General features: G+C 50.7%; 100 protein-coding genes (1 of these 100 cut by a window edge). 50 read left to right on the top strand and 50 right to left on the bottom strand.

All coding sequences use genetic code 11. The annotated features are described in order from the left end of the window. Window positions 1-69: 69 nt before the first annotated feature. From GJJ30_RS14515 to GJJ30_RS14505, 3 genes are all read left to right on the top strand, one after another. Entirely contained in the window at window positions 70-717 is a 648-nt protein-coding gene (locus tag GJJ30_RS14515; protein ID WP_154175877.1) for an MBL fold metallo-hydrolase, read from the top strand. A 133-nt stretch (window positions 718-850) separates the two neighbouring features. Next, window positions 851-1,456, top strand: a complete 606-nt coding sequence (locus tag GJJ30_RS14510) for an RNA polymerase sigma factor (RefSeq protein WP_154175876.1) — start codon at window positions 851-853, stop codon at window positions 1,454-1,456. A gap of 418 nt (window positions 1,457-1,874) precedes the next feature. Then, a complete protein-coding gene (locus tag GJJ30_RS14505; protein ID WP_154175875.1) occupies window positions 1,875-2,222 on the top strand; it encodes a hypothetical protein in 348 nt (115 codons plus the stop codon). Window positions 2,223-2,288: 66 nt separating this feature from the next. On the opposite strand, the gene GJJ30_RS14500 is transcribed toward GJJ30_RS14505, so the two are convergent. From GJJ30_RS14500 to GJJ30_RS14485, 4 genes are all read right to left on the bottom strand, one after another. Then, the gene (locus tag GJJ30_RS14500) at window positions 2,289-2,717 is read right to left on the bottom strand and encodes a hypothetical protein (protein ID WP_154175874.1); all 429 of its coding nucleotides are present in this window, start codon (window positions 2,715-2,717) and stop codon (window positions 2,289-2,291) included. After that, window positions 2,714-4,015 carry a caspase family protein gene (locus tag GJJ30_RS14495; RefSeq protein ID WP_154175873.1) on the bottom strand — a complete coding sequence of 434 codons (1,302 nt, stop codon included), beginning with the start codon at window positions 4,013-4,015 and terminating at the stop codon, window positions 2,714-2,716. Before GJJ30_RS14495 ends, GJJ30_RS14500 begins: the two co-directional genes overlap by 4 nt. 153 nt (window positions 4,016-4,168) lie before the next feature. Next, window positions 4,169-7,840 (bottom strand): NACHT and WD repeat domain-containing protein, encoded by a 3,672-nt coding sequence (locus tag GJJ30_RS14490; protein ID WP_154175872.1) that lies wholly within the window; start codon window positions 7,838-7,840, stop codon window positions 4,169-4,171. Between the two features lie 3 nt (window positions 7,841-7,843). After that, the gene (locus GJJ30_RS14485; protein WP_170299191.1) at window positions 7,844-9,703 is read right to left on the bottom strand and encodes a CHAT domain-containing protein; all 1,860 of its coding nucleotides are present in this window, start codon (window positions 9,701-9,703) and stop codon (window positions 7,844-7,846) included. Window positions 9,704-10,218: 515 nt separating this feature from the next. On the opposite strand from GJJ30_RS14485, the gene GJJ30_RS14480 reads away from it, so the two are divergent. Next, window positions 10,219-17,049, top strand: a complete 6,831-nt coding sequence (locus GJJ30_RS14480) for a family 78 glycoside hydrolase catalytic domain (RefSeq protein ID WP_154175870.1) — start codon at window positions 10,219-10,221, stop codon at window positions 17,047-17,049. Here the strand turns inward: GJJ30_RS14480 and GJJ30_RS14475 are convergent. Further along, a complete protein-coding gene (locus GJJ30_RS14475; RefSeq protein WP_154175869.1) occupies window positions 17,038-17,250 on the bottom strand; it encodes a hypothetical protein in 213 nt (70 codons plus the stop codon). The two genes, GJJ30_RS14480 and GJJ30_RS14475, sit on opposite strands and share 12 nt — an antisense overlap. Before the next feature lie 355 nt (window positions 17,251-17,605). On the opposite strand from GJJ30_RS14475, the gene GJJ30_RS14470 reads away from it, so the two are divergent. Both GJJ30_RS14470 and GJJ30_RS14465 read left to right on the top strand, forming a co-directional pair. Continuing rightward, window positions 17,606-18,541 carry an alpha/beta fold hydrolase gene (locus GJJ30_RS14470; protein ID WP_154175868.1) on the top strand — a complete coding sequence of 312 codons (936 nt, stop codon included), beginning with the start codon at window positions 17,606-17,608 and terminating at the stop codon, window positions 18,539-18,541. Window position 18,542: 1 nt separating this feature from the next. After that, on the top strand, window positions 18,543-19,571 hold the full coding sequence (locus GJJ30_RS14465; RefSeq protein WP_154175867.1) for a glycoside hydrolase family 130 protein: 1,029 nt from the start codon (window positions 18,543-18,545) through the stop codon (window positions 19,569-19,571). 195 nt (window positions 19,572-19,766) lie between these two features. On the opposite strand, the gene GJJ30_RS14460 is transcribed toward GJJ30_RS14465, so the two are convergent. The 3 genes from GJJ30_RS14460 to GJJ30_RS14450 all read right to left on the bottom strand — a co-directional run bounded on the left by GJJ30_RS14460 (window position 19,767) and on the right by GJJ30_RS14450 (window position 22,120). Continuing rightward, complete coding sequence (locus GJJ30_RS14460; protein WP_154175866.1) at window positions 19,767-21,032, bottom strand: MFS transporter; 1,266 nt, start codon at window positions 21,030-21,032, stop codon at window positions 19,767-19,769. A 64-nt stretch (window positions 21,033-21,096) separates the two neighbouring features. Continuing rightward, complete coding sequence (locus tag GJJ30_RS14455) at window positions 21,097-21,465, bottom strand: VOC family protein (protein WP_154175865.1); 369 nt, start codon at window positions 21,463-21,465, stop codon at window positions 21,097-21,099. Window positions 21,466-21,526: 61 nt separating this feature from the next. Beyond that, window positions 21,527-22,120, bottom strand: a complete 594-nt coding sequence (locus GJJ30_RS14450) for a TetR/AcrR family transcriptional regulator (protein ID WP_154175864.1) — start codon at window positions 22,118-22,120, stop codon at window positions 21,527-21,529. Window positions 22,121-22,703: 583 nt separating this feature from the next. Between GJJ30_RS14450 and GJJ30_RS14445 the strand changes: the two genes are divergently transcribed. Beyond that, window positions 22,704-25,688, top strand: a complete 2,985-nt coding sequence (locus tag GJJ30_RS14445) for a S9 family peptidase (protein WP_154175863.1) — start codon at window positions 22,704-22,706, stop codon at window positions 25,686-25,688. 212 nt (window positions 25,689-25,900) lie between these two features. Beyond that, complete coding sequence (locus GJJ30_RS14440; RefSeq protein WP_154175862.1) at window positions 25,901-27,172, top strand: beta-propeller fold lactonase family protein; 1,272 nt, start codon at window positions 25,901-25,903, stop codon at window positions 27,170-27,172. Between the two features lie 76 nt (window positions 27,173-27,248). Here the strand turns inward: GJJ30_RS14440 and GJJ30_RS14435 are convergent, their stop codons facing one another. Continuing rightward, window positions 27,249-27,545 carry a hypothetical protein gene (locus GJJ30_RS14435; RefSeq protein ID WP_154175861.1) on the bottom strand — a complete coding sequence of 99 codons (297 nt, stop codon included), beginning with the start codon at window positions 27,543-27,545 and terminating at the stop codon, window positions 27,249-27,251. Window positions 27,546-28,311: 766 nt separating this feature from the next. Between GJJ30_RS14435 and GJJ30_RS14430 the strand changes: the two genes are divergently transcribed. From GJJ30_RS14430 to glgX, 3 genes are all read left to right on the top strand, one after another. After that, window positions 28,312-29,049 (top strand): YiaD family glycine zipper/OmpA-like lipoprotein, encoded by a 738-nt coding sequence (locus GJJ30_RS14430; protein ID WP_154175860.1) that lies wholly within the window; start codon window positions 28,312-28,314, stop codon window positions 29,047-29,049. 71 nt (window positions 29,050-29,120) lie between these two features. Further along, the gene (locus GJJ30_RS14425; RefSeq protein WP_154175859.1) at window positions 29,121-29,576 is read left to right on the top strand and encodes a ferritin-like domain-containing protein; all 456 of its coding nucleotides are present in this window, start codon (window positions 29,121-29,123) and stop codon (window positions 29,574-29,576) included. Window positions 29,577-29,795: 219 nt separating this feature from the next. Continuing rightward, window positions 29,796-31,898: a glycogen debranching protein GlgX gene (gene glgX, locus GJJ30_RS14420; RefSeq protein ID WP_154175858.1), complete on the top strand. Its 2,103-nt coding sequence runs from the start codon at window positions 29,796-29,798 to the stop codon at window positions 31,896-31,898. 71 nt (window positions 31,899-31,969) lie between these two features. On the opposite strand, the gene GJJ30_RS14415 is transcribed toward glgX, so the two are convergent. From GJJ30_RS14415 to GJJ30_RS14390, 6 genes are all read right to left on the bottom strand, one after another. Next, a complete protein-coding gene (locus GJJ30_RS14415) occupies window positions 31,970-32,713 on the bottom strand; it encodes a DUF3891 family protein (RefSeq protein WP_154175857.1) in 744 nt (247 codons plus the stop codon). A 120-nt stretch (window positions 32,714-32,833) separates the two neighbouring features. Then, complete coding sequence (locus tag GJJ30_RS14410; RefSeq protein ID WP_310588274.1) at window positions 32,834-33,307, bottom strand: pyridoxamine 5'-phosphate oxidase family protein; 474 nt, start codon at window positions 33,305-33,307, stop codon at window positions 32,834-32,836. A 373-nt stretch (window positions 33,308-33,680) separates the two neighbouring features. Beyond that, window positions 33,681-34,085: a four-helix bundle copper-binding protein gene (locus GJJ30_RS14405; protein WP_154175855.1), complete on the bottom strand. Its 405-nt coding sequence runs from the start codon at window positions 34,083-34,085 to the stop codon at window positions 33,681-33,683. Window positions 34,086-34,151: 66 nt separating this feature from the next. Next, window positions 34,152-34,319: a DUF2188 domain-containing protein gene (locus GJJ30_RS14400; protein WP_229313127.1), complete on the bottom strand. Its 168-nt coding sequence runs from the start codon at window positions 34,317-34,319 to the stop codon at window positions 34,152-34,154. Window positions 34,320-34,639: 320 nt separating this feature from the next. After that, window positions 34,640-36,103: a hybrid sensor histidine kinase/response regulator gene (locus tag GJJ30_RS14395; RefSeq protein WP_154175854.1), complete on the bottom strand. Its 1,464-nt coding sequence runs from the start codon at window positions 36,101-36,103 to the stop codon at window positions 34,640-34,642. Beyond that, on the bottom strand, window positions 36,087-36,536 hold the full coding sequence (locus GJJ30_RS14390; protein WP_154175853.1) for a response regulator: 450 nt from the start codon (window positions 36,534-36,536) through the stop codon (window positions 36,087-36,089). The genes GJJ30_RS14395 and GJJ30_RS14390 overlap by 17 nt, the downstream gene beginning before the upstream one ends. A gap of 311 nt (window positions 36,537-36,847) precedes the next feature. Between GJJ30_RS14390 and GJJ30_RS14385 the strand changes: the two genes are divergently transcribed. Continuing rightward, on the top strand, window positions 36,848-37,477 hold the full coding sequence (locus GJJ30_RS14385; RefSeq protein ID WP_154175852.1) for a porin family protein: 630 nt from the start codon (window positions 36,848-36,850) through the stop codon (window positions 37,475-37,477). 111 nt (window positions 37,478-37,588) lie between these two features. Here GJJ30_RS14385 and GJJ30_RS14380 read toward each other — a convergent pair whose 3' ends face one another. Both GJJ30_RS14380 and GJJ30_RS14375 read right to left on the bottom strand, forming a co-directional pair. Beyond that, entirely contained in the window at window positions 37,589-39,040 is a 1,452-nt protein-coding gene (locus GJJ30_RS14380; RefSeq protein WP_154175851.1) for a sigma-54-dependent transcriptional regulator, read from the bottom strand. A 47-nt stretch (window positions 39,041-39,087) separates the two neighbouring features. Further along, complete coding sequence (locus GJJ30_RS14375) at window positions 39,088-39,453, bottom strand: response regulator (protein ID WP_154175850.1); 366 nt, start codon at window positions 39,451-39,453, stop codon at window positions 39,088-39,090. 493 nt (window positions 39,454-39,946) lie between these two features. Between GJJ30_RS14375 and GJJ30_RS14370 the strand changes: the two genes are divergently transcribed. The 6 genes from GJJ30_RS14370 to GJJ30_RS14345 all read left to right on the top strand — a co-directional run bounded on the left by GJJ30_RS14370 (window position 39,947) and on the right by GJJ30_RS14345 (window position 45,931). Continuing rightward, window positions 39,947-40,114: a lmo0937 family membrane protein gene (locus tag GJJ30_RS14370; RefSeq protein ID WP_154175849.1), complete on the top strand. Its 168-nt coding sequence runs from the start codon at window positions 39,947-39,949 to the stop codon at window positions 40,112-40,114. A 451-nt stretch (window positions 40,115-40,565) separates the two neighbouring features. Next, entirely contained in the window at window positions 40,566-40,853 is a 288-nt protein-coding gene (locus GJJ30_RS14365) for a YtxH domain-containing protein (RefSeq protein WP_154175848.1), read from the top strand. Between the two features lie 52 nt (window positions 40,854-40,905). Continuing rightward, window positions 40,906-41,235, top strand: coding sequence for a YtxH domain-containing protein (locus tag GJJ30_RS14360; RefSeq protein WP_154175847.1), 330 nt, complete (start codon window positions 40,906-40,908; stop codon window positions 41,233-41,235). Window positions 41,236-41,991: 756 nt separating this feature from the next. Beyond that, entirely contained in the window at window positions 41,992-42,669 is a 678-nt protein-coding gene (locus GJJ30_RS14355; protein ID WP_154175846.1) for a response regulator, read from the top strand. A gap of 71 nt (window positions 42,670-42,740) precedes the next feature. Next, window positions 42,741-44,156 (top strand): HAMP domain-containing sensor histidine kinase, encoded by a 1,416-nt coding sequence (locus GJJ30_RS14350; RefSeq protein ID WP_154175845.1) that lies wholly within the window; start codon window positions 42,741-42,743, stop codon window positions 44,154-44,156. A gap of 95 nt (window positions 44,157-44,251) precedes the next feature. Beyond that, window positions 44,252-45,931 (top strand): proton-conducting transporter transmembrane domain-containing protein, encoded by a 1,680-nt coding sequence (locus tag GJJ30_RS14345; protein ID WP_154175844.1) that lies wholly within the window; start codon window positions 44,252-44,254, stop codon window positions 45,929-45,931. A gap of 144 nt (window positions 45,932-46,075) precedes the next feature. On the opposite strand, the gene GJJ30_RS14340 is transcribed toward GJJ30_RS14345, so the two are convergent. The 4 genes from GJJ30_RS14340 to aroQ form a co-directional block, all read right to left on the bottom strand. After that, window positions 46,076-46,540 (bottom strand): pyrophosphohydrolase domain-containing protein, encoded by a 465-nt coding sequence (locus tag GJJ30_RS14340; RefSeq protein ID WP_310588272.1) that lies wholly within the window; start codon window positions 46,538-46,540, stop codon window positions 46,076-46,078. A gap of 201 nt (window positions 46,541-46,741) precedes the next feature. Next, window positions 46,742-47,305 (bottom strand): MarC family protein, encoded by a 564-nt coding sequence (locus GJJ30_RS14335; RefSeq protein WP_154175843.1) that lies wholly within the window; start codon window positions 47,303-47,305, stop codon window positions 46,742-46,744. Then, window positions 47,299-48,306 (bottom strand): aminotransferase class V-fold PLP-dependent enzyme, encoded by a 1,008-nt coding sequence (locus GJJ30_RS14330; protein WP_154175842.1) that lies wholly within the window; start codon window positions 48,304-48,306, stop codon window positions 47,299-47,301. The genes GJJ30_RS14335 and GJJ30_RS14330 overlap by 7 nt, the downstream gene beginning before the upstream one ends. Before the next feature lie 10 nt (window positions 48,307-48,316). Beyond that, window positions 48,317-48,751 (bottom strand): type II 3-dehydroquinate dehydratase, encoded by a 435-nt coding sequence (gene aroQ, locus GJJ30_RS14325; RefSeq protein ID WP_154175841.1) that lies wholly within the window; start codon window positions 48,749-48,751, stop codon window positions 48,317-48,319. A gap of 96 nt (window positions 48,752-48,847) precedes the next feature. Here aroQ and xerD point away from each other — a divergent pair, with 96 nt between their 5' ends. Then, window positions 48,848-49,774 carry a site-specific tyrosine recombinase XerD gene (gene xerD, locus GJJ30_RS14320; protein WP_310588269.1) on the top strand — a complete coding sequence of 309 codons (927 nt, stop codon included), beginning with the start codon at window positions 48,848-48,850 and terminating at the stop codon, window positions 49,772-49,774. 55 nt (window positions 49,775-49,829) lie between these two features. Here the strand turns inward: xerD and GJJ30_RS14315 are convergent, their stop codons facing one another. From GJJ30_RS14315 to GJJ30_RS14300, 4 genes are all read right to left on the bottom strand, one after another. Further along, window positions 49,830-50,369, bottom strand: coding sequence for a DUF8685 domain-containing protein (locus tag GJJ30_RS14315; protein ID WP_154175894.1), 540 nt, complete (start codon window positions 50,367-50,369; stop codon window positions 49,830-49,832). A gap of 182 nt (window positions 50,370-50,551) precedes the next feature. Next, on the bottom strand, window positions 50,552-51,142 hold the full coding sequence (locus GJJ30_RS14310) for a class I SAM-dependent methyltransferase (protein WP_154175840.1): 591 nt from the start codon (window positions 51,140-51,142) through the stop codon (window positions 50,552-50,554). A gap of 30 nt (window positions 51,143-51,172) precedes the next feature. Further along, window positions 51,173-51,391, bottom strand: a complete 219-nt coding sequence (locus tag GJJ30_RS14305; RefSeq protein WP_154175839.1) for a hypothetical protein — start codon at window positions 51,389-51,391, stop codon at window positions 51,173-51,175. Beyond that, a complete protein-coding gene (locus GJJ30_RS14300) occupies window positions 51,388-51,891 on the bottom strand; it encodes a SixA phosphatase family protein (RefSeq protein ID WP_154175838.1) in 504 nt (167 codons plus the stop codon). Before GJJ30_RS14300 ends, GJJ30_RS14305 begins: the two co-directional genes overlap by 4 nt. A 174-nt stretch (window positions 51,892-52,065) precedes the next feature. Between GJJ30_RS14300 and GJJ30_RS14295 the strand changes: the two genes are divergently transcribed. From GJJ30_RS14295 to GJJ30_RS14285, 3 genes are all read left to right on the top strand, one after another. Further along, on the top strand, window positions 52,066-53,661 hold the full coding sequence (locus GJJ30_RS14295; RefSeq protein ID WP_154175837.1) for a peptide chain release factor 3: 1,596 nt from the start codon (window positions 52,066-52,068) through the stop codon (window positions 53,659-53,661). 30 nt (window positions 53,662-53,691) lie between these two features. Then, window positions 53,692-54,936: a peptidase T gene (gene pepT / locus GJJ30_RS14290; protein ID WP_154175836.1), complete on the top strand. Its 1,245-nt coding sequence runs from the start codon at window positions 53,692-53,694 to the stop codon at window positions 54,934-54,936. Between the two features lie 191 nt (window positions 54,937-55,127). Beyond that, the gene (locus tag GJJ30_RS14285; RefSeq protein ID WP_154175835.1) at window positions 55,128-55,409 is read left to right on the top strand and encodes a hypothetical protein; all 282 of its coding nucleotides are present in this window, start codon (window positions 55,128-55,130) and stop codon (window positions 55,407-55,409) included. Between the two features lie 219 nt (window positions 55,410-55,628). Here GJJ30_RS14285 and GJJ30_RS14280 read toward each other — a convergent pair whose 3' ends face one another. The 9 genes from GJJ30_RS14280 to GJJ30_RS14240 form a co-directional block, all read right to left on the bottom strand. Further along, a complete protein-coding gene (locus GJJ30_RS14280) occupies window positions 55,629-56,423 on the bottom strand; it encodes an SDR family NAD(P)-dependent oxidoreductase (protein ID WP_154175834.1) in 795 nt (264 codons plus the stop codon). Window positions 56,424-56,436: 13 nt separating this feature from the next. Beyond that, window positions 56,437-58,122 (bottom strand): D-alanine--D-alanine ligase family protein, encoded by a 1,686-nt coding sequence (locus GJJ30_RS14275; RefSeq protein ID WP_154175833.1) that lies wholly within the window; start codon window positions 58,120-58,122, stop codon window positions 56,437-56,439. Between the two features lie 207 nt (window positions 58,123-58,329). Continuing rightward, on the bottom strand, window positions 58,330-58,596 hold the full coding sequence (locus tag GJJ30_RS14270) for a NifU family protein (protein WP_124907623.1): 267 nt from the start codon (window positions 58,594-58,596) through the stop codon (window positions 58,330-58,332). A gap of 77 nt (window positions 58,597-58,673) precedes the next feature. Then, complete coding sequence (locus GJJ30_RS14265; protein ID WP_154175832.1) at window positions 58,674-59,783, bottom strand: Mrp/NBP35 family ATP-binding protein; 1,110 nt, start codon at window positions 59,781-59,783, stop codon at window positions 58,674-58,676. A 29-nt stretch (window positions 59,784-59,812) separates the two neighbouring features. After that, complete coding sequence (locus tag GJJ30_RS14260; protein WP_154175831.1) at window positions 59,813-60,826, bottom strand: GSCFA domain-containing protein; 1,014 nt, start codon at window positions 60,824-60,826, stop codon at window positions 59,813-59,815. An 82-nt stretch (window positions 60,827-60,908) separates the two neighbouring features. Then, complete coding sequence (gene rplI / locus GJJ30_RS14255) at window positions 60,909-61,352, bottom strand: 50S ribosomal protein L9 (RefSeq protein ID WP_154175830.1); 444 nt, start codon at window positions 61,350-61,352, stop codon at window positions 60,909-60,911. Window positions 61,353-61,462: 110 nt separating this feature from the next. Then, on the bottom strand, window positions 61,463-61,714 hold the full coding sequence (gene rpsR, locus GJJ30_RS14250; protein WP_111629733.1) for a 30S ribosomal protein S18: 252 nt from the start codon (window positions 61,712-61,714) through the stop codon (window positions 61,463-61,465). 2 nt (window positions 61,715-61,716) lie between these two features. Beyond that, window positions 61,717-62,097, bottom strand: coding sequence for a 30S ribosomal protein S6 (gene rpsF, locus GJJ30_RS14245; RefSeq protein WP_154175829.1), 381 nt, complete (start codon window positions 62,095-62,097; stop codon window positions 61,717-61,719). A gap of 139 nt (window positions 62,098-62,236) precedes the next feature. Next, window positions 62,237-63,181 (bottom strand): DUF8428 domain-containing protein, encoded by a 945-nt coding sequence (locus GJJ30_RS14240; protein ID WP_154175828.1) that lies wholly within the window; start codon window positions 63,179-63,181, stop codon window positions 62,237-62,239. A 166-nt stretch (window positions 63,182-63,347) separates the two neighbouring features. Between GJJ30_RS14240 and GJJ30_RS14235 the strand changes: the two genes are divergently transcribed. The 7 genes from GJJ30_RS14235 (at window position 63,348) to GJJ30_RS14205 (ending at window position 69,729) form a co-directional block, all read left to right on the top strand. Beyond that, window positions 63,348-64,010, top strand: a complete 663-nt coding sequence (locus GJJ30_RS14235; protein ID WP_154175827.1) for a YggS family pyridoxal phosphate-dependent enzyme — start codon at window positions 63,348-63,350, stop codon at window positions 64,008-64,010. A 13-nt stretch (window positions 64,011-64,023) separates the two neighbouring features. Further along, complete coding sequence (locus GJJ30_RS14230; protein ID WP_154175826.1) at window positions 64,024-64,410, top strand: DUF423 domain-containing protein; 387 nt, start codon at window positions 64,024-64,026, stop codon at window positions 64,408-64,410. 242 nt (window positions 64,411-64,652) lie between these two features. Next, window positions 64,653-65,057 carry a hypothetical protein gene (locus GJJ30_RS14225; protein ID WP_154175825.1) on the top strand — a complete coding sequence of 135 codons (405 nt, stop codon included), beginning with the start codon at window positions 64,653-64,655 and terminating at the stop codon, window positions 65,055-65,057. Between the two features lie 5 nt (window positions 65,058-65,062). Next, window positions 65,063-65,731 (top strand): hypothetical protein, encoded by a 669-nt coding sequence (locus GJJ30_RS14220; RefSeq protein ID WP_154175824.1) that lies wholly within the window; start codon window positions 65,063-65,065, stop codon window positions 65,729-65,731. A gap of 94 nt (window positions 65,732-65,825) precedes the next feature. After that, the gene (gene eat / locus GJJ30_RS14215; RefSeq protein WP_154175823.1) at window positions 65,826-67,181 is read left to right on the top strand and encodes an ethanolamine permease; all 1,356 of its coding nucleotides are present in this window, start codon (window positions 65,826-65,828) and stop codon (window positions 67,179-67,181) included. Between the two features lie 104 nt (window positions 67,182-67,285). Then, a complete protein-coding gene (locus GJJ30_RS14210) occupies window positions 67,286-68,263 on the top strand; it encodes a hypothetical protein (RefSeq protein WP_154175822.1) in 978 nt (325 codons plus the stop codon). Between the two features lie 47 nt (window positions 68,264-68,310). Continuing rightward, complete coding sequence (locus GJJ30_RS14205; protein ID WP_154175821.1) at window positions 68,311-69,729, top strand: hypothetical protein; 1,419 nt, start codon at window positions 68,311-68,313, stop codon at window positions 69,727-69,729. Between the two features lie 93 nt (window positions 69,730-69,822). Here GJJ30_RS14205 and GJJ30_RS14200 read toward each other — a convergent pair whose 3' ends face one another. Beyond that, window positions 69,823-70,596 (bottom strand): NIPSNAP family protein, encoded by a 774-nt coding sequence (locus GJJ30_RS14200; RefSeq protein WP_154175820.1) that lies wholly within the window; start codon window positions 70,594-70,596, stop codon window positions 69,823-69,825. Window positions 70,597-70,737: 141 nt separating this feature from the next. Between GJJ30_RS14200 and GJJ30_RS14195 the strand changes: the two genes are divergently transcribed. Beyond that, a complete protein-coding gene (locus GJJ30_RS14195) occupies window positions 70,738-71,700 on the top strand; it encodes an alpha-E domain-containing protein (protein WP_154175819.1) in 963 nt (320 codons plus the stop codon). 55 nt (window positions 71,701-71,755) lie between these two features. Here GJJ30_RS14195 and GJJ30_RS14190 read toward each other — a convergent pair whose 3' ends face one another. Next, the gene (locus GJJ30_RS14190; protein ID WP_154175818.1) at window positions 71,756-72,523 is read right to left on the bottom strand and encodes a hypothetical protein; all 768 of its coding nucleotides are present in this window, start codon (window positions 72,521-72,523) and stop codon (window positions 71,756-71,758) included. Window positions 72,524-72,836: 313 nt separating this feature from the next. Here GJJ30_RS14190 and GJJ30_RS14185 point away from each other — a divergent pair, with 313 nt between their 5' ends. Further along, window positions 72,837-75,332, top strand: coding sequence for a glutaminase family protein (locus tag GJJ30_RS14185; protein WP_154175817.1), 2,496 nt, complete (start codon window positions 72,837-72,839; stop codon window positions 75,330-75,332). Between the two features lie 24 nt (window positions 75,333-75,356). Beyond that, window positions 75,357-76,214, top strand: coding sequence for a sugar phosphate isomerase/epimerase family protein (locus GJJ30_RS14180; protein WP_154175816.1), 858 nt, complete (start codon window positions 75,357-75,359; stop codon window positions 76,212-76,214). A gap of 145 nt (window positions 76,215-76,359) precedes the next feature. On the opposite strand, the gene GJJ30_RS14175 is transcribed toward GJJ30_RS14180, so the two are convergent. Next, complete coding sequence (locus GJJ30_RS14175; RefSeq protein WP_154175815.1) at window positions 76,360-76,740, bottom strand: response regulator; 381 nt, start codon at window positions 76,738-76,740, stop codon at window positions 76,360-76,362. A 476-nt stretch (window positions 76,741-77,216) separates the two neighbouring features. Between GJJ30_RS14175 and GJJ30_RS14170 the strand changes: the two genes are divergently transcribed. Beyond that, window positions 77,217-77,468 (top strand): hypothetical protein, encoded by a 252-nt coding sequence (locus tag GJJ30_RS14170; RefSeq protein WP_154175814.1) that lies wholly within the window; start codon window positions 77,217-77,219, stop codon window positions 77,466-77,468. Window positions 77,469-77,503: 35 nt separating this feature from the next. Here the strand turns inward: GJJ30_RS14170 and GJJ30_RS14165 are convergent, their stop codons facing one another. Continuing rightward, on the bottom strand, window positions 77,504-79,480 hold the full coding sequence (locus tag GJJ30_RS14165; RefSeq protein WP_154175813.1) for an adenylate/guanylate cyclase domain-containing protein: 1,977 nt from the start codon (window positions 79,478-79,480) through the stop codon (window positions 77,504-77,506). Window positions 79,481-79,497: 17 nt separating this feature from the next. Beyond that, window positions 79,498-81,474, bottom strand: coding sequence for a DUF5995 family protein (locus GJJ30_RS14160; protein WP_154175812.1), 1,977 nt, complete (start codon window positions 81,472-81,474; stop codon window positions 79,498-79,500). Window positions 81,475-81,617: 143 nt separating this feature from the next. Here GJJ30_RS14160 and GJJ30_RS14155 point away from each other — a divergent pair, with 143 nt between their 5' ends. Continuing rightward, complete coding sequence (locus GJJ30_RS14155) at window positions 81,618-82,676, top strand: sensor histidine kinase (RefSeq protein ID WP_154175811.1); 1,059 nt, start codon at window positions 81,618-81,620, stop codon at window positions 82,674-82,676. Further along, a complete protein-coding gene (locus tag GJJ30_RS14150; protein ID WP_154175810.1) occupies window positions 82,673-83,383 on the top strand; it encodes a LytR/AlgR family response regulator transcription factor in 711 nt (236 codons plus the stop codon). Before GJJ30_RS14155 ends, GJJ30_RS14150 begins: the two co-directional genes overlap by 4 nt. Here GJJ30_RS14150 and GJJ30_RS14145 read toward each other — a convergent pair whose 3' ends face one another. Both GJJ30_RS14145 and GJJ30_RS14140 read right to left on the bottom strand, forming a co-directional pair. Continuing rightward, complete coding sequence (locus GJJ30_RS14145; RefSeq protein WP_154175809.1) at window positions 83,384-86,434, bottom strand: caspase family protein; 3,051 nt, start codon at window positions 86,432-86,434, stop codon at window positions 83,384-83,386. A 79-nt stretch (window positions 86,435-86,513) separates the two neighbouring features. Further along, complete coding sequence (locus tag GJJ30_RS14140) at window positions 86,514-87,176, bottom strand: endonuclease III domain-containing protein (RefSeq protein ID WP_310588257.1); 663 nt, start codon at window positions 87,174-87,176, stop codon at window positions 86,514-86,516. Between the two features lie 129 nt (window positions 87,177-87,305). Between GJJ30_RS14140 and GJJ30_RS14135 the strand changes: the two genes are divergently transcribed. Further along, window positions 87,306-87,635: a DMT family protein gene (locus GJJ30_RS14135; protein ID WP_154175807.1), complete on the top strand. Its 330-nt coding sequence runs from the start codon at window positions 87,306-87,308 to the stop codon at window positions 87,633-87,635. A 69-nt stretch (window positions 87,636-87,704) separates the two neighbouring features. Then, a complete protein-coding gene (locus GJJ30_RS14130; protein ID WP_154175806.1) occupies window positions 87,705-88,541 on the top strand; it encodes a TIM barrel protein in 837 nt (278 codons plus the stop codon). An 80-nt stretch (window positions 88,542-88,621) separates the two neighbouring features. Here the strand turns inward: GJJ30_RS14130 and GJJ30_RS14125 are convergent, their stop codons facing one another. The 3 genes from GJJ30_RS14125 to GJJ30_RS14115 form a co-directional block, all read right to left on the bottom strand. Next, window positions 88,622-89,308 carry a GDSL-type esterase/lipase family protein gene (locus GJJ30_RS14125; protein WP_170299189.1) on the bottom strand — a complete coding sequence of 229 codons (687 nt, stop codon included), beginning with the start codon at window positions 89,306-89,308 and terminating at the stop codon, window positions 88,622-88,624. Window positions 89,309-89,441: 133 nt separating this feature from the next. Then, window positions 89,442-90,860, bottom strand: a complete 1,419-nt coding sequence (locus tag GJJ30_RS14120) for a DUF418 domain-containing protein (RefSeq protein WP_154175804.1) — start codon at window positions 90,858-90,860, stop codon at window positions 89,442-89,444. Window positions 90,861-90,883: 23 nt separating this feature from the next. Beyond that, window positions 90,884-92,284: a DUF418 domain-containing protein gene (locus GJJ30_RS14115; protein ID WP_154175803.1), complete on the bottom strand. Its 1,401-nt coding sequence runs from the start codon at window positions 92,282-92,284 to the stop codon at window positions 90,884-90,886. A gap of 266 nt (window positions 92,285-92,550) precedes the next feature. On the opposite strand from GJJ30_RS14115, the gene GJJ30_RS14110 reads away from it, so the two are divergent. From GJJ30_RS14110 to GJJ30_RS14085, 6 genes are all read left to right on the top strand, one after another. Then, window positions 92,551-94,101, top strand: coding sequence for a DUF1800 domain-containing protein (locus tag GJJ30_RS14110; protein WP_154175802.1), 1,551 nt, complete (start codon window positions 92,551-92,553; stop codon window positions 94,099-94,101). A gap of 16 nt (window positions 94,102-94,117) precedes the next feature. Continuing rightward, window positions 94,118-95,689 carry a DUF1501 domain-containing protein gene (locus GJJ30_RS14105; protein WP_154175801.1) on the top strand — a complete coding sequence of 524 codons (1,572 nt, stop codon included), beginning with the start codon at window positions 94,118-94,120 and terminating at the stop codon, window positions 95,687-95,689. Between the two features lie 152 nt (window positions 95,690-95,841). Next, a complete protein-coding gene (locus GJJ30_RS14100; protein WP_154175800.1) occupies window positions 95,842-96,525 on the top strand; it encodes an MCP four helix bundle domain-containing protein in 684 nt (227 codons plus the stop codon). A gap of 197 nt (window positions 96,526-96,722) precedes the next feature. Beyond that, window positions 96,723-97,445, top strand: a complete 723-nt coding sequence (locus GJJ30_RS14095) for an OBAP family protein (RefSeq protein WP_205880564.1) — start codon at window positions 96,723-96,725, stop codon at window positions 97,443-97,445. Between the two features lie 114 nt (window positions 97,446-97,559). Further along, on the top strand, window positions 97,560-98,453 hold the full coding sequence (locus GJJ30_RS14090) for an ROK family protein (RefSeq protein ID WP_154175798.1): 894 nt from the start codon (window positions 97,560-97,562) through the stop codon (window positions 98,451-98,453). 55 nt (window positions 98,454-98,508) lie between these two features. Beyond that, window positions 98,509-99,072 carry a D-sedoheptulose-7-phosphate isomerase gene (locus GJJ30_RS14085; protein WP_310588285.1) on the top strand — a complete coding sequence of 188 codons (564 nt, stop codon included), beginning with the start codon at window positions 98,509-98,511 and terminating at the stop codon, window positions 99,070-99,072. A 120-nt stretch (window positions 99,073-99,192) separates the two neighbouring features. Here GJJ30_RS14085 and GJJ30_RS14080 read toward each other — a convergent pair whose 3' ends face one another. After that, window positions 99,193-99,903 carry a molybdopterin-dependent oxidoreductase gene (locus GJJ30_RS14080; RefSeq protein WP_154175796.1) on the bottom strand — a complete coding sequence of 237 codons (711 nt, stop codon included), beginning with the start codon at window positions 99,901-99,903 and terminating at the stop codon, window positions 99,193-99,195. 75 nt (window positions 99,904-99,978) lie between these two features. Between GJJ30_RS14080 and GJJ30_RS14075 the strand changes: the two genes are divergently transcribed. Further along, a complete protein-coding gene (locus tag GJJ30_RS14075; protein WP_154175795.1) occupies window positions 99,979-100,854 on the top strand; it encodes a LytR/AlgR family response regulator transcription factor in 876 nt (291 codons plus the stop codon). A 108-nt stretch (window positions 100,855-100,962) separates the two neighbouring features. Beyond that, window positions 100,963-101,679: a DUF8737 domain-containing protein gene (locus GJJ30_RS14070; RefSeq protein ID WP_154175794.1), complete on the top strand. Its 717-nt coding sequence runs from the start codon at window positions 100,963-100,965 to the stop codon at window positions 101,677-101,679. Between the two features lie 49 nt (window positions 101,680-101,728). On the opposite strand, the gene GJJ30_RS14065 is transcribed toward GJJ30_RS14070, so the two are convergent. Then, window positions 101,729-104,197, bottom strand: a complete 2,469-nt coding sequence (locus GJJ30_RS14065; protein WP_229313123.1) for a YfhO family protein — start codon at window positions 104,195-104,197, stop codon at window positions 101,729-101,731. A 233-nt stretch (window positions 104,198-104,430) separates the two neighbouring features. Here GJJ30_RS14065 and GJJ30_RS14060 point away from each other — a divergent pair, with 233 nt between their 5' ends. Next, entirely contained in the window at window positions 104,431-105,018 is a 588-nt protein-coding gene (locus GJJ30_RS14060) for a Uma2 family endonuclease (RefSeq protein ID WP_229313122.1), read from the top strand. Between the two features lie 106 nt (window positions 105,019-105,124). On the opposite strand, the gene GJJ30_RS14055 is transcribed toward GJJ30_RS14060, so the two are convergent. Then, complete coding sequence (locus tag GJJ30_RS14055; RefSeq protein ID WP_154175792.1) at window positions 105,125-107,548, bottom strand: endonuclease MutS2; 2,424 nt, start codon at window positions 107,546-107,548, stop codon at window positions 105,125-105,127. 252 nt (window positions 107,549-107,800) lie between these two features. Here GJJ30_RS14055 and GJJ30_RS14050 point away from each other — a divergent pair, with 252 nt between their 5' ends. Beyond that, complete coding sequence (locus GJJ30_RS14050; protein WP_229313121.1) at window positions 107,801-108,688, top strand: hydroxymethylglutaryl-CoA lyase; 888 nt, start codon at window positions 107,801-107,803, stop codon at window positions 108,686-108,688. Here GJJ30_RS14050 and GJJ30_RS14045 read toward each other — a convergent pair. Beyond that, window positions 108,685-109,209: a DUF7935 family protein gene (locus GJJ30_RS14045; protein ID WP_154175791.1), complete on the bottom strand. Its 525-nt coding sequence runs from the start codon at window positions 109,207-109,209 to the stop codon at window positions 108,685-108,687. The genes GJJ30_RS14050 and GJJ30_RS14045 overlap by 4 nt on opposite strands. A gap of 157 nt (window positions 109,210-109,366) precedes the next feature. Here GJJ30_RS14045 and GJJ30_RS14040 point away from each other — a divergent pair, with 157 nt between their 5' ends. Together GJJ30_RS14040 and GJJ30_RS14035 are read left to right on the top strand one after the other, a co-directional pair. Further along, on the top strand, window positions 109,367-109,693 hold the full coding sequence (locus tag GJJ30_RS14040) for a HesB/IscA family protein (protein ID WP_154175790.1): 327 nt from the start codon (window positions 109,367-109,369) through the stop codon (window positions 109,691-109,693). 83 nt (window positions 109,694-109,776) lie between these two features. Beyond that, window positions 109,777-113,529: a sensor histidine kinase gene (locus GJJ30_RS14035; protein WP_310588250.1), complete on the top strand. Its 3,753-nt coding sequence runs from the start codon at window positions 109,777-109,779 to the stop codon at window positions 113,527-113,529. 39 nt (window positions 113,530-113,568) lie between these two features. On the opposite strand, the gene GJJ30_RS14030 is transcribed toward GJJ30_RS14035, so the two are convergent. Then, window positions 113,569-114,156: an NUMOD4 domain-containing protein gene (locus tag GJJ30_RS14030; RefSeq protein ID WP_154175788.1), complete on the bottom strand. Its 588-nt coding sequence runs from the start codon at window positions 114,154-114,156 to the stop codon at window positions 113,569-113,571. Between the two features lie 391 nt (window positions 114,157-114,547). Between GJJ30_RS14030 and GJJ30_RS14025 the strand changes: the two genes are divergently transcribed. Next, window positions 114,548-114,910, top strand: a complete 363-nt coding sequence (locus GJJ30_RS14025; RefSeq protein WP_154175787.1) for a CoA-binding protein — start codon at window positions 114,548-114,550, stop codon at window positions 114,908-114,910. A gap of 138 nt (window positions 114,911-115,048) precedes the next feature. Here GJJ30_RS14025 and GJJ30_RS14020 read toward each other — a convergent pair whose 3' ends face one another. Further along, window positions 115,049-115,343 carry the end of a 3-oxoacyl-ACP synthase III family protein gene (locus tag GJJ30_RS14020; protein ID WP_154175786.1) on the bottom strand. The gene runs 707 nt beyond the window's last position, so the window shows 295 of its 1,002 coding nt (coding positions 708-1,002); its start codon lies off the right edge, out of view; it ends in the stop codon at window positions 115,049-115,051.

Here is a 115,343-nt window from a genome sequence, read left to right as displayed (position 1 = left end):
AATGTAAAAGTGAAAAGCCAATAACTTTTACATTCATCATTCATCATTTATCATTCATCATTTAACTACATGACTCACATTCAATCCTTTACGTTCAACGCGCTGGCCGAGAACACTTATATTTTATACGACGAAACCGGCGAAGCTATCATCATCGATCCCGGTTGCTACGACAAGCGGGAAAAAGAGGAACTCGTCGGTTTTATTGACCAGAACAAGTTAAAACCGGTCAAACTTCTCAACACCCACGCCCATGTCGATCATGTGCTCGGAAATGCCTTTGTGAAACGGCAGTACGGCATTGAATTATACCTCCACGAAAGCGATCTGCCGGTGCTCCATTCCGTCAAAGTGATGGCTCCTTACTACGGCATCATGGCGTACGAGGAAACCGAAGTCGATCAGTATCTGGTGGCTGGCGAAACCGTCACGTTCGGTCATTCGGAACTGGAAGTGCGGTTTGTGCCGGGACACGCGCCGGGGCATGTGGCTTTTGTCAGTCACGCCGACCGCTTTGTGATCGGGGGCGATGTGCTGTTTCGGGGCAGCGTCGGACGCACGGATTTTCCGCTTTCCGACTTTGACACCCTGGCCACCAGCATTCGCACCCAGTTATACACCCTGCCCGATGATTATGTGGTTTATCCCGGCCACATGGGTTCCACGACAATCGGCCAGGAGAAACGCTCGAATCCGTTCGTACGAGCGGTGAATTGACGAAGTGTGTCCCCGCGCCATACCGATTTCTAGTATTATTTTAACATTTATTGGGACTAATTTTTAATACTTACGGCCACATCCTATATTTGAAAAGCGAGACGTCTTTGACTTTCCCCAGAAAGTGTGTGGCATGAATATATTGAATAGAAAGCCGGTTTTACCGGAAGATCATGAACTATGGCAGCGGTTTAAGCTGGGAAATACGCTGGCTTTTGAAGCCCTGATGAGTAAATATGGTCGGATGCTTTTCTCATACGGCAGCAAGTATTCGTCAGATAATGAATTTGTTAAAGACTGCATTCAGGATCTTTTTCTGGATTTGTGGCAAAAGCGGGAATCGTTAAACAGCACAGTCGTGGTGAAACCGTATTTGCTGGCCTCCCTACGCCGACGTATTCACCGGGCGCTCGAAAAACAACGCTGGCAATCGAATACGCCACTGGACTGCGTCGAGCATTTTTCGATCGAATTTTCGGTTGAGGAAGGACTGGTCGAAGATGAAACCTCCCGCAATGTGGTATACAAAGTGAAGTACCTGATCGACCAACTGACGAAGCGGCAGCAGGAAGTTATCTACCTGAAGTTCTTTCAGGAACTGGACCGCGAACATATTTCCGCGATCATGAGCATCGCCCCCCAGTCGGTTTCCAACCTGCTTCAAGCCGCCATCAAGCAGTTAAAGTCGCAGTGGAAAACCGAATTCTTCCTGGTTTCGCTTTTTAATTTATTCGCCTAACCTTTTCCCAATGAGCCACCAACTAGTAATCCATCTACCAGAACACGAGTCCGAAGGACTCCACCGTGGATAACCCCGGATGCAATCCGGGGACTGACGAGCGAGTGTCCCACGTTGGGCCGCAACCCCGGAGGGGTTGAACAACCTACCGGTGAGCGGGTCAACCCCTCCGGGGTTGGAGATCCCTGGGGAGTTTCTGCACACCCCTCCCCGAATTTCATTCGGGGTTATCCAAAGTAAAGCCTTTCAGGCTTTCGCAACGGTCTAGTACAGCCATCCATCTATTGTCACTGCCTTTACATTTACCTTTTAGTGCCTTTTACCTCTACCATTTAGTACTGCTTCATTTTTTTTTGGAAAACAGTATCGGCGTACCGATTTCGTCTCTGGTAGTTCAAAACCGCCAACCAGCTTTCCGATGCCACAACGATACTCCCAAAACATCGAAAAATTAATCTGGAATGAATCCTTCCGAAAGTGGGTGTTACAGCCTACGCCGGAGAGCGATGCGTTCTGGTACATCTGGCAGGTGTCCAATCCCGACCGGGTGGAAGACCTGAAACTCGCCCGAACTGTCGTCGCAGCTTTGCGGGTCCAGGATCAGCAGCTCCCCGAACCCGAGCTCCAGCATCTCATTTCCCAAACCATTGCCCGTGCAAAGTTCGAAAATCCCAGCCCGGTCGCCCGCACGTTCCACTGGCAATCGCTGGTCTGGGTGACTCTCCTCCTTTTGCTTTTCGTCTTAGGCTGGTTTTTACTTAAATAAACAATTAACAATGACTATCAGCAGTTTACATTATTCATTATTAATTGTTCATTATTCATTCCCCAATCAGTCTTCCGGATTGAGTGCGAGTTTGCCGTCGGCGCCGAGGTAAATCCGGTAGCGGGAGCCGCGCCGGACGGTGTATTTATTGCTGCGGGTCCGATCAGTGATCAGTCGCACAAAGAGTTCGGCGCTGTTGGTCGGGTAGATGCTGACGTTGCTGGCTTTGATCGTAAACGAAGTCCAAACCTTCCGGTCCTTGCTGATGTCGAGCGTCGCCGGTTTGGTGTAGTCATTTACGAGAATAATGCTTTTCTGGCTGTAGCTGATCGTCACTTTCCGGCTCGAATCCGGCACGGGCGCATCGATGAAAAAGACTTTGATGTAATTCACTTCCAGGGTGTCGTCCTTCGTCCGGCTGGAATCCGCCGGAACCGGCCTCCCAAAAACCGGGATTCCGCAACCCAACAAGCCGATAATCAGGAGCCGTTTCATTCCGATTGGCTGGCCAGCCTTCTTTTTCGTTTGAATAAAAAATCGCCCGCGCCCGGCGTCAGGCCCTTGATGTGCCCGTAAGTCGGTTTTTGCCGGATCTGCGTTTTATTGTGCACTTCGTTTTTCATGCTGTCGAACAACTCTTCCGACGACAGGTATTCTTCCGAATTCGTCGCCAGCCGCTTGATGAAGTAATCCAGAAAAACGCTATTGTCCGGCACCTCCTCCAACGAGCTGCAACTCATGGCTTTGCGGCTTTTCTGGGTGTATTTTTCCTCCCAGGTCTGCAGTTTCGCATTGGTCATCATCTGGTACGTCACAATCGTGGAACCGTAACAGGCATCGACTACCAGTAACAGGTGCTGCGTTCGCATTTCGTTCAAAATCGACACCAGAGCCGCGTTGGACAGGTAGCTGTCGAGGTCTTCCTGGCGGGTGTCCTGCAGAGCCCAGAAACCGTTATTCTCATCGGTGCTGACGCTGTGTCCCGCAAAGAAAATCAGGAGGTTATCGTCACTCAGCAAGCGATACGACAGCGCAGTCAGCGTGTCCTTCACCATTTGCTTGGTGGCATTCGGCAGGCGAATGATCGACGCAAAATCGTATTGCTGCCGGAGCACGCTGTCCAGCCGGGCAATATCGCTGCGGGGCCGGTTTAGCTTGATGCGGGCATCGTTGTAGTCGTTAATGCCGATCAAAACCGCATGATACCGGGCGGTCGTCATCGTGGGTCGTTTGATCTTGGCGGGCAGTGGATATTCGTTGTTTCGCTCGGCTTTCCGGATAACCGAGATTTTCAGGTCATACTGCGCGGGCGCCATATTCGGATTGGAAATGTACACGAAGATAAATTTCAGACCCGCGTTATCCAGCGACAATTTCCGCCCCGTATTATCGGTAAAGGCGACGGTTGGCGTAATCGGCACGTTCAGCGTGAAATCCTTCAGCGTGTCGATGTTCGCGGATAAAACCGAATAGGCCGTCGTTTTCGAACCGCTGGTGGCTTTTTCGTCAATCGTGCAGTTTCCGTAGCAGTTTCGGATGGAAATAATCAGGTTGCGGTTCGATTGAATGGGCGTCACTTTCACCTGCAGCGTATCGCCGATGTGCAATTTGGTGTTGTCGACATCGACCGGATAAAACCGGTTGAAATGCCGCCCCGAGCCCGTCACGCTGAACGCCATCGCCGGGATCGAATCATTCCTGAACTGCACAATCGGCTCCACCACCGACTGCCCGCGCGCCGACTGCCCCACCAGCCAGCAACCCACCAACAGAAGGCCAATGAAGGATTTCATTCCGTTAAACACGTTTTTCTGCGAATAAGGTACACAATCGCACAATCGGATACAAAGAGTTTTTAGGATTAGGTGCGGATGTGCGGCAAAAGACGCGAGATTAAAGATAAAAGTCGCTGATAATGACAGACGGTCGGCTTTCTCTACCCTAATTTACTCCCGAAATGCTTGCCAGATGGCTTCCCAGAATGACGTCTGCAACTGGTATTCCTCCCGCACGTCGGCCAGAATTTCGCGCCGTTTTGCGGGCGAAATGTGTTTATTCAGCCACGGAATAATAAAATCCGGTCCCGGCCAGACCGACACCCGGCTGTTTTGAACGGTGTAGTAGGTTGAGCCATCCTGCAAAAACCGGTATTGGTTGATCGCACCCGCCCATTCCAGCAGCCGCTGCCCGCTGGTGCTCCACCAGACGGATTGGCCTTCGGATTGCAGGGTAGTGATGAGCGAACCATCCGGCGCAAAATCTCCCATCTCGACCACTTTGTTGTGATTGAGCAAATTAAGCGCACCGGTATTTCGGGTCCAGATAAAAGCCTGACTTTCGCCCGACAGTAAAATCAAAATCTGCTCGCCGGAAGGCGAAATCCGAAAAGAAGAAATCCGGTAGCCGTCGGACAACCGACCGGTTTTTAACGGGTAGTTTGCCACCGGTTTTCCCTCCAGATTCCAGAATGAGAACGCATCGTTGACACCCGCCGTCAGCGCAATGATCGATTCACCGTCCGGACTGAGGGTCACGGACGCCTGACCGGCCGGAAGTTCGATCGCCCTGCGGTTTTTCCGGCTCCAGAAATACAGCTTCCCCTCCTTCGTCCGCAGCAGAGCTTCCTGACCCCGGTTCGACAGAAAGGCCCGGTTTTCATTCAGATTCAGGGGTAAGCTGTCGATGGGCTGCCCGTCTGAATTCCAGAAATAACCCTTACCGGTTTTAGTGCGAACCAGAATAATCTGGTGATCTTCGGAGTAATCCAGAATTTCGCCCGGCATCCCGGTCAGGCGACGGTCCGTCCGGTTCCAGCGGAAAATGGTGTTATTGGTATCGACCATGAACACGTTTCGGCCATCGCCGGTCACCAGAATTTGTTCCATAATCGGTTCGGTTTCCAGCGAATCGACCGGTTTTCCCGCCCGATTCCAGCAATAAAGCCAACTGGCGTCGGTCAGCGTGGTAATGAACTGGCCATCCAGCGAAACATCAAAATCCCGTACGCCTTCCGGGTGCGGCAATTCCACCAGCCGTTCGTCCAGCAAATTCCAGAGATACCCCTTTCCGTCTTCGGTATGGGTCAAAATCGTTTTTCCATCGGGCGAAAAAACCGCCGTCGAAACTGCAGCCTTGTGGGACAGTTTCCCTTTGAATTGCTTGTCCGCGTCCCACAACTCAACATCCGTATCGACAACGACCAGGGTGGTTTGCCCATCGGGAGCCAGTTCGATGGATCGGATTCGGCGTTCGTACGCAAGCTTATCCACCACGCGGCCCTCCGCATTCCACCAGTAGACTACTTTTCCGTCGGAAGCCGCTATGCGCTGGCCGTCGGCGGAAAGTTTAACGTCCGTAAACAGGGAATTATCGGCCATCAACTGCAAGGGCGTCACCTGCCGACGAATTCGGTCCCACCGAAAAACCCGGCCATTGGTGGTGCTCACGATCAGGATACTTCCCTCACCACTCATGACGGCCGACAAAACCGCATCAGGAAACGTTTGTGAATCAAGCAGTTTTGTCCCGCTCCGGTCCCAAAGCTGGAGTTTTTTGTTCAGGCTAACGTCCTCATTGGAGAGAGTTGGAACCGTGAGCAGCATTTTATCGTCGGGCGAAAAATCGGCCAGTTCGACGGGTGACAGGGCATCGAGCGTTCCAATTTTGCTGCCGCTTGTGTTCCAGATCGTCACTAGGCCCTCTTCGTTTGTGGTCAAAACATTGTGGCCGTCCCGCGAAATCGTCGCCGTACTGACGGTGCTGTCGGTCCCGATTCGCTGCACCTGATGGGTTTCGAGGTCGCCAAAAAACAGCTTGCCCGGTTCCACCAGTGCAACCACCCGCCGACCGTCGTCCGACAGTTCAACCGACAAATACCGCCCCGGAATAAAAAGTCCTTCCCCATTTTGCCTGCCGGTCGGGTCCCAGCGATACACCCGGTTATCCTCCGCCACCAGCAGTAACCGCTTGCCATCGCTCGAAAAATCAACCCCCCGAATGGCCGTGTCATCCAGTTCAATCTTGGACGAATAAAGCCGGTGGTTGTAAAAATGGTTGTAGAGCGCCTTCCGGTTCAGCTCGTTCGGGTCCTGTTCGTACGCTTCGGCAACCGTCACCAGCGCCTGAACGGGGTCCATCCGGTCGGACTGAAGCACGATGCGGGTCCGGTTGGTTTTGTTCCACTGATTAACTGCGAACCAGACCGAGGCCAGCGCCACCAGCAGAAAAATCGATACAATCGCGATGCTGCGTTTCAGTCGGGCATTTTTCTGCTGCTGTTCTTCCAGTTCCCGCCGTTGTTCGCGCCGGTGAAACTCGCGACTCGCGTTGATGTATTCCCATTTGGCGTCACTTTCCGCCTTGCCCAGACTGCGGTCGAGTTCGGCGTGAACGGCTTTTTCGTAGAGTTGAATTTCGGACAACCGGCGGGGCGAAAGCAGCAAATCGTCCGCTTCTTTTTTCTCGATGTATTCCCGATAGGCTTCCTTCAGCCGCCGGATGATGTCGTTGATCTGCCGCTGCTCCGCCGACCGTCCTTTGTCGATGACTTTCGCCAGGCTGTCGTGCGCCAGTTCGTACGTTTCCTCATCCCGCCGGATCAGGCGGGTCCTTTCCAGTTCGGTCAAAATCCGCATCAGCAGGGCAATCGGCAGCCGGGCGGTTTCTTCGAGCGACGCCAGCCGGTGTTCCCGGCGGGTGCCTTCGTAGGTCACAAACGCTTCCAGCACCTGGCTCACGGCGGGTTGTTCGTCGGGCGGAAGCTGGTCGGTGATGGATTTTTTCTGTTCCGCCAGAAAGACCTCCAGCACATCGTCGATCCTGCCCACTTCCTCCACCAAAGCCGGGGTGATCCAGACCGGCGGCTCGGGTTCTTTTTCGTTTTCCTGCCGCCAGAGCCGATCCAGATAAACCTGTAAATAAGGCAGTTGGAACGTATTGGCCGAGCTGCGGTTATTTTCCAGAATCAGAGCCACCGTTTTCGCTTCATCGACCAGCCGAATGTCTTCAATCTGGCTGAACGTACCGACGATCACCTCCTGCAGATTGCGTTCGCTCATCGGCTCGACCCGCATCCGGAAATCGAACAATCCGGGCAGTTGGTCCTCATAGGCATAGAGGTACGCCAGAAAATCCTCCCGGATCACCAGGACAATTTTACAGGCAAGCGACGAATGCTCGATTTCTTTCAAAAAACCGGTAAACCACGTTTGCTCCTCCGCCGAACCGCTGATGAATAGTTCCTCCAGTTGATCGAAAATCAGGTAAATCGGGCGCAGCGCGTACCGAATGCACTCCGCCACGAGCGCAACCGGTTCGGTGGCGGTGTTTTCTTCCAGAATACCGCTCAGAATCGAAACCAGCGTTTGCCGCAAATCGCCCCTCCGACGAATTTGAACCGAAAAATAATCGGAAGCGGGAATCGCTTTGGCCAGACCGCACTGCACCAGACTGGTTTTTCCGGTTCCCGACGGCCCATAGACCAGCACCAGCCGCGACCGAAACAGGAGTTCGACCAGGCGCTTTTGCTCCGCGTTTCGCCCAAAAAACCGGTTTTTATCGGCGGACGTGTAGGCGTCAAGAAATTTAAACGGACTGCTTACGGCGAGTGGAGCGGGCATGGGTTAGTCGGACAAAGAAAGCAGGTCAATGTTGGTGTCAGTCGCTTCGGCAATCGGTTCGTTCGGGGTGGCAGCCAGCGGATCGGGCAACGCCAGCAGCGTCATCACGGTGCTGAACTGTTCGCGCAGCGTCGTAAAATCCTGTTTTTGCAGCACTTCGGTTTCGTTCGGCTTGAACAAAACGCTCAGCAAGGGATCTTCGGGCCGGGCAATGTGCTTGAATCGCACCGCCCCCTCGCCCGACGAATGAAAACTATAGGGATCGAACACGTTGCTTTTGATGTAAACATTCTGATCGATCAGCAGGGGCGAAAGATTCAGAAAATCAGCGGTTTCGGGCACGCCGGTGGCGGTTTCCCGCTGAACTTTCACCAGCAAAACCGATTGCGACGCCCAGGGATTCGACAGGTTGATTTCCTGAAACGACTTGTCTTCGTACGGATTCTGGGTGGTTCGCAAAACCGCCTTTTCGTGTTTATATTCTTCCGGACGGTAAAAAAACCGCACCACCCGAATGTTTTTGTAAGACTCCAGCTGGTAATTGGCCCAGAAACCCATCCGCTTGCACAGTTCCACCAGTTGGTCTTCACCCACCTGACACACCGACGGAATGTTGGCCACTCCGGCCGGGCTGTTGAGTCTCCGGCGTAAATCGTCGAAAAACAGAAAGCATTTGTAAAAACCCTCCTTCTCGTTAAACTGCCGGGCCAGTTCCTGCATTTCGGGCATAAAAAGCACTTCCTGGCTGCTGCTCAGAAACGCGCTCAGGCTTTTCAGCGCCTGTTCCACCTCGCCGGGATTCAGATTCGACCAGCCTTCGGTCAGCAGCCGCTGCAACAAGGCCCGGGTCTCGGCCGTCAGGGGCGGTTCCACCCCGTCTTTCCGGTAGTGAATCAGCCGGTCGATCACCTGCGCCAGCAGGGTAATGACAAGCAAATCGACCGCCGACTCAAACAATGCGGTGTAATTGAGCAGGCGTTCCCGGTCGCTCCTGATCGGCATTTTCTTGCCTTCGGGCGTGAACGGGGGCGTAAATAACCGCCGGACCGGTTCGGCAATCGGATACGGCAGGCGGCTCAGAATGGCGTCGTTGACCCAGAGGATCTGCGATTCGGACTGTTTGCTGACTTGCATGAACTTCTCCCGCAAGCTGGGTTCGTATTTAATGAGCGCGTTGAACAGGGCGTTCCGGAGCGCGCTGTTGGGCTTGTATTCAACGGCGGTTTGCTCGGCAGTTGTCGGTAGTTCCCACCGGGCGGCTTCGTCGGAAGGTTTGTGAAAATACCACAAATTCCGGCTGACCTCCGTTTCCTCCATATCGACCATGGCGCGGTTCATCACCTGAATGGTGGTGGATTCGCTCACCTGCAGTTTCAACTGAGCCTGCTCGAGCGAGGCTTCAATCGAATACTGATTGGCCAGAGCCTGGTAAAACGTAAGGGCAAATTCCGACGCGGCTTTGTCTTCAATCGGCGTGCTGGTGGCAATGATGGCGGCTTTCACGTTCTGGGCCGCCAGCAGTTTGATGTGTTGCAAAGTGGAGCAGCCGTTCAGAAACACCAGTTTCAGGTTCGGGCAACGACCGAGCAACTGGGCAATCCCCGCTCCCCGGGCCACGGTATCTTCGAGTTGCAAAACCGTACTGCCCGCGTGACCGCTGAAGTGAAACAAACTCAGCGTATTCTGGTAAGTCGCCAGTTTATCAGCCATGGAGCTGGTGGTCGCAAACGAGTCCCGCACTTTCTGGAAGTGTCCTTTGCTACTCCGCAAATCCAGCAACCGGTCGATGCCATCATCTTCATCCCGCAGGGACAGCAGCGGATGATCCCGGTCGTTGGCAAAACAAAAAAGGAGGGTGTCCATCTCGGTGGTTACAGGTCCGCAAGGTCTGGGCAATCCGGTTCCGTCCGTGAGCATCCGGCAAACCGCCGGACCGAACAAAATTGAACCCGGTGGCGAAACCGCTTGTAAAAATTGGAAGGTAAGTAATAAGTATCTGGATTCAAAATACGCCAATGAATGGCCGAAAAAGCGAGCCTTGTAACCATCTACTCATTTAGTGAAACAAATAAATGGGCAATCATGCATTTACGGATGGTTTTGTCTTATTTTGTAAATTTATTTTCCGGATTTAATGCTATTCTCTGGCTTGAAACACAGATAATAAAGCCGGAGTCCGAGTGAAATACAACCTCCGCGAACTGTCTGTTAATTTTTGGAATAACAATTGATGTAATTTTCATTAGTTGTCGTTTTTCCGCCTGTTACTGCCTGATTATTATTTGATTAATCAACGGTTATTATTCCCGCAAAATGGGACGTTTGAGCGAACGTGATGCGCCAAAAGGCTTTGTGATTACGAAATTAAAATCAACGTTATGAATTGGATTCTTTACGGATTAGTACTCTGTCTTTCTTTTCCCACACTTGCCCAGCGAACGATTACCATTTCGGATCTGCGGACTGAAAACCTGACCAATCCAGACGGTCTTGCCAAATCGTCTCCCCGTTTTAGCTGGATTCTGACCAGCAATCAGCGAAATTTGAAACAGGATAAATACCAGATTCTGGTTGCTTCGACGCCCGAAAAACTCAGCCAGAACGAGGGCGATTTGTGGAATTCCGGTTTGGTGACCAGCGATCGTTCCCAGTGGGTCGCTTACGCGGGTCAGGCGTTATCCAGCCGCCAGAGCTGCTACTGGAAGGTAAAAATACGAAGCAAGGACGGCGTTGAGTCCAGTTGGAGCCAACCGGCGCGGTGGACGATGGGCCTGATGCAGTCGAGCGACTGGACGGCCCAGTGGATCGGTCTCGATCAGACGTTTGAATGGGATTCGCCCACGGCCGTCAACACCCGCCTGTCGGCGCGGTATTTCCGGAAACAGGCCACGCTCTCCAAACCGATCAAACAGGCCACGGCGTACATCAGCGGTTTGGGCCTTTACGAACTTTCCCTGAACGGCCAGAAAGTGGGCGATGCCGTGCTGGCTCCGGGTCCGACAGAATACGATAAACGGGTTTTGTACAATACTTACGACGTGACGAGCTACCTGCAATCGGGCGACAACGCCTTTGGGGTTACGCTCGGCAACGGGCGGTTTTTCGGAATGCGCATCGGTTTGCCCAAAACTCCTGCTACCACGAATTACGGCTACCCGAAACTGCGGTTGCAGGTTGAAATTACGTATACCGACGGCACGACCGAAAAAGTCGTGAGCGACAACTCCTGGAAAGTAACCGCCGACGGTCCGATTCGGGCCAACAGCGAGTTTGACGGGGAGGTCTACGATGCCACCCGCGAGTTAACCGGCTGGGATCAGGCCGGTTACAACGCCAGCAGCTGGCTGACGGCCCCGGTGGTGAGTGCCCCCGCCAGCCGGATCGAATCGCAAACGAACCCGCCGATTCGGGTTACTCAAAACCTGACCCCGGTTTCCGTGCGGCAACTGGAGCCCGGAAAATACATCATCGATATGGGCCAGAACATGGTTGGCTGGGCGCGATTGAAAGTAGAAGGCCCGCGCGGAACCCAGGTAACGATGCGGTTTGCCGAAACCATCAAAAACGACGGAAACCTGATGATCGACAACCTGCGATCGGCGGAGGCTAAAGATGTCTATACGCTCAAAGGTGGGGGGCCGGAAATCTGGGAGCCGCGTTTTACGTACCACGGTTTTCGGTACATCGAGCTGACCGGTTTTCCGGGTACGCCAACGACGCAAACACTGGAAGGACGCATTGTTCACGACGATTTGCCCCAGACCGGGACCATCACCACGTCGAACGACATGCTCAACAAGATTTACAAAAACGCTTTCTGGTCGATTCGGGGCAATTACCGGGGTATTCCGACCGACTGTCCGCAGCGCGACGAACGCCAGGGCTGGCTCGGCGACCGGGCGACGGTTTCGACCGGGGAGAGCTTTATTTACGGCAACCAGAGTTTGTACGCCAAATGGCTCGACGATATCGAAAGCGCCCAGAAATCGGACGGTGCCATCCCGGATATCGTTCCAACGTATTGGAAATACGCTACGCCCAGTGTGACCTGGCCTTCGACCTACGTGCTGGTTGCCAACATGTTGTACGAGCAGTTTGGGGACGATGAGCCCATTCGGAAGCATTATTCGTCCATGAAAAAATGGGTAACGTACCTGGAAAAATATAGCTCGAATTACATTCAGCAGGCCGACGAATACGGCGACTGGGCCTTACCGCCGGAGTCGATGTCGCTGACCAAATCGGAAGATCCGACCCGGAAAACCGACGGTACCCTGATGAATACCGCGTATTATTATTACATTCTGAAGCTCATGGAGCGGTTTGCCACCCTGACCGGCAACGAAGGGGATCGCGCCAACTTCAGCAACCGGGCGGCACTGGTTCGGGCGGCTTTTAACCAGAAATTCTTCAATCCAAGCACGAATCAATACAGCAATAACACCGTTACGGCCAGTCTGGTGGCGCTGGGTTGCGGACTGGTGCCCGACGAACTCCGCCAGGCGGTTTTTAACCAGATGACGGCGGTGATCGAAGGTAAATTCAACGGCCAGATCAGCACCGGCGTGGTGGGAACGCAGTGGCTGATGCGGACGCTAACGGCGAACGGCCGCTCGGATCTGGCGATGCGGCTGGCAACCAATACCGGTTACCCGAGCTGGGGCTACATGGTTCAGAACGGGGCCACGACCACCTGGGAATTGTGGAACGGCAACAAAGCGCCGTCGTTTATGAATTCGGGCAATCACGTCATGCTGCTGGGCGACCTTCCCATCTGGATGTACGAAAATCTGGCGGGGATCAAATCGGGCGAATCCGGTTTTAAATCCCTCGTCATGCGCCCCGTTCCGTCCGGCGACCTGAACCGCGTCAGTTCGACCTTTGCGTCGGCTTACGGTACCGTAGCCAGTGAATGGACACTCAGCGGTCAGCAGTTCCGCTGGAAAATTACCGTGCCGGGCAATACGACGGCGCTGGTTTCCGTACCGGCCCAAAATCTGGCGTCGGTTCGGGAAGGAAGCCAACCGGCCGAAGAAGCGAACGGTGTTACTTTTCTGCGCATGGAAGATGGCCGGGCCATTTTTCAGGTAGGTTCCGGTTCGTATGACTTCACCTCGACTCCGACGGATGCCCAAAACCGCCCGCCGGTTGCCCCCGGTTTTACGCCACCCAGCGGGGTTGTCAACAAGGCCTATACCTACACCTTACCGGCTTTTACCGATCCGGAAGGAGGTGAGGTGACGCACGCACTCAGTGGCACCATTGCGGGACTGAGTTTCAATCCCGCTACCCGCGTCCTGAGCGGTACGCCGACTCAGGCCGGTACGTTCCCGCTGGTGGCGCAGGGAACCGACACGGAAGGTGCTTCCACCACCGCCACGCTGTCGATTGTCGTCAGCAACGATCTGGCCAGTTTTGACGGCTACCTGGACAAAGTGCGCTGCGACAGCATTACCGGCTGGGCCTGGAACCGGGATCGGCCCAATTATGCCGTGACCATCGAATTTCTGGAAGGAACCAATCTGGCCACCGCCACCCCCGTCGGAACGACCGTGGCCAATATTTTCCGGCAGGATTTAAAAACCGCCGGGAAAGGCAATGGCATACACGGGTATCGGTTCAAGGTGCCGGAAAGTTTAAAAGATAACCAGACGCATACCATCTGGGGGCGCGCCGAGGGCATTTATGTCCTGAAATGGTCGCCCAAAACCTTGACGTGCGAAGGTACAACCACACCCCCACCCGTTAACCAGCCGCCGGTCGCGCCAGCGGTTGCTTCCTTAACGGCGACCACCGGAGTAGCCTTTTCGACGACACTCCCGGCCTTTACCGACGCCGATAACGACCCATTGACGTACAGCCTGGCCGGTTCGGTCGCTGGGTTAAACTTCAATCCGGCTACCCGGGTGTTGAGCGGAACGCCTACGGCAACCGGAACATTTAGCCTGACCTATTCGGCTTCGGACGGGACCGTGTCGGTTCCGCTGGCCTTCAGTATTTCCGTTGAAAATCCGCCCGTGGTGAATACGCCACCGGTAGCACCGGTTTTAACCTCGCTGACTATCACTTCCGGTCAATCTTTTACGACCACTTTGTTGCCCTTTACGGACGTCGATGACGATCCGCTGACGTATTCGCTGGCCGGTTCAGTACCCGGTTTGACGTTCGACGCAGCCAGCCGCGGCTTGAGTGGAATCCCGACCACAACGGGCACGTTCAGCCTGACGTATTCGGCCACCGACGGCACCGAGTCGGTGGCGACAACCTTTAGCATTGTCGTTGAAAGCCCTCCGGTTGTCAACCTGCCACCCGTAGCGCCGGAACCAGCCTCCCTTTCGGCCACCGTCGGAACGGCTTTTAGTACGACTCTGACGACTTTCACCGATCCGGAAAATGAAAGCCTGACGTACAATCTGGCGGGAAGTGTTCCCGGTTTGAGCTTTACGGCGGGCAGCCGGATTTTGAGCGGAACGCCCACAACGGCGGGTACGTACAGCCTGACCTACACGGCCACGGATAGCCAGAATCAGAGTGCAAGCGTTAATGTGTCGGTGGTCGTTTCGAATACCGTAACCAGCCCGGGCCTGAGCCTGGCGGGGTATGACGGTTATCTGAGTACCGTCAATTGTACTATTTTCTCGGGCTGGGTCTGGCACAGGGACAAACCGAATCTGGCGCTTACGGTTGAATTTCTGGACGGCGCCACCGCTGCCACCGCGACCGTAATCGACAAAATTCTGGCCGACGATTTCCGGCAGGATTTGAAGAATAACGGGAAAGGAAATGGGTATCACGGGTATTCTTACGTGGTTCCCGAAAGCCTGAAAGACAGCAAATCCCACACCATCTGGGCGCGGGTGGAAGGCACAACCTATGTGCTTCGGCCCCCGACAAACAAACTGATCAATTGCGCAGGAACCACTCCCCCACCGGTTACGAATAAACCGCCGGTAGAACCGGCCCCGATCTCTTTGACGGCAACGGTTGGTCAGGCGTTTTCAACAACGCTAGCCCCTTTTACCGATCCGGACAACAATCCGCTAACCTATAGCCTGACCGGTTCGGTTCCCGGTTTGAGTTTCAACAGCGCCAGTCGGGTTTTGAATGGAACCGCCACGCAGGCCGGATCGTTCACCCTGACTTATACGGCCAATGACGGAACTGTTACCGTTTCAACCCCCGTTCGGGTTACGGTGGTCGCTCCGGCTCCCGTCAATAACCCACCCGCAGCGCCATCCATTGCTTCCCTCTCGGCAACAGTCGGTCAGGCGTTTTCAACGACTCTGGCGGTTTTCACCGACCCGGACAATGACCCGTTGACGTACAGCGTAACCGGTACAATTCCCGGACTTTCATTCAATGCGGCAACGCGGGTTTTGTCCGGGACGCCCACGCAGGCCGGGTCGTTCTCCCTGACGTTTTCGGCCAATGATGGAAAAGTGACGGTTTCGACCCCGGTTTTAATGACGGTAGTTGTTCCGGCACCCACCAATAAGCCGCCCGTTGCACCTACGATTGCTTCGTTGTCGGCAACAGTTGGTCAATCGTTTTCCACGTCCCTGGCGGTTTTCACTGATCCGGACAATGATCCATTAAGCTACAGTGCGACGGGGACAATTCCCGGCCTTTCATTCAATGCTGCGAATCGGGTTTTGTCCGGGACGCCCACGCAGGCCGGGTCGTTCTCCCTGACGTATTCCGCGAATGATGGAAAAGCGACGGTTTCAACTCCGGTTCGCGTCGAAGTGGTTGCTCCCGCAAACAGACCGCCCGTTGCGCCATCTATTGCTTCCCTCTCGGCAACGACCGGTCAGTCGTTTTCCACGACCCTGGCGGTTTTCACTGATCCGGATAATAATCCATTGACGTACAGCGTAACCGGCACAATTCCCGGTCTCTCGTTCAGCACCACCTCGCGGGTTTTGTCCGGGACGCCCACGCAGGCCGGATCGTTCACCCTGACGTATTCGGCCAATGATGGAAAAACGACGGTTTCGACCCCGGTTCTAATGACGGTAGTTGCTCCGGCACCCACCAATAAGCCGCCCGTTGCGCCAACGATTGCCACCCTGAATGCCACGGTTGGACAGGCGTTCTCCACGACTCTGACGGCCTTTACCGATCCGGACAACAATCCATTGACACACAGCATGACTGGCACAGCCCCAGGGCTTTCGTTCAATCCACCGAACCGGGTTTTGAGTGGGACACCCACGCAGGCCGGCTCTTTCAGCTTGACGTATTCGGCCAATGACGGAAAAGTCGCATCTTCAACCACCGTTCGAGTTACGGTGGCCAGCGCCCCCCCAGCGAACAAACCGCCCGTTGCACCTTCCATTGCATCGCTGACGGCCACGATCGGACAAGCTTTTACAACCACATTGGCGGCTTTTTCGGATCCTGAAAATGGCGCACTGACCTACTCGCTGACGGGGCAGCCGGGCTGGCTGAGTTTTAATGGCACCAACCGGACGCTGAGTGGAACGCCCGACCTAACCGGCACTTACTCCCTGACGTATGCGGCCACCGACAACAAAAACGCCAAAACGAGTCTAACCGTGACATTAACTGTTAATCCCGTTCCGGTAACCGGCAACTTCGAAGGCTATCTTGATGTGATTACGTGCAACAGTTTTTCGGGTTGGATCTGGAACAAGGACAAACCGAATGCCGCCGTTACCATCGAATTTCTGGAAGGATCAACGCTGGCAACGGCGAAAGTTTTCGCAACGACGGTCGCCAACATTTTACGGCAGGATCTGAAGGATGCAGGCAAAGGAAATGGTGCTCACGGTTACAATTATACTGTACCGCAAACCTTAAAAAACAATCAGGAGCGCATCATTTGGGGACGGGTTCAGGGAAATAGTTACATCCTGGTCTGGTCGCCCAAATCCATTAACTGCTCGCCGAATCAACGAATTGGCGCGGATAACTCGGTCGAAAGTGAATCGTTGCTGGAATTATCCGTGACACCCAACCCGACAACCGGTCTGGTTACCGCGCGCTTCCGGCTGGCCGAAAACGAAAAAGCCCGGCTGCGGGTCACCGACCTTCTGGGCAGAACATTGCACCAACAGGACGTGCGGGGAACCGGTCGGCCACAGGAAGAAACCATCGACCTGGGTTCCAACACGCCCGGGATGCATTTCATCCACCTCAAAACCGATCTGAAAACCCAGAGCGGACGGATATTACTAACGCGGTAACAATCCCGCACCGGCATACCCGATGGATGTGCCGGTGCCGGGTTCTGTATCGTCGCCATCAACTCCGCCGTCGGGTTCGAGCGAATCTGTTTCATCCTCTTTCGGAGCGTCGGCGGGGTTCGCCAGTTCCGGCTTGGTTTCCAGGCCAATGGCGTCCTGATGGCTTTCGGTTTCTCCGGGTGCTTGTTCCTGATTTTGCATGGTTGTATTCTTCATGTTACTCATTCAGTAACCGTCGCCCAACCGGAATGTTTCGCAAGGCTACAAGACTGTCTAAATTTTATAATTTTCTTTTTCGCATTGCCCCCAACCCCCTAAAGGGGGCTTAATTATTCGGATTTGAGAGCCCCCTTTAGGGGGTTGGGGGCGGATCGAAGTAAAGGAAAATCTGAATTTTCGGTAATCTCTAAAACCGATATACTAATTTCACCGAACCGCCCTGTTTGACGTTCGATCAACCCAAAAAACGCATCAGCCTCGTCCGCAAATTCACGTTTCTACCATTTTCGATCAGGTAGTCTGAAACCTCAACCCCGCGTTAGTCGTTATAGAAGGTATGAAGTTATTTTTGCGCATCCTCCGCTGGGCATTGATCGTTATCGTTGTCGTATTTGCCGGTTTGTTGACTGCCGCCCACTGGGTCGAATCGCGGGACAGTGACGAAGAAATTGCCGAAAGCTTTCAGAATGAACGGGTTAAAGCTGTCGTTCACCGGTACAAAATTGCCGACCGCACCATCCGCTACATGGAAACCGATGAACCCGGCAAGGATTCGTTACCCGTGGTGCTTTTTGTGCACGGCGCACCCAGTTCATCCGCATTTTTCAAGAAATTTTTCAAGGATACGACCCTGGTCAACCACGCACATCTGGTAGCGGTGGACCGACCGGGCTACGGCTATTCCGATTACGGTCGGGTAGAAACCTCGATCGTTAAACAGGCGCAACTGCTTCAGCCACTGATGGATCATTACCGGAAAGCGTCGTTTTTTATGCTGGTCGGTTCATCGTACGGCGGATCGGTGGCGGCCCGGCTGGCGATGAACAATCCCGATCTGGTCGATCAGGTGGTTTTTGTTTCCTCCGCGCTCGGGCCGGGGCTGGAGCGGACCTACCCCATCAGTTATTTTATTGATAAACCGCCTTTGCGCTGGCTGGTTCCGCGTCTGTTGTTGCTGGCCAACGACGAAAAACTGGCCCACCGGCAGGCCCTGACTGAAATTATGCCCGATTGGAACAAGATCAAAGCCGGTGTTACCTTCCTGCACGGCCAGCGCGACGATCTGGTTTACCCGACCAATGTGGCTTTTGGGCGCACCCACCTGATCAATGCCCAATCCAGGGAATATTTGTTGCCTGAAAACCGCCATGACATCGTGTTCAACAAGCGTGAATACATGACGCAGATCATTGTCAACATTCTGAATGCTTATGCCGATTCGGTGAAACTACGAAAAAGTACGCCCAGGATCCTGATGACGGCCAACCACTGACATGAAAAAATACCAGCTTCGCCGACTTTCGGATCAACCGATTATAACGGCCGCCGATGTCAACCCGTCGCATCCGCAGTTTCGGGTGATGGGTGCGTTCAATCCCGCAGCCTGCCGGTTTGGCGACGAAATTCTGCTGCTGCTCCGGGTTGCCGAAGCCGTGGATACCCTGCCGGGAAAGATTCAGGTGCCCATCGTACAGCAACTGGATGGTCAGTTTCAGCTGGTAATCAAAATGTTTGCTGAACCGGAAGGCGACTACGACCCGCGCGTGGTGCAAATCGGCGATCAGGCTTATTTAACCTCGCTGAGTCACCTTCGACTGGCGCGAAGCCGGGATGGCATTCATTTTACGGTCGACTCCAACCCATTTATTTTTCCGGAACGTGCCGATGAATCTTTTGGCGTAGAAGACGCCCGGATTACGTTGCTGGACGGTCAATACTGGATTACATATACGGCAGTTTCGGAAAATGGCCCTGGTGTGGGGCTGATCGTCACGAAAGACTTTGTAAGCTTCGAACGAAGAGGAATGATTATTCCGCCCCCCAACAAAGACGCCTGTTTGTTTCCGGAGAAAATCAACGGTTTTTATTACCTGCTGCACCGGCCGATGGTGGCCGACATCGGAAAACCGTCGGTCTGGCTGGCTCGTTCAACGGACGGCATTCACTGGGGCGACCACCGGTTTTTGTTCGGAGCTGCCGGAACGCAGTGGGAGCATTTGAAAATTGGCGCGGGTCCCGAACCGATTCGAACCGACGATGGCTGGCTGGTTTGTTACCACGGTGCCAGTGTCGATCATGAATATTCTCTGGCTCTCGCTCTCCTCGACCGCGACGATCCGACCCAACTGCTCGACCGCTCCACGGAGCCGTTGATGGTGCCCGAACTCGAGTGGGAGAAAACCGGTTTTTTTCCGAATGTGGTGTTTACCAACGGCTGGGTTCAACTGCCCGACGGCCGGATTCTGGTCTACTACGGAGCTGCGGATTATTGCGTGGGGGTGGCCGAACTGGTAACGGTGTAAAGTGGTTTTTAAAATTTTACGCCAAAGTAAAGTTCCGGTTCAAACAGGAAATAATGGAGTCATTTCTTTTCTAATCGGTCGAACGATTCCGGAGTATTTGTTTTAATCGGCTAATGCGTAACGGCCACTGAAGGTTCAATAAAAAACCGGATAGAGTTTGTTCTATCCGGTTTTTAGTTTTAGTCGGTCTCCCCGCTAGACACCAACAGGGGGCACTTTTTGGGCCGCTTCAGTCGCCTGTTTCCGCGTAACGTATTGATTGATTGAATACATCATCACAATGGTGATGGCCGTTGTTGCGGCTACGATGTAACCCAGCGTATCGTAGTGTTCCAGTTTACCGCCCTTGGCCTGCACCACAATCAGACCGGCAATCATCGAGGCAATACCGCCCGAAATTTGCTGAACCGACGAGTTGATGCCCATGTACGCGCCCCGGTCCTGCGGGTCGGGAACGCCCGAAACCAGCGCCGACGACGAAACCATCCGCGCCGAAATCCCCGCGAACAGCAACACGTTGATAATCATGATTTCCCAGAGCGGGGTAATGCCCAGATGACAATAGACAATCGTCACGATAATGCCCCAGATCGATGCGTAGAAAAACAGTGGAAACTTGCCGATTTTATCACTCAGTTTCCCGGCCAGCGGTCCGATAATGATGGCTGAAACGCCGGTCACCATATAAATCAGCGGCAGTTGTTCCTGCGAAATTCCCAGGTTGTAAATGGCAAATGCACTGCCGAACGGCATCATCATAAAACCGCCCGTAGCCAGCAAAACCGTGCTGGCAAAACCGCGCAGGTAACTCGTCCGGGTAACTGTGTGCCACAAATGCTGAAACGGATTCCGGTCTGATTTGAGGTTCAGGTGCGCCGTTACCGGTCTCATATACAGGGCAATGGCAATGCCAACGACCACGCTGACGCCCACAATCAGAAGAAAAGGCGCATGCCAGCCGAAGTTATTGGCCAGATACAAGCCCACCGGAATCCCCAAGACCTGGCTACCGGCAAACGCCGACTGAATCACGCCCATGACCCGGCCGCGTACCTGAAACGCAAACAAATCGGTGACAATGGCAAACCCAATCGAACCGATGACCCCACCAAAAATTCCGGTAACAATGCGGGCGATGAGCAGAAAATGATAGTCAGGCGCAATCCCACACAGAAGTGTTCCGAGTACAAAACCGCTGTAAAAGAACAGCAAAAGCTTTTTTCGGTCGTACCGGTCAGCAAAACCGGCTGTCAGCAATCCCGACGTTCCGGCGCTGAAGGCATAGGCCGACACCACCCAGCCAAACTGGGCCGTCGAAATGTTAAGTTCGGTCAACAACTGGGCGCCCAGGGGCGAGAGCACCATGAAATCCAGAATCACCGTAAACTGGATGAAAGCCAGCATTCCGATGATGGCTTTTTCATAGGACGTAAAGGCGGTTTTTGGTTCGGCAGTTTGCATAGGTTTTTCTTTCGGCAGTAATATAGTGTGTCGACTTAAAATCGGGATTAAAATCCGCCCCGGTTTAGTTTTCGGACAGATGGCTGACTTCGATCATGACGTTGCCCGGCCCGGCAAAATAGAATCCCAGCGAACCGCGAATGGGTCGGGGTTCGCGCTCAACCGCAACACCCGCAGCCAGCAAACGCTGGTAAATTTCGTGCACGTCTTCCGGTTCTTTCACCAGAAACCCCAGGTGAAAATCCGGCGGATAGTTGATTTCAGTCGCTTTTTGCAGGTTACTTAAAACAAGAATAAAACCGTCTTCGCCGTATAAAACCGCCAGCATGTTCTTGCCTTTGGTTTCCAGGCATTGAAAATGGAAGATGCTTTCAAAAAATGCCGTGGCTTCCGCGACATCCGGTACACATAAATTCAGGTGATTTAGTTTCATGGTGTTGATAAATAAATGATTATAAATAAATGAACGTTCACTATTTTTTAGGGTAAAAAAATTAAGGCTTCAGTGCTTTCAGGACCAGTTCCAGCGTTTGCTCCAGGATCTTTTCGTCTAGGACAAATTTGCTCCAGCCCGGCATCCCCCGCTCCGACTGCTGAAATTTAATCAGCTGATACAAAGGCGCATACGCCACCGACCAATACACCTCAACCGGCAATTTTACGAGTTCGTTCCGGCGGATGGCGTTCAGGACAAAGATTTTCATGGCAGCTGAAAACGGGTTTTGAGCGTCGGTCTGAAACCGTTCGTGGAAGGGCGAATGGCGCATCTGTTCCATAAAATGCATTCGAAGCGGGTATTTCAGACAGTAATTGGCCCGGTTCATCCACTGCACCCGCATCCCTTCTTCAAAATGCATTTCCGGATCAAAACCTCGGAGCGTTTCCTGACTCATCGTCTGCATTTCTTCGTAATAAATCTGCCGAATCAGGTCCTCGCGGTCCTTGAAATAAATGTAGATCGTGGCCGGTGACACGCCCGCAGCCTTCGCCAGCTTTTGCATGCTCAGTCCGTCAAACCCCTCCCGGACGATCATTTCCATCGCCTTTTCCCGAATCGCCAGTTCCTTCGTTTCGTCGCGTAGCCTCATAATGGATTCAAAAATAAACGAACGTTCTTTTATTTAAAAATATATTGTACTTTTTTTTGAGCAGACCACCATGACTGATGCATATAAGGCCTGCGAACGAGCCCGAAGGCTGCTATCCGGATGGAGCCTGTGAAAAAAGCCCGAAGGGCTGTACCGTGGATAACCCCGGATGCAATCCGGGGCCAGACCTAATCAAACCACCAAACCCGATCCACTGGAAATAAGCTCCGAGTAATCCCGCCAGAACAAGCCCGAAGGGCTGTACCGTGGATAACCCCGGATGCAATCCGGGGCCAGACCTAATCAAACCAACTCAACCCCGGAGGGGTTGAATCCGTCCCAGAGTATAGTATTCAACCCTTTCAGGGTTGCGACAAGACTTATGGCGTTTCCCCGGATTGCATCCGGGGTTATCCACGGTGCAGCCCTTCGGGCTTTTTACGCAGACTCTATCCACGGTGCAGCCCTTCGGGCTTGTTCTATCGGGATTGTTCGGATCTGATTTCTAGTGGAGCGGAGGAGGGCGTTTTGCTTGTTTTGGCAAGTTTTGCGTAAATTAGTAAGCTGTTAACCCTCTTGAACCATGCGTCACGTTGCTGTTCTTTTCATTTGCTGTTTCTTTCTTTATCCAACCTCTTTTTTCGCACAAACGCCCAAACGGCCACTTACCCATGCCGACTACGATCGCTGGCAAACCGTCCGCTTCGAGAAGCATTCCAACAATGGCCAATGGGTTAGTTATCAGATCGATCCGCAGGAAGGCGATGGCGTGCTGGAGCTGATTCGGGTGTCGGAGCCTTCTTCCACCAAAAAGTCCGAACCAAACCTGGAAGCCAAAGCGGGCGGACCAAACGTAGCTGCAGACCGTCAGGCTGCGGTTTTGAATCCAGCACAGACTAAAAAATACGTGTTCGCGCGGGGGTATCTGGCGCAGTTTACGCCCGACAGCCGGTTTTTGGTCATGCGGCTAAAGGCACCATTCAAACTAACGCGGGAGGCCAAAAAGAAAAAAGTCAAGGCGGATCAACTGCCGAAAGATAGTTTGCTGGTATTCAATCTCGAAACCGGAAACCGGATCGGTTTTGCCAATATCAAATCGTATTCGCTGCCCAAAGAAAGCGGTTCGTGGGCAGCCATTTTGCAGGAACATCAGGAAGTGAAAGGCGTCAAAAAAGACTCAACTTCCCAAAAACCGGCCACGCGTCTTCGGGCTTCGGCTTCGACGAAAAAACCGAAAGGCGACGATCTGATTCTGCTGAATCTGGAAACCGGCGCAACGCAATCATTTCGCTACGTAACCTACGCAACGGTTTCGGACAATGCAAATACGGTTTTTTATACAAAAGACGCGGTAAACGATACGCTGAAAAAAGCGGGCGTATTTATTTTCGACACCAAAAAACAGAACGAAATCCTGGTCGATACAAGCTCGAAACGTAAAGTTTACAAAGGGCTGGCCGTGGATAAAACCGGCACACAACTGGCCTGGATGGCCACCGCCGACAGTGCCGAAGCGGATGTGCGGGCTTATGCACTGTATTATAAGCTCTTAATGCCACCCGCCGTTGCTACGTCCCGAAAACGAAAAACCGCCCCGGTTTTTGCTGGCTCTTCGGGGCAGACGATCGTGCTGGCCGACACCCTGACCAAAGCCTATCCCAAAGGCTGGAACGTGAATGAATACCGCACGCCCACGTTTTCGGAGGATGGCAAACGCCTGTATTTTGCTACCTCGATTTTACCACCCAAACCGATCAAAGACTCAACGGTGCTGGACGAAGAGCGGGTGAAAGTGGACGTCTGGAGTTGGAACGACCCGACCATTCAGCCCATGCAACTCAAGCAATTGAAGCAGGAAAAAGAACGCGGTTTTCTGGCAGTTTGCGATTTAACGACCGGCAGCGTAACGCAGCTCGGAAACCGGGATATGCCAAATGTTCAGATCGATCTGAAAGCCGATCATCCGTACTGGCTGGGGCTGAGCAATTTGCCGTACCAGATCAACAGCATGTGGGACCCCGGTCAAACGGATTTGTATTTGATCAACTCAAAAACCGGCCAGAAAAAACAGATTGCCAACGACGCCCGGGTGTCGTACGCGCAGTTGTCGCCGGGCGGAAAATACGCCTGGTGGTACGACGAACGCGATTCACTCTGGCGGGCGTGGTCGCTGGCAGCAGGCAAACGCATTGACCTGACGCGGGGAATTCCGGTGCGGTTTTTCGACGAAGAACACGATACGCCCGACCTGCCCGGCAGTTACGGAGCCGCCGGGTGGACCAAAGACGACCGCTACGTATTGATTTACGATCGTTTCGATCTGTGGCGCATCGACCCGACGGGACAGGAAAAACCGGTCAACCTGACGGCGGGCTACGGACGAAAAAACCGCATTCGGCTGCGTCGTACGAATGCTGATCCGGAGGAAAAATTCGTTTCGTTAACCGGAAACCTCTGGCTGAGCGGTTTTTGGGAGAGCGATAAATCGACGGGAATTCTGAAGAAACCGATGGAAAATCCGGCGGCCGAGCCGGTGATTCTCGCCAAAGGAAACTACCGGTTTTCTAGTGTAACGAAAGCGAAAAAAGGGCCGGCGTTGACGTTCCAGAAAGGTAACTTCCGTGAATCCAACAACCTGTATCTGACCGATACGACTTTTGCCGAACCGCAGCAACTGACCAACATCAATCCGCAGCAGGACAGCGTTCGCTGGGGCAGTGTCGAGCTGGTGAAATGGGTTGGAAACAATGGTACCAAGCTGGAAGGATTGCTGTATAAACCGGATGATTTCGACCCGAAAAAGAAATACCCGATGCTGGTGTATTATTACGAACGCAATGCCGAAACGCTGAACGACTACAAAGCGCCCGCACCCAGCCGTTCGACGATCAACATGGCGTATTGTGTATCAAACGGTTACTTGGTTTTTGTTCCCGACATCGTTTACACAACCGGTATGCCGGGACAGAATGCCTACGACTGCATTGTGCCGGGCGTTCTGAATCTGCTGGAAAAAGGCTTCGTCGACCGCGACCGCATCGGTTTGCAGGGTCAGAGCTGGGGCGGTTACCAGACGGCATATCTGGTAACGCGCACGAATCTGTTTAAGGCGGCCATGGCCGGTGCGCCGGTCGTGAACATGACCAGTGCCTACGGCGGTATCCGCTGGGGAACCGGCATGAGCCGCATGTTCCAGTACGAAAAAACACAAAGCCGCATCGGCGGAACGCTCTGGGACAAACCAATGAATTACCTCGAGAGCTCCCCGTTGTTTTACGCCAACCGCATCGAAACCCCGCTCCTGCTGATGGCGAACGACCAGGACGGCGCGGTGCCCTGGTACCAGAGCATCGAGTTTTATTCGGCGCTCCGGCGCTTGAGCAAACCGGCCTGGCTGCTGGTCTACAACGGCGAAGATCACAACCTGACCCAGCGGCACAACGCCAAAGACCTGAGCATCCGGATGTACCAGTTTTTTGACCACTACCTGAAAGACGCTCCGCTGCCGCCCTGGATGAAGCAGGGCCGGTCGGCGGTGGAAAAGGAACTGGGCGTAATGAAGTATTAAACTGTAAATCAGCCGCCTGCCGGTTTTCTGAATCAGGCCACGGTTTGGTTCTAATTGGTGTCTACGAAAAGTAAGAAACCGCCTGAAGGCGAATTTGGAATCGGGCGTCAAAACGGAAGAAAGTTTATGAAAACCCGGTCCTGGTTTATTAAAATTGCTCCTTTCGTCTATATTTGCGTAATATCCAAAGATATAACCCTTCTATTAGCAGCATGAAAAAACAGAGTTTAGTTGCCCTTGCCACCTTATTAACGACGGGGGCTTTTGCCCAGCAGGACCCCATCCAGTTTACAGCCAAAGGAATTGTAGTTTTGTCCGATGCCGACATGGCTGCTTCCGCCCTGGTTGATGGTAACTTGTACAAAAGCAAAACCAGTCGCGACGCGCTGACGGTTATCAAATTTCCGCTCGATCGCACCGGTCAAAACATTACAACGGCACCCATTTCCAATTCATCCGCCCTGTACGACAAAGCCGCCTTGGTGACGCCCAACGGCCGTTTCGCTTTCGTTCTGGAAGGACGCGGTCAATTGGGCGACAGTGTTGCTACGCTGAAAGGTGGTGTAAAAGACCTGCCATCCGCAGCCCGGATGTTCATTGTTGATCTGGCACCGGCCAAGCCGACCGCCAAAGTCGTGAGTGTCGGTGCTTTGCCGACGGCCATCACCATCAATCCGCAGGGAAACACGCTCGCCGTGGCCTCGGGCGAAGCTGGTAAAGAAATGCGACTGATTGAGGTCGACAATACGGGAACGCCCAAACGGGTGATTACGGCGCCTTCGCCGGTTCCGGGTGCACGGATTACGGACCTGGTCTGGAGCCCGGCGGGTGATTTTATCGCCTACACCATCGAAGATTCGCAGGAAGTGGGCATTATGAAATATTCCCTCGATGCGGCCAAGAAACCCAATATTGTGCCCCACGGAAAACCCATCAAGGTAGGCGGTTTGCCCGCTACTGGAAAATTCTCGCCCGATGGAAAATTCTTCATTGTTTCCGATATCAAGAAGGCTGCTAATGCGTCTGGTGCGGGCAAAGGCGAGTTGTTTGTGGTTCAGTTCAGCACCGAAGATACGCCGGGCGAACACAAGATTGTGTCGCAGACCGCTTCGGGTGAGAGCGCCGAAGCGCTGGCCGTCAGCCCTGATGGTTCAATGGTGATTGTGGCTAATTCCGGCCAATCCTATCAGCCGTTTAACAACGCCGGTGCCGGAAAAAGCTCGCTTTCCGTCTATTCGCTGGATAAAGAAGGCAAATTGACCTTGGCGAACGAATACCCATTCGAGGGAATTGCGCCCCAGAGCGTTGAATTTGACAAGAGCGGAAATGCGATAGCCGTGGCGGTTTCTGAATTCCTCGACTATGGCGACCGGTCCGGTGCCGTCGAATTCTGGAAAGTAACCAAAGGCGACAAACCGTCGCTGGAAAAAATGCCGGGCAAAATCAACGTAACCCGCGGCAGCCACACAGTACGCGTTTATTGATTATAATGAACAATGAATAATTAACAATGAATGGCTGACGCACGCTGTTCATTGTTAATTATTCATTGTTCATTAATCAAGCCCGCTCCCAGCGGAATTGCTTCTTGACTTTCTTCGTTTTTCCGTCTCCTTTGTCTTTTTTCAGGCCTTTGCGATCGCTGGCCATTGAAGCGCGGGCGCCTTCGCCTTTCCGGTTCGACAGCCACCAGGTTGGGCTGTGCATAGTACCGAAGGTCGTTCCCCGGTAAACCCGCCCGCCGTGCTGGTGTTCCATCCGAACGTGACAACTTTTGATGGGGCAGTTTGAAGCCATACAACCCGTTAACAGCCATCCACATACCAGACTCATCCACAATCCAAGGCGTTGTTTCATCTCGTTTCGATTAAAAGCAGAAGGGATGAAAATAAAAAAAGTTTTGCTCTTTTTCTATTTTTCATCCCTTCTGCTTTTGGTAACAACCAATTACCTCCCGAAAGCCAATTCATACCCGGCATTTACCAAATATTCGGCTACTCTCGGCCGAACTACCCAGTAAACCCCGTTGTCCCCGCGCAAAATCCAGTGATCATTCCCCTTTACGTAGCGATTATTAGCACAATCAATCGCTTGCATTAATGTTTTAAATTCGGACTGTCGTGCTTCTTTCAACATCTCTGGCAGTCGTGGAAATGACACGCTCCGCCTTAACCTTAAAGTAATAGTTGAGTCTCGAGAGTACATACACGTAGAGTAAACAATTCAATAACTACTTTACTCATACATAAATCAGGCCAGATATTACAGTTTTGTAACCGTTTAGTAAAATAAGACAATATTAAGTAAATTTTTCAATTTCCAATTTACCAAAAACTAACATTTTATTTTTGACCCATCAGGTAGTTTTGCCCGGTATCCGATAAGGTACTACTCATATTATTACTCAGTTCAATTGTGGAAGGACTTCCCCATCAGCCGTTCCCTGTTTCCACTGTTCCCCAATTTTTCATGTCGGCCAGGTCCAAAACTAATTTGGGGCAATAAAGGCATATTATTTTGATTTACAATCATATACGGTAAAAATATTATCTGACTATTCTTACTTTTTGGGAAGTGGTATGACTTTTGGCGAGCCAGCCGTAAACCAACGTGAAATAATATCATGATCAATCACAGCCAATCTTTAGGATTTATTAAGATGAGAGCGGTTGCAATCGTATTAGCAGGTAGTATTCTGGTGGTCGATACGATGACGGGGTGTAAATCAATCAGAAAAAATACGAACAATACTCAACGGGGTGCCATCATTGGCGCCGGTGCCGGTGCCGTTGCGGGTGGGCTGATCGGACGCAAATCGGGCAATACCGCCATCGGAGCTATTTTGGGCGCAACCGTGGGTGGTGCCGGTGGTGCTTTGATCGGTCGGCAAATGGACAAACAGGCCGAAGAACTACGTCGCCGACTGGAAAATGCCCGGATTGAACGGGTGGGTGAAGGGATTAAAATTACCTTTGATTCCGACTTCCTGTTCGACGTTGACAAGTACAATCTGAAATCGGCAAATCGGGCAAATATTGAGAAACTGGCCGAAACGCTGAAAAAGTACGACGATACCGAAGTGTTGATCGAAGGTCACGCCGATAACACCGGTTCGGATCAACACAACCTGACGCTTTCGGAACGACGGGCCAAAACCGTAGCCAAAATTCTGCAATCAGAAGGAATCAAAGGAAACCGCGTGACTGAAAAAGGATACGGCGAAAGTCAGCCTATTGCTGACAACAGCAGCGCGTCGGGACGTCAGCAAAACCGCCGGGTCGAGGTAGCCATTTTTGCCAACGAAAAATTGAGAAAAGCCGCCGAACGCGGGACAATCGGTGACATAACGGCTAATCGCTAAGATTCGCAAACACTATCCGGTGTTCACTGTTACCATTACAAGTTGTCCAATCAATTTAATTCAAAAACGTTATGGAAGTTGCAAACACAAACAGCGAAATTCTGGATCGATTGAATACGCTATTGACGCGTACGCGTGACGGAGAGCGTGGCTATCAGGAAGCCGCTGAAAATGTAAAAGATACCGAACTGAAAACCTTGTTCCTGGCTCAGTCGCGGCAACGGGGAGAATATGCCACCGAGATCGACCGGGAAATCCGGACCCTTGGGGGTGACCCGGAAACCAGTACGAGCCTGCTGGCGGATTTACACCGCGCCTGGATCAACATCAAAACGTCATTCACCGGCAACGACGACAAAGCGGTGGTGGAAGAATGCAAACGCGGAGATGGTCAGGCCCTGGATGATTATCAGGAAATTCTGCAAAGCACCAGCCTGGCGGCCAGCACGCGAGAACTGTTGCTGCGCCAGAAAGAGCGGATCGAGTCGGCGCACGCGTCGATGTCGCGGCTGGCGCAAGTTGTTTAACGATACGCTTTTCAAAAAAAGGTCGCTGGTCCACTGGATCAGCGACCTTTTTTTTTGCCGCAATCCCTCACTTTAAAACCCGCCCTAAAAACAATCCAAATGTTTGGATGGTTGATTAATCAGCCGGGCTTACTAAAATCAAAAACCGCTACTTTATTCACCAAACAATCAACGGCAAGGCGGTTTTTGATCCGTTTATCCCGGAAATCAATTATTTATATGGAACCCATCAATACAGTAGAAAACCCGGACGAAGTCCGTTCCAGACCGGGAAAGCCCTATCCGCTGGGCGCAACCTGGGACACAGAAGGTGTTAATTTTGCCCTTTTTAGTGAACACGCAACCGGCGTTACCTTGTGTCTGTTCGACGCCAATGACCACACCCACGAAACACATCGTATTCCGCTCACGGAACGGACCGAACACATCTGGCATATTTACCTGGAGTCGATCCCGCCCGGGCAATTGTACGGTTACCGGGTCGAAGGGCCGTTTGAGCCATCGCGGGGTTTGCTGTTTAATCCCAACAAATTATTGCTGGACCCGTACGCGAAAGCGATCAGCGGGCCCATCCTAAGCAATTTGGCTCAGCTAGGATTTTCGCCGGACAACCAGGATGAAAACCGGTATTCGGAGCCGCAACCCGACGACAGTGCCCCGTTCGTTCCCAAGTCGGTTGTAATCGACTCGTCCTTTGACTGGGATGACGACCAACGCCCGGACATCCCGCTCAATCGCACGGTTATTTACGAATTACACGTGAAGGGCTTTACCCAGCAACACCCTGAACTTTCTAAAAAAATCCGGGGAACGTACGCCGGGTTAAGCAGTCCCGAAAGTATCGAATACCTTAAATCGCTGGGTATCACGACGGTTGAGCTGATGCCCATTCACCAGTTTACGGGCGAAAGCTACTGGGGTTATAACTCCATCGGGTATTTTGCGCCCCACAGCGAATATGCATCCAAAGGAGACGTTGGCCATGCGGTTGTCGAATTCAAGGAAATGGTGAAGGCGCTGCACAAAGCCGGTATTGAAGTTGTGCTGGATGTGGTGTACAACCACACCGCCGAAGGGAATCAGCACGGCCCTACCCTCTCCTTTCGGGGAATCGACAACCCGGCCTATTACTGGCTGGTGGAAGACAACGAGCTGTTTTACATGGATTATACCGGAACCGGTAACACCCTCAACATGAACCACCCGCGGACGCTGCAACTGGTCATGGACAGCCTGCGGTACTGGGTGAACGAAATGCACGTCGACGGTTTTCGGTTTGACCTGGCTACGGCGCTGGCGCAGAGCCTGAGTGCCGCCGGGCAGTTGTCGTCTTTCCTGGAAACTATCCAGCAGGACCCGGTTTTATCGCAGGTCAAACTGATTGCCGAACCCTGGGACATTCAGTCGTACCACGTCGGTAATTTCCCGGTGAACTGGTCGGAGTGGAACGGCAAATACCGGGATTGCGTCCGGGGGTTCTGGAAAGGCGATGAAGATCAGGCGGGTGAATTTGCCGCCCGGTTTCTGGGCAGTCCGGACTTGTACAATGACGGACGCCAACCCGCCAACAGCATTAACCTCATTACCGCTCACGACGGTTTTACGCTCAACGATCTGGTCAGTTACAACGACAAGCACAACGACGCGAACGGCGAAGAAAACCGGGATGGTGCCAATGACAACCGGAGCTGGAACATGGGTGCAGAAGGCCCGACCGACGATAAAACCATCCAGCGAATGCGTGAACAACAAAAACGAAATTTTCTGGCTACGCTGTTGCTCAGTCAGGGAACGCCGATGCTGCTTATGGGTGACGAGTGCAGCCGGACCCAGCAGGGAAATAACAACGCGTATGCGCAGGATAACGAAATCAGCTGGTTCAACTGGGAATGGAGTTCCGAGCAGCAGGCGCTGTTCGATTATACCCGGCAGCTGACGGCCCTGCGTCAGGAAATACCGCTGTTGCGTCGGCGGAAATTTTTCCAGCAGGACGAATTCGCGTGGCTCCGGAATGATGGCAAACAAATGACCGAAACGAACTGGCACGACGGCATTACCCGCTGCCTCGGTTTATTGATCGACGGTAGGAAAGTTGACGAGCAGGACGAAAACGGTGATCCCATCACCCAGGACCGGCTGCTGGTTCTGGTCAACGCTTTCTGGGAACCGTTACCATTCAGATTGCCCAAATTTGGCAAGAAGAAAGCCCGGTGGCAGGTGCTGGTCAACACCGACCTCGACGCCAATGTTCCCTACGAAGTCTCGGCCAACGAACCTTTCGAAATCCAGAGCCGGTCGTTGGTACTATTAAAACTTAAGTAAGAGATGAATTTTGAGTGATGAATGATGGACGATGAAAAAAGCTGACGCAAGTATTCATCGTCCATCATTCTTCATCCTTTCTCCCCCTCTTCTTTCAAAAACCGCCACTCCCGTTCTTCGATGGGCGCCTGCTGGATAAAGTCATATAGTTCAGCATCATTTTTAAAGCTCAATTGATGAAGTTGATAGGTTTCGACCGTCAGCGAAAACTCCTTTTGATCGAAAGGCCAGGGATCGACGCCCAGGGATTGATCCGGTCGTTGAAAAATAAAGTACGAAATACCGTCCGGGCCGGGGCTGATTTCGAGTCGGCGACCGTTTTCGGGCAGGTTATCCTGGCAAAGAATGAGTGAAAGGGCGTCGCACCACTGCACAAATGCGTAGGCAAACTCCACCTCCTTTTTAGACACCTTCAGTTGCTTCATCCAGGCTTTTTGATTTTTTTCCTGCTCCTCCAGAAACCGGGCAAGCTCCGAATTTTGATCCGTAAGCGACTGGTACAGAAACGTGGCATGCATCGACACCATCAGCGCATTCCAGCGGCTCTTTTCCAGTGCAATTTCAACCATCCGCTTCGCCTGCCCGACAGAATATTGCTCAATCCGAAAGTCAATTGGCGCTCCGGCGGCCGTGAGGTGGTTTTGTCCCTCCCAGGGTTCCTGGCCGTCGTCGTGTTCGGTCAACGCAACCAGTGTTTCAATCCAGCGATCAATCTTTCGGGTTTGATTCCAATGCATTGCAATTTTGACCGCCAGCAATCCATGCGCCTGCTGCTGAATCAATTCCCAGCCAAAATCTCTGTTTTTAACAATCATAATTCAGGTAAAAGAAATTAAAAAAATGTGATTCGGGATTAACTAACGACGCGTGCAAGCACTATCAAGCAAAAAGGTCGACCTGAAGAGGTCGACCTTTTTGAAATCTATCAGGCAAACTCAGCGGTTTTCAATGACCTTGTTTTCCCCTTCTTTGTAGGTATCCCCGGTCAAGGCCGCCCGGGCCATTTCAAAAAGCCGCACCATCCGGCTGGAAGTGGAATCCCAGTATTCGGCGGTTTCGGTATGGACTTTCAGGATGGAAAGTTGCGGATCATCTTTGCCGTCGGGAAACCAGGGTTTTGCCATGGGCGACCACAATTCCTCGATTTTGGCCCGATCCTGAAGTTCTTCGGCCGTTCCGTTTACAGAGACATACGACGCGTCTGAAACATTGGCGAAAGCCACATTTACTTTGTAATTCTTGTCGATCTGATCGGTTTTCGGGGAATGTTCTTTCGTTAAAAACCACAGATCGCCATTCTCATCCAGTTGCATAACGGCCATCGGTCGGCTGACCAGATTGCCTTGTTCATCCTGGGTTGTCAACATCCCCACCCGGATATCCTCGATCAGCTTACTGACCTTTTCCATATCCCTATTTCGTTGTTCCAAAGTTTCCATAACATGAGTTTTTAACTAAAAAACAGGCCGGTCGTGTTTAGTTTTCCTAAAAACAACCGGCCATTCCAACTTAGTATGTATATACGGTGCCGATTGCCGGTCTTAGGTCTTCATCGGTTTTACCATTTCCGTTCACTGGCGCAGGGTCGATATAGCCAGGTAAGGAGCAGTTTTCACATCGAAGATTCACAATCAATTGAACGCGTCGGACGAAGTAGTTGCCGAATTGTTTTTCCAGTCTGTGATGCCTATGGCGCGTTTCCTGACAGAATTTCCCGATGGTCGATGGCCCAGCCGGTTTGAATACCAGCACCGTTTGAATAGCTCTTTCGTAATGAGCGACTTAATTGTAAAGCATTTCCTGACGGCCCAGCGCTACAAAAAGCGACCGCGACATTTCGGATTCTGCATCTGGGTGTAAGCCCATTTCGAGAATAGCCATACAAACCCGAATACACTGACGGCAGGTCGACGCAATCTGACACGCCCGATCCGCGCTCATGCGTTCGCATTCTTCCGCGCATTTTTCGCATACTTCAATGCAGGTCCGGGCCAGAAGCCGGGTGTTTTCGGAACCCCGGACGTATAAAACCGCTACCTGACGGCACAGATCTGAAGCATCCAGACTCAGGAAAATGCAGCGATACAATTCCTCAATATCCTGCTGACGTGAACATTCGGTTGCGTATTCATCACATGCCGTAGCGCAGGCAACCAGTGTGTCGTAAATGTTTTTTTTCCAGATCATAACGCTTCTTCCTTCTTGAGTTAGTATAAATTGAGAAAATGATAAGGTTGGCTTGTGCAATAGTGATCAACTAACAGCGGTGTTGCGGGATTCGATAAACCGTTGACGCGCCCAAACCCGGGCTTCCGTAATACTGGTTGAAATAACCTTCTGTTTATCGGAGGATTCGCTTGCAAGAAGCGAATTGGCAATTTCAATCGCTTTTTCCCGGACACTTGGTGGTAGCGAACGCATCGCTGCGGGAAAATGGGTTTGATTCCAGACCATCATCGTTTATCGCTTGTTGATGCCAATCTTATTGAGATAATTATGCCAATTCTTAAATCCGCGGACTTATCAATTTCACCAGAGTTACAATCCTGATTATCAACAATTTCACCATATGCTATCACCAGAAAACACAATATTCCAAATCTCATACTCTGCCAATTTGTAGAAATCAGTTTCCCCGCTGTGTAAAAAAATCCACAGCGGAATCCAAAAAAAAGCCGCTGAAGTGTTCAGCGGCTTTAACTCAATGATGAAACAGCAATTCATCATTTATAACCCATCATCTATTTCGGAAAGATCAGTCGGAATGTCGTCCCTACGCCCTCCTGGCTTTCGACCTCAATAGAACCCCGGTGGCTGTTGACAATATTTTGGGTAGTGGTCAATCCCAGTCCCATTCCGCCTTGTTTTCCAGTAAAAAACGGATCAAAAAGACGCTGGCGGTTTCCTTCCGAAATACCGGAGCCGTTGTCTTCCACCGAAACCATAATCAGCCGGTCATTCAACGGCACAGTTCGGACGGTCAACACGCCGGTCAGCTCCTTCATGGCCTCAACGGCATTGATCAGAATATTGAGTAGAGCGGTTTTAAACTGCTCCTTGTCGAGCGGAACTGCACAATCCTCCTTTGTAAAATCGGTGATTAACTTCATTCCTTTCAACTGTAAGCGGTCGTGCACCAGGTGGAGTGTGTCGCGCACGGCGTCGTTCAGGTTATACGGTTTCAGTTCCAGTTCGCGGGGTTTCGACGAGTTGAGCATTTCGGTGATCAACTGCCCGATTCGCTCGGCGTTCCGGCGAATGATGTTGATGTAAAGTGCTAATCCGGGGTCGTCGGGCGGTAAATCCTCTTTGAGCTGCTCCAGGGCCAGGTGTAGGTTCGTCAGCGGATTACGAACCTCGTGCGCAATGCTTCGGGCGATCTGGCCGGTCATGCTTAGTTTTTCGGCAATCAGCAGATCGCGTTGTGCCTTCTTTTGCTGGGTTACATCGCGCACAATGGCCTGAAACCAGTTGGTCACCCCTCCCTTGTCGGGAATGGCCACTACGGACAGCAGGCAATCGATCTTTTTGCAATCTTTGCTGACCAGCACAATCTCACTGTCTTTGATGTGTTCCGAACTGTCGATCTGCTGCCGTAACTGATCGTAAACGTCCGACTTCTCAAACAGGTCGCGAACGTTCATTTTTCGCAGTTCGTCATTCGAGTAACCCGTCAGATTTTCCAGCGACGGGTTAATTTCCTGAAATTCAAAATGGCGGTCGGTTACAAAAATAGCGTCGATCGAACGCTCGAACAGCGAGCGGTATTTATTCTCTTTTTCGGCCAGTTCGCCCACCACATTGGCCTGCCGCAACGCGTATCGAATGCTTCGGCCAAGCAGTTGGGCGTCGATCCGGCCTTTCACCAGGTAATCGGCGGCTCCCAGTTTCAGGGCTGAATAATCAACTTCCAGATCATCCTGGCCCGTCAGCAGAATCATCGGCGTCTGGCAACCGGCCTTAAATGCCTCCTGAATCAGTTCAATCCCGGTGCGCTCGCCCAGGCGGTAATCCACCAGGTAAACATCGTAGGCATTTTGGTAAATGTGTTCTAAAGCCGAGTTGAAGTCGCTAACCCAATCCAGCTGAATATTGGCGTTGTCGCGGGTAGAAACCAGCGACTTTGTTAAAACGAAATCGTCTTCATCATCCTCAACCAACAAAACCCGGATGGGCTTCTCCGACAATTCATCGGGTTGAGTCATCAGGTAAGGAAACGGTGTCAATCCAGTATTTTTTTATAGTGGTAGTAATATCAAGTAACGTACTGAAATCGAAGGGCTTGGATATATACGAACTCACGCCTAAATCGTAAGTTCGCAGAATGTCTTCTTCGGCCGTCGATGTGGTTAATACAACGACAGGAATTTGCCGGAATTGCTCATTTGCCTTGATTTCACGAAGCGCCTGAATGCCGTTTTTTCGTGGCATGTTCAAATCAAGAATAATCAGGCTGGGCCGAATAGCCGATTCATACGGCTGACGCTGATGCAGAAAATCCATTAACTCCTCCCCGTCCTCCACAAAATATAAGTCCGATTTCAGGTTGCATTCCCGGAAAGCCTGCTCAATCAACATGCGGTCGTCCGCATCATCGTCAGCAATGAGGATACTGGTATTATATTGCTTGTTCGTCATTCGAATATATTATTGGAGTCTCGCTGCCCGCCTAATATTACCAAAGTTACAGTTACTTTCCTTCAATGAAAGGAACAAGTTTGCATTCCAGGTGTTTTGCAAAACTGCAAAATCTTACTTCATACCCTCTACACTTTGAGTATTATCTTCCACAATCAGGACTGGTTTTCTGAATTGATATACTAAAACAAAATCATCTAATCTAACATAATTTACTGTAAGTCAACACAATAAAAACAAGATACTTACCAATAAGTCCGTTTGGCACACATTTATCAAGGCGACAAGTATTCACCAACCACTAATAATTCATGAAAAGTCCGATTGTTACCTTGCTGCTTGCGTCAGCGTTACTAGGTATGATGACCGTTTCAACGTCAAAAGCACAAACGACAGCGCGTACCGGTATTAAAGCCGGTCTGAATGCCAGCACGTTATACCTGAATAATGTAAACGATCGCAATGAACGAATTGGATTCCACGTCGGCGTTTTTACCCAATTGCCCGTGAGTAGTTTTTTTGCCATTCAGCCCGAATTGCAATACACCACCAAGGGCGTTTCGGCAGATTATAATTTATTGGGAGCGACGGGCCGGAACACATTTAAGCTGAATTACGTAGAACTACCGGTTCTGGCAACCTTCAAATTAGGCAATTCGGTCGATCTGCAAGCCGGGCCTTATGCCTCTTACCTGCTGAACTCGAAAGTAACAACCGATGGGGATCTGGGTTCCGATTATCGAAATATCAACCGCGATAACTTCAATTCATTTGATTACGGAATTGCCGGCGGACTGAACATTTATTTCGGAACGGTTTTGCTCGGTCTACGCTACGGCCAGGGTTTGCAGCCTGTGGCTAAAGACGGAGGTGCCCGACTTTTAATGGGAAAAGCTAAAAACGCCACCGGACAGCTTTCCCTCGGCTTTACGATTAAATAAATAATTAAATCAGAATGAACAATTAACAATGAATAATGAAGTTGCGCGTCAGCCTTTCATTATTCATTGTTAATTGTTCATTCTGATTACAAGGTTAATTGTTCATTCTGATTACAAATGAATATCGTACGCTTTGAGCTTGTTATAGAGCGTCTTACGATCGATGTTGAGGACTTCGGCGGCTTTGGTTTTGTTATAACCGGTTTTTTCCAGCACCTTGATAATGGCCGCTCGCTCGGCGTTTTCTGAAACGGATTTGAGGTTGTTGGCAGCCGTGACGGCCGAAACGGGTGTACCGTTGTCTTCCAGAAGATAACTGGGTGAAATGATTTCATACGGCAGGCAATCGAGCGTAATAAGGTCGCTTTGTGACAGTAAAACCGCCCGCTTAACCACATTCTGAATTTCCCGCAGATTACCGTGCCAGTAATATTCTTTCAGCTTTTCTTTTACCTCATCGTCAAATCCCAGAACGTTCTTTTCCAACTGTTCGTTGGCCAGCTCCAGAAAGTGATCGGCAAACAGAAGAATGTCGGCTTTGCGTTCGCGAAGAGGAACCAGATCGATCCGGAATTCATCCAGACGATGAAAAATATCTTCCCGAAAACGTCCCTGGCGAACAGCTTCCCGTAGGTCTTCGTTGGTGGCTACCAAGATTCGGACATCGACAACAATATCGGTATTGCTACCAATCCGCCGGATTTTCCGCTCCTGCAAAACCCGCAGCAGCTTGATCTGGTTTTCATACGAAAGGTTACCAATTTCATCCAGAAACAAAGTGCCGCCGTTGGCGTATTCAAAGCTGCCCATTTTGTCGGACGTAGCACCCGTAAACGCACCTTTGGTGTGCCCGAAAAGTTCGCTCCCTGCCAGTTCTTTCGACAAAGCGCCACAGTCGATGGCGACGAACGGCTTGGCCGAACGTTTACTTTTCTGGTGAATCGCGTTGGCGACAAATTCCTTCCCTGTACCGGTTTCGCCAGTGATGATCACCGACATATTCGTGGGAGCAATCAGATCGATGTGTTTCTGCAGCATTTCGGCAGCCCGGCTTTTTCCGAAGATAAACCGTTTGCCGCTGGTGGCAATCGTCAGCGTTTTAGCAGCCCGGGCAGCCGGTTTGGCCGAACCCAGCTCAGGAGCCTCCTCGCTATCGCCGTTCGCAGTAGCAACCGCAACCGAACGGGACTCGGTTTTCTGGCTACGTCGTTCGAGCGCACTTTTTATCGTGTAGAGAATTTCGTCGGGATACAGGGGCTTGGTAACATAATCATACGCCCCGTGCTTAACAGTCTGAACTGCCATTCGGACATCCGAATAACCGGTAATGATGATAACCGCCGTTGTTGGATCCAGTATTTTTATTCGACGCAACATTTCCAGTCCGTCGACATCCGGTAATTTAAAATCGCAGATAACCAGTTCGAATGACTCTTTGCGCAGAAGATCCACGGCGTCATCTCCTCGTTGAACGGAAGCCGTCTTATATCCTTGTTTTGACAAAAAGCGTTCTAAAAGCAGGCATATATCCGTATTATCATCAACGATTAAGATTCTTTCCATAGAAGGACAGTTACAGTGTCCGATACTTAATGAGGGGATAAAGTTAACTAAACTTGGATATATTGTAAAGCCTGTTCGATGGTCTTCCGATTAAAAGGCTTACCGATAAAATAATCCGCCCCTTCCTGTGAAGCACGCTTGCGCTCGGCAGTTCCGTCAAAAGCGCTGATCATGATCACTTTCGTATTACGGGCGCTCATTCGGATGAAGGACAACAGTTCAAAACCAACACCATCGGGTAAGCTCAGGTCCAGAAAAACGGCATCATATTCCTGGGATGCCAGTTGTTGCCGACCTTCTTCAATAAAGTTTGCGCAGGTAGGTTGATAGCCCATTCGCTTCAATAAACCAGAAAGTAATAGACAAATATCAGCTTCGTCGTCAACAATAAGGACTTTCTTCGTATTTGTCATGTTCGATACCACCGGTTTGTATTGAGTCCCGGTTTGCCATCCCCTCATGCTCTCCACTTTTTGTTCCCGTTTATCATTATACAATATGTTACGTTAGAGCAACCTACAGATAATAACATGCCTAAATTTCACCAATTGCCATAAACCCCAAATAAAAGCTTAAAATACCGTTAAAAATACCCCGATACTGTAAAAAACACGTAGTAATGCCTAATTAGAGCGGTAAAGATAATTTCATATTTGAGTAAAAAGGTGTTTTTTTTCTACATAATGTTCTACAACTGTAGAAAATATTCTACATCTTTTACAATTTTAAAACAGGTATGAACAATGTTTTATAGATTAATTTTCAAGGAAAGATACCAATAATCACTTCATTTTTGGACTTTTTAATGATAGTCTATTCATCCATACTCTTTTGGCATAACTTTTTCTTATAAAGAAAGCATTCCACACCTTATTCACCATTTTATTCCAACACCGATCTAGAGCCATGGGAAACTTGCTATACACAATTGCAGTTATACTTATCATAATCTGGGCTCTCGGTTTTTTTGGTGTTTTAGGAACAGGATTAGCTGGCAACAACCTGATTCACATCTTGTTAGTAATTGCCATTGTTGCAATTCTTCTTCGCTTAATTCGCGGCCGGGGAGTTTGAAATAAGCACATCATTTAAAAACGCCGTTGACCCGTCAAGTTCAGCGAACGTCGATATAGTCGCTACTGATAATAACCTTAGCGATACGTTTAGGTTTAGGTGGTTTCATTTTAGGTTAAGTACAAGTTACGGTGGGTACGGAATCCCTGCACCAGATTTGAGTGCAGGGATTTTTTGTTGAACTTCTTGCAGAAATCCGGCTCAGAGCGCAAATCCAACACAATTCTCCGTCTCAACACGCAGTTCGATTCTACAATCTGTAGAAAATATTCCTCACATTCCCGGAAAACCGCAAAGACGGATCTAATCCAAAGAAAATTTGATTCAGCTGTTTATCAACACATTAGCTAGACAATTGCAGGCAATGGGACAAGTGTGGTACGAATTTTTCTATCCATAAACCGTCTACCGCCCCGGGCGGTCTTTTTTCACTTAAACCATTTGAAAGATTATGAAATCGAATTTCAGTGGACTGTTGGTTGCGATATTGACAGGTGCAGCTTTGGGTCTTTTGTTAGCACCTCGTAGTGGGAAAGATACCCGCAAGAAAATTTCAAATGATTCAGACAAGTTTCTGAAAGATTTGCAGGACACCATCGCCGATGGGTTCAACAGCATTCGGAATCAGTACGATGATACCAAACAGAATCTGACTTCAAAATACAATGATGCAGTCGATACGGTAGCTTCGCGCACAAAAGGAGCCGTTGAGCGAATTGAGCGCAATTCTAAACATTAATCCATTAAATTTGCTACCTTCATAAGTTGCAAACTTAAATTTAGGAAACACCATGAAAAGTTCAAGAGATTTTCTGTTAGGATTCATCACAGGCGTAGTAGCAGGTATTCTGACCGCACCAAAAAGTGGCCAGGAAAGTCGGCAATGGATTCAGGATGAAGCTGATAAACGCACCAAGGATCTGCAGGATCAGTGGAATAAAGGCGTTGAACAAGTAAAAACGCAGGTTGAGCAGGTTAAGTCTCAGGTCAATCAATGGACTGGCAAACTGCAGGATGAAGGCGAACAGAAGAAAGAAAAGTACAACGAAAAAGTTGATAACCTGGCTGACAAGGCGCATGAAGGCGTTGATGCAGCCAAACAATCAATCAAAGCGGAATAACTTTTCGGGTCGCTTGAAAACTAGGCTGATACGCCACTTATTGATTTACTCAACGATATGATAAGTAGCGAAATGCTTGGTCAGCAGGCATTTCGCTTTTTTGTTACTCAATTTATCTGCATCTTGGTAGGCCAAGGTTAGTAAATTTTAATTTTCTCCCGTTTTGTAAATTGGCCGAAAAACGGCATATTTATACTCATAAGGGCGTTTTTCCTTATAAAACGCCCTGCTACTGGGAGAAATCAAAAAATAACTAAGTAGTTTTCTTTAATTTTTTGAAGAAAATTTAATGCTGATGCTGTAAACAACTATTATATTTGCATACTTGCTTCAGAAACAAAAAAGTAAAAGATATTTACCTGAATCTATTTCAGGTAGCGAGTAAAGACAGCCTAAGCCTGAACGGGCGGCTGTTTTTAAATGGTGTGGATATAGTCGGAAAGCTATTCGGGCAGTCTCGAATAGCTTTTTTGTTGTTACTCTTTTTGTGATTTCACCTCATTTTAACCTCCCTTTAACTCCGGTTTAATCTGATCCTGCTACTTTTGAACGATCAAATTTCCGCTGTAAGTCAGCTAGTTTCTTACAAAAGGGAGGTTGAACATCAGAGCTGATGAAAATTAGCTTTGAATGGTGTGGATAGGATGAAAAAAGCTACCTGAAGATATATTTCGGGTAGCTTTTTTGTTTACTTGCGTTATATATAGTATTCGACCCGGATTCATTCAAATCCAGCTAAGCTATTCCGATTCAGTTATGAAAATTCTGGTGGTAGAAGACGAACCAAAGCTCGCTTCGTTCGTTAAAAAAGGTTTAGAAGAACAGTCCTTTGAAGTTGATGTTGCATTCGATGGCCAGATTGGACGAAATATGGCCCTGAGCAGCATCTACGATGTCATTGTGCTAGACGTTAACGTTCCGAAAATGAATGGCTACGATCTGGCAAAATCGCTGCGATCCGAAAACATCAAGACGCCAATTCTGATGCTAACGGCCATGGGTTCGCTCGATAATAAGGTGGCCGGTTTTGAAGCCGGTGCCGACGATTATCTGGTAAAACCGTTTGAATTTCGCGAATTGCTCGCCCGGCTGCGGGCGTTAAGTAAACGTACCATCGATACCAGTCTACAGGCCAATCTGCTGAAAGTGGCGGACCTTGAACTGGATCTGAACGAAAAAATAGCCCGGCGGGGTGGCAAACGGATCGAGCTCACGGCGAAAGAATTTGCCTTGCTGGAATACCTGATGCGAAACCGGAGCCGGGTGGTTTCCCGAATCGATATCGCCGAAAAAGTGTGGGACATTCACTTTGATACCGGAACCAATGTCATTGACGTGTACGTGAATTTCCTAAGAAAAAAAGTAGATAAAAATTTCCCGGTTAAACTGATCCATACCGTTATCGGAATGGGGTATATGCTAAAAGAAGAATAAAGAAACGCGAGGAAGGAAGGAATATCCGACCTTCCCCCATTTTCTTTCCGACTCGATTTCTGTCACCTGCCATGAACATCAGAGCCCGACTAACTGTACTTTTTGCGCTGCTGGTTGGTTCAATCATCCTGCTGTTTTCGCTTACCATCTTTTATTTATTCGATCAATACCGCGAACGGGAGTTCTATGACCGACTGCGCCAGAATGCGTTAGCTACCGCCCAACTCCTTGAGAATGTGGAAGTAAGCGGTATTACCGACAAAATGCTGCAACGGATCGAGCTGAATTACATGTCGTTGTATAAAGGACACGTCACCATCTTCCTGCCCGACAACCGCATTCTGCACTCGACCGACTCGAAACGGGAAATGGTTTCCCTCCAGTTTCTGGAACAGGTCCGCAATGGCAAGGAGATCTTCAAACGCAATGGCATGGTCGAAACGCTGGGCATCCGGTTTTCCGACCGTCATAAGCGGACGCTAGTGATCGTGGCCACGGCCATCGACCGCTACGGTTTTACCAAAATTGAATGGCTACGCGACATTCTGGTCATCAGCTGGATCGTTAGCATGGGAATTGTGTTGCTGGCCGGGTGGTTTTTTGCGGGAGATGCCCTCAAACCGGTCTCTGATATCATCGATCAGGTAAAGGACATTTCAGCTACCAACATCTACGCCCGGCTGCGCGTTGGTCGGCAGAAAGACGAACTGGCCAAACTGGCGGATACGTTCAACGAAATGCTCGAACGGCTGGAACAGGCCTTTATTCTCCAGAAAAGTTTCGTTTCCCACGCTTCCCACGAACTCCTGACTCCGCTGACCGTGATGGTGGGACAGGTCGATGTGACGCTCATGCAGCCCCGCAACGAATTCGAGTACAAACAGGCCCTTGAAAGTGTGCTGGAGGAAGGCAAAAAAATGAATAACCTCGTCAACGGGTTGCTCGAACTGGCGCGGGTCAATGCCGATGCGGCCACACTGTCGTTTAAACCGGTGCGGATCGACGAACTGCTCTGGCAAGGGCGCAGCCGTCTGTTGCAAAAAAATGAAGAATACCGGATCGATATTGAATACGAAAAACTACCCGGCAATGAAGAAGAGCTGATCGTCATGGGCGAAGAATCGCTCCTGCAAATGGCGTTTCAGAATTTGATCGAAAACGGCTGCAAATACTCCAAGGACCATCACACCACCGTGACCCTGAATGCCGGTGAAAATACCATTCTGCTAACCTTTACGGACCACGGTTACGGGATTCCGAAAGCCGATATTCCACACCTGTTTGAGCCCTTTTTCCGCTCCGAAAACACATCCGGCATCATCGGTCACGGCATTGGCCTGGCCCTGACCCACCGGATCGTGACGCTTCACAAAGGCCAGATTCACGTGGAATCAGAAATTGGAAAGGGGACTACCGTTGAAGTAACGGTGCCCGTCCGGAAAACCGTAGGGTCCGAAAAACCGCTGGCTTTCGAACTGGATGAATAGCGGAAAAATCAATTTAACCTGTTTTTAACTTACCGTTAATTCACTTTTAACTGTCCTCAACCACCTTTGACTTTTAAGTTATAAGTTGATTGGACATGGAGTCTGCTGTTTTATTATTTACTGCTGCCGGAAGCTTTGGAGTCTTCGTATTCCGGGGGCAGACGAAATATTATTTCAGCCTTTTCCTCCACATTCTCCTCATTATCACCGCTTCTTCCTGGGCTTTTCGGGCGTTATCCGCGGGCGGAGTGATGCAGTTTAATCTGCTGGAAAAAATCCGGCTTTTCCTGTCCGTTAATATTGATAGTTTATCGGCTTTTTTCCTTTCGGTTATCAGCCTGACCATGCTCACGGGTGTGCTGTACGCGAACGGTTATTTGAAATTGTACCGGCAAACCCGCTCGGATCTGCAACTTTCCTTTCACCACCTGGCGCTTCTCTGGCTACATATTTCGATGATTCTGGCTACGACCCTGCGGGGCGGAATCGCATTCCTGACGGCCTGGGAACTTATGGCGATTTCTTCCTTTGGGCTGGTGGTTTTCGAGGTCGAACGCAGGGAAATCTTCAAAATCGGCTTGAATTACCTGCTTCAGATTCAAACCGGTTTCGTCCTGATCCTGGTGGCTTTTCTGGCTTCCCACTCAACCCACCATGCGTTTGGCTTCGATAGTCTCAGCGCGTATTTTGCCCAGCACGAAGTCTGGCCGGTTTTTCTGCTGCTGCTGATCGGTTTTGGGAGTTATGCGGGTTTTGTGCCATTCCACAGCTGGCTCCCTCCTACGCAACTGGCGGCTCCTTCACACGTGTCGGGCATTATGTCGGGCGTACTGATCCAAATGGGTATTTACGGGATTCTCCGGGTGATTACCTACGTTCACACCGAGCTCCTCACAATTGGTTTAATTATTCTTGCTATTTCGTTGCTGTCGGGAATCGTCGGAATTCGGCTGGCGTTTACTCAACACGATGGCAAGAAACTGCTGGCTTACAGCAGCATCGCTAACGCTGGAATCATTGGCATTGGCATTGGATCGGGTTTGGTGGGGCTGGCGTTCGGATCACCGGTTCTTGCGGCTCTGGGCTTCACCGGCGGGATTCTGCACCTTGTCAATCATTCGCTCTCCAAATCGCTCCTGTTCTATTGCGTCGGTTCCATTTACCGAGCGACGCACACCCGTAATTTCGAGCAACTGGGCGGTTTAATCAAAACCATGCCGAAAACATCGACGGCGTTTCTGGTCGGCACACTCGCCATTTGCGGCTTACCGCCTTTCAACGGTTTTATCTCCGAATTTCTGATTTATTCCGGACTCTTAAAAGGGCTCAGGTTGGAAACCGCATCGCTCAACCTGATCATCTGGACCATAATCGGTGGCCTTTCCGTTATTGCCGGATTGACTCTATTTGGCTTCCTGAAAGTTTTTGAAACCGTATTTCTGGGAACTCCGTATTCTGAGCCTGTTGGGCAAGCAAAGGAGGTTACCGACGACATGATGATGCCCAAAGTGATGGCCGGTTTGGGCATTTTGGCCGTCGGCGTATTTCCAGCCTTTTTTTTAAGACTGACCGGTAAAGTAACGGCCCTTTTTGTGAACGACCTGAGTCCACTCAACGAAGTTACCTCATCCCTGATTTATTCAGAGATTGCCGGAACGATCCTTGTTGGCCTGATTTTGCTGGTGCTGTGGAATCGGGCCCAAAAACCGCTTCGAATGAATTATCATCAACCGAATTCGTTTCGTAAACCTCACCGTGAGCATTGGTATGGGTAAATAGGTCGATCAAAATAAAACAATTTCCCCTGGCCGCTCGTCGGCAGTTTAACGTCATTTCGATGGCAATCCCTTAATTATCTGTAATTTATTTAGGTTATTGGGAGCTCCGGCCGGTCACTTGACCGGTCGGACTTTTTTTGCTTACCCCAACATTCCGGCGAGATTCGCCGGGGAGTAGTTGACATTTTTCAACGTCTTTTGGTCCACGGTCCGGTACACCAGGTATTTCCCATCCGACTCCACGTAGTGGCATTCAACGCCTTTATTCTGGTAATGCTGCACCGTTGCTTCGGCCTCCGCCACCGTCAGGCAGGCTTTACTGAGGTTCGACCGCTGTACTTCGTCGAACAGCGACTTGAACTTTTCGCCCAGACCAAATTCCAGAATGGCACCGGCCAGGACGTATTGCAAATCACAGAGCGCGTCCGCCACTTCAACCAGGTCTTTTTCGGCAATGGCCACTTCCAGTTCCTTTAACTCCTCGGCCAGCAACGCAACCCGAAGCTGGCAACGGTTTTCGGACGGAATCTGGGGGGTTTCTAAAACCGGGTGATGAAATGTCCGGTGAAATTCAGCAACGGCGTTTAACGAATCGGGTGTCTGCACTATGATTACAGTGATTAATGATGATGAAAATGATAAACTCGGTTCCGGAGTTGGGAATTCAAATCGTAGAAATTGCCATTTTGAACAATCGCTTTTAAGATTAACCTGTTGCGAAGGTAATGATTAAAGATTTCCTCCAAAAACCAAATTATCCCCAATCGATCCCATCAAGTTAATCATCAACATCACCGTAATCACCGGTCAGAAGTTACTTTTGAATAGTTTAATCGAAATGGCAAGCAGAATAATCCCGAATACTTTCCGTAGAATGTTGGCCCCGCCCGGTCCAATGCGGTTTTCAATCCAGGCCGACGATTTAAGTACGACGTAAATCAGCACCAGATTGATCAAAATTCCGGCCAGAATGTTGGCAGTTGTATACTCGGCTTTCAGCGACAAAATGGTCGTCATGGTTCCGGCTCCAGCAATGAGCGGAAACGCAATCGGTACAATGTGGGCGGCTCCGGTGCTGTGGTCGTCGGCTTTAAAGATATTCCGGCCCAGAATCATTTCCAGTCCCAACAGAAAAATAATGAGCGCCCCGGCCACGGCAAAAGACGACACATCTACCCCGAACAGTTTCAGGATGGATTCGCCTACGAACAAAAAGGTAATCATCAGCACGCCCGACGCCAGCGTGGCTTTTTCGGACTCGATCTTCCCGGTTTTCCGGCGAATGTCGATAATAACCGGCAACGAACCGATGACATCGATCACCGAAAACAGGATGAGCGTAACCGATATGATTTCCTTGAAATTCAACATACGTACCGACGAAGAAACGTCTTCAGTTTCTCAATTTCCCAGTCCTCAATCGCCGGAAAGTTGGCAATCCGGAACGTGTTCGATTTCCAGTCGCCGTACCCATTTCCAAGCGTAATACCGGTTTTTTGCGCAGCGGTTTTCACCGCCCGTATGTCTTCTTCGCTTCCCTGAACGGCAATAACCGTGTCCGACCGCTGCTCCGGATTTTCGATCAATAACCGCCAGTCGGTTTCTTCTGCCAAAAACCGGTACCAGTCGGCGGCCCGTTGCCGAACCAGCGCATCGACTTCCGCAATGGGCGGCACCTGCTCCAACACTTTCATTAACAGATAAATACCTAAACCGTTTGGCGTATACGGCGTCTGGTTCTTCTCCATATTTTCGTGCACGAACAGCAGGCTGTTGTAAAACTGTCGGTCGTTGATGATTTCGGCCTGCCTGAGCGCGTTGGGCGAATAAATCAAAACCGCCAGCCCCGCCGGTAAACCCAGGCATTTCTGAACAGAGGCAAACCAGACATCCGCCAACGACCAGTCGAACGCCAAACCACCCAGCGACGAAACCGCATCGACCGCGATCAGTCCCGTAAATTCCCGCCGAAACTGCGCCAGCGTATCCATCCGAACCTGCGTTCCGTTCGAAGTTTCATTCTGGACCACACAAAGCACATCCGCTTCACCCGGCAGAATCATCGGTTTGATGCGGTGGGCGTACTCCATCCACTTTTTCCCGAATGCACCACCGTAAGGGTGCAGGCTGCTGGTCACCGTCAGCGATTGGGCAATAATTTCCCAGCATTCCGTGGCAGACGATGCAAATGCAATGTGATAATCCGCCGGAATCGCCAGCTTTTCGTGTAGCAACCGAATCGTTTCCTCCACCACGGCCATAAAACCGGCACTGCGGTGATTCTGGCTGACGATCCCCGACTGAATGGCTTCCTGCGCATATCCGGCGACCTGCGGATATACTTTGGAAGGGCCGGGATAAAAAGTAATCATTTTCGTTTCGCTATGATTTACGCTCTAAACTCAACAGATACTGCACGGCCAGGTTATAGCCCAGCAACCCCAACCCAACGATGACACCTTTGCACTTTGCCGACAGATAGCTGTGGTGACGGTAGGATTCGCGGGCGTGAACGTTGGAAATATGCACCTCGACGGCCGGTGCCGGAACTGCCGATAGCGCGTCGGCCAGGGCAATCGACGTATGCGTGTAGGCACCGGCATTGATGACAATTCCGTCGATCGTAAACCCAAGTTCGTGAATCTTATCGATCATTTCGCCCTCGTAGTTGGACTGAAAATACCGGATTTGAACGTCCGGGAACGCCTGTTCGATGGTTTCCAGGTAATCGACAAACGTCCGGCTGCCATAAATTTCCGGTTCGCGCTTGCCAAGCAGGTTCAGATTCGGGCCGTTCAGAATGAGAATTTGTTTCATGGATGTATTGGTCAGGGGCGGTTTTTGTTTCCGTTGAATGATTGTGTATCCCCGAATAAAACCGTAATTCGCAACGGATAACCCGGGATTTACACTGTGTGGCAAAGTTACATTAACGCGTTTAAAAACTACCTGAAACTGGAACGTTCGCTGGCCGAAAATTCCGTTGAAGCTTATTTACACGACATCAGCAAGTTACACGAGTTTCTGGAGCTGGCGGGCGAACCAGTTTCGCCAACGCTGGTTTCGGAAAGCTTGATCTTCGATTTTCTGGCTTATCTGAACGACCTCGGTTTGTCGGCGCATTCGCAGGCCCGGATTCTCTCCGGTCTGAAAGCATTCTACAAGTTTCTGCTGCTGGAAAACGAAATTCAAACTGATCCGACCCAATTGATCGATGGACCGAAACTGAGCCGGAAGCTGCCCGATACGCTCAGTTTTCCCGAAATTGAAGCCATTCTGAGTGCCGTCGACCTCTCAACGCCCGGCGGCACCCGCGACCGCGCCATGCTCGAAGTGCTGTACAGTTCGGGGTTACGGGTTTCCGAATTGCTTGATCTCCGGTTGACGAGCTGTTATTTTGAAGTCGGTTTTATTCGGATTTCCGGGAAAGGGAACAAAATGCGCCTGGTGCCCATCGGCAAGGACGCGATTAAACACACGACCCTGTATGTCGACCATGTTCGGAATCAGCTGGAAATCCAGAAGGGCGCGGAGGATACGGTTTTTTTAAACCTGCGCGGTGGGCCTCTTTCGCGGGTTTCGGTTTTTAAAACCATCAAAAAACTGGCCCTCGAAGCCGGTATTCAGAAGGAAATCAGTCCGCACACGTTCCGGCATTCCTTTGCGACGCACCTGATTGAAGGCGGGGCGGATTTGCGGGCGGTTCAGCAAATGCTCGGGCACGAATCGATCACGACGACGGAAATCTACACCCACCTCGACCGCGACTACCTGAAACAGATCATTACGGATTTCCATCCCCGATCGGCCGGAAACAAAAGTACCCGCCATCAACAATAGCGGGTACTAATCTCGTCGGTTAACCCTAACCCAAATCACATTTTACTTTTAATACTCACGAAGGTTCTCCGACGGTTTTTTCGCCGGAAAAATGATGTTCAGGTTGTTTGAATAATAGATTAAATGAGGTCATGCTGCCGTAAATACGGGTTATGTATTGCTGAATATTCACCTTCTCTTCGTCGTCGATCGAACTGGCATTGACCCGTTGTTCCAGCACCCGCAGCCGATCACGCATCATAACTATTTTATGAAAAAAGGCATCAATCGGTATTTCTTTAGATGCCAGATCTGCCCGACCCGGTTTTAAAATCAATTTGCCGCCCTTCCATTTATCCCCCAGTGGCACCAGTTCTGAGACATCCGCCCATTTTTGCAGGATTCTGGATAAGGATTGCTCCACGTCGAACAGGCTGACCAGGTCGTGGTCCGGTTCCACCAGTTCGATAATTTCAAGTGGTGTGGCCAGCTTTATTATTTTGACGCCAGATTCGGCAAAAGTCACAACATAGCCGTTCGATTTTACATTAATTATAACACCCAGACCAAATTCGGCGTGTCGCACCCGTGATCCAATTCCTAAAATAGTATCCATAAACAATATTTTTGCTTGCACAAAAACCAATCAAATGATGTGCCAAAATGGGAGGGATTGACGATTGACCGTTGACGATTGACCATTGACGATGGACCGTTGACCATTGACAAAAGAATGTTTTCGGGAATTCTCTGCCTCCAGTAGTCGGTGGTCCATCGTCAATAGTCAATGGTCAATTTTCAAGCTGCCCCTTTCGGAAGAAGGACATTACAAATGCAGGTGGATTTTGAAGTTATTGCGGTTGCTTCATCGAAAAGGTCAAAAGCGGTTTTGATGCTTTGCCAAAGCTCATCGCTGTGTTTGTGGTCATTAATCGTTACAATTAGGAACCCGTTGGCTTTGAGATAAGTAGCAAACCGCTGGAGTGTTTTGACCGGATGTTTGCTGTAATAGACCGACTCATTGAAAATGATCATATCGAACTGGACGGTCGGCTGGTGTTTATCCATATCGGCCACCAGATAAGTGCATTTTTCGTCGGCCAGCACCCGGGCGGTTTCAATTGCGCTATCCGAAATATCCAGCCCGACAAAACGCCCGTAGTTCTGGGATTGCAGCCGCTGCTGGAGGAATCCTTCGCCACACCCAATCTCCAGAATTTCGGGCTGGCCCGGTTTGAGGTGTTTGATGTAACCGACGATGACGCTGAAACGAGCCAGTTCATCGAGACCTTTCAGGCCGTCCCACAAACCTTTGTCGTACTGGTAATTCCACCGGTCACGATCGATTCGGAGAATCTTACGTTTGAAAAATGAAGTGAACGATTGCATACGTTGAGTAAAAAGGGCACTGGACGGACCTTACCGACTGGTACTATCTTTAACAAATAGCGTGTCGGCAACGTCCAGCGCTGAAGTGTCGATGGCTGTACCATCCGGCTCAGCAGGTAACGCCCGCTCAAGCTGGCGCTTTTTGTTCCAGGGTGCCGTTGTGCGACGCCCCATATCGACGGCGACAAAAACAACAATAAGGGTAAAAATTAGGGCTGCCGTAAACAGGATGCGCCGGTTTTTATTCATGATTCTTTCAATTTTTTGGGCGAAATGAGGTCCACCAAATGCCCCGTCCGACCCGAAATCTCCGCCCAGTTCAGGTCTTCGAACTCAATGACGGCGACTGCTCCCTTGCTCATCGAACCGACATCGGCGTGGGTCAGATACTCGGCGAAATAGGAAATGTCAGGATTGTGTCCGAACAGCATCACTGACTTGCAGTTTTTATCCAAGCCGTTGATTGCGGCAATGTAGGCTTTGGGGCCGCCATCGAATAACTTCGGTTCAAGTACCAGCGTTTCCGGATCGACCCGCAGTTGTTCCGCCATCACTTTTCCGGTGTCTTTAGCCCGGTTGGCCGTGCTGCTGATCAGGCAATCGGGCTTTACACCCAGTTCGGCCAGGTGATGTCCCACCCGCGCGGCTGCCATGATGCCTTCCGGAACCAGATCGCGGTCATGGTCGCGCTGAAAACTCGCCCGGTCTTCCGCTTTGGCGTGACGGACAAGATATAACGTTTTCTTCATGTGTTAGGTTAAGTAGACCGTTTTTTTTCAAAACTAATCATTCTGCCGAAAAGACAATTAGTCAACTCGCCCGGACGACGGAATGTTGCTCAGCCCGCCCCTAAAAATTTCGTATCTTTGTGTTTTCACAGAAACCGATTTGCAAAATCCGTCTGCAGTAGCAGACTATTTATAATGAGTACGATCGAAGAAATCAGCCGTCGCCGAACTTTTGCCATCATCAGTCACCCGGATGCCGGAAAAACGACCTTGACCGAAAAACTGCTGCTTTTCGGAGGAGCCATCCAGACCGCCGGGGCCGTTAAGTCAAACAAAATCAAGAAGTCGGCCACCTCGGACTTCATGGAAATCGAAAAGCAGCGCGGTATTTCCGTGGCCACTTCGGTGATGACGTTCGAATACCGAGACCTGAAAATTAACATTCTCGACACGCCGGGCCACAAGGATTTCGCCGAAGACACCTACCGGACGCTGACGGCGGTCGATAGCGTTATTCTCGTCATCGACTGCGTAAAGGGCGTGGAAGAGCAAACCGAGCGGTTGATGGAAGTGTGCCGGATGCGCGACACGCCGGTGATCATTTTCATCAATAAACTCGACCGCGAAGGCCAGAACCCCTTCGATTTGCTGGACGAACTGGAAGCGAAACTGAACATCCGCGTTCGTCCGCTGACCTGGCCGGTCAACATGGGATCGGATTTCAAAGGGGTTTACAGCCTGTACGATAAAACGATGAATTTTTTCCGCGTCAACAAAACGAAAGTGGAAGAAGATATTCTGGAAATCGACATCGATTCGCCGGTTCTGGAACAGAAAGTGGGCGAACGGGACGCCGAGCAACTCCGCGAGGATTCGGAACTGATCGAAGGCGTTTATGATCCGTTCGACCGGAAAACGTATCTGGAAGGCAAAGTGGCACCGGTTTTCTTCGGATCGGCGGTTAACAACTTCGGCGTCAAGGAGTTGCTGGATACGTTCTGCAACATTTCGCCCGAACCGATTGCCCGCGCCACCGACAAGCGCGTTGTTTTTCCGGACGAGCCAAAGTTTAGCGGTTTTGTCTTTAAAATTCACGCCAACCTCGACCCACGTCACCGTGACCGGATTGCGTTTCTGCGCATTTGCTCGGGCGTTTTCGAGCGTGGCAAGTTTTACCACCACACCCGGCTGGACAAGGACGTGCGGTTTTCGAGCCCGTTCAGTTTCATGGCCGACAGCAAAAGCATTGTGGATGAGGGCTTTCCGGGCGATGTAGTTGGTTTATACGATACCGGTTCGTTCAAAATTGGCGATACGCTAACCGAAGGTGAAGAGATGCGGTACGTCGGCATTCCGAGTTTTTCGCCCGAAATCTTTAAAGAATTGATCAATTCGGACCCGATGAAATCCAAGCAACTGGAAAAAGGGATTCAGCAATTGACGGATGAGGGGGTGGCTCAGCTCTTTACGATGACCAGCGGAAACCGGAAAATCGTCGGCACCGTCGGGGAACTTCAGTTTGACGTGATTCAATACCGGCTCGAACACGAATACGGCGCGAAATGCCGCTGGACTACCATGCCCGTTTCCAAAGCCTGCTGGCTGACGTCGGATGACAAAAAGAAACTCGACGAATTTATCCGGCTGAAAGGGCTGGCGATTGCCTACGACAAAGACAGCAACCCGGTTTTTCTGGCTGAGTCGGACTGGATTCTGCGGATGAACATGCAAAACAATCCCGAAATCAAGTTCCACTTTACCTCCGAATTTAAAACGGCGGTGGAGGCTTAATTTATTTTAGCGCCCTTATTGACAGTAGCCATGTTGGAAAATACCTCCGTTACCCAGCGGTTTTTACGTTACGTCCAGATCGACACGCAGTCTGATCCGCGATCAACCACCAACCCGTCCACCGAAAAACAGAAGGATCTGGGGCGGGTATTGGTGGAAGAGCTTCACGAAATCGGGATCACGGACGCCGAAATGGATGAATATGGTTACATCTACGCTACGATTCCGTCCAATACCGATAAAACAGATGTGCCGGTTTTGTGCCTTTGCGCGCACATGGACACCTCGCCCGACGTAACCGGTGAAGGCGTAAAACCGCTTACCCACCACGGCTGGGACGGCACGGACATTGTTTTACCCGACGACCCGACCCAGATCATTCGCCTGGCCGACCACCCCGATTTGAACGATCAGATCGGCAACGACATCATTACCGCCAGTGGCACAACGCTGCTCGGTGCCGATAACAAAGCCGGTGTAGCCGAAATCATGGCCGCAGCGGAATTCATGGTGACAAATTCAGTTATCAAACACGGCACGATCCGGATTTTATTTACGCCGGATGAGGAAGTGGGGCGCGGAACCGAGAAAGTGAACATGGAAAAACTCGGTGCCGATTTTGGCTATACCATCGACGGGGAAATGCGCGGAACGCTGGAAGACGAAACGTTTTCGGCCGACGCGGTTAAGATCGTGATCCGGGGAGTAAGCACCCATCCCGGTTTTGCGAAAGGGAAGCTGGAAAATGCCCTGAAAATTGCCGCCGATTTGCTGGCCGCGTTGCCCAAAGACAACCTTTCGCCCGAAACCACGGAAGGTCACGAAGGGTTTATTCATCCGGGCCATCTGGAAGGCAATCAGGATCAGGCGGTTGCGGAGTTTATCATCCGCGATTTTAGCGTAACCGGTTTACACGAAAAAGAGCAATATCTCCAGCAATTGCTGAATACGGTTTTGACCTCCTATCCGAATTCCAGCGCCACATTTGAGGTTCGGGAGCAATACCGCAACATGAAGGAAGTGCTGGATCATCACCCGCAGGTGGTCGAAAACGCGCTGGAAGCCATCCACCGGAGCGAATTGTCGCCCGAGCGCCGGAGCATCCGGGGCGGCACCGACGGCTCTCGGCTGTCGTTCATGGGTCTCCCCTGCCCCAACCTTTTCGCGGGCGAACACGCGTTCCACTCCCGGCTGGAATGGGTGTCGGTGCAGGATATGGAAAAAGCCGTTGAAGTGATCGTGAATCTATGTCAGGTTTGGGAGGAAAGAGCGTAAAGCAACTTTGAGCCGTTTAGTTACGTTTGGATAATAGCACGAATCCAGCTATTATTACTGAAGTAATTCCGGATTCTTTACAATCACGTTTTACCACTGAGAGATGGCAACTTTAACAAAAAGGTCTAAAAGCGTCCTTAAAAAGATGGCTGAAGACAAGGAAAAAACCAGAGAATATCTCAAGAGTGGCGATGAATCCAAAAAACCTGCCGGAATCAAGTTCTTCACGCCGGACTTCTTACCCACTGAAAAGGGATAGCGACAGTTTTTCCTTCACAACCGATCACGGCGCCACTTATAAAATAGCCTTCGTTCAGGATGCGGACTATGTTGGTGATCTTCCTTTCGCGAATGACGTTTACAGTTTTATTCTCGAACAGATTTCCGGAGAATACAAAGGCCGTGATCTGCGGATGAAGCAAACCGTTATCGAAACGATCGGCCTTTTTTTGAAAATTTACCTCTGGCCGTAATCATTTACATCTGTAGTCTGGAAAACGATCACGAAAAAACCAGATATAATTTGTTCAATCGATGGTTTGACGAGTTCGGCAACGCTTACTGCAAAATTAACTACAATGACCGGGAGAGCAGAGTATATGCCTCTGCCCTCTTTCGGAAGGATCACCCGGAACGGTTTCTTATCGAAACCGCCTTTAACAAAATATTTCAGGAAAAATAAATCTTCGGTATTACGCAATCGTCTTCGTCACCCCGCCGTCGACCCGAATAGCGGCACCGTTGGTCGCCGAAGCGAGCGGACTAACCAGGTAAGCTACCATATTGGCAATTTCCTGCGTGGTCGCAAACCGCTGAATAATGGACGTCGGGCGGGCATTCTTGAAAAAGTCCTTCTCCATTTCTTCCACCGAAACCTGATTCATCGTTGCCATATTGCCGATAAAATCACCGACACCTTCGGAAAAAGTGGGACCCGGCAAAACCGAATTGACGGTTACATTGGTGCCCTTGGTCAGCTCAGCCAATCCTCGCGAAACGGCCAGCTGGGCGGTTTTAGTGGTTCCGTAATGTATCATTTCGGTCGGAATCTGAAGGGCCGATTCGCTGGAAACGAAGATGATGCGGCCCCAGTTTTTCGCCAGCATCTGGGGAAAATAGTGACGGGAAAGCCGGACGCCACTCAGGACATTCACCTCGAAAAACCGCATCCAGTCTTCATCCGGAATGTCCGCAAAGTTTTTGGGTTCGAAAATACCGACGTTGTTGATCAGTATATCGACCTCCGGCAGCTCCGCCAACAGTTTATTGACATCATCCGCTTTGCTGAAATCGGCCGCAATGCCCCGAAACTTGGCGCCAGGCAGTTCGCCCGACAGTTTGTCGACCAGTGCCGCTACTTTTTCCGGATTCCGTCCGTTCAGAATCACTTCGGCTCCTTCCTGCGCCAGTGTTTTGGCCACAGCTAAACCAATCCCGGCCGTCGAACCGGTTACCAGGGCGGTTTTTCCGCTCAATTGCAAATCCATAATTCAGTTGTTTTTAAGAATATCGTTCCGTAATCGTCCGGGCCCGCTCCCGCGTTTCCAGAATTAACGGATGAACCGGTTTGCCAAGCGCTTCGAGCACGTCAGAAACCGCGTCTTTAAACAACAAATTAACGGGCAATTCGTGCCGCTCCTGAGCGGTTTTTAGCACCACAACCGGTTTTACCTGCCCCTGAGCCGCCTGCAGACCGTACCAGGCTTTTGCTTCCAGCCAGGTTGCATCAATGGACTCGGCGGTAGTATCCACGACAAATTCTTCAATCGGTACGTGCAGATTTTTCCGGTCGGCCATCCGAATATCCAGATCGGCCAGTTGCTGACGCAGCCGAATAATGTCCTTACCGGAACGGATGCGTTCGCGCAGCGACTGACGGATAAAATACGTGATGGCCTGCGTGACGTTCAGGCCAATTTCGGCCATCTGCTTGAAAATGAGCGAGGTTGGCGACATGCCGGGAATCGTGTTCGGATCATGAAGCAGCACCCGGCCCGGTTTGTCATCCTGATCCGGAGTTAAAAAACCGTCGATTCGGGCGCAGACGTTCATCCCTAAACGGGTAAATACCTCGGCGACACTCAACTGAATTTCGCGGTTATGCTCCAGACTGGTTTCCACCGGAATCCGCTTTTTGGTGGTATTGGACTGGTATTTGGATTTAAAATCGAAACTCGTAACGTTGTAAATCTCGGTCGGTGGCAAGGCAACGGCGGTTCCCTCATCATCCTGAATCACCCCGCACGAAAACTCCTGCCCGCTGATGAATTCTTCAAACAACACGTCATCTTCGGCATTATTCGACGCAATCACCAGCGACTCATTGCCCGCTGCCGCCCAGGATTCCGTTTTTTCAAGCAGTTGGCTCGGGTGGTAAACGGTCTCACCGGTTTCTTCAATCACCACCGGATAGGCAATGCCGGAATCCAGCTCGGTGATGTCCTGCACAAATATGAGCTTTTCTTCTTCTGAAAGTCCTTTCCACGCTTTCAGGTCGATTTCCTGGCGGAAAAAACACTGATCGACGGCCCGGATAAATTTGTTCAGATCGTTTTCCCGAACAATCACCACGCCAATGGACGAGCCCTGATGCGGAGCTTTCACGACGATGGGCAGCCCCAGGCGGTTTTGCAGCGACTCAAACAGTCCGGCCTTATCCGCTCCATCCCAGGCCGTACGACTCAGCACCGACATCTTTTTTTCCTGCCGGTTGACGAGTGCAATCAGCTCGTTTTGCAGAATTTTATTGATGCCTACCGCTGATCCCAGCAAACCCGGTCCGGTATACGGTATTTTGTACCATTCCAGCAAGCCCTGAATACCGCCGTCTTCACAATCGGGGCCGTGCATGGCCAGAAAAACGAGGTCAAAATACTGGCTAAACTCCTGCGGCTGAATGCGCTGGCCAATCGCGTTGATTTGCGTTTCCTGCTCTTCAGCAGATAATTCCGCTAACGATTCGATATAAACGCTGAACCGGCCGTCGGTTTGCCGGGGATAAAAAGCCCGAATGGAGCTTTTATGGAGGAATTCTTCCCGAATCAGAATAAAATTGCCCAACCCATCCACAAACACCATCACAGGCTCAAACAACGCTTTGTCGATATGGGTCAGGGCTGTACGACCGCCCGCAAAAGAGACTTCCCGTTCACGCGACGGGCCACCGAAGAAGATTCCTATTTTCATGGGACGTATCTACTACCCACGGACTTTAGTCAGTGAGCGTATAAAGATGTAATTGACTAAAGTTAGCGTTAATGTTGTCTATTCTATTTAGACAAATACACGAACTAAAGTCCGTGGGTATTGTCGCAAAATAACAAAAAAGCCGCTTATCCGATGGAAAGCGGCCAAAAGTCTTTAAAACTTGAACCCGAACGATTCTGATTATGATTAAAAAGCCGGGGTCAGATTGATGGCTTCAACCCGCGAAACTTCCGGCACGGCTTTCAGGATGGCTTCCTCCAGGCCGGCTTTGAACGTCATCGTTGACATGGGGCAGGAGCCGCACGCACCAACCAGTTCCAGCCGAACCACTTTATCGCTGGTTACTTCCAGCACTTTGACATTACCACCGTCTGCTTCCAGATAAGGGCGAATGCTATTGAGTGCCTTTTCGATGCGATCGACTAATATTTCGTTATCCAGTACAGTTTCCATTCGAACGTTATACAAAGGTGGTCAAGTGACTAATGGTAAAAATACGTTTTTTCTCTCTTAAATCCAATCGAATTGGCTCATTGCCGAACAATTTCGACCGGCCGGGTTTTGTCAAGTGTTGCGTTCCGAACCGAAATCTGTTGGGCCAGCGCTTCAGCCGCCGAGCGAAATGCGCCCGAGGTCACCGGATCATTTTCGGTCACTACCGGTTTTCCTTCGTCGCCCGCTTCCCGAATACTCTGCACGAGCGGAATCTGCCCCAAGACCGGAACATCAAACTTGTCGGCCAGCAACTGACCACCCCCTTTTCCGAAAATATAATATTTTGAATCCGGTAATTCGGCGGGTGTAAAATACGCCATATTCTCAATTACGCCCAAAACCGGTACGTTTATTTGCGGCTGCCGAAACATCGCGAGGCCTTTGGTGGCGTCGGCCAGAGCTACCTTTTGCGGAGTTGTTACAATCACCGCGCCCGTAACCGGAACGGTTTGTACCAGCGTCAGGTGAATATCGCTCGTACCCGGCGGCAAATCGATCAGGAGGTAATCCAGTTCACCCCAGTTCGTATCACCAAAAAACTGCCGCAGCGCCTGGCTTGCCATCGGACCGCGCCAAACCACTGCGTTGTCTCTCGGCGTCAGAAAACCGATCGACATCAGTTTGATACCGAATTGCTGGATCGGCTGTAGCATATTTTTGCCATTCACCTGTCCAACAGCGGGTTGCAGTTCTTCGGCACCAAACATCACCGGAATTGAGGGCCCGAAAATATCGGCGTCGATGATCCCGACTTTCGCACCGGATTTATGCAGCGCTACCGCCAGATTGGCTGTCACGGTCGATTTACCAACTCCGCCTTTTCCCGAAGAAATAGCGATGATGTTTTTCACGCCCGGTAAAACCGGTGTATTGAATCGGGTCGAGCTGACATCCGCCGTCAGGTTCACAATTACTTCAATATCCGGGCCGATGTGGGTGTGAATGGCATCGACACAGCGTTTTCGAATCAGTTCTTTTAACGGGCAGGCCGGTGTAGTCAACACCACGGTAAACCGCACCTGATCAATTCCTAATTCAATGTCTTTCACCATGTTGAGCGTGACCAAATCGCGCTTCAAGTCTGGTTCTTCGACGTGCCCGAGGGCATTTAACACCGATTCTTTGGTAAGCTTATAAGTTGACATACGTAGCGTTCTGTTGGATGAACAGCGAATTAAGCGGCCTGGTTCGCGCCGGGATCAATCGTTTTAAAAGTCCGCAGCCGTCGCTCGACTTCCATCTTTTCCGGGCTCACATCGACTTTCTTCGAAACCGCATCCAGTTGTTTCAGCAAATTTTCCAGAAACCGCCGGTACGACTCCGTTCCTTCGTGAAAAGGCCGATGCGCCAGCGCCTTCCGGAGGTTTTGCCATTCCGTCAGGAACGTGCGAAGTTCGTCATCAAAAGCGCTTTCGGCAAACTTTTCAAAAATATAGGTTTCGGCAACGGCATTGGGATGGATCAGGTCGGCTTCGTAAAACCGGTAATCGCGCAAATCATCCATCATCAGTTCGTAGGCCGGGAAATAATGCACCTGCTCGTGCCAAGCCGTCAACTCGTGGCTCACCGTCCGTAAAATCGATTTGCTCACCTGATTCAGCGGCAGCGAATCCCGGGTATGACGCACTGGACTGACGGTCAGCAGAATCTGCAGCTTCGGATTGGAGCGCTTCAGTTTTTTGACGAGATCGGTCAGAACCACCTGCGTGTGCTCGCAGGTGTACAGGTATTTTTCAAACAGAAAACCGGGCATTTTCTGGCAATTGGCCACTACCTTCCCGGTTTCGAGATGGCGATAGACCATCACCGTCCCCAGCGTCAGCACCAGCCAGTCGGCGTTCCGCAGGGCCGCACCGGTTTGGCGCAGGCTTTCGGTCAGGCGGAGGTGCAGTTCGTCGCGGCTGCGGTCCCAGAGCGAGGAATGAAAATCGTAATGAAACCACAACCCATCGCGTTCAACGTACAGATCCGGGTCCGGGTCGGTGCCCTCAACGGCCGCCTGCAGAAGTTTGGCGATGGATACCGGATTGAACAGGGTGCCGAACGGATTGCTCAACACATCGACTTTATTATCGATCAACTGGCGTCCCAACACCTCGGCAAAGCACGAGCCGATGGTCACGATCCGGGAGTCGGGCCGGATCAAAGCCGGAAGTTTTTCCGGTGATAGTTCAGTACGAAAGTCCATGTATTGATAACAAAAAAGCGGTTCGAAAAAGTCCGAACCGCCCTAAATTATTTTATAGACTAACTCGCTATCAATCAACGAATTATTCAGCTGCTACGACGTCAAACTTGATGGTCTGTTTCACGTCTTTGTGCAGGTTAATCACGGCGTTGTAAGAGCCCAGAACTTTGGCGTCGTCGATGGTGATTTTCTTCCGATCGATGTCGAATCCTTTTTCTTTCAGGGCATCGGCCACCTGGGTGTTGGTCACCCGACCGAAGATTTTTCCGCTTTCACCGGCTTTGGCCAGAATCGTTATGGGTTGCTGGCTGATGGCTTCGGCCAGGGCCAGAGCGTCGTTTTTGGTTTTCTCGGCTTTGTGTGCAGCCTGCCGAATGTTTTCGGCAACCACTTTTTTATTTGATTCCGTTGCCATGACAGCAAAGCCTTGCGGAATCAGGTAGTTACGGCCATAGCCGGGTTTTACGTCAACGGTGTCGTTCTTAAAACCCAGTCCGGCGATGTCGGTTTTCAGTATGATTTGCATGATATGAATGAGTTTTCAGTTCATGGCATACGGTTTTCGGTATACGGTTTTCGGTTTCAAAATGAGCAGAGGAACCGAAAACCATAAACTGTAAACCGTAAACCGTAAACTTATTTCAGAGAATCGCCTACGTATGGTAATAAAGCGAGGTGACGGGCGCGTTTAACGGCCTGGCCCACTTTGCGCTGGAATTTCAGACTCGTTCCGGTGATCCGGCGCGGCAGGATTTTGCCCTGCTCGTTCAACAGCTTCAATAGGAAGTTAGGATCCTTGTAATCAATGTATTTGATACCGGATTTCTTGAAACGGCAATATTTCTTGCGGTTTTCGTTTTTGCTAACGGGTTCGTTCTGCAGGCTCATGGTTATTTCTCCTCTCCAGCTTTTTCAGTTTGTTGTTTGCTTTTTCCCAGTTGTCCTTTCCGCCGACGTTCGTTGTAAGCAACGGCGTGCTTGTCCAGAACAGTCGTCAGGTAGCGAATAACGCGCTCATCGCGACGGAACTCAACATCCAGTGCTTCCGGAACTTTCGTTTCCGATGTAAACTCGACCAGGAAATAGTAACCTGTGTTTTTGTGCTGAATCGGGTACGCGAGTTTGCGCAGACCCATACTCTCTTCGTTTACAATTTCCGCGCCGTTATCGGTCAATACTTTGCGGAACTTGTCGACAGTGTCCTTTATCTGAGCTTCAGATAAAACGGGAGTTAAAATGAACACCGTCTCATAGTTCTTTGTGAACTGCATGACAATTGTGTTAAATGGATAATGATTTCAAAATGAGGACGCAAAGGTAAGAAGAAAGCCGGAAAGGAGAAAGGTCAGACCGGTTTTTTTTATAACCCGCCCGTTCTCTCTCCGATCCGGCTTTCGCCCAATGAACTGCTTACTTCACCGTGAACTCGCCCTGACCAATTTTGAAGCCTTCCGAGTACAATTCGATCTGGTGCGTTCCTTCCTTGAACGGAATGTTGCCCCGGCCATACACAAATGCAACCTGCTGCCCCGAATTGTCGTAGGTGATGGTCTGTTTCGCAGTGTAAACCATTTCCTGACCATTAAAAATAAATTGGCCCGAACCCGTGGCCATATCCGAAATCACCGATCCGCTGGGGTCCAGAATCCGGAGGAAAATTTCTTTTTCGTTCAGTTGCGCCAGCGGATTCGTTGACAGCCGGAATGCGATCTTTACCTTGTCGATCCGCCGGGCCCGGTATTCACCCCCGTCGCTCTCTTTCCCGCGCCGGTTGATGGCGTTAACAACCAGATTTTCAGCTTTCAGGGCCGACGCCAGCGTGACCTTTTCGGCCAGTTCCCGGTTTTTCTCCGAAATGGTGTTCACCGTGTCATTCAATGCCTGCCGTTCATTTTTCAGGCTGGTATTTTCTTCCGTCAGCGTTTGATTTTGTGATGTAAGAATGCTGTTTTCCTCTTTTAAGCGACCAATTTCCTTGTCTTTTTCGTCCAGAATGGAGAGGTATCCCTTGATTTTTGCATCGTATTTTTTGATGTCAAAAGCCGCCACATTCCGCAGGTTTCGTTTGTCGGCTTCGAGTTGCTCTTTCACTTTCAGGAGGGAATCGACGCGGCCACCCAGCGACTGGATTTCGGAAATTTTAGCGTCCAGTTGCGTTGAAATGGAATCGAGCCGGGTTTTGGTGACCAGCATTTCCTGGGTTTTGTCAGTTAAGGTAGTTTGCTGAGCCTTATTGGTTTGCCGCTCCTGGTAATAAAAATAGAGCAGTAACAAATTCAGTGCAGCCAGAATCCCCAATGCCACTAATAGGTAGTTTTTACGATTGTTGCGTCGGTCCTGGTTATACGACTCCATGGATGTTAATACTTGATTTGATTCGTGTTAGTTGGCGTAAAGTAAGGGTTTCCTACCCTTTTTTCAATGAATTGCGGCATTATTTTCCAGCCGTACTACGCGAATCAGCTTCGGGGAGAATCCGGTTGCATCCGCTATCTTTGCACCAAAATTGAGTAATCAGACAATGACAATTGCCGCGAACATCCGCCAGATCGAAAGCCAGCTACCCGAAAAAACCCGGTTGATTGCCGTGACCAAAACCAAACCGGTCGAATTGCTCCGGGAGGCCTACGACGCGGGCTGCCGGTTTTTTGGCGAAAATAAAGTCCAGGAAATGGTCGACAAACAGCCTTTGCTGCCAGCCGACATCGAATGGCACCTGATCGGTCATTTGCAAACCAACAAGGTGAAGTACATGGCTTCGTTCGTGAGCCTGATTCACTCGGTCGACAGCCTGAAAGTGCTTCAGGAGATTAATAAACAGGCGACCAAACACCAGCGCGTCATCGACTGCCTGCTCCAGATTCACATTGCCCGGGAAGAAACGAAATTTGGCTTCGACGAACCGGAAGCGGAGGCAGTATTGAAAGATCCTGAACTGGCGCAGCTGCACAATATCCGAATTGTGGGATTGATGGGCATGGCAAGCAACACCGACGACGAAACCCAGATCCGTCAGGAATTTCGCAGCCTCAAGCAGCTTTTCGACCGGCTGAGCGGTTTTCAAAGACCGAACGTCCAGTTCCGGGAGCTTTCGATGGGCATGAGCGGTGATTATTTGATCGCAATTGAAGAAGGCAGTACGATGGTCCGGGTTGGAAGTGCGATATTTGGAACTCGAAACTGATCAAACCGCAATCATGCATAAATTCTTTTTACAATCCGGTGCCATTCTGGGCTTTTTGGGCGTTTCAATTGGAGCCTTTGGTGCCCACGCTTTCCGGGCCATGCTCGAATTGTCGAAGCGAACCGAAACCTTCGAAACCGCCGTCAAATACCAGTTTTATCATGCCCTGGCCCTCGTGGCTATCGGAATTTTGTTGCAGTTACCGGCCACGTCGGCGGCTTCAGCCAAATATTATTCGTGGGCCGGTTACGCTTACCTGTTCGGCGTCGTTATTTTTAGTGGGTCGCTTTATGCCATCTGCTTTACCGGAATCACCAAATTCGGGGCCGTTGCGCCCATTGGCGGTTTGCTCATGCTGGCAGGCTGGGCGTTGTTGCTGATTGGAAGCATGAAAGGGTAAAAGAATGATGAATGTAAAATGTTAAAGTTGTTAAGGAGCGATCACTTTTACATTTTACATTCAACATTTTAAAGATTGTCTAAATTTTAAAATTTTTCTTAGTCGCTTTGCCCCCAACCCCCTGAAGGGGGCTTTGGCACACCGATTAAAGCCCCCTTCAGGGGGTTGGGGGCAAAGCTGACAAGAAAAAAGCTGAATTTTAGCCAATCCCTTACATTTATCATTAATTTTCTTCAGCACGTATGAAGCTTGTGAATATAAGTCTGGGGCTGTCAGTTTTATTGGCCGGTTGGCTGGCCTTGTCCGCGTTAAGCCCGGCGATTTCCCGGACAACGGAAAAGACCGTGGTGATGACCGATTCGGTGAAACGCGATCCGAATACCGGTCTGGTGGCGGATGAACACCTGACGCTCGTGGTTGCCCAGTGTACGGCCTGTCATTCGAGCAAACTGATCCTGCAAAACCGGTTTACGCGGGATGGCTGGAAGGAGAAAATCCGCTGGATGCAGCGCACACAAAAACTCTGGGATCTGGGTGAAAGCGAGCCGGTTATCCTCGATTATCTCGTAAAACATTACGGACCGGAGCAAAAAACGTTCGATGGTCGGCGAAAACCGCTACTGGCCATTCAGTGGTACAAATTGTAAGTCTGATGAAAAAAAACGCTTATCAATATCTTTTCGGACAGGATACGCTCTATCAGGCCGTTGAACCCGAACCGGTTTTGAAAAAACAACCGGTTTTGGAACCGACGCCCGTGGAGCCCGAACCCATTGTTGAACAAGCGTTACCTGAACCTGAATCCACACCCGCTCCGGTCGTTTCCGTTGAACTGCCAGAACCGGAAACGATTCAGCCGATCGCCGTAGCCGAACCGACACCGCCCGTTGCGGCTGTCGTCGAGCCAACCGCTCCGCTGGTTCCGACGCCAGTCAATGCGTTACCTGAACCAGCTCCAATGGCCGAAAAACCTAAAGTGCTGATCCTGATCGATGAAGAACTGACGCCCGGCGAATTGATTTTCCTCGAAAACATCCTGAAAGCCATTCACCTGAACCTGAACGAAATCGATATACTGAATCTGGCCGGTTCAGGTCTGGTCGATTTCCACGCGGTTTTGGAAAACAAGGTTCTCCACCATTTTATTTCGTTCGGCGTTCCCTTCAAAACCATTCACCTCAACCTCCAGATGGATCGTTACGATCCCATCCGGATTTTTGGCATCACATTCCTGCTCGCCGACCCACTTTCGGCCATCGAAGCCGACGCGAAGCTGAAACGAAAACTCTGGGCCGTTTTGAAGAAAGTATTTTTGGAATAAACCCAAAAATGACTTTTATTTAGATACCTATCCTGAATTTCAACGTAGGGGAATACGGTTTTGCATTTTCCCCATTTCTTTTTTTACTTCTCACATGGTCGAATCCTCTACAGGCGCTGCGCCCACCCAATCGGGTGAGTCGGCAGACCAGCCCGGGTTGCGGAAAGTGATTACAACGGCACAGCTGTGGTCCATCGCCGTGGGCATGGTGATTTCGGGCGAATATTTCGGCTGGAACTACGGCTGGGCCGTTGCCGGAACCATCGGTTTTCTGGTGGCAACCCTGCTGGTGACGATCATGTATCTCGCTTTTATTTTCAGTTACACCGAACTGACCACCTCGATTCCGGATGCGGGCGGGCCGTTTACCTATGCCAAACGCGCTTTCGGCTCAACGGCAGCCTTCATTGCCGGTTTTGCCACGCTCGTTGATTTTCTGATGTCTCCGCCTGCCATTGCGGCTGCACTCGGAGCTTACGCCAATTTTCTCAATCCAGCACTGCCGGTTTTGGGCGTAGCAATCACCACCTACGCTGTTTTCATTGCCATCAACATTCTGGGAATCAAGGAGTCGGCTAACTTTTCTATGATCGTAACGGTTTTGGCCGTGGTCGAATTGCTGGTTTTCATGGCGTTGGTGGCACCAGCCTACGAAACCAAAAACCTGGTCGCTCACAACGAATCGTTCAACGCCGGTGGGGTATTTGCCGCGTTGCCATTCGCCGTCTGGTTTTACCTGGCCATCGAAGGCGTTGCGATGGTGGCCGAAGAAGTTAAAAATCCCAAGAAAACCATTCCGCGTGGGTATTTATTGAGCATCGGAACGCTGGTTGCGTTGGCGCTCGGCACGATGCTGCTCACGGCGGGCGCGGGTGACTGGCGGTTGTTGAGCAAAATTGATTATCCTCTTCCCGAAACGCTGGCGATGGTGCTGGGCCGTAACAGTCCGTGGTCAAAAGTGTTCGCCAGCCTGGGCCTGTTCGGCCTGATCGCGTCGTTTCACTGCAACACCATCGGGTATTCGCGGCAAATTTTTGCGCTCGCCCGTAGCGGTTATCTGCCCGGTTTTCTGTCCACCGTCAACCGCCGTTTTCAAACCCCGCACTGGGCGCTCATCGGTGGTGGTATCATCGGGATCATTGCCTTACTGTCCGGCACAACCGGCGACATCATTATTCTATCGGCGCTTGGTGCGGTCGTCATGTACATCAGCAGCATGGTGTGTCTGTTTCAGTTACGCCGGAAAGAGCCAAACCTCGAACGACCCTTTATCGCGCCCTTCTATCCGTACGTACCCGCCATCGCGCTGATTTTGTCCAGCGTCTGCCTCGTTGCCATTGTTTACTACAACCTGTGGCTGAGTCTGATTTTTGCCGGATTAGGGGTGACTTCCCTGCTCCTGTTCCGACTCGTTAACCCGCGGTTGGCCGATACGCCCCCGGTTCGTTAAACAAAAAACCGCCGAACCATTCAGAAAAACCGTTTGTTGCACAATATAACGCCGGTTCGACCGGTTTTTATTCAACACCTGATCAAGGTCGTGACCGGTCCGATATGGCGTTCGCAGAGCAGCTAAACAACAAGACTTCTTTACCGGATTCCCCCGCTTATCTTCCAGAACCGCTCCCGAATTGGCTGGAAGATGAGGATTTGCTCCGCGACGAAGCGGCTGTCCTCGGCCTGTCCGATGCCCGTCTGGAAGAAAAAACCGCCCTGATTAATCTGTATTTTCAGCAACAAGCCGCGCTTCTGCAGCGGGAACTCGAAAACCACGGCGAAAAAATCGGTGAACTGAATCTATTCATCGAACAGCAGTCAAACCGGATGGCGGAACTGCAACGGAAAACCGATGAACTGGAAGCTGCCAGGCCCGACGGCGAACCCCAGTTTCTGAAAACCACGGTGGGTCTGGCCGCATCAGCTGGACTTATGATTGGGACCTATTATTTATTGGACGAAACAGTCCAGCCGCATTTTCGGGAAAGTCAACTGATTGCCCTCGGAATCCTTCTGGCCAGTTTTTCCGGTCAATATTACCGACCCGCGACGAAGACTGAAACCAACTCCAGCCTTTCGTTTCATCGGTTGTTGACCGAAACCGCCTTGCCCTTTGCCACTTCATTTTTTGTTTTCATCCAGGCAATTCAAAACCAGTCGGCGTTACAATCGATTGCCCTTTCCGGGTTCATTTTCGTTCTATTTGTTGCTTCCGGAAAAAGAATTTCCGGTTTGGTAATGGCGTTACAGAACGATTTTCGGTATTGGAATCAGGGGAAAAAACTGAAAAAAGAGCGCGAAACGAAAACACAAACCTGGGGAAATGAAGTTAATCAGTTAACAATCAGCATAGACGCGATGCGCGTGCAGAAATGGCAACTGTTGCCCGCCCTGCAACAAGTCGAAGCCGCATTGGCCCGAATCAACACCCGACGCGCGTTGTTGATTCATCTCTTTGAAACGGAATTCAAGCTTGCCCGCAGCCTCCGCGACCGGCTTTCGGAACGCCAGCGACGGGCCATCCTAGCAGGTTAACGAGGGATCGGCATTCTTACGCCAATCCCTCTTAAAAGGAAAAAGATATGAATGAGCAGCAACCAAATGACAGTCAGGATTTTCAGCACGGCTACACCAGCGGAGTCGAAGGCACCGACCGCCAGAATTACGAAGGGTATCTGTCGAGTCAGGTAAGCGACGAGTGGATCAGGGAGCGCGTTGATAGCAAGCGCGACGAAATCCGGGAAATCGACCAGCAACTGGCGGATACGACGGCCCTGCGCCGGGAAGCCTACGACCGGCTTCAGGATCACGTCATGCAAACGACGCTGGCCGGTAAAAACGCGGAACTCCTGGAAGCTGACATCAAAACCGTTGAAGAAGAACGCGTTAAACTGAAAGAACGCCGGGAAAACACCGCGTCGGAATATTCGCTGCTGGCCGGTCTGATATTCGTGGCTGCCGGTATTTCGTTCGTCGCCGGTGACCTCATTATTTCGCACGAAATTGTTGCCTACGCCCTGAATATCCGCAACAACGTCGAAGCCTGGATGTTCGCGGTTGGTCTGGCGATGGTTTCCATTTTGCTGAAACCGGCCTACGACCGGCTGATTGAAGAACCGTATAATTCAAATCCCACACCCGAAGCCGCTCGGCGATACGGCTGGTTTAAAATGGGGCTGGCCACGCTCTCGATTATTACGCTGGTCATTCTGGGCTGGTTTCGGTATGACGCCTACCGGACGGACAAGCTGAAAGAAGCCATCAATAAAAGTATCAAAAATATTCAGTTGAATGCCACTCCGCTGGACCCTACTAACCCGAATCCGGTGACGGACCAGCGCGTTTTGCAGAAAATCGAACAGCAATTGCAGCAATCCGACGAGCTGAATCTGCAGTTGGTTAACAGCCCGTGGGCACTGATGTCGTTCGTTTTGAGTGGCGTTTTGTTCGCGCTGGCGGGTGCGGTTTGTCTGGGGATTGGCTTACCGGTTTTGCAGAAGTTCTGGTTCCGCTGGTTGCAGGTCGATCCGAAGCTGTGGCGGCTGCGTCGTCGGCGAAACCGGTTGGAGAAAAAGTATCAGGCGGCTCAACAGGAAGTAGCTAAACACCTGACGCAGAAGAACATCATGGATCACGAGCTGGAAGTGTTACCCTCGCTCGACGAGTTGCGTCAACGCAAACAGCAACTGACCGAGGATATTGACCGGTTGATCAACGACCGGAAACTGGCCCGCACCGACAGCCGGATTGCGTCGTTCAACGATGGCTACGAAAAAGGGCAGGCTGCTCGTCAGGCGATGAGCGAAGAAGAATACAATCAGTTTCGGAACGGTTTTTTCTCGGTTTCCAATCTGGCCACCAAAGCCCGCTCCTCGTCCGATCAGGAACGGCTGGCGTCCGACAAAACGAATTACGCTACCCCCCGCCCGATCAACGGCTTACGCCCTCACCAGGCCGTCCGGAAGCGGTTCGCGGAAGGGCTGGATGGCGAAAATGAATGATTTTTTCATTGCGTGATTTAGTGAATGAGCGATTGAGCGAAGAATCCGATTGGGGTTCACTCAATCGCTCATTCACAATTCACTCAATGAAAATTATTGAATCGGCGAGTAATCCGTAGGTTTCATGTAAACGGATTCCACTTTGGTGGTCAGCGGGCCGTTTTTCTCCGAATCCGCTTTCGCTTTTACCCATTTGGGATCGGCCCGGAATTCGTCAAAATGCTTCTTGCCTTCGGCTTCGCTGGGATGCGCCAGAATATACACCAGTTTCGACTGACCGGTTTCGTCGGGCTGCGTGGTGAGCCAGTAAGCAACGTTGGTCATGCCGTGTTGTTCGAACAATTTCAGGGTATGATTTTTAAACCGGGCCACCAGGTCGTTCAGTTTGCCGGGAGCCGGTGAATAGGTCCGCAATTCGAACACCCGGCCGGGTGCTTTGGTCAGTTTGAGTCTCGGTGAAATCTCGGCTTCCGTCATGAAAATCTGATCCACTTTCGCGACGATTTTCCCATTGGCTTCGGTTTTTGCCACCACTTCTTTCCACTCCGGATCACTGCCGAACGCTTTCCAGGACGCATCGCGGGCTTCTTTGTTGGGGTACGAAAGGATGTAAATCAGCCGCTCGGGCGAGCCATCGATTGGCGTCCAGTAACCCACGTTGGTCATGCCGTGTTTCTCGAAAATTTTGCAGGTATACTTCCGGAACCGGTCGATAATGGCTTCGTAATTTCCGGGTGTCGGGTAATAAATCCGAACTTCATACAAACGGGATGGATCAGCCGGAGGAGCGGTTTTCGAACCCGAATCGGCTACGGCAAAACTCAATGCTGTCACAAGAAGGCTACAGGTTAATAGGAAATTTTTCATTGAAACTCGGATTTAGTTAAGATACAAAAATAACTAGAGATTGATCATGTTGAATTATTTAAACATTATTTTGAAAAAGGCGCACCTTTCAGATAAAAACCTATCTTTACAAATAATATATCCCTATAAAATTTTGATTTCATGCTGAGTCGCGTTGCAAACTCTATCTACTGGATGAACCGCTACATCGAGCGGGCCGATAATTATTCCCGTTTTATGAGTGTAAATTTTAACCTGGCGCTGGATCTGCCGCCCAATGTCGATGAGCAATGGGAACCGCTTTTAATTGCAACCGCCGATAATTACCTGTTTTACAACTTCTACCAGGAACCCACCCGCGAAAACGTCATTGATTTCATGACGTTCGACAAGCGAAATCCCAATTCCATTGTCAGTTGCCTGAACAATGCGCGCGAAAACGCCCGGACCATCCGTGAGAGTATTTCCAAGGAAATGTGGGAAAACCTGAATGAGCTTTATCTGCGCGTGCGGGACACCACCACGAAAGGCGAATCGAATTTAAACCGGCTGCAGGAATTTTTGAACGACGTCCGAAACGGTTGCCAGCATTTTTACGGCGTCATCGACTGCACCATCACGCGCAACGAAGCCTGGCATTTCGGGCGGGTTGGGCGGTTTCTGGAACGGGCCGATAAAACCTCCCGGTTTCTGGATGTGAAGTATTTCACGCTCCTCCCCGACCTTGATTCTGTGGGGTCAACGCTCGATCTGATGATCTGGACGGCGGTTTTGAAATCGGTCAGTGCGTATAATATGTACCGCCAGCAGTATAAGATGATTAGTTCGTCGACAATCGTGGAATTTCTGATTCTGGACAAACTGTTCCCGCGCTCAGTCGCCCATTGCATCCGGCAGGCGGAACTGTCGCTTTATGAAATTTCGGGGAATGCGATTACGAACGGCTTTAAGAACGAAGCCGAGAAATCGTTGAGTAAACTCCGATCGGAAATTGAGTTCACCGAAACGTCTGAACTCTTCAAAACCGGTCTCCATCAATACCTCGACCGGTTCCAGACGCGGAATAACGAGGCAGCCAAAGCGGTTTATGAAACCTATTTCAGCCTGAAACCGGTGGAAGTTTAACGGAAGAATGAAGTGGGGAAAAGGGTTAAAAAGCGGTTTTTAGCCCTTTTCCATTTTATTTAAAGAATGGGAATGTCAGGGCTACGTAAGCCATGGAAGCCCGGTTGCGAAAACGCTGGTTTTTATCATCAATGTTGACGGTGCTGGACCGCATCTCGGTAGTAATCCACTGATAACCCCCTTTGACACCCAGCCGTCGCATCACCCGCAACCGGACGTAAACCTCCGTCGATAAAGAACCCAGGTCGTTGTCGCCCAGCAATCGGGCATTAATGCGCTGAGGTTGAGCAAATTGCTTCGGTGAGGCCCGAAAACTTACCGTATCGACTGTTCCGGCGGTATTGGTAGCCGTAAACCGTCCGGTGGATGAGCGGTAGCGCCCTTCCCGGTTTTTTCCAAAACCAATTCCCAGCAAGTCAGCCCCGGCACCCACTTCAATCGGTCCGACACGAACCTGGGCCCGCAAACCAAAGTTGACCGCCGTGGCCGTTACCCAATCGAAGCGCATGGTATCGAGATTTGCCGGTACAATCGGCGCCGAAAGTGCCGCAAAACCGGTTTTTTCGCGCGTCAGTTTTGCCGGAGCCGTGGTATAATTCAGGTTATCCCCGTAAAATGTGTTCAGTTTTACCGTCCAGCCAATGGAAAAAAGCTGCTCCTTGCCCACGTTCAGCATTTCGTAGTAGGTGATGGAGGGAACCAGATAGTCGTTTTTGAAAGCGGCCCCGACATCAACTCCGCTGCTCAGACGGCTGGAAGTAGGGGTTTGTGAATAGGCGACAATAGTGAGGAAAGTAAATAAGGCTGTTACTATTTTTCTCATATGGTAGACTTACTTTGTAATGCAAAGTTAATGGGATAAACTGAAAGGTCTATAATTTGTTAGTTACCATTCCGTCATTTTTTCACATCCTGCGGTAATTAAGCTGATTTTTACCCGATTGGTCCGTGCCATTTTGAAAGCGAAAGGCAAAATACAGCTGCGTTTTCAATTCCAGGTCTTTCCGGAACAGAATCAAAACCGGTTCCCGACCAAGTAGAAAAAAAGTATCCAATGATTTATACTAAATTCGTGCAATCGGGTGGTTTGATCCCAGTTGACACCCGATATGTACTCAACTAATCAATCATAACTAATGCCAAAGCAATTCTCCAACCTTATTTTCTTACTCATTTTTACCCTGGCGGGCGTTCTGCCGGTTTGGGCACAACGGCCTCCCGCCTATCCTTTGGTCACGATTGATCCTTATACCAGCCTCTGGGCGTTTAGCGACAAATTGAATGAATCACCGACCCGTCACTGGACGGGCAAAAACCAGCCGCTCGATGGCCTGATTCGTGTGGATGGCCGGACATACCGTTTTATGGGCTCCCAACTAACGACGCTAAAAACCGTTGTTTCCACGGCCCAAACCGAAGCTTATGAACTGAGTTATACCTTTCAGAAACCGGGCGATGGCTGGGAAAAACCGGGTTTCAAACCCTCATCCGACTGGAAAACCGGTAAAGCGCCTATCGGCGACGGCGCTTCCAGCAATCCGATTCAGCCCGCTACGATCTGGAAAACCAAAGAAGTCTGGTACCGCCGAACCGTTACGGTTTCCGACCTTAATTTTGAACACCTGGTCCTTTATATGAGCCACGATGACGATGTTCTTGTGTACATCAACGGCGTGAAAGCCCACGATAGCGGCCCCAGTTACGTTGGTGATTACAAAATATTTCCCCTCGACGCGGCTGCAAAAGCGGCCCTAAAAAAAGGATCTAACCTACTGGCTGTCAGTTGCCTGAACCCGGTTGGGGGCGGTTATGTTGATGTGGGTCTGGTCGATGAACGAAAAGTCAATCTGGGTGCGCCGGTCGCGCAGGCGCAGCAGCAAAGCGTGAAAGTGCAGGCGACACAGACCGAATACAAGTTTGCCGCCGGTCCGGTTGCGCTGACCGTCAATTTCACAACGCCCTTGTTACTGGATGATCTGGAGGTGGCAACCCGGCCTGCTTCCTACCTCACCTATTCGGCCCAATCGATCGATGGAAAACCGCATACGGTTCAGATTTACACAGCCGCATCCGGTTTGCTGAGCGTGAATCAACCCACGCAGGAAGTGGTCGGGAAACGGTCGTCGGCTGAAGGGTTGACGGTTTTGTCGATCGGCACTACTTCACAAAAAATCCTGGGGCGCAAAGGCGATGATGTGCGGATCGACTGGGGTTATGCACTGCTGGCGGCCCCCACGGCCACCACGACGCAAACGGCCATCGGGCAGCCAACGACCCTGTTCCGCAGTTTTGTGAGCAAAGGCGTTATAGCAGACGATGCCAGCCAACCAGCCGCGGCCGACAGCCGATCGCTGGCCGTTGCGCAATCGCTGGGAACGGTTTCGCAAACGCCCAAAACCGCCCACCTCATTCTGGGATACGACGATATTTATTCCGTACAATTTTTTGGTAAAAACCTGCGGGCCTGGTGGCGCCGGGACGAATCGATGACGGCAGAAAAAATGCTGGCAGCTGTTGAAAAAGATTACGCCAGTCTGACCGAAAAAAGCCGCCAGTTCGATCAGAAACTGTACGCCGAAGCCGAGAAATCGGGTGGAAAACCATATGCCGATTTGTGCCAGCTGGTTTATCGGCAATCCATTGCCGCTCACAAAACCGTTGCCGGTCCCAAAGGCGAAGTCTTGTTTTTGTCCAAAGAGAATTTCAGCAACGGCTCCATTGGCACGGTGGACATCACGTATCCGTCGGCTCCGCTCTATCTGATTTATAACCCGACTTTGCTGAAAGGCATGATGGAGCCGATTTTTCAGTATTCCGAAAGCGGGAAATGGACCAAGCCGTTTGCCGCGCACGACGTTGGAACCTACCCGCTGGCCAATGGGCAGACGTATGGCGAAGACATGCCGGTGGAAGAAAGCGGTAATATGCTGATTCTGACGGCTGCTATTGCGGCCGCCGAGAAAAACGCCGATTTCGCCAGGCAACACTGGCCCACCTTGACCGTCTGGGTTGATTATCTCAAAAAAGACGGTTTTGATCCGGCCAACCAGCTTTGCACGGACGATTTTGCCGGTCACCTCGCCCGCAACGCGAACCTGAGCGTGAAAGCCATTCTGGGCATTGCTTCGTACGGGCAATTGGCGAAACAACTGGGGCAGACGGAGTTAGGCGAGCAACACCTCAAATTGGCCCGCGAGCTGGCTCAAAAATGGGTTCAAATGGCGCAGGACGGCGATCATTACGCGTTAACCTTCGACAAACCGCAGGGAAGCTGGAGCCAGAAATACAACCTGGTCTGGGATAAACTGCTGGATTTGGGCATTTTCCCGAAAGAAGTGGCCGAAAAGGAAATCCGGTATTACCTCACCAAACAAAAACCGTTCGGTTTGCCGCTCGACAGCCGGAAAACGTACACCAAATCGGACTGGATTTTCTGGACGGCAACCATCGCCGAAAAACCACAGGATTTTCAGGCCCTGATTCAACCCATTTTTAAATACGCCGATCAGACACCAAGCCGGGTGCCGCTGAGCGACTGGCACGAAACCACCGATGGCAAGCAGGTCGGTTTTCAGGCCCGCTCCGTGGTGGGGGCTTATTTCATTAAATTACTGAACGATAAACTCCATTAATTCACCTTTTCACAATCTAAACCCATGCTGAAAACCCGATTGCCCCTGTTGCTGAGTTCTGCCTTGTTGCTCGCGTCCAGCAGCGTTTTTGCTCAGAAGAAAATCTATACGTTTCCCATTGGTATTCAGTCGTATACGTACCGATTCAGCTTTCCAAAAGGCGTTGAGGCAACCCTCGACACCATTCAGTCGCTGGGCGTCACCGAAATGGAAGGCAGTACGCCCCCGGGCGTCACGACCGAAGCGTTCAAGAAAATGCTGAAGGATCGGAACATCAGCATTCCGGGCACCGGCGCGGGCTACGATGAAATAGTCAAAGATCCGATGGAGGTGGTGAAGAAAGCCAAAGAGCTGGGTGCGAAATACGTCATGGTTGCCTCGATCCCGCATCAGCGGGGGAATTTCACGCTTGAAAACGCCAAAAAAGCCGTGGAAGATTTCAACCGGGTGGGCAAGGTGTTGCAGGAAAACGGCCTGACGTTCTGTTACCACAACCACGGCTTTGAATTCCAGCCGTACGAAGATGGTACGCTGTTCGATTACCTCGTGAAGAATACCGACCCGAAGTACGTATCCTTTGAAATGGATATTCTGTGGGTCACCCACGGGGGGGCCGACCCGGTTAAATTGCTGAATAAATACGGTAGCCGCTGGAAGCTCATGCACCTGAAAGACCTCAAAAAAGGCGTGAAAGGTGACCTCACCGGTGGCACTCCGAAGGAGAATGACGTGACGCTGGGAACGGGCCAGATCGACATACCGATGGTGCTGAAAACAGCCAAAAAGGTCGGCGTCAAGCACTATTTCATCGAAGACGAAAGTCCGACCTGGTCGTATCAGGTGCCGAAAAGCATTGCTTATTTAAAGAATCTGAAGGAGTAACGCTTTCCGATTGTAAATGGAAGGTCCGTAGAAAACCGCCTGAGCGGTTTTCTACGGACCTTTTTTTGGTGAATACGTGGCGGAAATCTTCTGGAAAGAAGCGGTTTCAAAAGGTAATATCAATCCCACTACCCCTATCGACGGCTCAAATACTGGCCGAAGCGAGTATGCTCTCAATTTTGCTGAGAAGTTCGTTTGGCTTAAAGGGCTTGATCAGGTACGGCGTTGGTGAAGCGAGCAACACCATCCGCTGGACGGGCGGCAGATCAATCGCCGACATCAGAATAGCGGGAACGGGCTGGGGTAATTCGTTGGATTTTGCGACGACATCCAGTCCGGTGGACTCCGGCATCATCACATCCAGCAGCAGCAGGTCCGGTCGGGGTTCGGTTTTCAGGAGCTCAATGGCTTCCAGTCCATCCGATGCCATCACTACCTGATACCCGGCTTTTCGTAGGATCTGACTCAAAAATTTGCGTATGGCCGGATCATCATCCGCCAAAAGGATTCTTGGTTGAGAATTCATAGTACAGAGAAAAGGATGAGTAATAAAATAGCACTCTCTAGCCACCCGGAAAACCCTGTCTGGCAAAGGCTCCGGATTCGCGGCCCAATCTATGACTGAATGTTGAATTAGCGCATAAATAAGTCTGACAATCTGAAAAAAAAGTGAGTAGACGGAAAACCTTAGCGGAACGATCAGGCTCCGCTGAGAAAAGAGCCAGTTGCTGCCTGCTGACTCGCCCAATTCCTGAATTTGCTCCTTCCGGAGGTAAAGTGATTTATTGATCGGTCGCCTGTTGTTAGTAACTGGTGCGGTTAGCGTTCATTTAACCGTTAATTTTAGCAATCAAAACCATCCTTTAACACATTGATTAACAGACGCTAAAGCAAATTGAGTATTTTTTTGGTAACATATTAAGGGGAATCTGTAGCAAAATGCCCTTGCCGACGCATTAATGGCACAAAGTTTGACGTTTTTTAGTCTTAAAACTATGCGAGATGCCAACGAATGATCGGCCCTATTTTATGATTGCAAAACCCGGCTCCAGTGAAGATTTTGACTTTGGTGAAGTTAACCGGTTTCAGGCGAATACCAGTAGTCATCGTATGGCGAAATACCGTAAAAATAAGCCGTATAAACTTAGTCTTTCAAAGACTATTTTATGGTCTTCAATTTTATTGATTGCCGTGGGCTTCTTATTTTTATGGTTCAAATTAATCGAAAAACTCATCGGCCTGTTCATGCAGTAATAAGCCGTCGCAAGCCTAAACAGGCGGTTTTCAGATTACATTAGTTCCTTTTTCACATCGGCTGCAACCGCCATTTCATCGGCGAAATACATGTCCATTGCTTCCTTGTTTTTCACCGCTATTTTACCCCGGTAACTGCACTGGAAATACTCTTTTACGAGTTGGTACGTAGCGGATGAAATATTGATTTTTCCAACCTCGCCGTGCTGTTCCATGCGGGCCGCCGTGTTGACGGTATCGCCCCAGATATCGTAGGCAAACTTGCGGGCACCCACGATTCCGGCCACCACCGGCCCGGTGTGAATCCCGATCCGAAACTCGAAATGCCGCAGCCCCTGAGTCTGCCGCTCCGCTTTGTTGCGCAGCATGAACGCCCGCATTTCCAAAGCCGCCCGGACCACTTCGGTGGCATTTTCCGGATACGCAACCGGCAAACCGCCCGCGCACAAATACGCATCGCCAATGGTTTTGATTTTTTCGATGCGGTAGCGGCTCAGAATCTCGTCGAAAGCCCGGTAATAATGATCAATTTCGTGAACCAGTTCTTCGGGTGAGAGCAATTCGCCGGTGCTGGTGAAGTTCTGAATATCCGTAAATAAAACCGTTACGCGTTCAAACCGGCGCGGTTGTGAATGGCCCGTCAGTTTCAGTTCATCGACAACTTCCGACGGCAGAATATTGAGCAGCAATTCCTCCGACCGCTGCTTGGCCACCTGAAGTTCTTCCGTCCGCTGGGTTACTTTTTGCTCCAGGATGACGTTTTGCTCGTTGACCAGACGCCGGTTTTCTACCAAAAGCCGGATCTGTTCCTGCTCGGCCTCCTGCCGCTGCTTTTTCAGCAAATCCACTTTGTAGGTAAGGGCAACCGCAAAGAACAGAATCTCAACGCCGACACCGAGGTGAATACTTTCGTAAGGCAGAAAACCGTAGGGAAACACGCCCACGGTATACAGCAGGTAGATGAAGATGCCCAGGTAGAAAAACAGGTTCCCAACGATGTAAAACAAGGCCGGGCGAAATCCTTTGCTTAACATGGCAACTCCGGCCACCAGGCTGAAAATTCCTTCCAGCAAAACCACCAACGGCACGATATCAACCCGGCTGCCCAAACTGTAATTCAGGCTCACATTCAGCACACTTAGCCCGAAACCGATCAGGTAAAGCACAACGATTCCGAAACCGATTTTGTAAAAAACCGGAGCCTGATAACGAAGGCGTAAAAAGGTCAGCGTGAACAGAATATGGAGAAAACCGGTCACGGAGGGCAAAGCAGCTCCAAACCGTTCGATGGAAGGATTTGCGGCCCAGAAAAACTCGCTCGTATGCCCCCGAAACAGGGCCATCAACAGACCCATGAAAAACACCCAGATCGCATACCGCAGATTGCCTTCTTCGCGCAACCGGATGTATAAAACCAGGCTGTAAACGATGATAATAAGGATAAATCCGTAATAAACCCCGTAAAACAAATCGGATCGGTGCTGGCTCTGTAGCAGTTTGATCGCCGAAAGCGCGAACATGGGCAGGGCCGAGGTGTACACGCCTTCCATGTAGACGTAAAACGTGTGAACTTCGCCATTCCGGGATTGAATGGGGCAAAACTGCACACTTTTCCGAAACGAATTCCGGGATTCGGGCTGAAGACTTCCCAGGGTGTTGACGGCCAGCACCCGGTTTTCAACCGTTTCATAAACCCGCATCAATTCGGTTCCTGCGTAGATAAACTGCAGAAATAGCTCACGATCGGTTTCGTTGGCCAGCTGGAACCGGAACCAGTAACCGAGCTGGTGGTCATACGGTTTGATCAGGCGGTTTTCGGTCGGAACAAACCGGAACTTTTCCGGATTCTGAAGCAGATCGTCAATCGCTACGGAACCGGCTTTTACTTCCAGCAACTCACTGGTGCCGAAGACATTATATGCGCTGTTCAGGTCGCTGATCCGAATCGGCGCGGCTCCGGCCCGGCAAAATACGGAAAGGCTTAGCAGCAAAAAGAGTAGAAGTCTATTCATAGTGTCTCCAATCGGGGTCAGGAAATGGTCGGCAGCAGGGCCGTTCGCAGCATTACGTCTACTTTATGAGCCGTCGTACCGAATTCTTTCCGGGCAACGTAGATCAATGGCAACCGTAAAATCCAGGGCGGGCGGGCCACCAGATTCCCCATTTTGGCCGCTTTGGCCTCCAAATCCGTCAATAGCCGCTGTCGTTCCGATTCGGTTTTGGCCTCATAGAGTGCGAGGCTGTTGGCCCAGGCCTGCTCCCGGCCCTGCTTCATCACCGCACTTTCAACGGCCTTGATTTTATCCGAGAAATACTTCACGAACGTGCCGAAGGGTCGGAAAACCCGGCCCACATTATCGTTCATCTGGTCGTACATATCCTCAAACAAGCCGTTCATTTTCACGAAATCATTACTAAACAGCTGAATATCTTTGCCCTGGTAAACCTCGGCTACCACAATGGGTAAGTCGTAAGAAATGTGGGCATTGGCAGCCGAGAAAATATATTGATCGGTGGTGATGAGCGTCCGCGCGGCATCGAACGACAGTTGCCAGGGTGCCGAAGCCGGTTTTCCATCAAAATACTGGTTCAGCGCTTCAAAATACCGGTTTCCAAATCCGACATCGACCTGCTCCATTTCCACCGGATTTTCAAACATTCCCGCCTTCAGGCCATCCTGCACGCGCAGCGTTACCAATTTATAAATGGCGCAGAACAAACCGATCGGATTGTTCTGCGACCGGAAATGACGGGCTACTTTATCGAGGTAAAAAATCACCTCTTCGATCGTTTTTGCCGGTGGAATCCGGAAATCCGGCTTCTCCGATTCCCAGGTGTCGGTCAGGGCCGACGGCAAATAAAACTGCTCGCTTTTTGCGCCGTTGTAATACGCCATCACGAGCCCGATCATCTGGTTGCTGAACGCCCGGCCCACCGCCCCCAGCAGCAAATGGCGGTCGCTGGTCGAGCGGAAGCCTTTGTCCAGCCACTGAATCGCATTGATGGCTGCCGAATCGTTCGGATCGTCCTCTTTGGGCACATCGAGCAGATCCGCGTAGTTGTCGCCAATAAAAAACCGTACAAAAACCGCCGGTAAATTCCGGAACGGTCCGAACGAAAGCCGGGAATTCATCAGATCGATGCAGGCTTCGGTAAGCTCAGCGCCTTCCCGGCCGCCATCCGGCGACTTTCCGGCCTGTTGCTCCAGAATGGCGTTCATCAAAAACCGCCCGTCGTCCGCATTTTCCGAGTTCAGGTCGTCGTCAACGCCGATCATGTGCCCGACCACTTTCCAGAGGTGCAGATAGGCTTCGCTTTCCTCAGGCGTTAGCTCGATGCCCATTTGTTTCAGGCCATCAATAATGACGACCCCGAACGACAGCAAGGTCCCGACCAGATCCTGCTGATTGATCGGAACGCCGTAGGTTTCCAGATCCCAGCGGTGCTGCTGGGCGTGATACCGGATGACGGCGTGCATCAGCCGAACTTTCTGGATGGAAACAATGGCCAGCCCATCGTGTTCGAAACTGTTCAAGGTCAGGATGTTCACCACAAACTGGGCGGTTTCCATCAATCGCCGGGTAAACGAATCGAGCGAGCCGTCGTGCACGCGCAGCCGACCGGTGCGATAGAGCACTTTAGCCCCCCGCCAGCAGGTGTAACACAAGGGGAGCGATTTGCAGAGGAGCAGCAGCAGAATTTTCGGCCCGTACAGTTTAAAAACATCCGTTGCAACCGCGAGTTTAAAAGGCTCGGCCCAATCGGGCAACCGGCGGGTTTTAACGAAATAATCTTCCACGATCTTTTTCAGACGCTCGGGCAAAACGTCGAAAGCCGGGTTCGGAAAGGTGCGGTTTCGGACCAGCATCTGAAAAATCTGATCGATCTCACCTTTCTGGTTATCAAGCAGAATGGCCGCAATCGTTTCGTCGGCGAGGGGGTCGCCCAACCGTCGTTTGCTCCACAGAAATTCGTCGGTCCAGGTGGCAACTGAAGGGCTAGTCATTGGAAAGTTGTAGGAGAGTTAAGGTTACACAAATAACCATAATAGTAACTCATTTCCCAATTTCTCCGGCACATTCTCCCTTTCTACCGCAATGATTTTTATCCGGTTTCGGCATTTTGTAGATTACCGTGAAAAGCAACGGCATGAAGCGCAGCATTCCTCCCCTGATCATTCACATTCTCATTGGGCTGGCCTTTCTGGCGCTTCCGTACATTTTTGCCCCGCGCGGTTTTTCGGGCTTGACGCAACTGGCTGATAACCCGCACGAACGGACGAATTTTCTGTCCTATCTGTTCATGCTGGTGTTCTTTTATTTCAACTATTATTTTCTGATTCCAAACCTCTATCTTGGTCGAAAATACCTGCTTTACGTTGCCAGCGTCGTGGGCTGTTTTTTGGTTATAATCGGGATGGTTCTGTTTCTGGATCGTCAGGATATAGTGGTTTCCTCCTTACCTCGGCCGAATCAGTTGCCCGAAATCACCGGTTTTGAGCCGGGTGATTTGCCCGAAAAACCGCCTTTCGGATTTGAGCTGAGCCACGCCCTGTTTCTGTTTCTGGTCGGTATTTTCGTCTCGCTTTTTCTCCAGATCAACAACCGCTGGCGGCTTACCGAACAGGAGAAACTGGCCACCGAACTGTCTTACCTGAAAGCGCAGATCAACCCGCATTTTCTGTTCAACACGCTGAACAGCATTTATTCACTGGCCATCGAAAAGTCCGACCGAACGGCCGACGCAGTCGTAAAACTCTCGTCATTAATGCGTTACGTCATCCGAGACGCGGGTAGCAACCAGGTACCGCTGGCCAAAGAAGTGGATTACATCAGTGATTATATTGCCTTGCAGAAACTGCGGCTGGACGACACGGTGCAGATCGAATTTGCAGTCAGCGGTCTTTTCAACGGGAAACAGATTGCCCCGCTGATCCTGATTTCGTTTATCGAGAACGCGTTTAAATACGGTGTCAATCCCGAAGAAAAGTCGATGATTCACATCACCATCTCGCTTTCAGCGAACAACCTGCGTTTGTACGTGTTCAACAAAAAAGTTCGGGTTTATCACAATGACGAAGCTTCGGGCGGTATCGGGATTGAAAATACCCGAGCCCGGCTGCAACTCATGTATCCCGATCAGCACGTTTTGACGATTACGGATAATCCGACCGGTTTTGCCGTGGAACTTACGATAACTCTTGCATGATCCGAGCCATTGCGTTAGACGACGAACCGCCCGCCCTGCGCGTACTAACCCATTTTTGCAGTCAGATTGGCTCCGTTGACCTGCAAAAAACGTTTTTGCGCCCCGACGAAGCCCTCCATCACCTCCATCAGGTTCCGACCGAGTTGCTGTTCCTGGACATCAACATGCCATCGGTTTCGGGCATTGAATTTCATAAAGCAGTGCCGGATCAGATGATGGTAATCTTCACGACTGCTTACGCCGAGTACGCCGTAGAAGGTTTCACGTTGAACGCCGTTGATTACCTGTTGAAACCGTTTACGTTCGAGCGGTTTCAACAGGCCGTTAACAAAGCGAACGAACACCACCGATTGCGGCATCCCGCCGAACCCCGGAAAGAAGCTTATCTGTACATCCGGGCCGACTATACGTTGCATAAAATTACGCTGGCGGACATCGTTTTTATCGAGGGTCTGGACGATTACCTCAAAATTCACACCGTCACCAGCACCCGCCCCATCGTGGCCCGCATGACGATGAAAGCGATCCTGCAAAAACTGCAGGAAGCGGACCCGGATTCCGGGCAGTTTATTCGCGTCCACCGCTCCTACATCGTTCCGTTCCACCGAATCGAGCAGGTCCGAAACCGGATTATTTCGCTGGCGGGTGAGGAAATTCCGATCGGCATGAGCTACGAAGCCGACTTTTTCAAGCGGTTTCAGCCGTAATCAGGCGGTTCTTCCCGAACCTTCCCGCTCCAGCTTTCCGATAAGCTGGGCGTATTTGGTCGCAATGCTCAGGAATCCTTTGTCGTTCGGATTAAATTCGTCGTACCAGTATTTCAGTTGCTCGGTGGCCGGACGCAGCGTGCCGCGCAGATCGATATATGTCACATTTTCGTACCCGGCAGCCGCCCGTTGCAGTCGCTCGTTAAACCCATCGACCATCAACCGGATCAGGTTTTTCTGTTCCGCCAAATCCATAATTCCCCGTTCATTCAGGGTTTTACTGATCAGACCGGTTTTTCCGGACTGGGTTTCGGCCGCATCCGGAATCAGGTAATCATAGCCGTGAACCAGCACCCGAACCTTTTCATTTCGCAGTCTGATGAGTCGGAAAAGCCGGTTCAGATCCGACTCCAGTTCGTCGAGGGCGGCCTTGAAAGCGTCCGTCAGATAGCCTTGCGGAGCCGATTCGGTCTTCGCTCCTTTCTCGCGGATATAGGTTGAAAATTCCTCCCCGAAAAAATGCGTTCCCCCGCCACTCAGCAGAAAATACCGGGGACTCACCTGCGCAATGGTTTCCAGGAACTTTGAATTTTCGATGTATTTTTTCAGCGATTTCCCGACGCCCGACGTGCAGTTCACGGAATAAACCCGCGCCAAATAATCGACAATGTCGCTCAGCAGCGGATACTGAAACCACGAATCGCCACCGGCCACCATCCGAACCCGGTCCGGGTATTTGATCAGGTTCTGTTTGTACTGCCGGTTGCGGACCTGGTAGGCAATTTTGTCGTTCACAAACGCGGTCAGATCACCCCACAGCCCGCGCTGGCCGTCGCCGGTAATGACCAGTTCTTCGCGCAAAACAAGCGTGGAATCAACCGGGTTGGGCCGGAAATAAAGACCAAGGGCAAAATCGGCCATCGGATTGTCGGCCGGAACGCCATCAACCAGAACCGGTTCCATCATCTGGCTCAATTCATTCACATCCACTTTGTTATACATCGGATTCGGAATGCGAACCGTAACGGTCTGGGTGCTCCAGTCCGGAAATTCCTCTTCTTCTTCCGTGTCGAAAGCCGACGCCCGGGTCGGTTTCGTTTTCTCCCCCAGTGTATACGGCGACGGCAGCACGTCCAGCTCCAGCATCGACAGGGTGGCTTCGGAAAGCGGGTTGACCGACACAATGACTTTGAAATATTCCGTCACTTCGGGCCAGTTGTACTGGCGAACGGTTTCCTCCAGGCTCATCCGTACCACGTCCAGCCGCCCCGTCAGCGAGTTCCGGCTGGGCAGACCGAGCCATTCCGACTGCCCCGGTTCGAGCCGGTAGTTTCCCACCTGAAGCCGCTCGTTGATAGGCAGAAAACTTTTCGTGGACATAAAATCCCGCGACAGGTACAAAACCGTGCAGTAAAGCGTCTGGAACGTCGGATTGGTCAGCTGAATTTTGACTTTGTTGGTCCACTCGGTTTTCCCTTTTGGTGAAATGCCTTCGCGCAACGGAATCGTCACGGGTGCGGGATTGGCCCCTTTCAGCGTTATGGTTTCTTCCGCTTCCGGCGTCACCGCAATCGTCAGAATGGGTTCGGCGGCTTCGGGATTTCGCAATTCTTTCAGGTACTGCCAGGCGGCCAGATGCCGCAAATCCGACGTTAAGGCTTTAAACGCCAGATCCAGATCATCGGCAGCAACGGGCCGGATAAGCGGGCGGTTTTCGTCGTTGGGCCGGGAAAAATACCATAAACCGTTGCGAACGTGCAGCGTATAGTCGGCGCTTTCTTCCACTTCTTCGGGAACAAAAAACGCACCCGCCTGCTCGGTCAGGGTTTGCAACAGCAGCGCCTGTTCGGCAACGTCGCCGTTGTGGTTGATGAAATGGAGCTTCACCGGTTCGCTCAGCAAGCCTTCCACTTCAGCCCGATAGGCTTTGGCCGGGTCAAGGGTAGACTGCTGCGCAGCTTCCAGTTTCAGCAGCGTATAATCAGCCCCAATTTTTAGCGGAGTGGCCGGAAAAGCCGGTTTTCCGGTTTCATCCAGAATAACGATGCTTTTGGTGGTTCGCCCAACGCCATGAATCGCGCCCACATCGAGCAGCCAACGTTGCTGGCTGGGATTAAAGGTGATCTCGGCGGTAACGGTCTGGGCGTTGATGGGACGTTTCAGAAAACCGAGTTGCAGCAGTTGGTCGGACGAATCGCCCGCTGCGGAAATCCGGGGACGCTGCTCGTACGCAAACCGCATGTATTGTCGAACCCGGTTGTGAAGCGTCTGGTACGAAACATCGCCGTTGGTCGCTTTCAAAACCGCCAGCAGATTTTTGGTAAATACGCCCTCTTTGTTTTCCCGGTCTTCTACGGCGGCTTCGTCCGATTCGCAGGCCGCCAGTTGAACGTGCGTTCCCAGCGGAATCAACTCGTCGAGTCCTTTATGCCGAAAATCGTCTTCCGAAAACCGGTCGTGAAAAATAAAACCCTCCCACGGCCGCATGGGTGCCGATTGCGACAACCGGCGTTCCTGCATTTTCTGTCCTTCGGGCGTTTCCGCCAGCAAATCGAAAAACCGGGTGTTATCGCCGGAATGGCAGCAATCGAAAATCGTGACGATGTGCGCCCCGGTTTGGCTGAGCTCCTGAATCAAAAACCGTAACTCTTTGTCCGTCAACAGATAATCCCAGGTGTGAGCGGCATCGCCATCGAAACAGACGATACTTTCGAGCTTTTTGTCGGTTTCGGTGGGCCAGAGGGCCGGGTCAGCGGCTTCCTGGGCGCCGTGGCCCGCGTAATAAAACAAAACCGTATCGTTCGGGCCGGCGTTTTTCAGGTGCGTGCGAAAGCCCCCGACAACGGCGGTTTTGGTCGCTTCCTGGTCGCTGAGGTGGAGCGAATGATGTTCAAAATCCGTCAGACCAGCGAGGTAGCTCTCCATTGTGGCCGCATCCTGAACGGCGCCGTTCAACTGCCGCACCTGTTGGTAGGCGTTGACGCCCACGACCAAGGAATAAAGTTTCGGTTTTTCGGAACCCGCTGAGGTTGCGGAATTTAATGGATTCATGACGGGGTTTGACGGAATAGAGTAGCGATCAGCATATCGGTAACTAATCGCAAGAAATATAGGGAATTATCCGCAAATTTCACCGACTCTCCGTCACGCCAACGCGTTCGCACCACGCTAGAACCGGGCAGGTGGAACAATGCGGCAAACGGCCCGTGCAAATGTGTTTTCCGAACGGCATCAGCAACCGGTTAATGTCGATCCATTGCGCAACAGGCACGCGTTCTTCCAGTACTTTCAGCGTATGTTCCGGTTGCTGCGTGTGCACAAAACCCCAGCGATTGGTCACCCGGTGCACGTGAATGTCGACACTGATGGCGGCCTGCCCGGTTGCTACGCCCAGCGTCAGGTTCGCACACTTCGGACCAACGCCTTTGAAGGAGGTCAGCGTTTCAAAATCGGCGGGAATCTGCCCGTTGAATTCATCGACCGCACGCTTCGCGATGCCCAGCATCGTGTAGGCTTTTTGGTCAGGGTATTGCGTTCCGTAAAGCAGTTTCGCCAAAGCCGCCGGTTCCAGTTGCAGCAGTTGTTCGGGCGTTCGGGCCACGGCAAACAGCCGCAGCGAAACCGGAATGGTCACCTCGTCCAGCGTGCGGATGGAGATGATGCAGGAAATAAGCTGCTCGAAAACGCTGTTGTAACCCCGTTCGAACAAGTCGAACATGGCGGCTTTCGGGTACGGCCGGATGGCTTCCTCAATCCGGCTCAGAACCAATGTCAAATCAAAATCAGGTTTCACAAAATAGGTAACCAAAAAAAAGCCGGGTAGTTTATGGTTTACCAAAAGCGTTCGCAGAGATTTGCACCGGTTTTATTCAAGAACCGTTTTACGGGCTAAAACCCGTTCCATTGCTTCGTTCAAACCATTATGCGAACTGTCGTTTTACTAATTTTCTCCAATATTTTTATGACCACGGCCTGGTATTGGCACCTGCGCTACAAAGGCGAATCGCTGTGGAAAGTGATTCTGATCAGTTGGCTAATCGCTCTGGTCGAATACTGCCTGGCGGTTCCGGCCAACCGCATCGGATCGTACCAATTCAGCGCTTTTCAGCTCAAAACCATGCAGGAGGTAGTTAGTCTGGTGGTTTTCGTTGCCTTTGCGGTTTTTTACCTGAAAGAAGACATCAAGTGGAATTACATCGTCGGTTTTGTGTTGATTATCCTGGCGGTTTTTTTCGTCTTTAAAAAGTGGTAAGCAGGCTGCGGTAGTAGACTTCTCCGAACAATTCCTTTGGTGATTGATCCATTCGTATTTCCTGATTTTATGACAACAAGACGAGATTTTCTGAAAGCAACCGGTAGCCTGGCAGCCGGGGCGTTTCTGGCACCGACTTTTGCGGAAGCGGCTAAAGTAAAAAATGTGGGCATCCAGTTGTACACGGTCCGGAAGGAAATGCTGGCCGACGCCGTCGGTACGCTGAAACAACTGGCCAAAATTGGGTACAAAGAACTGGAATCGGCCCGCAGCGAAAAGGGGAATTTCTACGGTTTAAAGCCGAAGGAAATCAAAAAAATCGCCGGCGACCTGGGCATGAACGTCCGTAGCGGTCACGTACACATCGATAAAGACTGGAAAAAATCGGTCGACATGGCCGCCGAAGCCGGGCAAAGCTACCTGGTTTGCTCGTCATTACCGTCTGAGGGACAAACCGTTGCCAACTACGAGCGATGTGCCGATACGTTTTCCAAAGCTGCCGAAGACTGCAAAAAAGCCAACCTGGTGTTCGGTTACCACAACCACGATTACGAATTTGAAAAGAAAAACGGCAAACCGCTGTACGACATTCTGGTGGAGAAATCGGATAAAAATCTGGTCAAAATGGAGCTGGATTTGGGCTGGGTGATCGTTACGGGCAACGATCCGCTGACGTATTTTGCCAAGTATCCGGGCTGTTTTCCGCTCTGGCACCTGAAAGACATGGACAAGGTCAAAAAGGAAAGCACCGAATTTGGCAAAGGGCAGATCGACATTGTGAAAATGCTGAAGAACATCGACAAATCCGGCATGAAATACTTCTTTGTCGAGCAGGAAGAATATCCCAAAACCGCTCTGGAAAGCGCCACTTACGACTTTAACTATCTTGCAAAACTAAATTATTAGAACCACCCCTGTCAGCGCCGGGCCGTCGTACGGTTGAAGACCCTGACAGCGGGTTCTTTCTCCAACCGGCAGAAACCTACTCATTTCGAGCGAACCGATAACTTCCGCTTCAACGCCCGAAACCAGGTCTGCGCCATTTTTTCCGCACCCACAGCGTTCGGATGAACTTTGTCCGCGATCGTCATTTTTTGCCAGTCCCAGCCTTTGGCCTGATTGACCAGAATCAAATTCTTCGAATTCAGGTGGTTAACCATCGCTTTGATTTCCTCGTTCAGGGCCGGGATGTAGCTGTACTTGGGCAATTTCCCGCTGGTAATAACCTGCGCCACCAGAATGATCACCCGCGGGTTGATGGCCGTTAGCTTGCTGATAATTGATTGTTGGGCCGCAATAATCCCCGCGACCGGTTTTTCGGTATCAAAATGGTTATGTCCGGTGTGCAGCAAAACCACATCTGCGGGAAACCGGGTGTAAATGCTATCGACGATCGACGCCAGATACTCCGCATTTTTGCCCCCGTATCCCGCGTTGTAAACCGTGTCGGTTGGGCTGACACTGGGCTTCGGGCCAATAAACTTCAGCCTATACCGCGCGTCCCGGATTTTTTTCTGAAGCGGAAAAAGATACGAGACAAAATCGGCACCGCCCTGCGTGATGGAATCACCCAGGCCAAGGATCGTTATCTCCTGGCTGGTCGTGTCGTTCTGGTTGGGTTCGGAGGCATCCGGGCATGCCGGATAACCGACTGATACCGAGGTTGAAAGCATCAAAACAAGGGAAACAAGACAACCAATTCCAGCGAATCGCATACATGACTTTTTCTCTATAAAGCATTCGGATGCCGTTTCCTTCTTATTGCAAACGATAAAAAAGATAAATCCATAGACAGCGACATCCTCGCTAAGCCAATGCGGTTTCGGCGGTCGGTTTTGGCCGAATCAGCATGGGTTGCGGTTTCCAGTAGGTCAGCGACCGCCAGAGCCATTCAAAAGGACCAAACCGGAAATAGCTCAGCCAGATGGGCGATGTGATCAGTTGAAAAACCCACACGCCCGCAACGAGGTAATAAAGTTCGTGGTAAGCCAGTTTGCCGAAATAGCCCAACCCGTAGCCGTTGAAGAAAAGTGTACAGATGATACTCTGCATGAGGTAGTTGGTAAAAGCCATCTGCCCCACGGCCGTCAGGGCTTTCATGAGCCAGGGAACGACGTTCGAGCGGTAAACCAGGATGAGCAAACTGGCGTGACCAACGGCCAGCAACCCCCGCCGGAGATCATAAAGCTGGAACGGATCGACCCGGAACGTATCGAACACCTGCCCTGCGTTCTGGAGCCAGTCGACAAAGCTGGCACGGAAAAAGAACCAACTGATCGGAAATCCCAGGCCGTACCCGACCAGCAAGGCAACAGCGTAGGTCGAGGTGGGCAGCTTATTGGAAAAGAAGCCCCACCCGAGTAAAGCCATGCCCAGAAACATCATCGACAGCATATCCCAACTGCCAAAATAAACACCCCAGGATTCGGCCCCGCTGTTGTTCGGGATCAGGCTGGCGAAAACCGTGCCGTAACCCGAACGGCGTTCCTTGACCAGTTTGGCATCCCGTTTGGGGTCCGGCTTGAAGTTCTTCTCGAAATTTTCCCAGGCGGTTTTGGCCTCCAGTTGCTTGGCCGACGGTTTTTTATGCGCTTTTTCAAGCTTGACCGCTTCCAGATAGCCGGTCCGGTTTTCACGCATTCCGCTGTACCACAGATCATTGCGCAAATAATTAGCCCCAATGCACAAAACCGCCATTACGACCAGCCAGCCCGGCTTCATTTTTCGGAAAGGATACAACAGCATGCCGCAAAGCCCGTAGAAATAAAGGATATCTCCCGACCAGAGTAGAATATAAGCGTTAAAAACCCCGAACAGGACGAGCCAGAGCAGACGCCGATAATAATAGTCGGCTACCGTTGGGCCCTGCCCCTGCTCCGGTTTATTCGTCAGAAACAGAATCATTCCGGCCCCGAAAAGCATCGAAAACAAAGCCCGCATGGTGCCCGCAAAAGCCGTATCGACCACCGCCAGCGTATAAAAATCCGTACTTTCCGGATGCTTGACGATGTTGATAAATCCGGACCAGACGTAGCCAAAACTTTTAATATTCATCATCAGAATGCCCAGCAGTGCCAGACCCCGAATCAGGTCGATGGTCTGAATCCGGTCGGCTTTGGCAACGGGCTGCGGGGAATCGACGGTAGTTGAATAATCCGTTGAAGTTGCGGAAAACAGGGTAGCGGAGGCATCCGCTGGCAGATAAGATGAAGGAGAAGTTTCCATGCAAAGGTCAGGTTGTGAAGTGTTTAGGATAAAACCGGGGTGGATTCGGGGCCCGGTTCGTGCCGACGCAGGGGCTGCCACTGGCCAGTGGTCAGCGACTTCCAGAGCCATTCGACCGGGCCAAGCCGAAAATGACGCAGCCAAACCACGCTGAAGACGATCTGCAGCAACCAGAGTTCGGCCACAATCAGGTAAAGCGCGGAAAGCCGGAGCTGACCAAAATACCCAAAACCGTAGCCATTAAAAAACAACGTACACGCAACCGACTGGGTGAGGTAGGTGGTCAGCCCCATTTGCCCTACCGCTCCAACGGCCTGCCACCACCAGCCTGCAAAATTTAGCCGGTACAGCACCATGACCAGACTGGCCCAGCCGACCGCGGACAGCGCCTGCGAAAAGGGTCGAAAAACCTCGTGAAGCGGCAACCAACTGGTAGAAATATAGTTCGTAAAATCCGTGAGCAGCCATTCATTCGAGAAAACCGATAGCCAGGCCAGCGCCTGTCCGATTAACAACCCGACCGCGGCCAAACCGGTGTACTGCCGGGTCGTCAATTGATCGGTGTAGAACCCCCACCGAAACAGCGCCATACCCAGTAAGATCATCGAGGCAATATCCCACAAACCCAGCCGGTAAAGGTACTGCGCCTGCGTGGCCTGGATAGTCGGCAGCAAATGACTCCAAACCGTCGAATAGTCGGAGCGCATGGCTTTGATGGTGGACTCATCCTGCTTTTTATCGTATTGGTGGCTTTTTACCAATCCTTCCCAGGCCGATTTATCGTCTTTCTGCTCATCGTTAAGTGCTGCTTTTTTCGCTTTTGTTGCGGTTTTCTTGTCAAGTTGCTTCTGCTTCTTTTCGAGCGCAACTACTTTTTGGTATTTCTCGTACTTTTCCTTTTGCTCCGTGAAATTCCAGTAGGTTTTTCCGCTGTAAATCAAACCCATCGCAAGCGCGCTGACCAGCAAAGTCCGCATGGACATCAACCGAAACGGAAACAACAAGATGCCCACGATTCCGTAAAGGAAAAGCAGATCATAGGTCCAGAGGAATCCGATCGCGTTGATCAGCCCGAACGCAATGAGCCACATCTGGCGCCGGATGTATAATTCGGGAGCGGCCATCCCGTTTGCGGTTTTTGTTTTACCCAGAAAGAGCAGAATGCCGGCCCCGAACGCCATTGTGAAAGCGGCCTGCATGGAATGACCAAACAACACCTGAATCAGGGTGATCAGCCAGTAACTGCCGCCGTGAGGCCCCCGAATAAAGTGCTGAATCTGCGGTTCGGTCAGTCCAAAAGCCTGAATATTCACCAGCAAAATACCCAGCAAGGCAGTTCCCCGAAGGATGTCGAGAGTTGAAAACCGCCCGATCCGAGGCCCCGGCGCAGTTTGATCCAGATTAGGCGCTTGTGCAGCTTCCATTAAAAATTAGTTAGGTACTTGAAGGGAGAAAGTAGCGAATTGAAACGCCTTCAAAATGACTGAGTTAATATATCGAATTTGCGGATTCCCGGCTTTAACTATTTAGGAATCGGTCATTTGGGATTCAAATTCGTTGAAAAAACTACTCTTTCCTGAGCGGAGAAGAGCGCCAAACCGATTAAAAATCAATTAATTACTGGATTGTTAACTAAACCTTATGTACCTTATTGTGATCAGTTAGTTACAACCGATAACTCTATCCTATCTTGGCTTTACTGGATGCATATCCGAAACCGCTGACGGCGGATCAGGTGGCTTATCTCCTGCGCCGGGCCACGTTTGGCCCAACCGCCGGTCAGATCAAAGCGTTGGCTGGTCAAACGGCGGCTCAGGTGGTGGCCAAACTGCTGGCCGATCAGCCCGTTCCTGCTCCTCCCCTTTCGTTGGAAACCGGCAAGACGTTTCACGACCTGCCTTTCGATTCGGTCAACACGGGAAAATTAAAGCAGTACGTTAAAAACTGGTGGGCCAATCTGATGCTCAATGAACCGGTTTCGCTGCTCGAAAAAATGACGCTGTTCTGGTCGAACCACTTCGTCACCAACGATGCAACCGTGACGGATTACCGCTACACGTACCGCTATAACTGCCTGCTGCGGCAACACGCACTGGGCAATTTTAAAGCGTTCACTATCGCCATCACGCAGGACCCGGCCATGCTCCGGTTTTTGAACGGAAATCAGAACGTAGCCGGTACCGCTAACGAAAACTACGCCCGCGAACTCCAGGAGCTTTTTACGATCGGTCGCAACGGCGGGTATACGGAAGACGACGTCAAGGCGGCCGCGCGCGTCCTGACGGGCTGGGCCGACACCGGTTACCGCGATGTCAACAATGCGGCCATCACCAGCGCGTTTCGGGCCAACCGGCACGATACCGGCGATAAACAGTTCTCGGCAGCCTATCAGAATACCGTGATTAAAGGGCGAACGGGAAACAATGCGGGTCTGGACGAACTAAATGAGCTGCTGGATATGATTCTGCGCCAGGCAGAAACGCCCCGCTACATCTGCCGCAAACTTTACCGCTGGTTTATCAACTCGGAGATTCCGGCAGACGTCGAAACTAATTTTATCCAGCCCCTGGCGGAGGTTTTCCGGAAGAATAATTTTGAGGTAAAACCGGTGTTATCGGCTCTATTTCAAAGCCAGCATTTCTTCGATGAATCCTTGCGGGGTGCCATCATTAAATCGCCAGCCGATCTGGTTGTGAGCACCTTGCGCTTCTGGGATGTTCAGGCACCGGACTCCTCCCAGAACATAACGGCTTTTCACCAGGTTGGGAATTACATCAATGCCCGGGTCAAGGAAGAGAAGCAGGAATTACTGAATCCGCCGACGGTTTTCGGCTGGACGGCTTTCTACCAAACCGGTTATTACCAGCAGTGGATTAATTCGGCTACGCTGGGGCTACGCGGTTCTTTCGGCGATGCCTTAACGACCAGCGCCCTGAAGCTGAACGGAAAACCGGTTATCGACATTCTGCCCTACGTCAAAACGCTTTCCGACCCCACGGATCCGGCGAAACTGGTTAATGAACTAACGGGGCAGTTGCTGGCGGTTGCCCTGACGCAGGCGCAAAAAGACTTTCTGACCGATACGGTTTTGCTCAATTCGATTCCGCGTTATGAATGGGCTGGTGAGTGGAACGATTACGTCAAATCTCCGAACGATGCCGCCAAAAAACGGGCCGTCCAGACCAAACTAACTGCTTTCCTGCAATACGTTTTCCGAATGGCAGAATACCAGGTTTATTAAATGAAATTTTCGCCCAATGAAACTATCGCGTCGTCATTTTTTACAACACGCTGCCTCCTCGCTGCTGCTGCCGGTTCTGGTCGATGGGTATGGCGCCCGGGCCTTTGCGCGTCCGTCGTCGTTTGTGCAATCGCTGATCAGCCTGGCCGAGCAAAGCGATCGGGTGCTGGTCATCATTCAGTTACAGGGCGGGAACGATGGCCTGAACACGGTGATCCCGCTCGACCAGATGAATCTGTACTCGTCCGCGAGTTTTCGGGGAAACATTGCCATTCCCGAAGCCAAAGCGCTGAAACTGAAGTATTATCCGGAAACCGGTCTGCATCCGGCGATGACCGGAATGCAGCAGTTGTTTAACGAAGGCAAACTGAGTATTGTGCAGGGCGTTTCGTATCCGTCGCCCAATTTTTCCCATTTTCGGGCGAGCGACATCTGGATGACGGGAACGGATGCGGACAAAACCGCTACCTCGGGCTGGACCGGGCGCTACCTGGACAGTCGGTTTCCGGGATTTCCCGAAAATTACCCAACCGACAAATTACCCGACCCGCCAGCCGTTCAGATTGGCTATGTAACGGCAACAACCCTCCTCGGCCCGACCAACTCAATGGCCATTGTGCTGCAAGATCCCGAGACGTTTGCGCGGCTGGTGGGCGAAACGCCCAAAGATCCGCTGACCACGATTCCGGGCTATGCCGGACGACAGATCGACTTCATTCGCCAACAGCAGGCCAGTTCGGTCAGTTATGCCAGCCAGATCAAAACCGCGGCTGGCAAGGGAAAAAATCTGGCAGTGTATCCCGATAAAAATGCCCTCGGCGACCAGTTAAAAATCATCGCCCGACTCATCAGTGGCGGTTTGCAAACGAAAGTTTATTACCTCACTTTGGGCGGTTTTGATAATCATGCCAACCAGGTGGTTGCTTCCGACACCACCACTGGTACGCACGCAACCCTGCTGAAAACCCTTTCTGACGCGGTTTTGGCCTTTCAAAACGACCTGACGCAACTGAAAGTCGATGATCGGGTGGTGGGGATGACGTTTTCGGAATTCGGGCGACGGGCCAAATCCAACGGGAGTTTCGGCACGGACCACGGCACTTCGGCTCCGATGTTTGTTTTTGGCAATGCCGTTAAAACCGTGATTGTGGGCAAAAATCCGAACCTGAGCGATCTGGACGCCAGTAACCTGAAAATGCAGACTGATTTTCGCCAGGTTTACGCAGCGATCCTGACCGACTGGTTTGGGGCCGACGCCAGTGTTGAAACCGCTGCGCTATTCCGGGATTTTCCGGCGGTGCCGGTATTTCGGCAAACCATTACGGCGGTCGAGCCGGTTCGTTCGGATGCCCGCTTGTATCCTAATCCGGCTTCGAGCGAGGTGGTGCTAGAGTCGGACTGGCTGACTCAGGGGGTAAAAAATCTGACAATTTCCGACTTGCAGGGGCGGATTTTGCCCGTGCGGTCATCGCGGCCAACCGCCACCTCCGTGCGGTTCAATGTCAGCAACCTGCCAACCGGCACGTATCTTCTGCGGGTCGAAACCGCTCAGGGTGTTTTCACCAGAAAAATGGTTGTGGCCCACTAAAATAGTGGGCAAGGCGGGTCGGCTACTGGTTTGTTTCCCAATTATTGACTTCCAAATCCGGAAATAGTAAAATCTATACACAAATAGTCTAAATTTCGTTGATAATAAACCAATCGGGACGAAATTTCCCGGTAGTTCAAATCACGATTCGTATGAAATGGTCCTTTGTTATCCAGCAAAAATTAAAAGCGGCAGTTCTATTAACCGGAATTATGCTACTCATTGTATTGAGTACATTTCTTTCGCGAAGAAATATAAATGACATTGATAAATCTTTCTCTTCCATTTATCGGGATCGCCTGGTTCCGGCGGTCGATATGGTTTATTTAAGCGAGAATTTATACACCAAACGGTTGATACTGGAACGCTATCTTTTCTCTTCCGCTCATTCTTCACCACAGGAAATCAACCGGCTACTTAAAAAACAGAATCGTTCGATTGATTCGCTGCTCACCAATTACGAAAAAACATTCCTGATCGCCGAGGAAGCGAAAAGCCTTCAGTTATTTAAAAACCGGGTTAATCAATACGGGCAACTCGAAAATAAGATTCTCCACTGTGTACAAACGGGTTATAAAGAAACCGGTTGTGAGTTATTCAATGAAAAGGGGTCGGTTGTATTTCAGCAATTAATAAAGGGTTTAAATGATTTAATAACGATTCAATATACTGAGGGCCAAAGCCTTGTGAAGGAATCAAAAAGCGAATCATCCCAGTTTAATCTCATTTCTACCTTGCAGATAGCCATTGCTATTTTCATCGGACTACTGATATTAGGCCTGATTTATAATTCCAGAATTACTACGCACGACAAACAACCTTTTCACTTAAACTAACAGGATATTTGTTTTTATATACAAATAACTATTGGTTTGAAATCGGAAAATAAACTGATCCGTTAATAAACTTCCTTACTGGAAATGAATTTACTGGTGTACATTTACTCCGAACCTATTTTACAGTCTATCTCTCTGCTTACCTGAGAAAAAAGGAGTACTTCATTACAATGATCAAATTCGGGTTTTACCTAGCTTTGGCTTCGTTGATACTGGCCTGTGGAGAAGATACTGCCTCTACTAAAGTACAATCTTCCGATAATGAAAAACCGCTTCTGAACAGCCGATTAAAGGCAGATTCCAGCGGGATTCCGATCAGTTCGTTTCAATTATACCTCAACGATTTTCATTTTTTTAGCGGAAACCGTGCCAGCCAGCAGGAAACGCATCACTATTGTTCGCAGCTCAGCGAAGATGTAACGCAGTGTGTTATTTTCGACGGAAATGCGAGGAATGCCAAACTGACTGGTGTTGAATACATTATCTCGGAGCGGTTGTTTAAAACATTGCCGGAGGATGAAAAAAAGCTCTGGCATAGTTACCGGTATCTGGTCAAAGGCGGTTTGCTGGTTGCGCCCAATCTGTCGGATGAACAGGAACACGACCTGATGGGAAGACTGGTGTCTGCCTACGGAAAAACCTGGCAAACCTGGCAAAACGGTTCAAATTCGAAGCTGCCCCTCGGCGGACCGGCTTTGCTGATGAGTTTTACGCGGGATGGTCAGCTTGATCCCGATCTGCTGAAAAACCGGGATAAGCGGCTTCATATCGAGTCGGCGGAAAAGCGGCAATTACGCAGCGACATTCTGGGCCGGGCGTCCATCACCGGCGCAGATTCCTGGGAAAACGGTCCGGCCATTCAACTTCCGGCCCTCGTCAAACGAAATCAGCCGGATCTTCAGAAAGATACCCTTCGGTAATTTTTTTCTGCTTTACTTTGCCGCGCAGTCACGCATTTGTCGTGTGACAACCTTGTAAAACCCTGAATAAACCACTTGCTTCCGGCATGGCGGATGGTAACTCCGCCGACTAACATGAATCTTGGTATAGAAATTGGCGGCACGAAACTGCAGATCGTAGCCGGCAAAGGAACAGCGATCCAACAAAATTTTCGATTCTCAGTCGACAAATCCCGGGGAGCCGCCGGTATTCTGGCGCACATCCAGAAAGCCATCGACCAGCTTTCCGAACCCATCCAGACCGTTGGTGTCGGCTTCGGTGGCCCCGTCGACACCCAGACGGGACGAATCGCAACCTCCCATCAGATTGAAGGCTGGTCGGGATTTGGGCTGGCCGACTGGCTGCGCGAGCGGACCGCGGCCGAACGGATTCGGGTGGAAAATGACGCCAACGTGGCGGCTCTGGGCGAAGCGGTCCACGGCGCCGGGCGGACCTTCCGGCAGGTGTTTTACGTCACACTGGGCAGTGGCGTTGGTGGCGGATTGATTGTCGATGGGCAAATTTACCACGGTATGCCGCCGGGCGAAACCGAAATTGGCCACATCCGGCTCGACAAAACCGGTACTACCCTCGAATCGGTCTGTTCCGGCTGGGCAGTCGATCAGGAAGTCCGCCGGGCCGCAGCCGAACTGCCGGAGAGTGCCATTTTAAAGCAACTGGTGGGCGAACACCAAACCGGTGAAGCCCGGTTTTTACGGGCGGCCTTTGATCAGGGCGACCCGACAGCCCGGCGGATTTTGGAGCGAATCGCCGATGATCTCGCTTTTGGCCTGTCGCATGTAGTCCATTTACTGCATCCCGACGTAATTATTTTGGGGGGCGGTCTGTCGCTAACCGGCGAACCGCTGCGGGCTGCCGTTGAAAAAATCCTGCCAACGTACATAATGGGCGCTTTTCAACCCGGACCGGCCATTCGGCTGGCTGAACTGGGCGAAAATGTTGTACCGATTGGCGCTTTAAGTTTATAACCTGAAGGGCCGAACATAGTCCGGTCTCTTCCAGAAATCCTTTAACTTTTACTGCATTATGCAAACCTATTTTGAACAATACCTCGTTCACCACCAGGAAGCTCTCAATTCCATTCCGGTTGATCGCGTCGAACGGATTGTGGAACTGCTGAAGACCTGCTGGAAAGAAAACCGGCAGTTTTTTGTCTTTGGAAATGGCGGCAGCGCGGCCAATGCCTCCCATTTTATTACGGATCTGGGCAAAGGAGCGTCCGACCGGCTGGGCAAGCGGTTTCGCTGTATGTCGCTGAACGACAATACCGCCTGGATTACCGCCCTCGGCAACGATTATTCCTACGACGACGTATTTCTCGGGCAGTTGCAGAACTATGCCCAACCGGGCGACCTGGTGCTGACCATGAGCGTCAGCGGCAGCTCACCGAACCTGGTAAAAGCCATTCAATGGGCCAAGGAACACGATTTGACGACGGTTGCGCTGGTCGGTGGAAAACGCGGCAGCCTGGCCGATCTGGCCGACGAAGTGATCGTCATCGACTCTCAGCATTACGGCCGCGTGGAAGATGCCCACATGACGATCTGCCACATGCTGTGTTACGCATTTATGGAGAATAGTATCTAATGAGTTAAAGAGTTGTTTCGCAGAGTTGAGCGGAGAAAAAGGGAGTTACGCAGAGTTTTTAATTAATTTCTCCGCTTAACTCTTTTTCTCCGCTCAACCCCGCGAAACAATTGCAACTCTTCAGCTATACCGATCATTTCGCCAGGGGTAGGCGGTGTTGGAATATCCGCGTTCTTCCCAGAATCCCAGGCGGTTTCCGGCCAGAAACTCGATGCGTTTGATCCATTTGGCCCCTTTCCAGGCGTAGAGCTGGGGGGTAATCATGCGGACGGGGCCGCCGTGTTCGAGCGGCAGCGGCTGGCCCTCGGCGGTATGCACCAGAAGAACATCCAGCTTGAGCGCTTCCACCAACGCCAGATTGGTCGAGTAACCGTCAAAACCGTAGCACATGACGTGCGTAGCGGTTTCTTTGGGCATCACCAACGCGGCCAGATCGGCAAACCGGACGCCCACCCAGGGCACATCCAGCTTCGACCAGGTCGTTACGCAGTGAAAATCGCTCACATCTTTCGTTTGGGGTAAAGCCATGAAATCGGCCCATTTCAATCGAATGGGATTCTCCACTTCGCCATCGATGGCCAGTTGCCATTTATCCAGCGGAATCCGGGGGTGATGACCCAAGTCCAGCACCGGCCATTTTTTCGTAACCGTCTGACTTTTTGGTATCTTCGGCATCCCGTGGCGGTTCGGCGGACCCGAGCCCAGCGGTTTTTCGTCGGTCATCGAGGGCGTATTCTGGATCGCTTCTTCAAACCGCCGTTTGAGTTTCATCCGGGCGTCAATGATTCGATCGAGTTTATCGGATTCCGGGGCGGTTTCGTCTGGTTCCATGTTTTTTCGTTTGATGAATAACAGCAAGAAAGTCGTTCTGGTTTTAGATACAAAAAAAGGCCGTCGAAAATACGCATGGAACCGCTGAACCGTCGCCAACACGGAGTTTTGCTGCTGATTCTGGTGCCGGTTCTGGCAACCGTAGCTTCGCATGTGGTCTTCTACCGGCGGTTTCCGTGGCAGACGGATTACCAATTTCCGATTGCTTATTTTCTGACCGTAAGCACGGTGATCCTGTCGTGCTGGTCGGTTAATCTCCTGATTTTTCGGTTATTGGATCGTAATTTACCGTTTTCCTACAATCCAGCCCGACGCATCGGCCGGCAACTGTTGTTAGGCGGTTTTGCCACGTTGCTGACGTTTTCGGTTGTCTTTCCCAATGCCATCCGGCTTTATACTGGCTTCTGGCCCAATGCGGTTCAGCTTACGTCCGGCGTTTTTGTCTGCATTACCATTGCAACGCTTGTCAACGGTGGTTACGTCGGACTGTATCTGCTTGAGGCTTTCCGACTTGAGAAACAACAGGCCGCTGAAAATCTCAACGAAAAACTGTCCGGTTTGCAACAAACCACCCGACCGGTTTCGGAAGCTGCGGTCTTGATCGACTTCGGGGCGCGTCAACTCCGTTTCCGACCGGACGAAATCGCGTATTTTTTCTCGACGCAGGGCCTTGTCCTGCTGGTCAAAACCGATGGGCAGCAGTTGACCACCCACTACAATTCCTTTGCAAAACTCGAAAACCAGCTTCCCGCCAATTATTTTTTCCAGCTAAACCGGCAGTTTATCGTGTCCGTACAAGCCGTTCGAAGCGTGCAGGACGACAGCAACCGCAAACTGATCGTTACGCTAACGCCGTCTTTGCACAAAAACCAGCCCGAAGAAACCGTCACGGTCAGTCGCTACCGGAACGTCGAATTCCGCAAGTGGCTCCAACAGCTTGCCGTCGGCTGACCATTCATCCGCGAATACAGTACCATTCATTGAATCAGTGCTGAAAAAGTCTCTACGTTGCCGTTTTGCAAACTTGTTTTACAGCATCAAACCAAATCTGTAAATCAAATGCAACCCAATCTTTCGCACCTGTACGAAAATCCGCCCATCTGGCTGAGCCTTTGTTTCGGCGGAATTCTAATCATTACCCTGGCAGTTTTTTATGCAGCCCTCCGCCAGGCCGTACCGACCAAAGCCGGTTTTATTCTTTTTGGTATCCTCACCTGGCTGGCGGTTTTACTGGCACTGGCCCAAAGCGATTTTTTCCTGAAAACTGATGCGGTGCCACCGCGCTTTTTTATGGTGATTTTACCGCCGTTTACACTTATTCTGGCTTTGTTCCTGACTAAAAATTCACGTCGTTTTCTTGATCAGCTTCCGATCCAGACCCTGACCTGGCTGAATACGATTCGGGTGCCGGTGGAATTGGCGCTGTATGGTTTATTCATCCATCACTTCATTCCCGAGCTGATGACGTTCGAGGGTAGGAATTTCGATATTCTATCCGGATTGACGGCCCCACTCGCGGCTTACTGGGCGTCGCAGAATACTGCGGCCGCCCGCAGAAAGCTGTTGATCTGGAACATTCTGGCGCTGTTGCTGCTTATCAATATTGTAACGCATGCCGTGCTGGCCGCGCCCCTACCCATTCAGCAACTGGCGTTCGATCAGCCAAATGTGGGCGTGTTGAAGTTTCCATTCGTCGGATTGCCCGGCGTGGTTGTTCCGCTGGTTTTGTTCGGGCATCTGGTTTCGATCCGGCAACTGACGAAAAAACACTTGTAAGGTCTTTTAAAACCTTACAGGTGTTATAAAAGTCACCTTTCAAACTTGATTAAACGGTTCGCTTCTTTCGTTCGAAATAAACCGCCGTTCCGATAAAGGCCACAATCAGCAATGAACAAACCAGATCGACCACCTTGCCGACGCGAATCGAAACCGGGTCGAACTTGAAAACGATTGTGTGTTTCCCGGCCGGAACGCGCATGGCCCGCAGCACATAATTGGCTCGCAGGTGGGGCATTTCTTTACCATCGACGGTCACTTTCCACTCGTCGCGAACGTTGTAGTAGATTTCCGAAAAAACCGCCAGTTGTTCGCTTTTGGCATTGCTTTCGTAGGTTAGTTCGTTTGGTTTGTAACTGGTCAGCCGGATCGTGTTGGCGGAATCGGGCTGGATTTTCAAGCCGTTCAGTTGCTCGGCAAATCGCTGATCGACCACGGCCGACTGGCGGGTATTCAGGCTATCGAGGGCCTGCATTTCGGCGTTGGCGTTCGGCACCATCCGATAATCTGCCACAAACCAGGCATTTCCCAACGCACCGGGATTCAATTGAGCCGCCGGTGGTCCCGGCGCCTGTTGCGGGTTGGCCGACTGGCTTTGCGTAATCAGGTACTTCGTATTCAACATATTGAGTACATTGAAATAATTCGGTGCATCCGGCGTCTGGCGTAAATTCCGGTATAATTGAAATTCCGCTAACTCCTGATACCGGCGCAGTTTGGCCGCGTGATAACCCCCCAGGGATTTGTGGAAATAGGATGCCTTCGCATCGCTCATGAAACTAGTAGTGGCATCCAGCACCCGGAAATCGAGGGCTTTGTCGGCCAGAATCTGCTCGTCGGCGGCTGTGGGCGTAACCGTCTCCTGAATGGACTGTTTACTCACAAAATCATCGTTGTTGAAATACCGCTTATCGACGTTGAAGAGGTCAAAAATCATCAGCGCCATCAAAACCGGGTAGAAAATAACCGACTTGATGCGATCCCGAACGAACAGCCAGATCAATGCTCCCACCACCAAAATCAGAAAGGCTGACCGAATGGCATCCGTGCGAACCATACTGATGCGGTCGTCAACAATAGCCGCAACCACCTGTTCCGCCAGATTTTTATTTTGTAAACCCTGTTCCAGATTACTGGAAAACATTTCGTCATTCATGGCCCGGAAGCCTTGAAAAACCGTAGGGGCCAGCGCCATTAGCAGCGACAACCCGGCGGTTACAGCCAGACTGATGAGCAGAGGCCGGTTCAGTTCTGCCGCCGTCAGTTTCTTATCCACAATCTGTTTCAGCGCCAGAATGCCCAGCATCATCAGCGGCAATTGCGCCAGTGTCAGCGTCATTGTAACCGCCCGGAACTTGTTGAAACCGGGAAAATAATCGAAAAGTAAATAATTGAAAGCCGGGAAATTATGCCCCCAGGCCAACGCAATGTAAAAAATTGCGATGCCTAACGACCACCATTTCAAACGTCCCGGAACAATGATCAAACCCAGAACAAAGAGGAAAATGACAATGGCTCCCGCGTATGCCGGGCCACTCTGACTGTAGAGATTTCCGTGATAGAGGGGCAGTTGCTGGATAAACTGCTGCGCCATACCCGGATCGACACCAATGCCGGTCATCTTTTTGTACGTTTCCGAATCCGTTGTCAGCGCTCCCATAGTAGGTCCTCCGGCGTAGTTTGGAATCAGCAGCGTAAAGGTTTCGCCAATTCCGTAGCTGTACTGAAACGCGTATTCTTTGTCCAAACCGCCCGACGGGCTGGCAGTTGCAGTCGCCGGAGCACCGGTTTCGGCTTTCGGCGAAATGGTCAGTTCGGATTTCCCACGGGTCGTAACCGTCACGTAATCAGCCGCATTCCAGAGCCGGGTCGTGTGCGTACCGACGGCCAGAATGGCAGCTGCGGCCAGCGCCGATAAGGATAGAACCAGCGAACGAACGCGTCCTTCGCGGATGGCCACCACACTCTCGATCAGCACGTAAATGATGATTCCGAAAGCGAGGTAATACGTAATCTGGACGTGGTTGGCGTATAATTCAAGACCTAGAAAAACCGCTGTCAGGGCGGCCCCGGCCAGATAACGCCCCCGCAAGGCCATGATCACGCCCGCCAGAACGCCCGGCGCATACGCCAGCGCCAGTATTTTTGAAACGTGACCGGCTTCGAGACTGAGTAACGTATACGACGCAAATGTGTAAGCCACCGCCCCCAGGGCCGAAAGCCAGCTGTTAACCCCCAGCGCCAACAGTAAAATATAGCCACCCAACATCATCAGCCAGAGGTAGTTAGCCGGATCGGGAAGCAGCAGATTGATGTACTGACCCAGTTTATGCGTCAGACTGGTGGGGTAATCACCGGCAATCATGTAGGTCGGCATTCCGCCGAACATGCTGTTGGTCCACCAGGCCCACTCTCCGGTTTGTTTCTGGTATTCGACCACTTCGCGACTGGCCGCAACCGACTGAATGATATCGTGTTGGTTTAGTCGTTTGCCCTTCAAAACGGGTGAGCAGTACATAACGGCTAATACTGCAAATGCAATAACGGCTAGTAAATGAGGAAGAAAGCGTTTGAAATTCATACAATCGGTCGAAATGCGAAGCTCAGAGCAGCTAGTCAAATAACGGGTAAAGAAACGCTTTTTTCTAACAAGGCGAAAACTCCGCGCGTCACTTTTTCAGGACAATGCGTTACCTGCCGGACGCGAAACCGTCAAAGGATAAGACTATTTATCCGCAATTTCTTATTTTTATGGAAGCAAGAAACGTTGAATTCATCATGGTCGCAGACCCGCAAAAAAAGCTGTATACCTTCGAGGAGTATGAAGCGCTGGAAAGAGAGGAAGGGATCCGGTATGAATACATTGATGGAGAAGTATTTGCCATGGCCGGAACCACCAAACGGCACAATACTATCGTTCAATCTTTTGCCCGCCTGTTGTACCCTTTCTCCCGGAAAAGTGGCTGTACGGTTTTTACAGAAAGCATCAAGCAAAAACTAAAAACCGGTGAAAAATACGTCTACCCGGATGTGATCTACACCTGCGAGCCCGCCGATCTGGCCGACGATTCCGAAACAGTCGTTCGCTCGCCCAGTTTACTGATCGAAGTGGTTTCAGACTCTTCAGAACGAAAAGATCCGATAATCAAGCGATTTGAATACGTCAAAATACCATCCTTACATTATTACCTGCTCGTTCAGCAGAAGCAGTACATCATTGAAGTCTACGAACGCTCGGCTGGCTTTTGGAAATACACCATTTACGATGGTCTGGAAGCCAAAATCGAGCTGACGAAATTGGGGATTACGTTGACAGCAGCGGAGATATATGAGTTTTGAACTTGGATTACGCGGATTAAAGGATTAAAAGGATCTTATTGGATAAAAACCAGCGGTAACAATCCTGGTTAATCCTTTAATCCGTGGAATCCAAGTTCAGAACAATTTACGACAATTTCACCACCGTTACTCCGGCCCCACCCCGGTCGGCGTGTTCGTCCTGCATGGAAACAACCTGCGGGAAGGTCCGCAAGTGGTTTCTGACTAAGGTGCGCAGAATGCCGTCGCCTTTGCCGTGCACAATCCGTAGTTCAGGATAGCCGAGCATCAGGCCGTTATTGATAAAATTATCGAGTTCCACCATTGCTTCTTCGCCCCTTTGTCCCCGAATGTCAAGGTTGAAGCTGAAGTTCATCATCTTCTCATTCAGGTCGATGCCCTGTATTTTCGGGCGGGCGGTTTCGCCCACGGCTTCGCGGTAGACTTTGCGACTGACTTTTTCCAGGCGGTTTAGCTTGATGGTGGATTTCAGATCGCCAATCCGGATTTCGGCGTCCTTTCCCCGAATCGCCAGCACCTCGCCAATCGTGGATTGCCCCTTGATCTGCACAAAACTACCTACCGCGATGGTCCCGGATTCAGGCAGAAACTCTTCCGTTTCAACCTTGGCCCTGGCCGGTTTTGCATCCTCCACCAGGGTTTCCTGCCGCAGCTCTTTTTTATCAAACTGCTCCAGTTCCTGCCGCACCAGCCGGGTCATATCACGCTCGGCCTTGTTCTCCTTGATCTCGCGAATGGTGTTTTCAATCCGCTGGTTCGCTTCGGCCACCAAGGCCCTGGCCTTCTGCTTGGCTTCGTTCAGCAATTTTTTCTGATCGTTGTCGAGTCGGGTTTTCAGGGCGGTGGTTTCGGCCAGTTGCTGGGCCAGTTTGCGCTGATTGATCCCCATTTCCAGGTTTCTTTCGGCAAAAACCCGCTTTTCGATGTCCAGTTCTTTCAGCAGTTTTTCGAGATTGACCTGCTGCGATCCCAGTTTTTCCTTCGCCCGGTCGATGACATTTTTCGGCAATCCGATTTTCGACGCAATCTCGAACGCAAACGAACTGCCCGGCCGACCAATCTCGAGTTCATAGAGCGGTTCCAGGTGTTCGCCGTCAAACCGCATCGCCCCGTTGACCAGCCCCGTGGTTTTATCGGCGAAAAGTTTCAGGTTAGTGTAGTGCGTATTGATCACCCCGTACGCACCCGATTTGGTCAGTTCCTCCAGAATGGCCTCGGCAATGGCGCCCCCCAAACCGGGTTCGGTTCCCGTACCAAATTCGTCGATGAGAAACAGCGTTTTGCGATTCGCAAATGTCACAAACGCCTTCATGCTGGTCAGGTGCGAACTGTAGGTACTCAGGTCGTTTTCCAGCGACTGTTCGTCCCCAATGTCGATGAACAGATTCTGAAAAATTCCCGCCGTCGAGCCTTCAATAACCGGAATCAGCAAACCGCTCTGCACCATATATTGCAGCAGCCCAATCGTTTTGAGCGCAACGGATTTTCCCCCGGCGTTCGGCCCCGAGATGATCAGGATTCGCTGACCCGGATCGAGCAGCAGATTCAGCGGGACCACCTTTTTGCCCTGTTTCTGAAACGACAGGTGCAGCAGCGGGTGCCGCGCCTGAAGCCAGTCCACCAGCGGCTGGTTGACCAGCTTCGGCATTCCGGCGTCGATCTGCAGCGCAAACCGGGCTTTTGCCCGAATGAAGTCGATTAGACCCAGAAAAGTCGTGGCTCGCTGTAATTCAGGCAGATACGGGCGAAGCACGTCGGTCAATTCGCGCAGAATGCGGGCCACTTCGCGTCGTTCCTCGTATTCCAGTTCGCGGATTTCGTTATTGGTGTCGAACACCTCCGCCGGTTCGATAAAAACCGTCTGGCCCGTGGCCGACTCGTCGTGGATGAAGCCTTTCAGCCGCCGTTTGTGTTCCGCCGAAATCGGAATAACCACCCGCCCGTTCCGGATCGTGAGCGAAATATCGTCGGGCATCCAGCCCTGCTGGCGGGCATTCCGCATGATGCCGTCCAGTTTTTTGCGCAAACCGGCCTGCTCAGTGATGATGCGACGGCGAATGTTGGCGAGTTCCGGCGAGGCCGAATCGCGGACGTGGCCCCGGTCGTCGATCACGCGCTCGATGGCATCCGTCAGTTTCTTGTCAACGGTGATGGAATCGGCGAGTTCGGTCAGGTACGGGTAAACGTCTTTTTCCTTGCCCGCCAAAAACCGCAGGCACAATTGAATGGTCCGCAGGGTGAGCTTCAGGTCAAAAAATTCTTCTTCGGTGAGCATCATGCCCTCGATCCGAATCTTACCGAGCTGCGGCCGAATGTCCAGGTAATTCGACGCCGGAAATTCCGGTTCGTATTGCACGATGGTTTTAAATTCGGCCACCTGCCGAAGCATTTTGTCGATCAGCTGGAAATTATCGGAAAACCGGATTTTATCAACATACGACTGTCCCAACGGGCTCATACAAGCCTGCCGGAGCAAATCGCGGATTTTATCGAAACCTAATTTTTGTTCAAATGAATCAGGATAGAGCATTTGTTGTTCTTCTTGTTGTTACGGACCGGCGGGCGATCCCGTCTAGTTAGTGAGATTCTGGATGGTTTAGAACACCGTTTAACACCAAGATCTTACGGACTAACAGTCCGTGGATACAAGGGTACATGAAATAACACGGGCAACAGAAAAGCAGTTCGGTTGCTTTTTTCGTAAAAACCGCAAAATTACACCCTGAAAGTCAATTGCCGGTTTAAATCCGGACAACTTTCACGCATTTTGCCATCTGGACCTATGAATTCGTTTAAATTGATTGAATGCCCGCGCGATGCGATGCAGGGATTGGCCGATTTCATTCCAACGGAGGATAAGATCCGCTACCTGAATGCCTTGCTGCGGGTCGGTTTTGATACCCTCGATTTCGGCAGTTTCGTATCGGCCAAAGCCATTCCGCAGCTGAGCGACACGGCGGAGGTACTGGCGGGTCTGGATTTAACCGAAACCCGAACAGAGCTGCTGGCGATTGTTGCCAACCTGCGCGGGGCCGAACAGGCGGTTTTGTACCCGGAAATCCAGTATCTCGGTTTTCCGTTATCGGTTTCGGAAACGTTTCAACTGCGCAATACCAACAAAACCATCACTCAGGCTTTTGCCGAAGTGGAAGCCATCCAGCAACTCTGCGTCACGCATCAGAAGCAGTTGGTCGTCTATCTGTCAATGGGTTTCGGCAATCCGTACGGCGACCCCTACAGCCCTGAAATCGTGGGGCAATTTACCGAACGACTCGTCCGTAGCGGTATCGCAATCATTGCACCTTCCGATACTATCGGCTCTTCCACTCCCGAAGCAATTGAGACGTTGTTCGGGCATTTACTACGGACTTTTCCGACGATTGAGTTTGGTGCCCACCTGCATTCCCGACCGGAACAGGTCGCCGAAAAAGTACAGGCGGCTCTGCGGGCGGGCGTTCAGCGCATCGATGGCGCTTTGCAAGGTTTGGGCGGCTGTCCGATGGCTTCCGATGCGTTAACCGGTAATTTACCCACGGAACAAATTACCTATCTTATTAAAAAAGAGGGCATTTCGCTGCATATCAACCAAAACCGCCTGGCCGAAGCCTTGGTGTTATCCTCCGAAATCTTAGGCTCCCGTACCCACGGACCGGCGGGTGGCCCCGTTTAGAGAAAAATCCCCTGTACTTCGTCTTTTACGGCTTTGAGACCGGAAGCCGTCGGCTGGACATTTTTCTGGATAACTTTATCAAAAATCTTTTTAGATAAATCCAGCGCGGGCGCATCCGGAGCGGTTTCACCGGCAGCTTCGTTTATCAGCAGCACCACCTCATTCATGGCATTCTGGACGGATTCCCAAACCGCCTGGCTCATGTAAATCTGCTGCGAAACGTTGTGGTTGTATTCTTCCCGGATTTCCTGAAGCAGCAGTTGCTGAAAATCCAGGGCCAGCGGGGCCTGACCGTTCAGCCGCAAAAGCAGATTGGCGGGCGTGATTCGTTCCAGAAACAACGCCATGCGTTCGTAAGCCTGCAAGCGCAGGGGCGTTACTTCGCTGGCATAGCGGTTTTTCAGATCAACCCGCTGTTTGTCAGCTTCGCGTTCCAGCATCAGCTTGACGGTTAGATACATGCCGTATAAAACCAGCCCGGCCGGAATCAGTAATTTTAATAAATCAGGGATAAAGTCCATAAGCAATTTCAAGTGTCGGAAGCGACTTTCAGTTGTTCGTGCCGATTAATTTGTAGTCAACCATTCACAGAATCATAAACTGAAAACTGGTATCTATTGGCAATATTTTGGGGTAAAGTTTGTAAATTTCAGTCAGCAAAAGGAATTTTTACACAGTATGTTTATTGAAAGTATCGAAAATCCGGTTCGTCTAACCCCCGAAGCCTGTGAACAGATTCGGGAAACATTTCGGGCCAATAAAATTCCGGACACCTACGGTTTACGGGTTGGTATTCGGGGCGGGGGTTGCGGCTCGTCGTGGTTGCTGGGTTTCGACCAGCCCGGCCAGTCGGATGAAGTGTTCGAAATCGACTCCATTCGGGTCATTATTGACAAAAAGCATCTGCTCTATGTCTTCGGTGTCGAAGTTGGGTTTGAGACCAGTGAAGAAGAGCGTGGATTTACCATTCAGAAGCCTGAGCAAACGGTGTCAAATCAACGTTAAACAACGTTGGAACTATGTCAGAAATTTTGGCATGATTTTGGGGTTATATTATGTATCGGAAGCCCAATTATCATTTTTTTGTTGTGAGTCTACTCAACAAGCATATTTTTCTCATTCTATCCATTCTGGCACTAGGATTGTCGGTCTTCTTCTATTCAGTGCTGGAAAGGGGCGCCATCAGTGCGGCCGATGAACAATACCTGCGCACCACGCAGCAGCGGATTAAAACAGAACTGGCGATTAGTGGGGAAGAAGTTCAGGCAATCTCAGAACTGCTGAAGAAAAAACCGCCCTACACCTTTGCCGAATTAAGCCGCGAAACCAAATATCCCTACTACATTTTCCGGAACAAGCAGCTTCTTTACTGGTCCGACTTCCGGTTTATCCCCGACTATAAACGCCTGAAAAGCATTATTTACCCGAAACTGGTTCAATTTCCGCAGGGACAGTATCTGGTAAACCGGCAATTCATCAAGCAGCAGAACGACTCGCTGGAGGTATTTTCGCTGGTAAACGTCTTTCGCAAGTACCAAAACGAGAATAGTTACCTGCGCTCCGGTTATAATCGCGATCTGTTTTCGCTCGACCCGAAGGAAATCTCAACCGAAAAAGGGAGCCTTTACCAGAGCATGTACGATCAGACGCCGGTGTTTCTGTTCTCGGTCATTCAACCCGAACTGGAAAGTTACCAAAACCAGACGTCGCCGGTCAATACGGTTATTCTGGCCACCCTCTCGGTATTTTTCATGGGCGTCTACCTCATCCGGCGCACCCTGAATTTACGACGAAGTCGCCACTACGGGGCCGGTTTTATCATTCTTGCCCTTTATCTGGTCGTTTTACGATCGGTGATGCTTTATTTTGGCGTACCGTTTCTATTTTATGAAACCGCCCTGTTCAATCCCCGGTATTTTGGCTCGTCTGTAGTGGCTCCCTCCCTCGGCGATCAATTGCTGAATTGCATCGTCATGGTCATTCTGGCCTTGTATTTAGCCAATACGTTTTACCGGACCCGATCGTATTACTGGCTGCTTCGTAAGTCGGATGGGCTGAAAGCTATTATTTCAGTTGCAACCGTCATTCTGAGTTACGGAGTATTTTACGGTTGTTACCATGAACTGAGTACGATTTACGGAAAGTCTGAATTTACACTCGACATTACCCTGAGTCTGTCCTTTACCAGTTTAAAACTAGCCTGTTTGCTGGTTTACATCGCCATTTCGACGGTTTTCTTCCTGCTGCAACACGTCTTTTCGAGCCTGTTCATCCGCCTGAATCTATCCTATTGGCGGGGATTGCTGTGGTTTTCGATTGGCACCCTGGTCTCGGTATTTATTCTGTGGCAAAGTTCATTACCAATGCCCTGGATTATTGGGCTTCAGGGCTTGTACTTCATGGTTTTGTATATCAGCCGCTTTCCAAGAGCGCTATATTCATTCCGTTACAAAACGACCCTTTATCTGTTTTTTACGGCTCTGATCTGCGCAGCTTTGTCCACCTATGTAGTTTACAATCAGGGACTTAAAAAAGACCGAACCAATAAAAGCGAATTTGGTGAGCAGTTGCTGGTTGAAAACGATGCGTTTGGCGAATTTCTGCTCAACAAGACCAAAACTTCCATTACGCAGGATGCCGACATTCTGCGGGCGTTGACCAGCGATACAATATTAGTGAACGAACGAATCCAGCAGCGGATCAAGAGCACCTATCTGGACGATTATTTTCAGCGCTATACCACCCACGTACTGGTTTTCAACACGCTGATCCCGTCGGCGGATTCGCAACTGGCGGAGGCCAGTTATCAGAAATATGTCCAGCAGTTTCGTCAGGAACGTTACCAGACCCAGTATCCGGATATCTATTTTATTAACAATGCCGGGAACAACTTCGTCAAGCAATACGTCCAGTTTCTTGACATTAAACAGGGCGACAAACGGATCGGACATATTGTGCTTGATCTAAAATTGAGCAATACGGATCATGAAAATCCGTATTCCAATCTGACCGACAAAAAATTCATTCAGGCCCCGGAGACGCAGGTATATAATTATGCCATTTATAATCCGAGCAAGCAACTGTTGTACAGCAGCCGGGAATATAACTACGAGCGAAAACTACCGGTGAAATATCTGAGTGATCCGGTTTTCTACGAGGAAGGCATATCGCACAACGCCTACAAACACGTCGGATTCAAGAATCAAAGTGGCCGGATTGTGGTCGTATCGTCGAAAGACTACCCAATTCGGAACATTTTCTCTAATTTCTCCTTTCTGTACCTCGTCCTGATTCTGTACGTTTTGGTATTGATTCTGGGCTATTCCATCCGATTTGGCTTTTCCCGGTTTTATATCAATTATTCAACCAAAACCCAGCTTTATCTCAACGCGGCTTTCTTTCTGCCGCTGGTGCTGGTGGTTGCCATTACCTTCGGGGTCATCAGTTCCAACTACGATGCTTACCAGGAAACTACCTATCTAACCAATGCCAAAAACATCAGCTCTAATTTCCTGGGAAGCTGGAGCGGTTTTTTAAATGCGAAAACCAGTGAAGGAGTTATTGAACAGGAGCTGAATAAAATCACGCAGGACGATGACATTGATATCAGCGTGTTTGATAATCAGGGAAATCTGTGCTGCTCTACGCAACCGCTGGTGTATGAAAGCGGTCATTTATCGAAACGAATCAATCCGGCCGCGTACATTCACCTGATCGAAGACAAAGAAAACCAGGTTTTGCTGACCGAATCCCTCGGAACGAAACAGTATCGGACGGCCTATGCGAGTATAAAATCGTACGACGGACGGCTTCTGGGGATTATCGGTGTATCCCATTTTAGCTCGGAACCCGAGCTGGAACACCAGATGATCGATATCGTCACTACGGCCTTGAGTGTGTTTACCGGTTTATTCCTGATCTTTCTGTTCGTTTCTTACTGGGCTTCCAACGTCCTGACGAAGCCCCTGAAAATCATCACGCAAAAAATCCGCAAAACCAACCTCGATCGCTTCAATGAGCCGCTGGACTGGAAATCGGACGATGAAATTGGTCTGCTGATCGGTGAATACAACCGGATGCTGGTGAAACTGGAGGAGAAAAAGCAGGCTTTGTCGCAAAGTGAAAAACAGTCGGCCTGGCGGGAAATGGCCAAGCAGGTGGCCCACGAAATCAAGAATCCGCTGACGCCCATGAAGCTGACATTGCAACATTTGCAACGGACGCTGCAGTCTGACAATCCGACCGCCCGCCGGGTGCTACAGCGGACGCTGGAAACGCTGCTTGATCAGATTGATAACCTAAGTGACATTGCAACCTCGTTCTCCGATTTTGCTAAAATGCCACTGCCTAAAAATGAGTTGTTTGAAATTACGTCGGTGATCAATAAAGCCGCCGATCTTTATGCCGACGACGGTAAAATTACGCTTGTACGGGATATTTCACCGTATCCGGTTATGGTGATGGGCGACCGGCAATTAATCGGCCGAATTCTTACCAACCTGATTATCAATAGCGTTCAATCTGTATCGTCTGACCGGAAACCGGTTATTCAACTGCGGCTGGCAGTGACGGACGAACACATCAATATTGAGATCAGCGACAATGGCGCTGGGGTTCCCGAAGCAATTCGCAGTAAAATATTCCTGCCAAATTTCAGTACGAAGGAAGGAGGCTCCGGCCTGGGTCTTGCGATTGCCAAACGGGGAATTGAACACGCCGGTGGCAGTATCTGGTTTGAAACCGCAACGGGCGAAGGCAGTACCTTTTTTATTACCCTGCCACACATTCCACCAATCGGTACCGGCAGCGGCTTAAAAGGCGAAAATATCGGGTTAAATTAAGCTTCCGGACTTGCCCGGTTTTAGTCAGTCAAGTTGCCTTTATTGTTTTTCATTCGGCACGTCATCGTCAATTGTTACGTGCTTCCAGTTTTCACCCGAACGAATCCGATTGAGCTGCGTATGGGTTATGCCAAATTGTTTCGCAATCATTTTCAGGCGGTTTTTCTCATTTTTCAGCAACTTCTTGATCATCTTGACCTTCGACTCGGTCAATTTGTAGTTCCGGGTTCGGCGGGGAATTTCCCGATTCAGAATGTTGGGACTGGAGCGATTATGCTCAATCATTTCCTCTTTCGTTACCCACTTCAGGTTCTGAAAATGATTGTTTTTCTTATCGTGATCGATATGAATGACGTAGGTCTGATCCGGATTGTCGCGGGTCAGAAAATGTTCGGCAATCAACTTATGAAAATAACGATTGATTGTTTTACCACCAGTCCGAATGTTGAGCGAACGATAGCCCTGAATGATCGAACCATTAATCAGCGTACCATCCTTCGTATCATTTTGAAAACTCTTCAGGCGACCATAGTTTGATACTTCGTAGCGGGGCGGGTTCTCAACACCATCAAAGTTGATCGGGACCCATTTTTCATTCCAGTAGTTACTGGTCCTCTTGTCAGTCATGCTTAGGCTAAGTAGCTAGTCTAGTGGTGGCAGGTTGTTTAATATCTAATTAACAAAATAATTTATTAAGTGTTTATTAAATTTCACTTAAAATATTATAAATACCTCAAAATCAACATATTACAAAAAACACACAACCATTTTCCTTTTGTACTTTGTTCAAGAAAATCAAGTATTTGTTAAACGATTACTTAATTTAGTGAAGGTCCAAATCAAATAAAAGGTGTGGAGAAAGAGTCAGGAATTGGACTCCGGCGCAATACATACGAAATTAAACCCACTTTAGTTTTAAGCAGACTCATTATTATGTGTTGAGGTCGAAGATAAGCTGGATTTTCTCTAGAAACTAAACTGGTTGTCAGATAGTTTTAAAAGAAAGTAGATTAAAAAAATGAAAACAAAAACTCTGGTGGTGGGGGCTTCGGAAAATCCGGAGCGCTATGCCAATAAAGCAGCCAATCGACTGGTGCAACAGGGACACGAAGTCGAGTTATTGGGCTTACGATCAGGAACGATTCGAAACAATCCCATTCGGACCGGTCGGCCCGAATTAACTGATATTGATACCGTTACGCTTTACGTCTCACCCAAAAATCAGACGGGCCTGTACGATTATATCAAAGAGTTGAAGCCCCGGCGGGTTATTTTCAACCCCGGCACGGAAAATCCGGATTTTGAGAAAGACCTGGAACAACAGGGAATCGAGCCAGTTGAAGCCTGTACGCTTGTCATGCTGGCCATCGGGCAGTATTGATGACAATAGACGGATGACCATTGACCATCGACAACTGACGATTGAAAATGGTCGATGGGAGCTGTCAAGGGCAGAATTGATGACAATAGACGACTGACCATTGAAAATGGTCGATGGTCAATTGTCAATGGTCAACTTTCACCACTTTATCAAAGCGGACGCCCAGGTAAAACCGCTGCCGAAAGCGGCTAAACAAATCAGATCGCCGGACTGGATACGGCCCTGCTCCCAGGCTTCGGTGAGGGCAATGGGAATGGACGCTGCGGTGGTGTTACCAAACCGCTCAATATTGTTGATCACTTTCTCCGGCGGCAATTTCAACTGCTGCCGAACGTAATCCGAAATGCGAATATTGGCCTGATGCGGCACCAGCAACGAGATATCGTCGGCATTGTAGCCGTTGGCTTTCAGTGCTTCGTTGATCACCTCCGCA

It is taken from the genome of Larkinella terrae (genome assembly GCF_009668025.1).
GTDB lineage: Bacteria > Bacteroidota > Bacteroidia > Cytophagales > Spirosomataceae > Larkinella > Larkinella terrae.
This window is presented reverse-complemented; position numbering and strand designations above follow the sequence as displayed.

What these genes read in the sequence shown, in the direction of transcription:
- GJJ30_RS14515 (WP_154175877.1), top strand. Translation starts at nt 70, where the DNA reads ATGACTCACATTCAATCCTTTACGTTCAACGCGCTGGCCGAGAACACT.
- GJJ30_RS14510 (WP_154175876.1), top strand. Translation starts at nt 851, where the DNA reads ATGAATATATTGAATAGAAAGCCGGTTTTACCGGAAGATCATGAACTA.
- GJJ30_RS14505 (WP_154175875.1), top strand. Translation starts at nt 1,875, where the DNA reads ATGCCACAACGATACTCCCAAAACATCGAAAAATTAATCTGGAATGAA.
- GJJ30_RS14500 (WP_154175874.1), bottom strand. Translation starts at nt 2,717, where the DNA reads ATGAAACGGCTCCTGATTATCGGCTTGTTGGGTTGCGGAATCCCGGTT.
- GJJ30_RS14495 (WP_154175873.1), bottom strand. Translation starts at nt 4,015, where the DNA reads ATGAAATCCTTCATTGGCCTTCTGTTGGTGGGTTGCTGGCTGGTGGGG.
- GJJ30_RS14490 (WP_154175872.1), bottom strand. Translation starts at nt 7,840, where the DNA reads ATGCCCGCTCCACTCGCCGTAAGCAGTCCGTTTAAATTTCTTGACGCC.
- GJJ30_RS14485 (WP_170299191.1), bottom strand. Translation starts at nt 9,703, where the DNA reads ATGGACACCCTCCTTTTTTGTTTTGCCAACGACCGGGATCATCCGCTG.
- GJJ30_RS14480 (WP_154175870.1), top strand. Translation starts at nt 10,219, where the DNA reads ATGAATTGGATTCTTTACGGATTAGTACTCTGTCTTTCTTTTCCCACA.
- GJJ30_RS14475 (WP_154175869.1), bottom strand. Translation starts at nt 17,250, where the DNA reads ATGCAAAATCAGGAACAAGCACCCGGAGAAACCGAAAGCCATCAGGAC.
- GJJ30_RS14470 (WP_154175868.1), top strand. Translation starts at nt 17,606, where the DNA reads ATGAAGTTATTTTTGCGCATCCTCCGCTGGGCATTGATCGTTATCGTT.
- GJJ30_RS14465 (WP_154175867.1), top strand. Translation starts at nt 18,543, where the DNA reads ATGAAAAAATACCAGCTTCGCCGACTTTCGGATCAACCGATTATAACG.
- GJJ30_RS14460 (WP_154175866.1), bottom strand. Translation starts at nt 21,032, where the DNA reads ATGCAAACTGCCGAACCAAAAACCGCCTTTACGTCCTATGAAAAAGCC.
- GJJ30_RS14455 (WP_154175865.1), bottom strand. Translation starts at nt 21,465, where the DNA reads ATGAAACTAAATCACCTGAATTTATGTGTACCGGATGTCGCGGAAGCC.
- GJJ30_RS14450 (WP_154175864.1), bottom strand. Translation starts at nt 22,120, where the DNA reads ATGAGGCTACGCGACGAAACGAAGGAACTGGCGATTCGGGAAAAGGCG.
- GJJ30_RS14445 (WP_154175863.1), top strand. Translation starts at nt 22,704, where the DNA reads ATGCGTCACGTTGCTGTTCTTTTCATTTGCTGTTTCTTTCTTTATCCA.
- GJJ30_RS14440 (WP_154175862.1), top strand. Translation starts at nt 25,901, where the DNA reads ATGAAAAAACAGAGTTTAGTTGCCCTTGCCACCTTATTAACGACGGGG.
- GJJ30_RS14435 (WP_154175861.1), bottom strand. Translation starts at nt 27,545, where the DNA reads ATGAAACAACGCCTTGGATTGTGGATGAGTCTGGTATGTGGATGGCTG.
- GJJ30_RS14430 (WP_154175860.1), top strand. Translation starts at nt 28,312, where the DNA reads ATGATCAATCACAGCCAATCTTTAGGATTTATTAAGATGAGAGCGGTT.
- GJJ30_RS14425 (WP_154175859.1), top strand. Translation starts at nt 29,121, where the DNA reads ATGGAAGTTGCAAACACAAACAGCGAAATTCTGGATCGATTGAATACG.
- glgX (WP_154175858.1), top strand. Translation starts at nt 29,796, where the DNA reads ATGGAACCCATCAATACAGTAGAAAACCCGGACGAAGTCCGTTCCAGA.
- GJJ30_RS14415 (WP_154175857.1), bottom strand. Translation starts at nt 32,713, where the DNA reads ATGATTGTTAAAAACAGAGATTTTGGCTGGGAATTGATTCAGCAGCAG.
- GJJ30_RS14410 (WP_310588274.1), bottom strand. Translation starts at nt 33,307, where the DNA reads ATGGAAAAGGTCAGTAAGCTGATCGAGGATATCCGGGTGGGGATGTTG.
- GJJ30_RS14405 (WP_154175855.1), bottom strand. Translation starts at nt 34,085, where the DNA reads ATGATCTGGAAAAAAAACATTTACGACACACTGGTTGCCTGCGCTACG.
- GJJ30_RS14400 (WP_229313127.1), bottom strand. Translation starts at nt 34,319, where the DNA reads ATGCGTTCGCTACCACCAAGTGTCCGGGAAAAAGCGATTGAAATTGCC.
- GJJ30_RS14395 (WP_154175854.1), bottom strand. Translation starts at nt 36,103, where the DNA reads ATGACTCAACCCGATGAATTGTCGGAGAAGCCCATCCGGGTTTTGTTG.
- GJJ30_RS14390 (WP_154175853.1), bottom strand. Translation starts at nt 36,536, where the DNA reads ATGACGAACAAGCAATATAATACCAGTATCCTCATTGCTGACGATGAT.
- GJJ30_RS14385 (WP_154175852.1), top strand. Translation starts at nt 36,848, where the DNA reads ATGAAAAGTCCGATTGTTACCTTGCTGCTTGCGTCAGCGTTACTAGGT.
- GJJ30_RS14380 (WP_154175851.1), bottom strand. Translation starts at nt 39,040, where the DNA reads ATGGAAAGAATCTTAATCGTTGATGATAATACGGATATATGCCTGCTT.
- GJJ30_RS14375 (WP_154175850.1), bottom strand. Translation starts at nt 39,453, where the DNA reads ATGACAAATACGAAGAAAGTCCTTATTGTTGACGACGAAGCTGATATT.
- GJJ30_RS14370 (WP_154175849.1), top strand. Translation starts at nt 39,947, where the DNA reads ATGGGAAACTTGCTATACACAATTGCAGTTATACTTATCATAATCTGG.
- GJJ30_RS14365 (WP_154175848.1), top strand. Translation starts at nt 40,566, where the DNA reads ATGAAATCGAATTTCAGTGGACTGTTGGTTGCGATATTGACAGGTGCA.
- GJJ30_RS14360 (WP_154175847.1), top strand. Translation starts at nt 40,906, where the DNA reads ATGAAAAGTTCAAGAGATTTTCTGTTAGGATTCATCACAGGCGTAGTA.
- GJJ30_RS14355 (WP_154175846.1), top strand. Translation starts at nt 41,992, where the DNA reads ATGAAAATTCTGGTGGTAGAAGACGAACCAAAGCTCGCTTCGTTCGTT.
- GJJ30_RS14350 (WP_154175845.1), top strand. Translation starts at nt 42,741, where the DNA reads ATGAACATCAGAGCCCGACTAACTGTACTTTTTGCGCTGCTGGTTGGT.
- GJJ30_RS14345 (WP_154175844.1), top strand. Translation starts at nt 44,252, where the DNA reads ATGGAGTCTGCTGTTTTATTATTTACTGCTGCCGGAAGCTTTGGAGTC.
- GJJ30_RS14335 (WP_154175843.1), bottom strand. Translation starts at nt 47,305, where the DNA reads ATGTTGAATTTCAAGGAAATCATATCGGTTACGCTCATCCTGTTTTCG.
- GJJ30_RS14330 (WP_154175842.1), bottom strand. Translation starts at nt 48,306, where the DNA reads ATGATTACTTTTTATCCCGGCCCTTCCAAAGTATATCCGCAGGTCGCC.
- aroQ (WP_154175841.1), bottom strand. Translation starts at nt 48,751, where the DNA reads ATGAAACAAATTCTCATTCTGAACGGCCCGAATCTGAACCTGCTTGGC.
- GJJ30_RS14315 (WP_154175894.1), bottom strand. Translation starts at nt 50,369, where the DNA reads ATGGATACTATTTTAGGAATTGGATCACGGGTGCGACACGCCGAATTT.
- GJJ30_RS14310 (WP_154175840.1), bottom strand. Translation starts at nt 51,142, where the DNA reads ATGCAATCGTTCACTTCATTTTTCAAACGTAAGATTCTCCGAATCGAT.
- GJJ30_RS14305 (WP_154175839.1), bottom strand. Translation starts at nt 51,391, where the DNA reads ATGAATAAAAACCGGCGCATCCTGTTTACGGCAGCCCTAATTTTTACC.
- GJJ30_RS14300 (WP_154175838.1), bottom strand. Translation starts at nt 51,891, where the DNA reads ATGAAGAAAACGTTATATCTTGTCCGTCACGCCAAAGCGGAAGACCGG.
- GJJ30_RS14295 (WP_154175837.1), top strand. Translation starts at nt 52,066, where the DNA reads ATGAGTACGATCGAAGAAATCAGCCGTCGCCGAACTTTTGCCATCATC.
- pepT (WP_154175836.1), top strand. Translation starts at nt 53,692, where the DNA reads ATGTTGGAAAATACCTCCGTTACCCAGCGGTTTTTACGTTACGTCCAG.
- GJJ30_RS14285 (WP_154175835.1), top strand. Translation starts at nt 55,128, where the DNA reads ATGAATCCAAAAAACCTGCCGGAATCAAGTTCTTCACGCCGGACTTCT.
- GJJ30_RS14280 (WP_154175834.1), bottom strand. Translation starts at nt 56,423, where the DNA reads ATGGATTTGCAATTGAGCGGAAAAACCGCCCTGGTAACCGGTTCGACG.
- GJJ30_RS14275 (WP_154175833.1), bottom strand. Translation starts at nt 58,122, where the DNA reads ATGAAAATAGGAATCTTCTTCGGTGGCCCGTCGCGTGAACGGGAAGTC.
- GJJ30_RS14270 (WP_124907623.1), bottom strand. Translation starts at nt 58,596, where the DNA reads ATGGAAACTGTACTGGATAACGAAATATTAGTCGATCGCATCGAAAAG.
- GJJ30_RS14265 (WP_154175832.1), bottom strand. Translation starts at nt 59,783, where the DNA reads ATGTCAACTTATAAGCTTACCAAAGAATCGGTGTTAAATGCCCTCGGG.
- GJJ30_RS14260 (WP_154175831.1), bottom strand. Translation starts at nt 60,826, where the DNA reads ATGGACTTTCGTACTGAACTATCACCGGAAAAACTTCCGGCTTTGATC.
- rplI (WP_154175830.1), bottom strand. Translation starts at nt 61,352, where the DNA reads ATGCAAATCATACTGAAAACCGACATCGCCGGACTGGGTTTTAAGAAC.
- rpsR (WP_111629733.1), bottom strand. Translation starts at nt 61,714, where the DNA reads ATGAGCCTGCAGAACGAACCCGTTAGCAAAAACGAAAACCGCAAGAAA.
- rpsF (WP_154175829.1), bottom strand. Translation starts at nt 62,097, where the DNA reads ATGCAGTTCACAAAGAACTATGAGACGGTGTTCATTTTAACTCCCGTT.
- GJJ30_RS14240 (WP_154175828.1), bottom strand. Translation starts at nt 63,181, where the DNA reads ATGGAGTCGTATAACCAGGACCGACGCAACAATCGTAAAAACTACCTA.
- GJJ30_RS14235 (WP_154175827.1), top strand. Translation starts at nt 63,348, where the DNA reads ATGACAATTGCCGCGAACATCCGCCAGATCGAAAGCCAGCTACCCGAA.
- GJJ30_RS14230 (WP_154175826.1), top strand. Translation starts at nt 64,024, where the DNA reads ATGCATAAATTCTTTTTACAATCCGGTGCCATTCTGGGCTTTTTGGGC.
- GJJ30_RS14225 (WP_154175825.1), top strand. Translation starts at nt 64,653, where the DNA reads ATGAAGCTTGTGAATATAAGTCTGGGGCTGTCAGTTTTATTGGCCGGT.
- GJJ30_RS14220 (WP_154175824.1), top strand. Translation starts at nt 65,063, where the DNA reads ATGAAAAAAAACGCTTATCAATATCTTTTCGGACAGGATACGCTCTAT.
- eat (WP_154175823.1), top strand. Translation starts at nt 65,826, where the DNA reads ATGGTCGAATCCTCTACAGGCGCTGCGCCCACCCAATCGGGTGAGTCG.
- GJJ30_RS14210 (WP_154175822.1), top strand. Translation starts at nt 67,286, where the DNA reads ATGGCGTTCGCAGAGCAGCTAAACAACAAGACTTCTTTACCGGATTCC.
- GJJ30_RS14205 (WP_154175821.1), top strand. Translation starts at nt 68,311, where the DNA reads ATGAATGAGCAGCAACCAAATGACAGTCAGGATTTTCAGCACGGCTAC.
- GJJ30_RS14200 (WP_154175820.1), bottom strand. Translation starts at nt 70,596, where the DNA reads ATGAAAAATTTCCTATTAACCTGTAGCCTTCTTGTGACAGCATTGAGT.
- GJJ30_RS14195 (WP_154175819.1), top strand. Translation starts at nt 70,738, where the DNA reads ATGCTGAGTCGCGTTGCAAACTCTATCTACTGGATGAACCGCTACATC.
- GJJ30_RS14190 (WP_154175818.1), bottom strand. Translation starts at nt 72,523, where the DNA reads ATGAGAAAAATAGTAACAGCCTTATTTACTTTCCTCACTATTGTCGCC.
- GJJ30_RS14185 (WP_154175817.1), top strand. Translation starts at nt 72,837, where the DNA reads ATGCCAAAGCAATTCTCCAACCTTATTTTCTTACTCATTTTTACCCTG.
- GJJ30_RS14180 (WP_154175816.1), top strand. Translation starts at nt 75,357, where the DNA reads ATGCTGAAAACCCGATTGCCCCTGTTGCTGAGTTCTGCCTTGTTGCTC.
- GJJ30_RS14175 (WP_154175815.1), bottom strand. Translation starts at nt 76,740, where the DNA reads ATGAATTCTCAACCAAGAATCCTTTTGGCGGATGATGATCCGGCCATA.
- GJJ30_RS14170 (WP_154175814.1), top strand. Translation starts at nt 77,217, where the DNA reads ATGCCAACGAATGATCGGCCCTATTTTATGATTGCAAAACCCGGCTCC.
- GJJ30_RS14165 (WP_154175813.1), bottom strand. Translation starts at nt 79,480, where the DNA reads ATGAATAGACTTCTACTCTTTTTGCTGCTAAGCCTTTCCGTATTTTGC.
- GJJ30_RS14160 (WP_154175812.1), bottom strand. Translation starts at nt 81,474, where the DNA reads ATGACTAGCCCTTCAGTTGCCACCTGGACCGACGAATTTCTGTGGAGC.
- GJJ30_RS14155 (WP_154175811.1), top strand. Translation starts at nt 81,618, where the DNA reads ATGAAGCGCAGCATTCCTCCCCTGATCATTCACATTCTCATTGGGCTG.
- GJJ30_RS14150 (WP_154175810.1), top strand. Translation starts at nt 82,673, where the DNA reads ATGATCCGAGCCATTGCGTTAGACGACGAACCGCCCGCCCTGCGCGTA.
- GJJ30_RS14145 (WP_154175809.1), bottom strand. Translation starts at nt 86,434, where the DNA reads ATGAATCCATTAAATTCCGCAACCTCAGCGGGTTCCGAAAAACCGAAA.
- GJJ30_RS14135 (WP_154175807.1), top strand. Translation starts at nt 87,306, where the DNA reads ATGCGAACTGTCGTTTTACTAATTTTCTCCAATATTTTTATGACCACG.
- GJJ30_RS14130 (WP_154175806.1), top strand. Translation starts at nt 87,705, where the DNA reads ATGACAACAAGACGAGATTTTCTGAAAGCAACCGGTAGCCTGGCAGCC.
- GJJ30_RS14125 (WP_170299189.1), bottom strand. Translation starts at nt 89,308, where the DNA reads ATGCTTTCAACCTCGGTATCAGTCGGTTATCCGGCATGCCCGGATGCC.
- GJJ30_RS14120 (WP_154175804.1), bottom strand. Translation starts at nt 90,860, where the DNA reads ATGGAAACTTCTCCTTCATCTTATCTGCCAGCGGATGCCTCCGCTACC.
- GJJ30_RS14115 (WP_154175803.1), bottom strand. Translation starts at nt 92,284, where the DNA reads ATGGAAGCTGCACAAGCGCCTAATCTGGATCAAACTGCGCCGGGGCCT.
- GJJ30_RS14105 (WP_154175801.1), top strand. Translation starts at nt 94,118, where the DNA reads ATGAAACTATCGCGTCGTCATTTTTTACAACACGCTGCCTCCTCGCTG.
- GJJ30_RS14100 (WP_154175800.1), top strand. Translation starts at nt 95,842, where the DNA reads ATGAAATGGTCCTTTGTTATCCAGCAAAAATTAAAAGCGGCAGTTCTA.
- GJJ30_RS14090 (WP_154175798.1), top strand. Translation starts at nt 97,560, where the DNA reads ATGAATCTTGGTATAGAAATTGGCGGCACGAAACTGCAGATCGTAGCC.
- GJJ30_RS14080 (WP_154175796.1), bottom strand. Translation starts at nt 99,903, where the DNA reads ATGGAACCAGACGAAACCGCCCCGGAATCCGATAAACTCGATCGAATC.
- GJJ30_RS14075 (WP_154175795.1), top strand. Translation starts at nt 99,979, where the DNA reads ATGGAACCGCTGAACCGTCGCCAACACGGAGTTTTGCTGCTGATTCTG.
- GJJ30_RS14070 (WP_154175794.1), top strand. Translation starts at nt 100,963, where the DNA reads ATGCAACCCAATCTTTCGCACCTGTACGAAAATCCGCCCATCTGGCTG.
- GJJ30_RS14065 (WP_229313123.1), bottom strand. Translation starts at nt 104,197, where the DNA reads ATGTACTGCTCACCCGTTTTGAAGGGCAAACGACTAAACCAACACGAT.
- GJJ30_RS14060 (WP_229313122.1), top strand. Translation starts at nt 104,431, where the DNA reads ATGGAAGCAAGAAACGTTGAATTCATCATGGTCGCAGACCCGCAAAAA.
- GJJ30_RS14055 (WP_154175792.1), bottom strand. Translation starts at nt 107,548, where the DNA reads ATGCTCTATCCTGATTCATTTGAACAAAAATTAGGTTTCGATAAAATC.
- GJJ30_RS14050 (WP_229313121.1), top strand. Translation starts at nt 107,801, where the DNA reads ATGAATTCGTTTAAATTGATTGAATGCCCGCGCGATGCGATGCAGGGA.
- GJJ30_RS14045 (WP_154175791.1), bottom strand. Translation starts at nt 109,209, where the DNA reads ATGGACTTTATCCCTGATTTATTAAAATTACTGATTCCGGCCGGGCTG.
- GJJ30_RS14040 (WP_154175790.1), top strand. Translation starts at nt 109,367, where the DNA reads ATGTTTATTGAAAGTATCGAAAATCCGGTTCGTCTAACCCCCGAAGCC.
- GJJ30_RS14030 (WP_154175788.1), bottom strand. Translation starts at nt 114,156, where the DNA reads ATGACTGACAAGAGGACCAGTAACTACTGGAATGAAAAATGGGTCCCG.
- GJJ30_RS14025 (WP_154175787.1), top strand. Translation starts at nt 114,548, where the DNA reads ATGAAAACAAAAACTCTGGTGGTGGGGGCTTCGGAAAATCCGGAGCGC.